This window comes from Nocardia veterana NBRC 100344 (assembly GCF_000308855.1).
Taxonomy (GTDB): Bacteria; Actinomycetota; Actinomycetes; order Mycobacteriales; family Mycobacteriaceae; genus Nocardia; species Nocardia veterana.
Genome location: NZ_BAGM01000004.1, coordinates 57,672 through 159,072, shown reverse-complemented (window position 1 = coordinate 159,072; position 101,401 = coordinate 57,672). Strand labels below are relative to the sequence as shown.

Genomic DNA, 101,401 nt, shown 5'->3' with positions numbered 1-101,401 from the left:
AAGGACTGATATCTATCGAATTACCCGATCGAACCTTCGATAATTCGAACCGGAATCCTCGAGCGGAAACCGTCTGTGGATTGGTCCACAAAGCGCTGGAACCACTCGACACGGCGATCTCGTTGCGACCCAGGAAGTGTCGAAAGGAGATTCCGGAATTCATTCGATCCCGGTACGGCGCGGCGGTATTCGCTAGGCGAGATCAGCAAAATCCGTGCGCGGCGAAAAGCCTTGCAGCGGTCGGGAACCGCTGCCGTCACAGACCGACAAACGTGATGCCGGGTGCGGGCCATCGCCGATTCAGCCGTGCCGCGGGTCGTTCTTCGTATTCACCCGTTCGAAGGCGTCGCCGATGGCGGTCAGCTCCTCGGGGCTGATCAGGTCGATGAATGTCCGCCGGACGGCGGCCACGTGGCCGGGGGCGGCGGCGCGGAGGCGGCGCATGCCTTCCTCGGTGAGGTGGGCGCGGACGCCGCGGCCGTCCTCTTCGCAGCTGGTGCGGCGGACCATGCCCTGTTCTTCCATGCGGCGGATCTGGTGGGTGAGGCGGCTGCGGGAGGACAGCACGCCGTCGGCGAGGTCGCTCATCCGCAGCGAATTGCCGGGGGCCTCCGACAGCATCACCAGGATCCGGTACTCGGGCAGGCTCATATCGCTGTCGGCCTGGAGCTGACGGTTGAGTTCCACCATCAGGCGCTGATGCCCGTCCATGAAGGCACGCCAGGCACGCTGCTGCGCCGAGCTCAGCCACGGCGACCGCGATGCCGGGTGACCACTCGGTTCATACGCCATGACGCCATTCTATGGGCCTGGTTTGTGAGGAATGTCGCCTGGTCACGGCGGTTGCGGCGAAACCGTGCCATGCGGTTCGGCAGCCGCACCCGTTCCAGCGCAGCGAACACCTAGAGTCGAGATATGTACGCGGTGACATTGGATGGTTTCGGCGGGCCCGAGGTGATCCGCTGGACGGAAGTGCCGGATCTTCCGCCGCCCGCCCCGGGGGAGGTCGCGATCGAGGTGGTCGCGGCCGGGGTGAATCGCGCGGACCTGTTGCAGCGCCAGGGTTTCTATCCGCCGCCGCCCGGGGCGAGCGACATCATGGGGCTCGAGGTGTCGGGCGTCGTCGCCGAGGTCGGGGCGGGTGTCCGGGACCTACGGCCCGGCGACCGCGTGTGTGCGCTGCTGTCCGGCGGCGGCTACGCCCAGCGGGTGGTGGTCGCCGCGACCCAGGTGTTGCCGGTGCCGGAGGGGCTGGATACGGCTGCGGCAGCGGCGCTTCCGGAGGTCGCGGCCACGGTCTGGTCGAATCTGGTGATGCGCGCCGGACTGCACGCCGGCCAGCTGCTGCTGATTCACGGCGGCGGCAGCGGCATCGGGACGCACGCCATTCAGGTCGCCGTGAATCGTGGTGCGCGAGTGGCCGTTACGGCGGGCTCGCAGTACAAATTGGATCGCTGTGCGGAATTGGGCGCGAGCGTCGGAATCAATTATCGCGAGCAGGATTTCGTGGCCGAGGTCGGCGAATTGGGTGGCGCCGACATCATTCTCGACAACATGGGTGCAAAGTATTTGCAGCGCAACATCTCCGCGCTGGCCGACGACGGGCAACTCTGCATTATCGGAATGCAGGGCGGCGTGCAGGCCGAAATGAATCTCGCCGAATTGCTGGGTAAACGCGGAACGGTCCACGCGACGAATCTGCGCAAGCGCCCCGCGGCGGGCCGCTCCAGCAAAGCCGAGATCATCGCGGAACTGCGGCGGCACCTGTGGCCGCTGATCGCGGAGGGCGCGGTGGTGCCGGTGGTGCACGCCGAACTGCCGATTACCGAAGCGGCGCAGGCACACCGGCTGCTGGATGCCCCGGAGACGGTCGGCAAGGTGCTGCTGCGGGTAGACCAGGCCTAGCCCCTGCGCGCGGCATCTCGGAACACGCCCCGAGAACGTCCCGAAGGCCGGCGGTCGCCGATAGCGGCGGCCGCGGGTCGCCAGCGCGTGTGTCTACTTCTCCAGCGAGTTCAGCGCCCGGCCGAGCTGGTCGATCTCGAATTTCGTTGTGTACGGGGCCAGCCCGATGGTGACCGCGCCGCCCTCGTCGTTGACCCCGAGTGCGTCGAGCAGCCTGCTGCCACCGTGGGCACCGCTGACCGTCCCGATCCGGTGGTCGGCGAGCTCGGCCGAGATCTTCTCCGCCTGCATTCCCGCGATCGTGAAACTGACGGTCGGAATGCGAGTGGACGCCCGGCCGATCACGGTCAGATCCGGCACCCGGTCGAGCACGTCCATCAGATGTTCGAACAGCTGGTCGTGATAGTCCTGCAGCGAGGTGATCGACACCTCGAGTCGCTCCCGGCGGCTTCCGCTCGCCTGTTCGTCGAGGCCGGCCAGATAGTCGATCGAGGTGGTCAGCCCGGCCAGCAGCGCGTATTGATGCCCGCCGACCTCGAGCCGCTCGGCCCCCTTGGCGTACGGATTCAGCGACATCGACGGGATGCGGTCGAGGAAGGCCGGATCGCGGAAGACCAGCGCGCCGATCTGCGGACCACCCCAGGCGGGCGCCGACAGCGCGACCACATCGGCATTGAGTTCGTCGATATCGATCAGGGCGTACGGTGCGGCGCCGAAACAGTCGGCGACCAGCAGGCCGCCGACCTCGTGCACCCGGTCGGCGGCGACCCGGACCGCGGGCGCGGACCCGACGATCGGCGAGGCGGCGGTCACCGCGACCAACCGTGCGGTGGGGCCGATCAGCTCCTCGAACTGCCAGGCCGGCATCTCGCAGGTCTCGATTTCGACCTCGGCCCAGCGCACGTGCGCGCCGTACCGGTTGGCGATGCGCAGCCAGGGCGCCACGTTCGCCTCGTCGTCGAGCCGGGACAGCACGATGCCGGTCCCCAGTCCGAGCCGGGAACTCAGCGATTCCGCGAGCCAGGCCAGCAGAACCGCGCGATCGGGACCCAGGACGACCCCCGCCGGATCGCCACCGACGAGATCCGCGACCGCCTCCCGGGCCGCGTCCAGGATGGCGCCGCTGCGCCGCGCGGCGGCATGACGATTGGTGTGCGAAAAAGCGGATGTTCGGAAACCCGTTGATACGGCGCGCGATACCGAATCCGGGACCAGCATTCCTGCCTGTGGGTCCAGATGGATCCAGCCGTCGCCCAGGGACGGTATCAACCCCCGAACCCTCGCGACGTCGTAAGTCATGCTGGCCACTCTAAGGGCAGCGGGCAAGTCGGCGGAACCGTGCGCCGACCGAATGCGATATCACGCGACATGGGCAACCGACTTTCACAAACCGAACCACACACGAGGCGGACAGAACCGCAACAGAATACTTCCGCCCGAAATCGGACCGCATACCCCGTTCGGCACCACCGGCCGCACCGGGTGATGCGCCGTTCACTTAGCGCTCGGCGCGGGAAGCAGACATCATGGATGCCATGACGCAATCGGACGGAGCACCGGATTCCATCGTGGTGATCGGCCCCGAGGGGCGGCCGCTGGTCGTTCCGGCCGGCGCCCAGGGTGAGGCGCCGTTCGCCGGACAGGTGGTCGGCGAGGGCGGCACCGACGCCGAGGGTGCGCAGACCGGCGGCGGCGAGGAGTCGCTGGCCGACATGGTCGAGCAGCCCGCGAAGGTGATGCGGATCGGCACGATGATCAAACAGCTGCTCGAGGAGGTGCGGGCGGCCCCGCTGGACGAGGCCAGCCGCAACCGCCTCAAGGAGATCCACAAGACCTCGGTGCGCGAACTCGAACAGGGTCTGTCGCCGGACCTGCGCGACGAGCTCGAACGCCTGGCACTGCCGTTCGGCGAGGATTCGGTCCCGTCGGATGCCGAGTTGCGGATCGCGCAGGCACAGCTGGTCGGCTGGTTGGAGGGCCTGTTCCACGGCATCCAGACGGCGCTGTTCGCGCAGCAGATGGCGGCGCGGGCGCAGCTGGAACAGATGCGGCACGCGCTGCCGCCCGGGGTGCACGCCCCGCGCGACAGCGGCCAGGGTGGTTCGGTCACCGGGGGCGGTCAGTACCTCTGAACACCGCTGATCTCCGGATACCGATAAGCCGCCATCGAGGGGGAACATCACTGCGCTACAGTCGTGCACTGTGCCAGCAGCTGCCCCCGCCGATTCGGCGACAGCCGAACACAGCCCGGCCGACGCCACGGTGCCCCTGATGTCGGATTCGCAAACGTTCCCGCGGGCCTTCAAAGACCTCCGCGAGGGGTTCGCTCAGCGTGAGCTGTGGTTGCAGCTGGGCTGGCAGGACATCAAGCAGCGCTATCGGCGATCGGTGATCGGACCGTTCTGGATCACCATCGCCACCGGCGTGCAGGCGGCCGCGATGGGCGTTCTCTACGCGGCCATCCTGAATCAGGATCTGTGGACCTACCTGCCCTACGTGACCGTCGGCCTGATCGTCTGGAACGTGATCAACGCCAGCATCCTCGAGGGTTCGGATGTGTTCATCGCCAACGAGGGGCTGATCAAGCAGCTGCCCTCGGCGTTGAGCGTGCACGTCTACCGGCTGGTGTGGCGGCAGTTCCTGTTCTTCGCGCACAACATCGTGATCTACCTGGTCATGTTGGTCGCGTTCGGCGTCTGGGAACACCTGGACTGGACGGTGCTGCTGGCCTTCCCGGCGATCGCGCTGGTGTTCCTGAATTCGGCGTGGGTGTCGATCGTGTTCGGCATCTTCTCCACCCGCTACCGCGATATCGCCCCGATCCTCGGCAGCACCACCCTGATGCTGTTCGTGCTGACTCCGGTCATGTGGACCACGAAGTCGCTGCACGATCAGGGCGGCGCGGTGAGCGAACGGGCCAAGTTGGTCGAGCTGGTACCGACCTACCACTATCTGGAGATCGTGCGCGCGCCGCTGCTCGGCGATCCGGTGGCGGTGCGGTCCTGGCTGGTCGTCGGGGTGATCACCGTGGTCGGCTGGGCGGTGGCGATCCTGGCGTTGAAGCAATACCGTTCCCGCGTGCCGTACTGGGTGTAGAGGGCGAAATGAGCGGAGTAAGCATCGAAACCCACCAGGCGTGGGTGGAGTTTCCCATTTTCGACGCCAAGTCACGGTCGCTGAAGAAGGCGTTCCTGGGCAAGGCCGGCGGTTCGATCGGGCGCAATCAGTCCGATGTGGTGGTCGTCGAGGCGCTGCGCGACATCACCCTCTCGCTGAAGGAGGGCGATCGGGTCGGTCTGGTCGGGCACAACGGCGCAGGCAAGTCGACGCTGCTGCGACTGCTGTCGGGCATCTACGAACCCACTCGCGGTAGCGCCCGGGTGCGCGGCCGAGTCGCCCCGGTCTTCGACCTCGGTGTCGGGATGGATCCGGAGATCTCCGGTTACGAGAACATCATCATCCGCGGGTTGTTCCTCGGTCAGACCCGCAAGCAGATGCTGGCGAAGGTCGACGAGATCGCCGACTTCACCGAACTCGGCGAGTACCTGAACATGCCGCTGCGGACGTATTCGACCGGTATGCGGGTGCGGTTGGCGATGGGTGTGGTCACCTCGATCGACCCGGAGATCCTGCTGCTCGACGAGGGCATCGGCGCCGTCGACGCCGAGTTCATGAAGAAGGCCCGCAACCGTCTGCGGGATCTGGTGGCCCGCTCGGGAATCCTGGTGTTCTGCAGCCACTCCAACGAATTCCTGGCTCAGCTGTGCGATACCGCGATGTGGATCGATCACGGCACGCTGCGCATGCAGGGTGAGATCGAGGATGTGGTGCGCGCCTACGAGGGTCCGGAGGCGGGCGACCATGTGGCGCAGATTCTGCGCGAGCTCGAACTCGAGCGCAATCCCGCATGATCGATACCGGCCGGTCGATCGAGACGGATATCGAGATGGATAAGGACACGAGCATGAGTGATCAGGCGGCCTCGTCCGCGGACAGCGGTGCCGCCCGGATCATCGCGGTGGTCGTGACCCACAAACGCCGGGAACTGCTGAGCGAATCGCTGAAGGTGCTCGCCTCGCAGACCCGGCCGATCGATCATCTGATCGTCATCGACAACGGTAACGAGCCCGAGGTCGGCGAGCTGGTGCGCGAGCAGCCGATCGAAACCACCTATCTGGGTTCCGAACACAATCTCGGCGGCGCCGGTGGCTTCGCCCTCGGCATGTTGCACGCGCTGACGATGGGCGCGGACTGGGTCTGGCTGGCCGATGACGACGGCCGGCCCGAGGGTCCCGACGTGCTGGCGAAATTGCTCGACTGCGCCCAGCGGCACGGACTTTCGGAAGTCTCGCCGGTGGTCGCCGATATCGACGATCCGGACCGGCTCGCCTTTCCGCTGCGTCGCGGTGTGGTCTGGCGTCGATTGCGGTCCGAACTCGGGGACGAGGATTTCCTGCCCGGGATCGCCTCGTTGTTCAACGGCGCCCTGATCTCGGCCGAGGCGCTGGAGGTGATCGGCGTCCCGGATCTGCGGCTGTTCGTCCGCGGCGACGAGGTCGAGGTGCACCGCCGGCTGGTCCGCTCGGGTCTGCCGTTCGGCACCTGCCTGCAGACCGCCTATCTGCATCCGAACGGGTCGGCGGAATTCAAGCCGATTCTGGGCGGCCGGATGCACACCCAGTATCCGGACGATCCGGTCAAGCGCTACTTCACCTATCGCAACCGCGGCTATCTGATGGCACAGCCCGGCATGCGCAAACTGCTGCCCCAGGAATGGGCGCGGTTCTCCTGGTTCTTCCTCGTACAGCAAAAAGATCCGGCCGGTCTGCGAGAATGGTTGCGCCTGCGGCGTCTGGGGCGACGCGAGCAGTTCCATAAACCCGGTTAGATCAGTGCATTTCGCATGAGGAGGTACGGCTGTGAGCAACCCCTACGGTGGGCAGCCACCCTATGGGCAACCATTCCAACCGAACGGTGCACAGCCGTATCCCCCTGCGCCACAGCCGTATTCCGGCGTTCCGCAGCCGCCGAACGGTCCCGGCCCCTACGGCGCACCGGCGCCGCAGGCCGGTAGCGGGGCCGTCGCCGCTCCCGGATATCCGCAGCCGCATGCCGGTTCGCAACCGCATCCGGTGCAGCCGCACAGCGCGTCTCAGCCGCACGCCGCGCCGGGTTGGGGCACTCCCCCGCCCGCTCCGCAACCCTACGGTCAGCCGTCCCCGAATCCCTATGGTGGACAATCGTATCCGGGTCCCGGCGGTGGACCGGCGCCGTACGGTCCGCCCAACGGCGCGGCGCAGGGGCAATTCGGCGGTTACGGGCCGCAGTATCAACCGCAGCCGGGGCCGCAGGGCATCGTGGTGGACTGCTCGTATTTCCCGCTCGCCTTCATGCTCGCGCTGACCGGCCCGAAGATCATCGTCAACGGGATGGAAGTGCCGATGGCGAAGTGGGGACAGACCCATATTCCGGTCGGCCCCGGACAGCATCACGTGCGGGTGGCCACGAAATGGTTGTGGGATATGGGCCCGGCCGAGACGACCGTGCCGGTCGCGGAGGGCCACAGCACGCACGTGTTCTACAAGTCGCCGGCGATCGCGTTCATCAACGGTGCGATCGGCCCGGTGCCGCAGACGGCGCCCGGCGCGATCGTCTCCTACATCAGCCTCGGCGTGGTCGGGGTGCTGATTCTGTTGCAGCTGCTGTTGGCCTGCTCGATCTGATCGAGCAGGCCGGCGAATAAATACCTTGCGGCCCGCGAGCCGGGCTGCGAAGGTAGATCCATCCCGTCGCGGCGGCGACGGATCGAAAGTATCGAGAGGCGAAGGGTCGAGGAGGTGGAATACGTGAACGTCGACACTCGGATTGTCGCGGCCGGAGACCGGTATCAGACCGGAAAGCACTCCGCCGCACGTATTTCCACTCTTCTCCCCATGCACTGAGGCCTTCGTCGGGCCCGGTGCCCGACGAAGGATCTCTCCCATCATGGTCGACTACGACCGTCTCCTTCCCTACGGCTGGACCGCCGACGTTTCCGCTGCGTACGCAGGGCTGCTCGATACCGGCTGGGTCCCGGCCCGTGTGATCCGGATGGATCGCAGTGAATGCGATGTCGCGACGCCCGACGGTCTCGCACGCGCGCACTGTCCGCGGGCGGATACCAACATCAACGGCCTGTGTACCGGCGACTGGGTCGCCGTCGCACCGGCCGAATCGCCGCTGACGGTACGAAAGCTGCTGCCGCGCCGGACAATTCTGCAACGGGCCACGGTTTCCGGCCGCTCCGACGCACAGCTGCTGGCGACCAATGTGGATACGGTGCTGATCTGTGTCGCCGCCGACGGCGAGATCGACCTCGGCCGCATCGAGCGCATGCTGGCCCTGGTGTGGGAATCCGGTGCGCAGCCGGTGGTCGTGCTGACCAAGGACGATCTCGCCCGAGACGTTCCGGCGGCGCGGGTGCGGGCCGCCGCCCCCGGTGCGACGGTGGTATCCATCAGCGCGACAACGGGTTACGGCATGGATGCGCTGCGCGCCGTGGTGTCCGGAACGGTCGCGCTGATCGGCTCGTCCGGTGCCGGCAAGTCGACCTTGGCCAATGCCCTACTCGGCGCGGAGGTCTTCGCCACCGACCAGGTGCGGGCCTCCGACAAGCGTGGCCGGCACACCACCGTGCACCGCGAGCTGCGGCCGCTGCCGGACGGCGGGACGTTGATCGACACTCCCGGCCTGCGCGCGATCGGGTTGTGGGATGCCGGTGCCGGCCTGTCGCGCACCTTCGAAGACGTCGAGTCACTGGCCGCGCACTGCCGCTTCTCGGACTGCTCGCATCGCACCGAACCCGGTTGCGCGGTACGGGCCGCGATCGAGACGGGAGCGCTGCCCGCCCGGCGACTGGACAGCTACCGGAAGTTGCAGCGCGAAAACGAGCGGATCGCGGCGCGCAGCGACGCGCGGCTGCGGGCCGAACGGGACCGGGCGTGGCGCGAGATCGCCAGATCCCAGCGCCGCATGTATCGCGAACGCGACCCGCGTCGCCGTTAGTTATCCCACTATGCAACTGATTGCATAGTGGTCCACGCTTCGCATACTGTGCATTCCGGGTAGTTCCCCACCCCGGCCCCCGCCGAGTCGGGATCATGGAGCCGGGGTGATCGCACAGATGGGAGCAGGGATATGACCGAAGCTGGTAAGCCGCTGGCCGGCCGCACCATGATCATGTCGGGCGGCAGCCGCGGCATCGGCCTCGAGATCGCCAAGCGGGCCGCGGCCGACGGTGCGAACATCACGCTGATCGCCAAGACCGATCAGCCGCATCCGAAACTTCCGGGCACGATCCACACCGCGGCCGCGGAACTCGAGGCCGCCGGCGGTCAGGTCCTCAAGTTCGTCGGCGATGTGCGCGACGACGAGGGCGTGGCCGAGGCGGTGCGCCAGACCGTCGAACGGTTCGGCGGCATCGATATCGTCGTCAACAACGCCTCGGCCATCGACCTGTCGCCCACCGAGACGCTGTCGATGAAGAAGTACGACCTGATGCAGGACATCAACTGCCGCGGCAGTTTCCTGCTGTCGAAGACCAGCATCCCGGCACTGAAGGAGTCGGCCGAGGCCGGCCGCAATCCGCACATCCTGACCCTGTCCCCGCCGCTGAACCTGGATCCGAAGTGGGCGGGCAGCTCCCTGGGCTACACCATCGCCAAGTACGGGATGTCGCTCACCACTTTGGGTTTGGCGGAGGAGCTGCGCAAGTACGGCATCGGCGTGAACTCGCTGTGGCCGCGGACCACCATCGCCACCGCCGCGGTCCGCAACCTGCTGGGCGGTGAGGAGATGGTGCAGACCTCGCGCACCCCCGACATCTACGCCGATGCCGCTTACCTGGTGCTGACCTCCCCCGCCAAGGACACCACCGGCAATTTCTTCATCGACGACGAGGTGCTGAACGCCCACGGCATCACCGATCTCGACAAATACCGCGTGGTTCCCGGCGACGGCCCGCTGACCACGGATTTGTTCCTGTAAGGCAGTCCATACCCGGCGAACCCAGCGAACACAGTGGTGTCGCCACTACCGACAACCCGGCCCGACGCCGCTCGCGTGGCAGTCGGGCCGGGCTGTCTACCGGACGGGCAACCGGAATCAGATGCCGTACAGCCGTTCCCAGTTCTCGCGGCTGGTGAGTTCCGGTGCGGCAGCACGGTACTGCCGGCTCAGTTCCGGCAGCTCGCGACGGAGCCGGCGCAGCACTCGGATCGTGCGCAGGAGCAGGGCACGGGCTTTGTCCTTGTCGCGCTGCCGGATTCGCACCCCGGACTGGGAGGCGTCGGTCACCACGACGTGGTCGAACAGGGCCAGATGCCACCAGTGCGCGTCTTCGCGCGTGACGCCGACGACACCGTGTTGGGTGCGTCCGGTCCATTGCTGGATGGCGCGCTTGACCAGCACCAGCAGCGGGCGGCTGGGTTCACCGCCGGCGCGGCGGATCTGGATGTCGGACTGCCGGACCGGGGCGGTGGCCGCGGGGTGCTTCGTCGTCTCACCGTACTCGCCGCGACTGGTGCGGGCGGCGGCCAGCGCCTCGATGCCGCCGTCGCGCAATACCTTCGGGCCCTTCAGGTAGTCCTCGATACCCTGCAACGTGGTGTGTGCCAGGCCGTACTGCATACCGACCAGATATTCCGCGATCTCACGGAACAGCTTGCGGGTCACCGCCTTCGGATCCAGATCGGCATGCATCGAACTGACGATGAGCGAATTGCGCATGCTGAAGTAGCGCGCCCAGTCGTCGAAGTCCTTCCAGTAGAAGTCCGCGTGCCACACCGCGGCATTCGGCAGCGTGACCGTCACGAAGCCCGCCGCACGGGCGCGAACACCGTATTCGACATCGTCCCACTGGAAGAAGATCGGCAGCGGCAGCCCGATCCGCGCCACCACCTCGGCCGGGATCAGACAGGTCCACCAGGCGTTGTAACCGGCATCGACGCGGCGCTCCTGATTGCGCTTGAGCATGCTCGTGTTGCGCAGCGCCTTGGACACCCGCTGACCGTGCCGCAGCTCGTGCAGATGCACCTCCTCCGCACCGACGTTGAGGTAGTCGGGGTTCAGCAGGAACAGCATCTGCGCACCGACCAGCGTCGGTTCGACGGTGAGATTCGCAAAGGCATTGAGCCGCAATACCGTTTCCGGCTCGCACAGGATGTCGTCGTCCATCAGGATGACGTCGGCGTGCTCGTTCGCCGCCGACACCTCGTACAGGCCGCGGGTGAAGCCGCCGGCGCCACCCAGGTTCGGCTGCCGGATGTAGCGCAGCTTGTCGCCGAACCGTGGCCGGGTCTGCTGGAACAGCTCCCGGTCCTGCACCAGGTCGGTGCCCTGATCGACCACGTACACGGCGTCGATCGCGGCGAGCACCTCCGGATCCGAGGCCAGCGCCGCGACCGTCTCGGCGCAGTCGGCGGCCCGGTTGAAGGTGCAGATCGCGATCGCCACCGGCCGCACCCGCTCCGGCGCGGCGGCGGTCCAGGCGAGTTCACTGATCGCGAGTTCGCCTCCGACAGCGTCGAATTCGACCCACAGCGCACCGCCGTCGACATACTGATCCAGCGGCGCCCGCAACGTGACCACCTGGTCGGACGCCACGTCGGCCGAATCGATGATGCGGCGGTGCCCGGCGATGTCGGAGGCGGCCAGCCGGATCCGTGCCCGATCACCGACCGCGACGCGCATCGTGACCTCGACCTCGGTCACGGTGGTCCAGCGCTGCCAGTAGCTGGCGGCGAACCGGCCGAAATAGGTGTTGGTGTGGGCGTGTGCGCCCTTCTCCAGGCGCAGTGACAACCGCTCCCGATGTGACTTGCCCTTGACGACCGCATACAACTCGTCGCTGATCTTGGGCGCCGGGCCGGTGAAGATACCGCGGGCCAGCACCAGCCGATCGGGTGCGCGGTGTTCGGTCCGCAGGGCGCCGGGAGCGGGCTCGGCGATCCGCTGATCGTTCTCGGGTGTGGTCACGGCCTGGCCAGCCGACTGATCCATGGTGGAATCCCTCGTAAACAGTGTCCGATGGCGCCGATTCCGGCGCGGGCGCGGTCAAGTGCGGGCTCGGTGCGAGCGATACCCATTATGTCCATCTCACGCGGCACGGTCCGACCGGGCGCGAGTGTCCGGCATATCGTCGCCGGATCGCGACCCGGCGAAGACGAAGGTGTCGTAGGCCCAGTAGCGGAAAACCACGGCGACGATCTGGCCGATCAAAGTGCCGGAAATATTGTCCGACAGCGGCGAGGACAGATGCAGTACATATCGGGAGAATCCGAGACAGCCCAACTGCAAACCGATGGCTACCACATTGAACAGCGCGTAGAGCAGATATTCCCGGCTCGGGCTGCCGCCCTGCTTGTGCGCGAAGGTCCACCATTTGTTACCGAAATAGGTGACCACCGTGGCGACCAGAATCGAGATGATCTTCGCGGCCAGCGGAGCGTGATACAGCAGGCCCTCGCCGCCCCAGAAGACGAGCAGATTGTAGGTTCCAGCATCGACGAGGAAGCCGATCGCGCCGACCACCAGGAAGGCCGCGCCCTGCCGCAACGCGGTGACGATCTTGCTCCGCCACGTGTCGCCGGTTCGATCGACCGATGGGGTCGCCGTCTCACTACTGGCCACCCGGCGACGGTACCGCACCCGGGTTCCGCATTCGGCGCGCGCGCTGTGCCCACACCGTCGCCGCGGTACACAGCGGGTGCACAGGGGTCGAGGTAGCGGGCCGCACCGCGCGGGGCACCGACACAGTGAGGGTTACCGGGCGCGCACCCTGCGCCGCCCTGTACCCTCCCGGTGTTCCGTATTTCGTCGGCCGATCAAATGAGGGATTGACGGGGTGGACCCCACCGAGCTTCGCATTGCCGCAGTCGTGCCCTGCCACAACGAGGAGGCTGCGGTCGCCAAGGTCGTCACGGACCTCAAGGCTGCCGTGCCCGGCATCGTCGTCTACGTCTACGACAACCGCAGCACGGACGCCACCGCCGAACGTGCCCGCGAGGCGGGCGCGATCGTGCGCACCGAGACCGTCAAGGGCAAGGGCAACGTGGTGCGGCGAGCATTCGCCGATATCGAGGCCGATGTCTACGTGATGATCGACGGCGACGACACCTATGACGCCTTCGCGGCGCCGAAAATGATCGAAACCCTGCTGGCCGGTCCGTACGACCACGTACTCGGCGTGCGGAAACAGGACGAGGGCGCACAGGCCTACCGGGCCGGCCACGAGGCCGGAAATCGCGTGCTCAACGGGGTCGTCGGTAAGGTGTTCGGCGAGAACGTCGAGGATATGCTCTCCGGATATCGGGTGTTCTCCCGGCGGTTCGTGAAGAGTTTCCCCGCGGTGTCGCGAGAATTCGAGATCGAAACCGAATTGACCGTGCATTCCCTGCATCTGCGCGTGCCGCAGACCGCGGTGCGGGTCGGCTTCCGGGATCGCCCGGCGGGCAGCGAATCGAAACTGCGCACCTATCACGACGGGTTCAAAATTCTGGGCCTGATCGTCGGACTCGCGCGGCACGAGCGCCCGGTCGCGTTCTACGGCCTGTTCGGCACCCTGGCCTGGCTGATCTCGGTGATCCTGATCGTGCCGATAGTCATCCAGTTCTACGAGATCCACGAAGTGCCGCGGTTCCCGACGCTGTTCCTCGGCTTCACCCTGCTACTGCTCGGCAGTCTGGCGTGGACGGCCGGCCTGATTCTCGACGGTATCCGCCGGTCCCGGCACGAGGCCGCCCGCCTGATGTATCTGCGGTACTCGGCGGTCGGTGCCGAAACGCCCGAGCAGGTCCGGCAGGCGCACTGATGACGACCCGGGCCGACAAGGAGACCGACGATCGACCGGCCTCGTCGGGTGAAGACCCCACCGGCGAGGCCGCGCCCGGCGACGGCACGGCGGCCGTAGCGGGCGAAGCGAGGACCGACCGAGCCGCCACCACGGTCGCGGCCGAAGCGACCGAGCCGCAATCCCCGGGCGGCCCCGATTCGGCACCCGATTCCGACGGGCCCGTGGCACCGCGGGGACTTCTGCGGCGCGCCCGGCTCGGCACGCAACGCGGATTCGGTTCGGCCGCAGCCGCATTCGTCGTGGTCGCCGGCATCTTCGGCATCGTGTTCGCCGTCATCACCCCGCCGTTCTGGGGTCATGACGAGATCACTCAGTTCGGTCGCGCGTATCAGGTGGCGCACGGTGGCTTCACGCCCGAGCGCATCACCGACGATCGCGGCGTCTCCTACGGCGGTTCGATCCCGTTGAGTATCGACGGGCTGATGGGCTACGCGTTCACCGACTACAACCGGCATCCCGGCGAACCCGAACCGCTGGCCGCCGATCAGGACGCCTACGACCGGCTCGGTTCCGCGCCGGTGACCACCTCGGCGACCAAGCAGATGTGGTTCACCAATACCGCCGCCTATTCACCGCTGCCGTATGTGCCCGCGGCGGTGGGTATCCGGATCGCGCAGGCGATCGGACTGGATGTCGGGGACACCGTTCTGCTCACCCGGCTGGCCGGGCTGCTCGCGTATCTGGTGATCGTGGCCTTCGCGCTGCGGGCATTGCGGGGTTTCCGGATCCAGTGGCTGGCGTTCACGGTCGCGGTCCTGCCGATCGCACTGTTCCAGGCGGGGACGGTGACGGCCGATACGGTGACCAACGCCTTGGCCATCCTGGTGTCCTGCCTGCTGGTCAAGGGGGTGTTCCTCGACTCCGAGCTGAGCAAGCCGGAAATGGTGGCGGCCCTGGCGACCGCCCTGGCGCTGCCGCTGAGCAAGCCGACCTATGTCGTTCTCGCGATGCTCGTGGTGCTGATTCCCGCCCGCCGGTACGGCTTCGGGAACGCGCTGCGCTGGCTGCCCTGGGCCTTCGCGGCGCTCGGTGCGGCACTGTTCGCGGTGTGGATGAAGATCGCGGCGCCCACCGGTGACGGCATGGGTTTGATGCGTAAACCGGCGGAATGGCATTCGGTGCGCCCCGGCGACCAGCTGCACGAAATTCTGTCCGACCCGGTGCATTTCGTGAATACCTTCGGCGACAGCATCTGGTATCGGGACGAGAAGTGGTTCACCCAATTCTTCGGGGAACTGGGCTTCGCGTATATCGACGTGCCGGCGCTGTCGATGCTGGCCTGTCTGCTGGCACTCGCGGTGAGCGCGGGTATCGCCGACCGGCTGACCGGAAATCGGCTGCGCACCTGGATCGTCGCGCTGACCGTGCTGGCGAGCGTCGCCATGATCTACGTGACGCTGTACATGTCGTTCACCCCGGTCGGCTACTGGATGATCGACGGCGTGCAGGGCCGCTACTTCGTCCCGCTGGCGATCGCCGGACTCGCGGTGGTCCTGCGGTGGATGCCGTTGCGGCTGAGCGATTCTCGCGGTGTGACGCCGGTGCGCGGCCCCGCGATCACGGTGGTGATCGCGACCGTGGTGGCCTTGGCCGCGGCCGCGATCAAGTACAACGTGCTGGTCTGGGGTTAGCGCGCTCGCCTCGGCTGGAGGACACGCTCGCCGGCCTCGGCGTAGGCACGTTCGGTGTGCTCCTTCTGCGGGCGCCACCACGCCTCGTTGTCCCGGTACCAGGCGATGGTCGCGGCCAGGCCCGCCCGGAAATCGCCGTAGCGCGGCCGCCAGCCGAGTTCGGTCCGCAGCAGGGTCGCGTCGATCGCATAGCGCTGATCGTGGCCCGGCCGATCGGTGACATGATCGAAATCGTCGGGCGCGCGGCCGAATTCGGCCAGGATCAATTCCACGACCGTGCGATTGTCCAGTTCGCCGTCGGCGCCGATCAGATAGGTCTGGCCGATGCGGCCACGATCCAGGATCTCCCAGACCGCCCGATTGTGATCGGTGACGTGAATCCAGTCGCGGATCTGATGGCCGGCGCCGTAGAGGCGGGGCCGCACCCCGTCGATCAGATTGGTGATCTGCCGCGGAATGAATTTCTCCACATGCTGATAGGGGCCGTAATTGTTACTGCAGTTGGAGATCGTCGCCCGCACCCCGAACGACCGCACCCAGGCCCGGACCAGCAGATCGCTGGACGCCTTGGTGGCCGAATACGGGCTCGACGGTTGATACGGGGTGGCCTCGGTGAAGGCCGGATCGTCGGCGTCCAGGTCGCCGTACACCTCGTCGGTCGAGATGTGGTGATAACGCACGTCGTATTTACGCACCGCCTCCAGCAGCGTGAACGTGCCGACGATATTGGTCTGGACGAACGGCCAGGGGCGGGCCAGCGAATTGTCGTTGTGGGATTCGGCGGCGAAATGCACCACGGCGTCGGCGCCCGCGACGAGCCGGTCGACCAGCGCCGCATCGGCGATATCACCGTGCACGAACTCGATACGGTCGGCCACCGGCGCGAGCGAGGCGCGATTTCCGGCATAGGTGAGGGCGTCGAGAACTGTGACGCGCACGTCGGGACGGTCGGCAACCGTCTGATGAACGAAGTTCGCGCCGATGAATCCGGCTCCGCCGGTTACGAGCAATCGCACATCCGCCACCCTAACGCGCACGTGGTTACGCGACGTAAATCACCAACCGATCACGGCAAGCCCGGGGCCGCGTGTGACCTTCGACACAAACCAAGCGGAATGTCCGCTTTGTACCGATTCAGATATTTCCACCAAAACTGTAGGCACACTGCACGTTTCCGCGACCTGACGATCCGCGAGGACCCGGCGGTGAACAGAATTTGAATGAACGGACACAGTAGGTTCACCGCTCGTTAGCTGACCTCCTTTTTTATTTATCTCGTCCCAGAACCACTCTGTATCGAGGTTCCGCAGAAAATGATGATGAGGAAATTCGTCGCGACGGCCGCCATGCTTGTTGCCGCAGTCGGCGTGGCCGCCGGTACCGCCACGGCAGACCCCGCGGCCCCGGCCGCCCCCGAAAGCGTTCACTACAAGGCCAGCGTCGTCGACAACGACAAAGCGGTCATCAAGACCGACGGTGGCTCGATGGACGTCGAAGACGGCGTCTTCAAGATCAAGGCCGCCAACGGCACCGTTCTCGCCGGCACCCCGCTGAACTTCCGGGTCGACGACTTCGAGTTCCCGATCGCCGCCGACATCTCCGGCAACACCGCCACCCTGACCCCGCAGTTCGACCTGCAGCACGCGGTGTACAAGCCGGTCGCGCTGCCGTTCGAGGAGTCGGCCCCCTGGAAGACCCCCTACGACCGTGAGGTCGCGGCCTTCACCCGCCTGAAGGACACCATCTCCACCGGCGCCACCATCGGCACCCTGGTCGGTGGTATCGGTGGCGCGGCCATCGGCTGCATCGCGGGCGCTGCCCTCGGTGTCGTCGCCACCGGTGCGCTGGCCACCCTGTTCGGCCTCGGCCCGCTCGGCGGCTGTGTCGCCGGTGCCGCCGCCGTCGGCTTCCTGGGTGTGCTGGCCGGTCAGATCTTCGTGACCGCACCGGTCGCCATCGGCGCCGCGATCCAGTACTTCGCGACCATCAACGCGCCGTTCAACCCGCCGGCGCCGGCTCCCGCCAAGTAATCCGGCACCCGATCGGATCACCGAGGCCCCCACAGCGACTGCTGTGGGGGCCTCGGCTGCGTGATGGGGTGTTCAGGCGCTGCATACCTCGGGCTCAGGCGCTGCGCGCCGCCTGCTCCGGTTCGACGCGGGCCCGCACGAACCGCGCCACCCGCGCCAGCGCCGCCCGGCTCTCCGGCATATTCGGCAGGATGCTCATGAAGGCGTGTACCTGGCCACGCCAGAGCTCCAGGGAATTCGGCACGCCCGCGGCGGTGAGCCGGCGAGCCATCAGTTCGGCATCGCAGCGCAGCAGTTCGTCCTCACCCACGATCAACAGGGCCGGCGGTAGCCCGGCGAGCGAGCCGTTGACCGGGGACAGCGCCGGATCGAGGGGCTTTTCGGCCTCGGCCCCGTACCGCACCATCTGCCGCACCGCGGTCATCGGGATATAGGCGTCGCGGGCGACGTTCATGTAGTCACCCTTGACCCGGCAGTCGAGATCGAGCAGCGGAGACAGGCCGACCAAACCGGCCGGCGCCGGCAGCCCCGCCTGCGCGGCCCGCAACGCGGTGGCGAAGGTGAGGAAACCGCCCGCGGAATCGCCGGCGAAGACGATGCGCGCCGGATCGGCACCGTGGCGCAGCAGCCAGCGGTAGGCGGTCACGCAATCCTCGACCGAACCGGCGATCGGGGTGCCCGGCAACTGCCGATAGTCCACATTGACGACCGGCAAACCGGTACGCCGAGCCAGACTGGCCGCGATCGGCCGATGCGAATCCAGGCCGCACAGGAAGAAGCCGCCGCCGTGCATGTACATCACGGCACCGTCGCGCAGCGACCGCCGCGCTCCGGCGGGTCGGATGATCTCCATGCGGAAGTTGCTCAACCGCACCTGCTCCCGTTCGACCCCGCGCACGCGCGGACGCAGGGCGGCGAGCCGGTCGACCAGAACCCGGGCCACCGGCATGGTCATCGGGGTGATCGGATAGCGCCGGATGAACGGTCCGACGACGCCCCGGCACGTCAGCAGTACCGCCTGCGAATGCAGGCTGGCACCCTCCGGATTCACGACAACACCGGGCTCGAGCCCCGGCTGGTATTCGGCCTCGCCGATGGGAATCGCCGTCATCGCGCACCTGCCTGCCACTCGGCGCGCCGAGGGGCCGGCCACCGGCGATACGGTGGCGGAGGCGTCGGCGCTGACATCTCACATACTGGTGTTTCACAACACCATGGATATGTGACCTACGCAATAGTTGATCGCCCAACCATGGAGCTGCGAAACCACCGTGACCATTTCGCGGTCCAGTCGGAACCTCATCGAGCCCGAACGGGCGACAGCTGGCAGACTTGCATCACATGCGCGGAATCATCCTGGCCGGTGGCACCGGTACCCGGTTGCACCCGATCACGCGCGGGGTGAGCAAACAGCTGGTCCCGGTGTACGACAAACCGATGGTGTACTACCCGCTCTCCACTCTGATGCTGGCGGGCATTCGCGACATCCTGGTCATCACCACCCCCGAGGACGCCGAGGCATTCCGGCGGCTGCTCGGCGACGGCAGTCAATTCGGTCTGTCGCTCGACTATGTGGTGCAACCCGAACCCGACGGCCTGGCGCGGGCCTTCGTCCTGGGCGCCGATCACATCGGCACCGACTCCGCGGCACTGGTCCTCGGCGACAACATCTTTCACGGACCCGGGCTGGGCACCCGGCTGCGGCGCTTCGACGGTCTCGACGGCGGGGCGGTCTTCGCCTACCGGGTGTCGGACCCGTCGGCCTACGGCGTGATCGAATTCGTCGGCGGCCGAGCCGTTTCCATCGAGGAGAAGCCGAAGCTGCCGCGGTCCAACTACGCGATCCCGGGCCTGTACTTCTACGACAACGACGTGGTCGAGATCGCCCGGGGGCTGCGGCCCTCCGCCCGCGGCGAGTACGAGATCACCGACATCAACCGCACCTACCTGGAGCAGGGGCGATTGCAGGTGGAAACGCTCGCCCGCGGCACCGCGTGGCTCGACACCGGCACCTTCGATTCGCTGCTGGACGCGGCGAATTACGTGCGCACCATCGAAGAACGCCAAGGCCTCAAGATCGGCGTCCCCGAGGAGGTGGCCTGGCGGATGGGATTCATCGACGACGAACAGCTGTGCCGGCTCGCCGAGCCGATGGTGCGCTCGGGATACGGGACCTACCTGCTCGACCTGCTGACTCGCGGGCGCGACGAGGGTCTCGACGGCTACGGACAGGAGGTGTGAGATGCGGATCCGAGAACTCGCGGTCCCGGGCGCGTGGGAGTTCACCCCCGCCCTGCACGGCGACGAGCGCGGCGTATTCGCCGAAACCTTCAAGGCCTCGGAATTCGAGAAGGCGACCGGCAGGCCCTTCGATCTGCTGCAGGTCAACACCTCCACGTCGGCCGCCGGGGTGCTGCGCGGCATCCACTACACCGAAAACCCGCCCGGACAGGCGAAGTACGTCACGTGTATGCGCGGGGCGTTCCTGGATGTGGTGGTCGATCTGCGGCGCGATTCGCCCACGTTCGGACGCTGGGACAGCGTGGTGCTCGACGACGTCGAGCGCCGTTCGGTCTTTCTGTCCGAAGGCCTCGGCCACGCGTTGCTGTCGCTGGCCGACGACTCGACGGTGACCTATCTGTGCTCGCTCGAGTACAGCCCCGAATTCGACCGGGATCTGGACGCTTTCGATCCCGACCTCGCCATCGACTGGCCGGCCGTCGGTTCCGACGGCCGCCCGCTCACCTACCTCCGCTCGCCGAAGGATGCTGCCGCCCCGGGGTTGCGGAGCCTGCGCTGACCACCGGCTCCGTCCGGTCTCGCAGGAATACCTCTGCACAGATCGCCCGCGAATACGATGATGGACGGTGGGGTCAGCCGGCACAGGAGGCGGGCCGTGATTCGAGGGGAACGCCGGTTGTCATCAGGTAAAATGTTGCGGCACATCGCAGTAGGCGCCATGGCCCTGGCGCTCCTCGTGGCGCCGGTGGCCGGATGCGCCTCCAGGCCCAGCTCCGGCCCGAAGGCCGACGACCGTGATCTGACTACCAATCGCGACCTGAGTGGCGCTTGTGGAGCGAACCGGACCTATTTCCCCAAAGCTCCTGCCTACGCAGGCAGTGCGCCACACCCGATCGTCGCGTTCGTCACCAGTGACTTGGGTTCGATCGACGAGGTCTCCACAACCGAGTGGGATTCGGATCGACCGCTCCAGTGGAGTCGGGTCGAGCCCGCCCGCTACCAGCTCATCGCTTGTCTCGGCAAGGGCGAAGCCGGTGAATACCTCACCACGTGCACCTTCGACGACGGCGAGACTGTCCCCCTGCACCGCGGCCGCTACGAGGTGACGGTGTACGAAGCGGCCACCGGTAAGAAGGTCGGTAGCGAACAGCTGCGGGGATCCGCGGGCGACCACAACCCGTGCCCATTCCTCACCTATGTGCGGCGGGACAACCCGAAGCTCTACACCGAGCCCGGATACGACGAATTCCGCACTGTCCTCGGCAAGTACGTCGATCGAGCAGTGGCTGCAGCGCCCGGCTCGACCACCGGCGCCGGTAAACCGGGGCTGGTCAGCGATATCAGCGGGCTGTGCGATGCGCTGGCCGCCGACATTCCCGAGACGGCCGAGCAGTTGCCGCTCAACCGCACCGGTTCCGGTGGCAACAGCCAGCAGTGCACGTGGGGAAGCGACTCCTACGACCGCAACAACCCCGCCCCACCGCCGCGACTGCGGGTGAGCGTCACCGCGCACGGCGGCGTCGGTTCGACCGGCTCAGCGGTCGAGGCGGCCCAACGGGAATACGAATCCGACCGTCAATTCCTCGCCAAGGACGGCGCCCCGCAACCGGTACCCGGTCTCGGCGACCAAGCGGCCCTCGCCAACCGCGACGCCGACCTCGTCGTCGCCGGCGGACCGCACGCCGGACGTTATCCGGGCCGCGAAACGAAGATCATCGTGCTCGCCAGGAATGTGACCATCGAGATCACCTGGGGTGGCCCGGCAGCCCAGTTTCCCACCGAACGAACCGAGCCCGAGGCCACCGAACTCGCGCGTCGGATCATCGCCCGCCTTCCGGGGTAGCGGAGAACTGCGAGGCCGAATGCCACGCCCGGTGCGTGGGTTGCCGGGCGTGGCATTCGATTCGCGCCGGGCCTCAGGCCGCGGCGAGTTCTTCCGGTTCCGGTTCGCGCTCGGGAACCATCTGCGGCGCGCGGCGGGCGGGCAGGAAGTGGGTCAGCGCGATCAGGGTGCCGATGATCGCCGCGACGCCGGCGAAGATCAGTCCCGGCCGGTAGCTGTCGAGCACTGCCTGGGGCGAACTACCGTGCGGTCCGGACGAGATCAGCGCGGTGGTGACGGCGAGCACGATGGCCGCGCCGACCTGCATCGAGGTCTGCAGTACGCCGGCGGCCAGACCCTGCTCGTCGTCGTCGATACCGTTGGTGGCCTGGATATTGATGGCCGGGAAGCCGACCCAGCCGATACCGATCAGCAACACCGCCGGCAGGATGACCGCGACGTAGGACGGCGCGGTGTCGATCCGCAGGAACAGCAGGTATCCGATCGCCATCACGGCGGTGGTGAGGGCGATGATCGGCCCGGTGCCGAACCGGTCGACCAGCTTGTCGGAGAACACCGACGACAGGGCCACCAGCACACCCACCGGCAGCAGTGCCATCGCCAGCGTCAGCGGCGACCAGCCGAGGTTGTCCTGCAGGTACAGGGTCACGATGAACTGCCAGCTGAAGTAGGAACCGGCGACCGCGACGATCACCAGGCTGGCGCGAACCAGCGAGGCCTTGCGCAGAATCCCCAACCGGACCAGCGGATGCCGCACCCGCTTCTCGACCGCGACGAAGGCGGCGAACAGGGCCACTACCGCGGCGAAGGATCCGACGGTGCGCGCCGAGCCCCAGCCGGCCTCCGGAGCGGAGACCACGGTGTAGACGAGCAGCAGCATGCCCGCGGTGGAGAACAGCGCGCCGAGCAGATCGTGACCGCCCTCGGCGGCATCTCCCTTGTCCTTGGGCACGAGGATCGCGGCGGAGATCAGTGCGGCCAGGGCGATGGGAACCGGCAGCAGGAAGGTCCAGCGCCAGCCGAAGCCGGTCATCAGACCGCCGAAGACCAGGCCCATCGAATAGCCGCCCGCGCCGAACACGGTGTAGATGGACAGCGCCTTGTTGCGCGCCGGACCCTCGGCGAAGTTGGTGGTGATGATCGACAGGCCGGTGGGCGCGGTGAAGGCGGCGGCCAGGCCCTTGACGAAGCGGGTCGCGATCAGCAGCGGCCCGGAGCTGACCAGACCGCCGGCCAGCGAGGCGAGCGCGAACACAGCGAGCGCGATGAGGAAGACCTTGCGCCGGCCCAGCAGATCGGCGGTGCGGCCGCCGAGCAACAGGAGCCCGCCGTAGCCGAGGACGTAACCGCTGACCAGCCACTGCAGGGTCGAGGTTTCGAGATGGAGTTCGGTACCGATGGACGGCAGCGCGACGCCGACCATCGATACGTCGAGGCCGTCCAGGAACAGGACGATGCACAGCGTGATGAGCATGCCCCAGAGCCGGATCGGCCACCGAGTATCGGCCACGGAGGCGGCCGGAAGTGTTGCTGTGGAAGTCATGTCGCGGAACATTACATGCACACGCATCTAATGCACAAGCATTTAATGCGGTTGCATGAACTCGCCTCGAGCACTAAGATGGCCGCATGACAAAGGCGTCGACAGCGTTTCCGGCGCATTCGACGGACTCGACACCCCCCGCACCGGGGTTGGCCGCAGGTCTGCCGTCCGCAGCGCCGAGTGATACCGGTTGCCCGCCGGTGGCAGCGAAGTCCGCAGGCCCGGACGGCCTGGTCGGCGAATGGCGCGAGCTACTCGCCCGCCACGCGGCGGTCTCCTGTGCGCTGGAGAAGGATCTGCAGCGCGAACACCACATCGGGCTCAGCGAATTCGAAACCCTGGACCGGCTGGTCGACGCCTCGTGCGACAGTTACCGCATGAGCGATCTGGCACAGGACATCCACCTGAGCCAGAGTGCGCTCTCACGCACCGTGGCGCGCCTCGAACGGGACGGGTTGGTCGATCGCACCCTGTGCACGGAGGACCGGCGCGCGATCTACGTCTGCCTGACCGACAAGGGCCGCGCGGTCCACACCGCGGCGGCGCCGACCCATCGCGAAGTGCTGGAACGCACGCTGCACTGACGGGAGCGCCGCCATATCGCGCGGTGCCGGTCGTGTTTTCAGACAGCCGCGATGGCCTCGTCCAATGCGGCGCGACCGTCCACCGACACCGCGCGGATATTCGCGAACGCCGCCCGATAGCGGTCGATTTCGGCGTCCTTGTCGAGATAGCTGGGACCGAGGAAATTCTCCACGTACACCACCGGCGGTTCGATCGGCTCGGTGTCGGATTCGCCGAATTCGAGCAGGACGAAACGCCCGGAATCCAAGCCCTGGTGATAGCCGGAATCGTTGGGCACCAAGCGGATATCGATATTCGGGCGATCACACATCCGGCGCAGATGTTCCAGCTGTCCGGCGGTGACCGCCGCATCGCCGATCCGCCGCCACAGCAGTGCCTCGGCGATCACCGCGACCAGCCGCACCGGCTCCGGCGTGCGGGTGAGCAGGCGCTGCCGGCCGGCCCGCACCTCGATCCGGCGATCGATCTCCACCCGGGACAGTTCGGGTCGCGCCGCCGCCAACAAGGCGCGGGTGTAGTCCGCGGTCTGCAACAACCCGGGAACGAATTCGTTCTCGAAGGTGGACAGCCTGCTCGCCGCCTCCTCCAGCCCGATGTAGACATCGAAACCCTCGGCGATCACATCACCGTAGGAGGCCCACCACCCCCGTGCCTTCGTTTCGCGGGCCAACGCGGTCAGCGGCTCGAGTTCGGCCTCGGGCGCACCGTAGATCTTGCACATGGCCTCGACGTCGAGGCTGCGGAGCGAGGTCTGCCCGGTCTCGATCCGCCAGATCTTCGCCTCCGACCACTCCAGCCGGCGAGCGGCCACCCGGGTCGTCATCCGGGCCCGGTTGCGCAGGTCGCGCAGTCGCCGACCCAGTTGCCGCCGCGGCATGGTCGAACCGGTGATCCCCTGCGGTAAAGCCATACTTCCCCCTCGGCAGAAACCTTCGCGGGCACCCGAATTCGATTCCGCGACACCCGAACGGATTGTCGCACAACACCGACCAGGGCGGATACCACAGCGGGAGGGCGCTATCGGCGCGGCGGACGTTTGCGGAAACGCCAGAATTGAACGGCGCGAACGTCTTCCGAGAGTTGATTGACCGGCTCGGCCACATCCGACAGCGCCCGGAACAGATCGTCGGCGAGGGTGTTGATATGTTCCACCCGATTGGCCAGTCGCGAGGCGTTGACCAGGAATTCCAGCACCAGTCGCACCGCGGCCGCGATGGTCAGCCCGAGCGGCGCCGCGACCACGATCGCGAAGATCAGTCCGAGCAGGGCGGACACCTGCCACAGCACGACGACGAGCACCAGTGGGATGGCGACCGCGAAGGCCAGCCCCAGCAGGTAGGCCAACGGCAGCAGGGTGCGGGTGGCCGGCGTGCGGAACTGCACATCCAGCAGTGCCCGGGCCGCCGCCACACACCAGGCCCGGAAGGCGCCCGGACTGCGGAAGGGTTCGGGGCGCTCGTCCTCGCCGGTGTCGGCGGCGGGGCGACGTCGCAGCGCCGCCGGCTTCCAGGTGAGCCGGCGCGACTCCGCCACGTCGTCCTCGTCGAGCCAGTCCTCGAAAGGGTCGTCGGCGCGTTCGGCCGCGGGCTCGGGAGGCTCTGCCATATCTCGTTTGCCCCCAGCGGAATCGCGCGCGGCGCCGGCCTCGGTCTCTCGGCTCCGGTGCCGCTGCGGGTCTTCGCTCATAACGCGAATCCTCTCCCGCGCAGCGCAAAGGGAGCAATTCCCTGCGAACCGACGGCATCGCTCGCGCGCTGCGATACAGATCACAACACAGAGCTCCCCTCCCAGCAGGCTGCCAGGGAACCAACAGCCACAACGCAATCGATTCACAGCCGGGGGAAGAAAAGTGGTAGTCGTAGCAGTTCACAACGGCGGCGATCGAGCCTGGGAATCGTTCATAGCAACCGGCGATCATCGCCCGCCCCTGTGACGTATCCGACCCACACGAAGAAAATTCGACCAACCTGTAACACCGCCGGTAGCGCGGCCCGATACGTCCCATGAACACCGACGCAGGACCCAGATCTACCCGGGGAATGGAGAAGACAGTGCGTACGACGTTTCCGACTTCCGTCCCAGCGGCGACGTTGGCCGCTACCGCGCAGGACTACATCCAGCGCGGGTGGACGGTCGCTGAAACGGCCAACGGCATCTGCCTGATCACCGATACGAACGTTTCGGGTATCGAGGTCGCCGGCGAACTGGCGGCGAATGTGCGCCGCTTCCTTCGGGCCAACAACCTGACCGGACCGGTGATCGAGATCCCGGGCGCCGAGCGCCGCGAGATCCACCTGGTCACCGGCCTCGCCAAGGCCGCGCGCGCACTCGAGGCGCTGCGTGCCGCTGGCGCGGTCGTCTACACCGACGGTGCCGGCATCCCGCTGCCGCCCACTCAGCTCTCGGCCGGCGAGGCCTGCTGGGGCGTGGCGCCGAACGAGGCCCGTTGGCTGCCGCCGGTCGTGGCGATCGCCGCGGCCGTGCGCTCGGCGAACTCCGGCCGCAAGCCGCAGCTCGCTCGCATCGCCAGCTGAATCGAGCATCCGCGAAACCGCGAGAACAACTGATGTTCTCGCGGTTTCGCGCATTTCGGGTGATTTCCGGCGTAACGCCGGACCGCCGACGATGATGAATCCATGACCGGCGTCACCGCAGATACTCGTACCCGCTACCGCACCTGCCCGCTGTGCGAGGCCGTCTGCGGCCTGGAGATCACCCTCGATGCCGACGACCGGGTGACCCGCGTGCGCGGCGACCGCCAGGACCCGTTCAGCCGCGGCTTCATCTGCCCGAAGGGTGCGAGTCTGGGCGTACTGGACGCCGACCCCGACCGGCTCACCGAGCCGATGATCCGCGACCGCGCCACCGATACCTGGCGTTCGGTCGGCTGGACGGAGGCCTTCGATCTGATCGCCGAGCGTGCCCCGGCGATCCTCGACGAGTACGGTCGCCAGGCCGCCGCCCTCTACCTCGGCAATCCGAATGCCCACACCGTCGCGGGCGCGCTGTACGTGCCGGCCTTGATCCGGGCCCTCAGCACCCGCAACCTGTTCTCCGCCAGCACCGCCGATCAGATGCCGAAGCAGGTATCGAGCGGGCTGATGTTCGGCGACCCGCTGACCGTCGCGGTGCCCGACCTCGATCGCACCGACTATCTGCTGATGCTCGGCGCCAACCCACTGGAATCCAACGGCTCGCTGTGCACGGCACCCGACTTTCCGGGCCGGTTGAAGGCACTGCGCGCGCGTGGCGGCCGGCTGGTCGTGGTCGATCCGCGGCGCACCCGCACTGCCGATCTCGCCGACGAGCATCTGTTCATCCGGCCCGGCAGCGACGCGTATCTGCTGTTCGGCATCGTGCACACGCTGTTCGCCGAGGATCTGGTCGATATCCGCGTCGAGGTCGAGGGTGTCGAGCAGATCCGTTCGGCGGCCATCCCGTTCACCGCCGAAGCGGTGCAGGCCCGGACCGGCGTCCCGGCGGAGACCGTGGTCCGCCTGGCCCGGGAACTGGCCGCGGCGCCCACCGCGGCCGTCTACGCGCGGATCGGCACCTGCACCGCGGAATTCGGCACCCTCACCCAGTGGCTGGTCGATGTGATCAATGTGCTGACCGGCAATCTGGACCGGCCCGGCGGCGCCATGTTCGCCACGGCGGCCGCGTTGGGCATCGTGCGGAGCCGGCCCTTCCGGCTCGGGCGCTGGACCAGCCGGGTGCGGGAATTGCCGGAAACCATGGGCGAATTCCCCGTCGCCACCCTCGCCGACGAGATCCTCACGCCCGGTGCGGGCCAGGTCCGCATGCTGGTGACCGTGGCCGGCAATCCGGTGCTGTCGGCTCCGGCGGGTGCCCGCCTCGGCGAGGCGCTGGCCGGACTGGATTTCATGGTCAGCGTGGACCGGTATCGCAACGAGACGACCCGGCACGCCGATGTCATCCTCCCGCCGCCGAGCACCATGCAGGCCCCGCACTACGACTTCGCCCTGCTGCAGTTCGCGGTCCACAATTACGCGCGCTATTCGCCGCCGCTGGTGCCGCTGCCCGCGGACCGGCCCGCCGAACCGGAAATCCTCGCCCGGCTGGCTCTCGCCCTCTCCGGACAGGCTGGGGAACCGGGTCGCGATCCGGTGGCGGCGGTCGACGAGTTGATCATCGCCGGCACCCTGCACAAGGCCGGACTCGGCGAGCGGCGCGCCGAGCTGATCGGGGCGAACAGCACCGAACAGCGCATCGACATGATGCTGCGGCTGGGTCCCTACGGTGAATGGAATCCCGAGCGCCGTGCGGTGCCGATCGCTCCCGAGGGGCTGAATCTGCGCGTGCTACTGGATAATCCGCACGGTATCGACCTCGGCGCATTGCAGCCGCGGCTGCCCGGGGTGCTGCGCACCGCGTCGGGCCGGGTCGAGCTGGCCCCGCAGCCGTTGCTGGACGATACGACGCGGCTGGTCGCGGGCCTGCGCGCGGCCCAGCCCGACCTGGTGCTGATCGGCCGGCGTCAGCTGCGCTCGAACAACAGCTGGATGCACAACGTGCCGAATCTGGTGGGCGGATCCAATACCTGCACCCTGCATATTCATCCCGACGACGTGGCCCGCCTCGGCTTGGGCGAGTCGGCCGCGATCGAGTCGGCCAGCGGAAAGCTCACGGTTCCCGTGGAACCGAACGACCGGATCATGCCCGGCGTGGTGAGTCTGCCGCACGGCTGGGGCCATGCGGACAGTACGCAATCGGTCGCCCGCGCCCACGCGGGCGTGAACGCGAATGCGCTGACCGATGATTCACGCATCGACGCGGTTTCCGGGAATGCGGTGTTCAACGGCGTGCCGGTGCGCGTCACTCCGATCTGAGCGCCGCTGCGGTGCCGAACCAGCGCCGAGGAGCTGGACACGATCCCGTCCCGGCAACTCCCGCGCGACCCCGGCACGGCGCTCGTGCCGAAACCGGCAGGGCCACAACCAAACCGGACATCCCGCCGACCTCGGGTGCTCAGCATCGCTGCAGCAACAGACATTTCGGGCGCTGCCACCTCACAAACCCTGTGGCAGACCGGGCCCGGGAGGCGACACTCCTCACAACCGATCCCCGAGCATCACATGTCCCAGCAGCCCATTCTCCGAATTCTCCGTTCGAATAACGTTTGTTGCTATAGGATTTCGGCATATTCCAGGTTCGGCGCCGAACCATCCATGTGCGGATTCCAGCTACCCGGAGGGGCGTGGCATGTCCGGTTCATCATGCGGCAGTGACGGCGAGCGGGAACTGCAACAACGCTTCGGCACCGCCGATCGAGCCGAGCGCTTCTACGCCGAACAGGTGCTGAACAGGCTCAACGCCCGGATGCAGGAGTTCGTGGGCCGCATGGATATGGCCTTCATCGCCACCGCCGACCGGCACGGTGAATGCGATACCAGCTTCCGCGCCGGCAAACCCGGCTTCCTGCACGTGATCGACGAGAGCACCCTGGCCTATCCCGAATATCGCGGCAACGGGGTGATGGCCAGCCTCGGCAATATTCTGGAGAACCCGCACGTGGGCATCCTGCTGATCGACTTCGCGCACGACCTGATCGGCCTGCACATCAACGGCTCGGCGCGCATCGTCGACGACCCCACACTGCGGATCCGGGTGCCGGACCTGCCACAACCCGAACGCGGGCGAATCGCCGAACGGTGGGTGGTCGTGGATATCGAGGAGGCGTATATCCACTGCCGCAAACATATTCCGCACCTGGTCCCGGCGGCTCGCGAGGAACGCGACTGGGGCACCGACAGCCCCCGAGCCAAAGGGGGCGACTATTTCGGCACGAAGGCGCAGGCGCTGGTCGGCGGGCCCCCGATCAGCGGATCTTGAAGATCACCGCGCGCTGCACCACGAAGTTGATCACGGTCGCGACACCCTGCGCGATCACGAAGGCGATCAACACCGCACCCTTGACCGAATGCCCGACGATATCCACCGCCATCGCGGGAAGGGTGTCGTTGAGCAGGGCATTGATCCCGACCTGGGCGGCGAATGTGACGGCGTAGAGGATCACCACCGCCACGAACCGGCTGCGGCTGGGCGGCGCCTTGAAGGTCCAGCGCCGGTTGATCAGATAGGCGGTGGTCGTGCCGACGATGAAACTGCACGCCTTCGCGAAATCGCGCGGCACCCCGAACAGGGCCATGAGCAGGACGTACAGCCCGAAGTCGACCACCGCGGACAGCCCACCGGTGAGGACGAACCGCACGATCTGCGTCTTCAGGTCGACATCCGTGCTGTCGACGACTCGGCGCTCCCCGGTCCCTACGTGGTTACGCACGCTGCCTCCTCCGGGCCCGTCGGTCGCGCCGCCCGGCTCGTCTACCAGAGGCAATTCGACCGGAAGAGGAAGATGGGGTTCCGCACTCACGCGCACGAGAGTAGCGGGTCCCGCCCGCCCCGCCGCCGCAACCGCACCACCTGCCCGGTCGGCGCTGTGAAATGCGCCTCGAGCGGGGTGCGGACCCGCGACACCCGACCCCCGCCCCGTCCATACCTGTAGCCTCTATGCCGATGTCCACGAAAGCTCAGACCTCCACCGCCGCGGGTCCTGCGAACTCCGCGGGCGACGGCGAGGCGTCACAGGCACGCAGCAACGGCTCCGCCGACAGCTTTTCGCTGCCGACGCACACCCGTCGACTGACCGGATGGGGTCGTACCGCGCCCACCACCTCCGAAGTGCTCTCGACCGGCGATCCGGAACTTATCGCCAAGGCCGTGGCCATGGTCGCGGACGACAACGAGTCCAAGCCCGCACATCTACGCCGCGGTGTCATCGCGCGCGGTCTCGGCCGGTCCTACGGTGACCACGCCCAGAACGGTGGCGGCCTCGTCATCGACATGTCGGCGCTGAACAACATCCACCGCATCGATCGCGACACCCGCCTCGTCGACGTCGACGCCGGCGTCAGCCTCGATCAGCTGATGAAGGCCGCCCTGCCGTTCGGCCTGTGGGTTCCGGTGCTGCCGGGCACCCGGCAGGTGACCGTCGGCGGCGCGATCGCCTCCGACATCCACGGCAAGAACCACCACAGCGCGGGCAGCTTCGGCAATCACGTGCGCTCGATCGATCTGCTGACCGCCGACGGCAAGGTGCAGCACATCGGCCCCAAGAAGAACGCGAAACTGTTCTGGGCCACGGTCGGCGGCAACGGCCTGACCGGCATCATCCTGCGGGCGACGATCGAGATGACGCCGACCGAGACGGCCTATTTCATCGCCGACGGCATCAAGACCACCTCACTGGACGAGACCATCGCCGTACACAAGGACGGCTCCGAGGAGAACTACACCTACTCCTCGACCTGGTTCGACGTGATCAGCGCGCCGCCGAAGCTGGGCCGTGCCAATGTGTCGCGCGGGCGTTTGGCCACCCTCGACGAGCTGCCGAAGAAGCTGCGCCGGAATCCGCTGAAATTCGACGCGCCGAATCTGCTGACGGTGCCGAATATCTTCCCCAGCTTCGCGGCGAACAAGCTGACGCTGGGCATGGTCGGCGAGGCGTACTACGCGCTCGGCGGCAATTACACCGGCAAGATCATGAACTTGACGCAGTTCTACCACATGCTGGATGTCGTATCGGAGTGGAATCGAGCCTACGGCCCGGCCGGTTTCATCCAATATCAATTCGTACTGCCGCCCGAGGCGCTGGACGAATTCACCAAGATCATCGTCGACATTCAGGCCTCGGGCCACTATTCGGCGCTCAATGTGCTGAAGTTCTTCGGGCCGGGCAACCAGGCGCCGCTGAGCTTCCCCATGGAGGGCTGGAACATCTGCGTCGACTTCCCGGTGCGCCCGGGCCTCAACGAGCTGGTCACCGAACTCGACCGGCGCGTATTGGAATTCGGCGGCCGCCTCTACACCGCGAAGGACTCCCGCACGACCGCGGAGACCTTCCACAAGATGTATCCCAAGATCGACGAGTGGATCAAGGTCCGCCGAAGTGTCGATCCCACAGGCGTTTTCATGTCCGATATGGCGAGAAGGCTGGAGCTGCAGTGATCAACGCGGTAGGCAACCCGCAGAATATTCTGCTTCTGGGTGGCACCTCAGAGATCGGTCTCGCGATCGTCGAGGAGTACCTGAAGAAGGGCTCGGCGCGCGTCGTGCTGGCCGCGCTGCCCAACGATCCGTTGCGCGCGCAATCGGTGGCCCAGCTCGAGGCCGCGGGTGCGTCGAAGGTCGAGGTCGTCGACTTCGACGCGCTGGACACCGGCAGCCACCCCAAGGTCATCGAACAGGCCTGGGCGGACGGCGATATCGACGTCGCGATCGTCGCCTTCGCTCTCGACGGTGACGCCGAGGAACTGTGGCAGAACCAGCAGAAGGCGGTGCGCGTCGCCGAGGTGAACTACACCGCCGGTGTTTCGGTCGGTGTGCTGGTCGGCGAGAAGATGAAGGCGCAGGGGTACGGACGGATCATCGTCATGTCCTCGGTGGCCGGTGAACGCGTCAAGCGCGCCAACTTCGTCTACGGCTCCACCAAGGCCGGCCTCGACGGCTTCTACCTCGGACTGGGCGAGGCGCTGCGGCCGCACGGCCCGCGGGTCACCGTGGTGCGCCCGGGTCAGGTGCGCACCCGGTTCTCCGCGCACGTGGCCGAGGCGCCGCTCACGGTGAACAAGGAAGATGTTGCCGCGCTTGCGGTTTCGGCCGCGCAGAAGGGCAAGGAACTGGTCTGGGCGCCGGGCACGTTCCGCTGGGTGATGATGATCCTGCGGCACGTCCCGCGGCCGATCTTCCGCAAGCTCCCCATCTAGAACGCCTCCGACCGAGGTCCGGCGGGCCGGTTGTTCGATCGTGCCGTGAAGGAGAGTCGTCGCTGCCGAGCGTCGGCTCTCCTTCGTCGTCTCGAGCTACCCGGTGCGGCCGGGCCCGCCGCAGTTCTCCGGCGGCGACCGGTTTCCGGCGGCTTGTAGGCTCGCGGGCAGATTCGCGGCGAGAGAGGATCCGGAGGCACTGTGCGCGTACTAGTCCGGCAGGTCGGGGGCGGGCTCGGGGAGGCTGTCGTCGGGGCGGTGGTCGCCGCGCTGGTGGCGGCGATCGGGCTGGTGGCGATGTCGGCAGTGCAGTGGCCGGCATTCAACTCATCCAATGTGACCCGGGCCCTCACCACCGTCGGGCAGGCGGGGGCGGCGGTGCTGCTGATCGTCGCCATCGTGCTGATCCGGCTGCACCGCTGGCCGTGGGTGGCGAAAGTGCTGTCGTGGGCCGGAATCTCGGCCTTCGTGACGGTCACCCTGGGGATGCCGCTGGCGGCGACGAAGCTGTATCTGTTCGGCATCTCGGTGGACCAGGAATTCCGCACCGAGTATCTGACCCGGCTCACCGATACCGCCGCGCTGCGCGATATGACCTACGCCGATATTCCGGCGTATTACCCGGCGGGCTGGTTCTGGATCGGCGGCCGGGTCGCGAATCTACTCGGTGCGGCCGGGTGGGAGACGTTCAAGCCGTATGCGATCGTCTCGCTCGCGGTGGCCTCGGTGCTCGCACTCGTTTTGTGGTCCAAGCTGATTCGCTGGGACTGGGCGGTCGCGGTGGCGGCCGCCACCACTGCGGTGATGGTCGCCTTCGCCTCGCCCGAGGCCTACAGCGCCGTACTGGTGATCCTGTTCGCGCCGGCGATGGTACTGGCGTGGGGCGCGCTCTATCGACCGGCCGAATTCGCGGCCCCGGGCGCCGCCGACGCCGACGCGGTGCCGGAACCCGCACCTACGGCCGGCGGTTGGGGCGCGACGATCGGTGCCGGCGCTTTCCTCGGGCTGTCCGGCATGTTCTACACCCTGTTCTTCGGCGTCGCCGTCTTCACCGTGGTGCTGATGGGACTGGTTGCCTGGGCCACGTTGTGGTGGCAGCAGCGCGAGCTCGCCGTGCACCGCCCGCGGGCGCCCAGGCTGGGAATCTTCCGGCTGCTGTGGCCGATTCTGCTGCGCCTGATCGTGATGGGTGTGATCGCCGCGATCATGGCGCTCATCGTGTGGGGCCCGTATCTGGCGAAGGTACTGACCGGGCACCTGCCGGAATCCAACACCGCCCTGCACTATCTGCCCGAATCCGGATCGCGGCTGGCGTTCCCGATGTTCGACTTCTCCGAACCGCTACTCGGCGCGCTGTGCCTGCTCGGCACGATCTGGCTGGTGCTGCGTGCGGGCAGTTCGCGACGCGCGCAGGCGCTGAGCATCTCGGTGGTCGCGATCTATCTGTGGTCGCTGGCCTCCATGCTGGTCACCGCGGCGGGCACGACCGGACTGGCATTCCGGCTGGAGCCGATTCTGCAGGTGCTGCTGGCCGCGGCCGGCGCCTTCGGATTCGTCGAGGGCGCGCGGGCGATCTATCAGGCCGTCGACGAACCGCGCCGGTTCCGCGCGGTGACCGCGGTGGTCGCGGTGCTCGGCGCGCTGGCCTTCACCCAGAGCATCCCCGGCATCCTGAATGCCGAGATCACCACCGCGTACACCGACACCGACGGTGCCGGGGTGCGCGCCGACAAGCGCAGCCCGTCGGCGGTGTCGTACTACGGCCGCATCGACCAGGCCCTCGTCGAACAAACCGGGCGGCCGCGCGACGAGACGGTGGTCCTGACCGCCGACACCAGCTTCCTGTCGTACTACCCGTATTACGGGTTCCAGGCGCTGACCTCGCACTACGCCAACCCGCTGGCCGATTTCCCGGCCCGGGCGGCGGAGATCGGACGCTGGAGCAAGCTGAAGTCCTCGGCGGAGCTGATCGATGCGCTGAACCATTCCCCCTGGCGCGCACCCGATGCGTTCCTGTTCCGGCGCAGCGGCGAGAACTACACGCTGCGCCTGTCCGAGGACGTATATCCGAACGATCCGAATGTGCGGCGCTATACCGTCGAATTTCCGGGGACGCTGTTCGCCGATCCGCACTTCCGCATCACCGATATCGGCCCGTTCACGCTGATCGTGCGTCGCTGACCGGCGGTGACCCGGGTCGGGACGGATCACGAATCGCTGTGGATAAGTTTGTGGATTTGCGGAATTCCTGTGGATAACTAACCTTCGTCGCCTGCGTTCCGCTACGCCGATGAGTACGGTGGGTGGCTGATCGTCGGCTCGGAGGAGTTTTATCAGTGGTACAGGGCGGGGAAACAGGTCCGGACGAATCGCACCCGGTGGGGAGGGCCGGCGCGGTCACGGTCGATGCGACGGAGACCGAGGCGCGGGATACCGACCCCGTCACCTCGGGATCTCCGCAGCTCACCGCCGTCGGCTCCGCTCGCCCCACGGGTCTCGCCGACCGCATCAGGACCTGGTCGGCGACCGCACGCGGCGATATCGCGGTGGCCGCGCTGTATCTGATCTTCGCGATCGCCGTCCTCTCCGGCCAGTGGCGTGACACCACGCACGGCTATCTGGTCGAGAGCGGCCAGGACCAATCCATGTGGGAATGGTTCTTCGCCGTGACCGCGCACGCGGTCGCCCAGCTGCACAATCCGCTCGGGACCGATCTGCAGAACTATCCCGACGGCGTGAACATGATGGCCAACACCGCCATGTTCGGCGTCGGAATTCCGCTCACCCCGGTCACACTGCTGTTCGGGCCGACAGTGACCTTCGTCCTGGTGTTGACGCTCGGCCTTTCCGGCACCGGTTTCGCCTGGTACTGGCTGTTCTCCCGGGAGTTGGTGCGGTCGCGGTTCGCCGCCGCGCTGGGCGGTGTGTTCTGTGGCTTCGCCCCGGCGATGGTGTCGCATGCGAGTGCGCATCCCAATTTCGTCGGCCTGGGGCTGCTGCCCGTGCTGGCGCTGCTGGTGATTCGAATGGCACGCCGCGCGCTCGGCGGCGATCCGGTGTCGCGCACCCGGCGGATTCGCGAGGCGGTCGTCCTCGCGGTACTGGTCTCGCTGCAGATCGCCCTCGGCGAGGAACCGCTGCTGATCTTCGCCCTCGGCTTCGGGCTGTTCGCCCTCGTCTACTACCTGCACCAACCCCGCACCGGCCTGCGCGTGGCGCGAGCCGTGACGCCGACGCTCGCGCTGGGCGCGGTGATCACGGTGGCGGCGACGGCGCTGCCGCTGTGGTGGCAGTTCTTCGGCCCGCAGAGCTACCGGTCCATCGATCACGGGCCGATGGGTAACGACCTCGAGGCCCTGACCCAGTTTCCGTCGCAATCGCTGGGCGGGGTCTTCGCGCCCGGAAAGAACGTGGCCATCAACCCCACCGAGGAGAACGCGTATTTCGGCTGGCCGCTGCTCGTCCTGATCGCGGTGACCTCGATCTGGTTGTGGCGCAAGCGAAATCCGGAACACCGGGTGGTGCGGGCCGCGGCCGCGGTGATCGTGGTGTTCAGCGTCCTGTCGCTGGGTGTCTCGCTGACCATCGGCAGATCCGATACCGGGATCCGGTTGCCGTGGCACTGGCTCGATCGGGTGCCGTTGCTGAATACCGTGCTGGAGACCCGGTTCACCTTCGCCGCGATCCCCGCCGTCGCGGCGATCCTGGCCCTGGCGACCCAGCGGATGCTCCACTATGCCCGGACCGCCACCTCGGACCTGCGCCCGGCGATCTGGTTCACGGCGGTGGCCCTGGCACTGGTCCCGCTGGTGCCGACCGTGCTGCCGGTGACCCACCGCGACGCCACCCCGCAGTTCTTCACCGACGGCACGGTCGACAACTACCTCAGCGGCGGTTCCGTGGTGATCGCGCCGCCACCCACCCGCCTGAACGCGCGGCCGTTGAACTGGCAGATCGACGCCGATTTCCGCTTCCCGCTGGCCGGTGGGTACTTCGTCGGGCCGACCGCGGACAAGAAGGGACGCTACGGCCCCGACGATCGCCCCACCGCCACCATGCTGATGCGCGCGCAGCAGACCGATCGGATCCAATCCGTCGACGACAAGGCCCGGGCGCAGGCGCGCGCGGATCTCGATTACTGGCGTGCCGATGTGGTGGTGCTGCCGCCGTCCGAGCACGGTGGCGCGGTTCGCGCGACCCTGGATCAGCTGCTCGGTGTTCCGGGCCGGGTGGTGGACGGGGTCGTCGTGTGGGACGTGCGCGGACTGCACTGATCGCTGCCGCCACGTGACCCGTCGCTCGGGTCGCTTAGCATCGCTGGGTGCGCGCAGACTCTCCAGCGTTTCCCCGCATCCGGGTGATCGCCCTGCTGTCCGGGCTGATCGCCGTCCTCCTCGCGATCGCCACGCCGCTGCTGCCGGTCCAGGAGGACCGGGCGAGTCTGGATTGGCCGCAACCGCAGTCGGTCGCAGTGGACGCGCCGCTGGTGTCGTATGTGCCGCTGACCCTCGACGTGTCGCTGCCCTGCAGCGCATTCCGCGATCTGCCCGGTGGCACGGTGCTGTCCACGGTGCCGGCGGATGCGCCGAACGCCTCGGCGAAGGGACTGCTCGCCAAGGTCGTCGACGAACCCGGCGGACGCACCCTGTCGGTGCTGCAACGCGACATCCCGTTGCTGTCGGCCCCGCTGGCCGAGGTGGGCGGCTGCGCGCGCTTCGTGATCAGCTCCACCGCGGCCGCCACCACGGTCGAGCTGACCGGCGTGACCCGGCAGGACGGCACGCCGTTCAGCAATACCGTCGGCGGTGACATCCGGCCCCAGATGGTCGGCGTCTTCACCGATCTCACCCGCGATCGGCTCGCCGACACCCAGCTGCACGCCGCCATCGACTCCCGTTTCTCCTCGTCGCCGAGTGCGCTGAAGCTGGCCGCGATCATCGGCGCGGTGATCTTCACGGTGATCGCCCTGATCTGCCTGCACCTGATCGATACCGCGGACGGCCGGCGGCCGCGCCGCTTCCTCCCGGCGCACTGGTGGCGATTCACCCTCGCCGACGCGGTGGTGCTGGGCACGCTGCTGCTCTGGCATGTCATCGGCGCCAACACCTCCGACGACGGCTACATCCTGAATATGGCCCGAGCGTCGAAACATTCGGGCTATATGGCCAACTACTACCGCTGGTTCGGAGTGGCCGAGGCGCCGTTCGGCTGGCCGTACGAGGTACTCGCCTGGATGACCCGAGTCAGCGACGCCGGCTGGTGGATGCGATTGCCCGCGCTGCTGGCCGGAATCCTGTGCTGGCTCGTAATCAGCCGGGAGGTGTTGCCGCGCTTGGGGTCTCGGGTGCGGCGCGACGGTGTGGCGCTGTGGACCGCGGGCCTGGTGTTCCTGGTCGCGTGGCTGCCCTACGACAACGGCCTGCGCCCCGAACCGCTGATCGCGTTGGGCGCGCTGCTGACCTGGTGCTCGATCGAACGCTCGATCGCGACGAAACGCCTGCTGCCCGCCGCGGTGGCCGTGCTCATCGCCGCCTTCTCGCTCGCGGCCGGGCCGACCGGACTGATCTGCATCGCCGCACTGATCGCGGGGTCGCGACCGGTGTTGCAGCACATCGTGTCCCGGGCCCGCGGCGGCGGATCGCTCGGTGCGGCGGTCCTGCGCTTCGGCGCTCTGCTGGCACCGGGAATCGCCGCCGGCACGCTGGTACTGGTGGTCGTCTTCGCCGATCAGACCCTGGCCTCGGTCATGGAGGCCACCCGGGTCCGCAAGATCATCGGACCGAATGTGGCCTGGTTCGACGAGCGCACCCGCTGGGATTCCCTGCTGATGCTGGCGCCCGACGGTTCGCTGGCGCGCCGCTTCGGCATCCTCGGCATGCTGCTGTGCCTGCTCGCGTGTGTCCTGGTCATGTTGCGTAAGAGCGGACGGATCCCGGGCACCTCGAAGGGGCCCTCGGCCCGCATTCTCGGCATCGTCTTCATGTCGCTGCTGCTGATGATGTTCACCCCCACCAAGTGGACCCACCACTTCGGCGTCTACGCCGGATTGGCGGGATCGCTGGCCGCGCTGACCGCGGTCGCGGTGGGAATCAACGGAATCCGCGCGCGGTACAACCGGTCGCTGTTCGCCGCCGCCGTGTTCTTCCTGCTGGCGGTCACGTTCACCGGCTCCAACGGCTGGTGGTACGTCTCCAGCTACGGCGTGCCGTGGTTCGACAAGGCGCCGCTGATCGCCGGCAAGGGTCTGTCGACCCTCTTCCTCGGGCTCGCGGTGCTGTGCCTGTTGCTCGCCGCCTATCAGTACTACCGAGAGCCCTATCGGAAACCGCGGGAACGCAGGCGTTTCGACACCTGGGCCGTGCAGCCGCTCACCGTCGCCGCGGCGGCCATGGTGTTGTTCGAGGTCGCCTCGCTCGGCAAGGGCGCGCTCACCCAGTATCCGGCCTATTCCATCGCCCAATCGAATATCCGTGCGCTGGGCGGGAATCCGTGCTCACTGGCCGATGCGGTGCTGACCGAAACCGACACCGCCGATTCGTTGCTGCAGCCCTATTCCGGCTCCGCCGCCGAGGCGCTGGGTGCGGACAACGTCGGATTCACCCCGAACGGCGTCGCCAAGGATCTGACCGCCGACGCCGAGGAGACGACCACCGGCGGCGCGAATTCGGTCAATACCGATTCCGCCAACAAGACCACCCGCACCACCACCGCCGGCACCGGCGGCGGGACCACCGAACAGGCGGGTGTCAACGGAAGTACGGTCGCCCTGCCGTTCGGACTGGACCCGGCACGCACGCCGGTTCTGGGTAGCTACACCACCGGCACCAAGCAGCAGGCACATCTGACCTCGGGCTGGTACCGGATGGATCTGGCCGACGCGCGCCGGGACCCGGCCCGCAAGGTGCTGGTGGTGACGGCGGCCGGGCGGATCAAGTCGGTGAATGCCGACGGTGTGGTCACCTACGGTCAGGATCTGCGGGTCGAATTCGGCGACCGTGCCGCCGACGGCACCGTGCGCCCGCTCGGCTCGTTCATGCCGCTCGATATCGGCGGCGCACCGTCGTGGCGGAATATGCGGGTGCCGCTGGATCGGATCCCGGACGGCACCGATGCGGTCCGCATCGTGGCCGTCGCGAACGATCTGACGCCCCGTCAGTGGCTCGCGGTCACTCCGCCGCGGCTGCCGAAGCTGGCCACTTTGGACTCGGTGGTCGGCCATACCGACCCGGTCCTCGAGGACTGGCATGTCGGACTGGCCTTCCCCTGCCAACGCCCGTTCGACCACAAGGACGGGGTGGCCGAGGTGCCGAAGTGGCGCATCCTGCCGGACCGGGTCGGATCGGACGCCTCCAACGCCTGGCAGGACGACATCGGCGGCGGCCCCCTGGGCTGGACGGGTCTGCTGCTGTCCGCCCAAACCGTGCCGGCCTATCTGAACGACGACTGGGGCCGGGACTGGGGTTCGCTGGAAAAGTTCACCCCCTACGTTCCCGAGGCCCGGCCGGCCGATATCGGGGTCACCGTGCAGACGCGGTGGGGCTGGGCCAAGGACGCGCCGATCAAGGTGAAATAGCAGGTAGGTACCGGCGCAGACCGGGCACGGGTGCGGGTTCGGCCGATCCGGGTGGCCGAACCCGTCCCGTGAACACGGTCACTCTCAGTGTGGGCAGATAACATCACCATCCGTGCCCGACGCCGCAACAGCTGTCTTGACAAAACCGGCGGTCACCGAGAAACCGGTGACCTCGCGTGATTTCCGCACCGCCCGGCTGATCGCCGTGATCGCCGGTCTGCTCGGTGCGATTTTCGCGCTCGCCACCCCGTTCCTGCCGGTGCAGCAGACCACCGCCGAGGTGAACTGGCCGCAGGGCGGGACCATCGGCAATGTCGAGGCGCCTCTGATGTCGCAGGTCCCGGTGGATCTGCGGGCGTCGATCCCCTGTTCGACCGTGGCGCAGCTGCCGCAGGGCGGCATGCTGCTCAACACCGCGCCGCCGCAGGGCGATCGGGCCGCCCTCGAGGGCATGTTCGTGCGCGTCACCAGCGATTCCGTCGATGTGGTGGATCGCAACGCGATCGTCGCCTCGGCCAAGCGGTCCGAACTCGACGGCTGCACGACGATCACCATCACCTCCGATATCGACCGCACCTACGCCCACTTCGAGGGGCTGACCAAGCAGGTCGAGCGGCCGACCGCCGCCGGCGGCACCGAGACGGTCACGGTGCCGGTGGACGGCGCGTTGCAGGGCGATCTGCGACCGCAGGTGGTCGGTGTCTTCTCGGACCTCAAAGGCGCGGCGCCGGCCGGACTGTCGTTCCACATGACGATCGATTCTCGGTTCTCGTCCTCGCCGACGGTGATCAAGCTGGTGGCGATGCTCGCCGCGGTACTGTGCACCCTGATCGCGCTCGCCGCCCTGGGGCGCCTGGACACCGGTGACGGCCGCGGGCACCGCCGCTTCTTCCCGGCGCACTGGCTCCAGCCGACCTGGGCCGACGGCGCGGTGCTCGGCACGCTGCTGCTGTGGCATTTCATCGGCGCCAACACCTCCGACGACGGCTACATCCTGACCATGGTCCGGGTGGCGCCGCACGCCGGCTATCTGGCCAACTACTTCCGCTGGTACGGCGTCCCGGAGGCGCCGTTCGGCTGGTACTACGACGTCATCCAAGTCTTCGCCCAGATCTCCACCGCCAGCCCGTGGGTGCGCATCCCGGCGCTGGCGTGCGGAATGCTGTGCTGGATGGTGATCAGCCGCGAAGTGGTGCCGCGACTGGGTCGCAGCGTGCGGACCTCGAAGGTCGCGCTGTGGACCGGCGGGCTGGTCTTCCTCGCCTTCTGGCTGCCCTACGACAACGGGCTGCGCTCGGAACCGATCGTCGCGCTCGGCGCCCTGCTGACCTGGGTCTCCATCGAACGCGCCATCGCGACCGGGCGGTTGCTGCCGGCCGCGGCCGCGGTGCTGGTCGCCGCGTTCACCCTCGCCGCCGCCCCGACCGGTCTGATGTGCGTGGCGGCGCTGCTGGCCGGTATCCGGCCGCTGGTCCGAATCGTGGTGCGGCGCAAACGTGATCTGCAGGAACGCGCCGGAAACGGTTGGCGTGCCTCGGGATTCGTTTCCTCACTACCGTTGCTGGCGCCGATCGCCGCCGCCGGCTTCCTGGTCCTCACGGTCGTCTACAGCGACCAGACCTTCGCCGGAATTCAGGAGGCCAACCGGGTCCGCCGCCTCACCGGCCCGAACCTGGCCTGGTACGAGGACTATCTGCGCTACTACTACCTGTTCGTCCAGACGGTCGACGGTTCGGTCTCACGGCGGTTCGCCTTCATCGTGATGATCCTGTGCCTGATCACCACCGCCCTGGTGTTGTTGCGGCGCAAGCAGATTCCGGGCATCTCCAGCGGTCCGACCTGGCGGTTGATCGGGGTGGTCTGCGGAACGATCTTCTTCATGATGTTCAACCCGACGAAGTGGACCCACCACTTCGGCGCCTACGCGGGCATCGCCGGTTCCCTCGCCGCAGTGACCGCGGTGGCGGTCTCTGCGACGGCGCTGCGGTCGCGCAAGAACCGCTCCATCTTCCTGGCGGCCTTGCTGTTCGCGCTGGCACTGTCGTTCTCGGGCATCAACGGCTACTGGTACGTCTCGAGCTACGGCGTGCCGTGGTTCGACAAGACGGTGTCGCTGCACGGCTTCCAGTCCAACACCCTGATGCTGGTCCTGTTCGGTCTCGCCCTGGCGGTGGTGGCCTGGCAGGCGCTGCGCGAGGGTTACGCGAAACCGCCGGCCAGCTCGAAATCCGCGCGTGGCAGGCGGATTCGCAAATTCGCCGCCATCCCGTTGACGATCGTCGCGGCGGCGATGGTGTTGTTCGAGGTGTTGTCGCTGGCCAAGGGTGCGGTCACACAGTATCCGGCGTATTCGCTCGCCCGCGGCAACATCGACGCGATCGACGGCAACCGCTGCGGAATCGCCGACGATGTGCTGGTCGAGGCCGATCCGAACGCCGGACGGTTGAATCCGATCATCGACCCGGCGCACCCGCCGAAGGACAACGATCCGCTGGCCGGCGCCGACCCGACCGGTTTCGATCCCAACGGTGTTCCGACCGATCTGAAAGCCGATGCGGTCGAGGTCAAGCCGGGCACCGGCAATACCTCGAACCAGTCGGTGGGCGCCAACTTCGCCGAGGGCCAGAACGCGGGCACCGGGGGTGGCCAGACCGCCGAGGCCGGTGTCAACGGTTCCACGGTGGCACTGCCCTACGGTCTCGACCCGAAGACGACACCGGTGATGGGTAGCTATCAGCGCGGTATCCAGCAGCCCGCGCACCTGACCTCGAGCTGGTACGAACTGCCCGCTCGGTCCGCCGATTCGCCGCTGGTGGTCATCTCCGCGGCCGGGCGCATCCTGTCCTTCGATCAGACCGGCGCACTGCAGTACGGCCAGGATCTGAAGCTCGACTACGGCAAGCGGCAGCCCGACGGTTCGGTGAAATTCGAGGGCAGCTACGTTCCCCGCGATATCGGTCCGGCGCCGTCGTGGCGCAATCTGCGTATTCCGCTGTCGGAGATCGCCCCGGACGCGGATGCCGTGCGGATCTCGGCGAACCGTAACGTCCTGATCGGTGATCAATGGCTGGCGTTCACCCCGCCGCGGGTGCCGAAGATGGTGACGCTCAACAAGTTCCTGGGATCCGAGCAGCCGGTACTCGAGGACTGGGCGGTGGGCCTGCAGTTCCCCTGCCAGAACCCGTTCCCGCACCGCTACGGGGTGGCGACCATGCCGAACTACCGCATCCTGCCGGATCGTCCGCTGGCGGTGAGCTCGACCGACACCTGGCAGGCGGAGGAGTTCGGCGGGCCGCTCGGCTTCACTCAGATGTTGGCCGGTTCCACCACGATTCCGACCTACCTGAAGGACAACTGGGCGCGCGACTGGGGCACGCTGGAGCGCTACGACCGGTACTACTCCGACGCCCGGCCCGCCACGATCGATACGGGGACCGCGACCCGTTCCGGGTTCTGGAGTCCGGGGCGCCTGCGGGTGTTCTGATCCGGCCCCGAGACGAACGGCGGGCGGCGCACCGAATGTGCGCCGCCCGCTGTCGTATTCGCGATGGTGCGACCGAATGTCACTCGTAGTGGTTCCGACCCGCGATCCCGGTCAGGGTGTCGGCGTCGGCGTGGCCGGTGCCCGAGTATCGCGTCGGGTCATGGCTTTCGTCCGTGTCTAGGTGTCGACGTGCTCGACCCATTCGTAGACGGGGAGGTTGCCTTCCGACGTGTCCTGGCGGCGTGCGGTCGATTTGAAGCGTTCGTAGCCACCGGCGTGCTGGACTCGTAATTCGATGCCGGGCGGGGTGATGGGGACGATGCGTTGTGGCAGGTCTTGCGGACCGCCCTCGAGTACAGCCTTCGGTGAGGTACCCATAGCTGAAGGCTCTCATATGAGCGGCGGGCACCCGGGCTATTCGAGGAAAGACACGCGCTACCGGGCGTTCAACCAGGCGTTACCGTTGCCCGTCGAACACCCGGATTCGGGGTCGGAGAACAGGTGGCCGGCCGCCGTGTGGCCCGTTCTTCCGCACGCAAGCGTCCTGGGCAAGCGCCTGCCGGCCGCCCCGACCGACGGGTGTCGATCGGGGCGGTGCTGTCCTACAGCGGCAGCAGGTGGTGCTTGCGCGGATTGCGCTGCAGTTTCTTGTCGCGCAGCAGAGTCAGCGCCCGCCGCAACTCCAGCCGGGTCGTGGCAGGTTCGATGACCGCGTCGATGTAGCCGCGTTCCGCCGCCGGCCACGGGGTGGCGACGGTCGCGTTGTAGAAGTCGATCATCTGCTTGCGGATCGCCTCGCGCTGATCCTCCGGCGCGGCCTCCAGCTGGCGCCGGCCGACCAGGCCGACCGCACTCTCCGCGCCCATCACCGCGATGCGGGCCGTCGGCCAGGCGAAGTACACATCCGCGCCGAGCGCCTTGGACCCCATCACCGCCCAGCCTCCGCCGTACGCCTTGCGGACCACGACCGTCACCTTCGGCACCGAGGCCTCGACGAAGGAGAACAGGAAGCGGCCACCGCGCTTGATGACGCCGACCTTCTCCTGCTCCACACCGGGCATGAAGCCCGGGGTGTCCACGACCAGCACCAGCGGCAGTTCGAACGCGTCGCACAGCCGCACGAAATGCGAGGCCTTGTCCGAGGCCTTGGCATCGAGCGCGCCCGCCAGATACATCGGCTGGTTGGCGACCACACCGACCGGGCGCCCGTCGACCCGGGCGAAACCGGTGATCACGTTGCGCGCCATATCGGATCCGATTTCGTGGAAATTGCCGTCGTCGAAGATCCGCAGCAGCACCTCGTGCATGTCGTAGGTGGCGTTGTCGGAATCCGGGACGATGGAGTTGAGCTCCAGATCCGATTCGGTGATCTCGGGTTCGAGACCCGAGTTGACGATCGGCGGCTCCTCCTGGCAGCTCGACGGCAGATAGCTCAGATATTCGCGCGCCCACTCGAATGCCGCCTTCTCGTCCTTGGCGACGTGGTGGATGTTGCCGTAGTCGGCCTGGTTGTAGGCGCCGCCCAGCTCCTCGAGGCTGACATCCTCACCGGTGGCCTCGCGAATGATCTGCGGGCCGGTGACGAACATGTGCGCGGATTCGGTGGCGATCACGACATCGGTACAGATCGGCTGATACACCGCGCCCGCGGCACAGTTGCCGAGAATCAGCGACACCATCGGCACCGCGCCGGACAGCGCCTCCATGGCGATCGCCATCTCGCCGTACCAGCGCAGCGAAGTCACCGCCTCCTGCACGCGGGCGCCACCGGAGTCGTTGATGCCGACGAGTGGGCAACCCATCTTGGCGGCGAACCGCATGATCGAGGCGACCTTGCGGCCGAACATCTCGCCGACCGAACCGCCGTAGACGGTCTGGTCGTGCGAGAACACCGCTACCGGGCGCCCCTCGACCATCCCGTGGCCGGTCACCACGCCGTCGCTGTAGAGGGCGTTCTTATCGGCCGGATTGCGTACCAGGGCGCCGATTTCGACGAACGTGCCCGGGTCCAGCAGCATGTTGATCCGCTCGCGGGGTGACGGAATGCCCTTCTTGGCCCGCTTGGCGGCCCCCGCTTCACCGGCTGGTTCCTGCGCGAGTTCCAGCTTCTTCCGCAGGTCGGCAAGCCTTTCAGCGGTCGTACTCACTGCTCTCCCTTCCCGGGCGCATCGTCTGCTTCATTGCGGATCGCCGCCAGTTTCCGGGTGAGGTCGGCACCGATCTGCGCGACGCGCGGTTCATCGATGATCTGGAGGTGGTCACCGGGGATGTGGATGACCTCCAGGTTGGGGATATAACCATCCCAGCCGCCGTTCGGTTGACGATCGGCGAAACGAGGCTCGAGTTCGATGATGCCGTCGTGGTAGCGGTCGGCCAGATAGAGCGTCACGTCGCCCTCATAGTGGGACGGTCGAGCCTTCTGCAGATCGCGACCGTCCAGCCACGAGGTGCGCTGATGCTCCAGCACACCGCCCGGGATCTTCACGTCGGCGAACTTGAGCAGGCTCATGATGATCTCGTATTGCTCCTCGTCGGAGGCGTCCGCGAGTTCCTGCAGCATCTCGTCGTCGAGCTGCCCCTCGATTCCGTACGTCTTCTGCGCGAACGCCTGGAAACGCTCGATCCGGGCGCGACGGCCCTCCGGCGAGGTGTCCTCGTCCTCGACCGGCAGTGCCAGATCGATCAGGCCGACGAGCCGGACGTCATCGCCCTCGGCACGCATGATCTGGCCGACCTGCAGGGCGAAGACGGCACCGAGCGACCAGCCGTACAGCACGTACGGACCGGAGGGGAAGATCTTGCGGATTTCGGCGGCGTACTCACGGGCCCGCTCCGGGATGGAGCCTTCGATCCGCTCGAAGCCGTACATCGGGGTGTTCTCCGGCAGCCGCTTCAGCAGCGGCTCGTACACCAGCGTGTTGCCACCCGAGGGGTGGAAGACGAAGATCGGGATCTCGGTCGAGCCCTCGGCCAGCGGCCGCAGCGGACGGATGAACCCCTCGACCTCGGTCGCCGAATCCTGGTGCCGGCGAACGATATCCGACAGCTGTTCGATGGTCTCGCAGTCGAGCACGTCATCCACGTCGATCTCGCTGCCCACCCGATCCGACAGGCGAGCCGCGAGTTTCTGCGCGGTGTCCTCGTCGAGAATCGGCAGGGTGTTGAAGATGCCGCCCGCCGACTTGCCGGTCACCATCGCCCAGGCGGCGAAGGTCAGCCGCTCGGCCGCATCACGCGGCGGCACATCGGCTTCCGGCTCCTTGGTGCCGGCCACCTGGCCGCCACCGAATACGGCGGCCGCCGGCGCGGGAACGGAGCCGTTCTTCGCATCGGCAGCCGTGTCCGCCGACTCGACGGCATTGCTCGCCGAACCTGCGGCGCCGCTCGCGTTCTCCGGCTCGGCCGTATCGGCGGTCGCCGGTTCCGTGGCCGCCACCTGCTGCTGCACCGCGGCGGCCGGATCCTCGCCGGCCTCCATCGCGGCACGCGCGGCGGCGACGAAGTTGTCGTCCACGGTGAGCGACCCGCCTTCGGCGGCTTGCTTTTCCGCCATCGCCGCGATCTCGTCGCGATGTTCGATGGCGTAGCGCAGCACCTTGCCGACTTCGTTGAGGCTGGCATCGCGTACCGCCGAGACCTGCAGCGACGGAATGTCGAATTCGTATTCGACGCGGTTCTTGATCCGCATCGCCATCAGCGAGTCGAGCCCCAGCTCCATGAGCGGGATCTCCATCGGCAGATCCTCCACGGCATAACCCATGGATTCCGCGGCGATGACGGCCAAACGTTCCTCGACGGTCTGCTTACCGTTGGGGTCCCAGCGTTCGCCGAAGCTCTCGGGCGCCTCCGGTTCCGCTGCGGCGGTCGCGGTTTCGGCCGCCGCCGGCTGCGCGACGGCGGGTGCCGTCCCGGTGGCGGACGGCGCGCTCGCGGTCACCACCGCGTCGAACAGCAGCCGGAACGCGTTGCCCTCCCGGACGTGCACCTGCACCGAGGCGCCGCCCGGATGCGGGGTGAGCGTCGTGGTCAGGGTGCCGGAGGCGGGTAGCGGGGCGTGTGCGACGGTCGCACCCAATGCCACATCCGACAGGACCTGTGCCGCAGCGGCATTCACCAGGGCGGCGAGATCGGTGACGGACGCCGCCTGCACCTCCCAGGCGTGGCGGCCGTCGGGCAGCGCCACATGCGCACCGGGCGCGCGTCCGCTGCCGGAACCCGTCGCGATGCTGACCTTGGGCCAGTATTCCTTGCGCAGGAAGGCGGTTCGCGGCACATCGGCGTACTCGCCGGCGGGCAGCAGCGACGACAGGTCGACCGGATGGCCCTGCACGTACAGCTGCGCCAGCGCGGAGATGACCCCCGCCGCCTCGTCTTCTTTACGCTTGAGTGTCGGAATCAGCGCGGCATTGTGCACGCCCGCGGCGAAGGTAGTGCCCATGACCTGCATCAGCGCCACGGAATTGGGCGCCAGTTCCAGGTAGGTGGTGATTCCGGCGTCGACCGCGCGGCGGATCGCGTTGGTGAAATACACCGACCCGCGCATATTCGTAACCCAGTAGTCCTCGTTGTGCACCGGGTCCGAACCCGCCTTGTAGACGGTGGCCTTGTGCACGGTCGAGTACAGATCGGTGGTGAGCTTGGTCGGCTCGATACCGGCCAGCTCCGCGGCCAGCTCGCCGAGCAGCGGATCCATCTGCGAGGTGTGGCCGGCGCCGCGGGTCTGCAGCACCCGGGCGAATTTGCCCTCCGATTCGGCGCGCGCCACGATCGCGTGCACCTGATCGGGCGGGCCGCCGATCACGGTGTTGGTCGGGGCGGCGTACACCGCGACCTCGAGATCCGGGTACTCGGGGAGCACCTTCTCGATATCTTCGGCGCTGTATTCGACCAGGGCCATATTGCGCACCTGGTCGTCGGTGATCATCTGCTCGCCCTCGCCCATCAGGCGCGAACGGGCGCAGATCACGCGTACCGCGTCCTCGAGCGGCAGGCCGCCGGAGATGTAGGCGGCGGCCGCCTCACCCTGCGAATGCCCCACCACACCGAACGGCTCGGCGCCGTGGGCGCGCAGCAGCGCAGCCAGACCGAGCTGAATGGTGAACACGCCCACCTGGGAGGTACCCACATCCCAGTCCTGCGCGTCGTCGAGGATCATCTCCTTGACCGAATATCCGGCCTCGTCGACGACCAGCTCGTCGACCTCGTCCACGGTGCGGGCGAAGATCGAATTCTCCAGATAGAGCTGCTTGCCCATCTTCCGGTGATGGGAACCGAATCCCGCGAGCACCCACATCGGGCCCTGAGCGGCGGGCGAGTCGGCGGTGAAGACGCCGGGCCCGGGTTTACCGGCCGCGATGGCACGCAGACCGGCGACGGCCTCCTCGTGGGTCTTCGCCAGCACCACGCCGCGCGACCGGCCGTGGTTACGCTTGGCCAGCGAACGGGCCACATCCTCGAGCGGAGTCGCCTGTCCCGCTTCGGATTCCAGCCAATCGGCCAGATCGCTCGCGGCGCGGCGGCGACGCGAGGGCAGATAGGCGGAGACCGGCAGGATCACCGGGAGCGGCTCGGTGCGCGCTTCGGTCCATTCGGCGACCGGTGCGGCCGATTCCGGCTCGGCGAGCGGATCGGCGCCCTCGACGATGGCCTCGGCGCCGGCGAGTACATCGGTCGCCTCGTCGTCCAGTTCGGCCGCGAGCGTGGCGGAGTCGGAATCCGACGAATCAGCCGAGGCCGCTTCGCTTTCCGCGTCGGCCGAGGTGGCGGGCACGTACTCCTGAATGACCACGTGCGCATTGGTGCCGCCGAAGCCGAATCCGCTCACGCCGATGGTGGCGGTTCCGCTGTAGCGCGGGAATTCGGTGGGCTCGTCGACCACCTTCAGATGCGCCTGCTCGAACGGAATGTAGGGGTTCGGCCCGGAATAGTTGATGTTGGGCGGAATGACGTTGTGCTGCAACGCCATGATCACCTTGGCAAGGCTGGCAGCACCGGCGCCGGATTCCAGATGACCGAAATTGGTCTTCGCCGAACCCAGCAGCGCGGGCTTGTCCTCGTCACGACCACGGCCGATCACCCGGCCCAGGGCGTCGGCTTCGATCGGGTCACCCAGCAGCGTTCCGGTGCCGTGCGCCTCGATGTAGTCGACGGAGGACGGCGCGATACCGGCATCGCGGTACGCGCGCCGGAGCACATCGGCTTGAGCGTCCGGATTCGGCGCCAGCAGTCCGTTCGAGCGGCCGTCGGAATTGACCGCGGTCCCCTTGATGACGGCCAGGATGCGGTCGCCGTCGCGCTCGGCATCGGTGAGCCGCTTGAGCACGACCATGCCCGCACCTTCGGACCGCACCATACCGTCGGCATCGGCGGCGAACGCCTTGATGTGTCCGTCCTTCGCGACCGCGCCGACCGAATCGAAGCCGAGCGTAATCGCCGGGGCCAGAAGCATATTCACGCCACCGGCGAGAGCCAGGTCCGCATCGCCGTTGCGCAGTGCGCGTACGGCGTCGTGCACGGCGACCAGGGTGGACGAACAGGCCGTATCGACCACGGCCGAGGGGCCGCGGAAATCGTAGAAGTAGGAGATGCGGTTCGCGATGATCGCGGACGAACCGCCGGTCAGCGCGTAGGCATCCGCCGATGCGGGCGCGTCGGGATCCCACTTCCCCAGCCCCAGAGCGGAAACCAGCTGAAAGTCGTTGGTCGAACTACCGAGGAAGACACCGACCGACTCGCCCTTGAGCGTATTCGCCGGAATCCGCGCGTGCTCCAACGCTTCCCACGTCAGTTCCATCATCAACCGCTGCTGCGGATCGACACGCTCGACTTCGACCGGCGACATGGCGAAGAATTCGGCGTCGAAGCCCTTGATGACATCTTGATCGAGGTAGCCGCCGAGGGTGTTGCCCTTCTCGACCGCGGCGGCCACATCCGGGTCGGCCATGAACTCGGCCCACCGCCCCTCGGGCAGCTCCCGAATGCCGTCCCCGCGGTTGATCAGGAACTCCCAGGTCGACTCCGGCGTATCCCCCGCACCCGGCAGTCGCGTGGACAGACCGACGATAGCGATATCGTGCGCCGCGCCCGGCTGGTATCCGGCGGTGTAGAACGCGTCGTCCGCAGTCTCCTCCGGTGCTTCCGGCTCCCCGTTGATGATCCGCTCGGCCAGCGAGGCGATGGTCGGGTGCTGATACACGATGGTCGCGTTCAGCATGACGCCGGTGAGTTCTTCGATATCGCCGCCCAGGGCGATCGCATCGCGGGAGGCCAGGCCGAATTCCTCCATCGGCCGGTCCACGGTGATCTGCTCGATCGGCTGGCCGGTGGCGTCGGCCACCCAGCGCTGCAACCACTCGCGCAACTCGGCTACCGACATATCGGTGGTGCCGGATTTCCCCGCACCACCGGATTCGGCCGCGCCCGTGTCGGACGCAGCGGTCTGCTGCTCGACCTGTGCGCCCGCCGCGAGCTCGGTCTCGGCGCCGGTGGTTTCGGTCGTCTGGGTGCCCTCGTTGTCAGCCATCAATTCCTCAAGCTACCTGGGTGCGAATGTTGCGCGGGCGGGGATTGACAGCCGGTTCGCCGTCATGTGGATAAGTAGCGGGTTGTGGACAACCCGGAAAAGACCGGACGTCCCGGCGACGCCACCACCGCTGCCGACCTGCTGCGCAGCGCGCCAACGGACGAATCGTCCGGACACCATGCAGTGCTCGGCGAGCCGGCCGGGGCGACGAGAAGCCCCGTAACCGGCTCGGTGGAGGGTCACCGGGAACACGGCCTACTCTTCGTCCGGTGCGTCGGGGAAGGCCTGCTGCTGATAGCCGCCGCGCAGCGTGCCTTCCAGATAGGCGGCCCGGCAGGCGCGCCGGGCCAATTTGCCGCTGGACGTCCGCGGAATGGACCCGGCCGGAACCAGCAGCACATCGCGCACCGTCACACCGTGGCGCTGCGACAACGCCCCGCGCACCGCATCGGCGATCGGCTGCGGATCGGCCTTGTGCGCACCCGGCCCGCGCTCGGCCACGATCACCAACTGCTCGGAGGCGTCGTCGGCGTCGTACTTCAGGCCGGAGTGGCTGTTGGCGGCGAAGACCTCGGCGGGCAGCTGGTTGGCGGGCACCGAGAACGCCGCGATGAAACCCGGGCGCAGCAGCTTGCTGGCCTCCTGCGCGGAGAATTCCAGGTCCTGCGGGTAGTGGTTGCGCCCGTCGACGATCACCAGGTCCTTCACGCGCCCGGTGATGTACAGCTCGCCGTCGACGTAGACGCCGTAGTCACCCGTGCGCAGCCAGATGGCGTCGTCCGGGGTACCGGCCGCATGCGAACCCTCGGCCAGCCGGTTGGTCAGCAGGTTCTTGAAGGTCTTGCGAGTCTCCTCGTCGCGACCCCAGTACCCGATGCCGATGTTGTTGCCGTGCAACCAGATTTCACCGACCCGGCCCTCGGGCAGCTCGCGCGCCCCCTCGGCGCTGTCGATCGACTCCGGATCCACGATCGCCGCCCACTGCGACAGCGCGACATAGCCGCAGCTGACCTGGGCGATCGCGTTGGGCGCACTCTGATCGACCTTCACCACGCGGCCGGCGTTGAGCTCGTTGCGGTCGACGTAGATGACCTTGGCCTCGTCCTCGGCCCGGGTCGCGGACACGAACAGGGTCGCCTCGGCCATGCCGTAGCACGGCTTGATCGCGGTCTTCGGCAGACCGTAGGGCGCGAACGCCTCGTTGAACTTCTTCATCGACGACGTGGTCACCGGCTCACTGCCGTTGATCAGACCGATGACGTTCGACAGATCCAGCGATTCGCCGTTCTTCGGCAGACCGCGCGCCGCGGCGTGCTCGAACGCGAAGTTGGGCGCGGCCGCGAAGGTGCCGGCGCCGTCGGAGACCGCGGCCAGCTCCTTGATCCAGCGGCTCGGGCGACGCACGAACGCGCTCGGCGACATGATGGTGATGTACTTGCCGCCGATCGCCGGCAGGATCACGCACAGCAGACCCATGTCGTGGTACAGCGGCAGCCAGGTGACACCGCGCGAGTTCCAGTCCAGGTTGATCGCGTGGACCATCTGCAGCAGGTTGGTGCCGACCGCCCGGTGGGTGATCTCCACGCCGGCCGGGGTCCGGGTGGACCCCGAGGTGTACTGCAGATAGGCGATGTCGTCGACCGCCAGATCCGGCCGCACCCAGGATTCACCGAGGGTGTCCGGCACCGCGTCGACGGCGATGATCCGGGGCCGCTGCGCGGCGGGCAGCGGCCGGAAGAACTGCCGCACGCCGGCCGCCGAGGAGCTCGCCGTCAGGATCGCCGACGGCTTGCAGTCGCCCAGGACCGCATGCAGACGGTCGGTGTGGCCCGGCTCGTCCGGATCGAACAGCGGCACCGCGATGGTTCCGGCGTAGATGGCGGCGAAGAAGGAGATCACATAGTCCAGGCCCTGCGGCGCCAGAATCGCCACCCGGTCACCCGGTTCGGTCACCTGTTGCAGGCGAGCGGCCACCGCGCGCAGCCGGACGCCGAATTCCTTCCAGGTCAGGTCCTGGTACTCCCCGTCGCGCTCTCGGGAGTAGTCGATATAGCGATACGCAAGATCGTTCGCATCGTTGCGGGTGTGCTTCTCGACGTAATCGACCAGGGTGCGGCCCTCGGGAATTGCGATGTTCCCGGTTTCGTCCAGGTAGTCGTCGAAAGTCTCGTCCGTCATTCCTTCTCCTCCGAGGCACACGCAGCACGGCGACATGGCCGCTGTTACCTGTGAGGCCCCGACTCTCTTTCACCCGCGGGCGCTCTGTGGTGCGAGAGCATGCCTGCAGCTTTTTCCGGTGGTCTGCGCGGGGACCACCTATCGGCTAGATGTACTCGAGCCAGGGACATGTTACAGAGCAGGCCCCGGAGCGGTCTCCGGAGCGAGCCGAACGATTTCCCGGCGTGCACAGTGGGTGACTCGCTACGGCTCCTCTCGCAGCAGCGGGATCACCGGTGCGAAAGCATCCATCTGGGTCGGAAACACTCCGACATAGGACATCGATGTCAATCGCCGCACGTTACGGATCTGCTCGGCGATCTCCTCGAATGTGCCGATGGCCACATAGGGCGAATTCAGGATGTCTTCCACCGACAGCTGCACGTCGACCTCGAGGTCCGGATGCAGTCCCTTGTCAAGGGCCGCCAACGCCATCTCGGCGGTGCGCTCGCGATCGTCGGTGATCACGACGGCGGTGATGGTCCAGTTCAGTTCGATATCGGCGAACCGGTCCCCGGCGGCCTCCTTGATCAGCTTCACCTTCTCGATGGTCTTTTCGAGGGTGATACCCGACAGCAGCCCCTTACCCTCCTTGGTGGTGCGGGGGACCACCGAGATGATGTCGGCGTGTTTGGCCGCCAGCCGCAACATCTTCGGTCCGCCGCCGCCGGTCACCAGCGGCGGACGCGGACCCTGCCGCGGCCGCGGGGTGCCCTTGATGCCGCGCACCTGGTAGTGCTTGCCCTCGAAATGGCATTCCTGCCCACGCAGCAGCACATCGAGAATGGTCAGCGCCTCGTCGAGCTTCTCCAACCGCACGCCCGGCGATTCGTAGGGCAGGCCGGCGGCCTCGAATTCACTCTTGATCCAGCCCGCGCCGACGCCGAGTTCCAGCCGGCCGCGCGACAGCACATCGATGGTGGCCGCATCCTTCGCGAGCACCACCGGATGCCGGAAACCGTTGGCCAGCACCGAGGTTCCGATCCGGATGCGCTCGGTGGCGACGGCCAGTGCGCCCAGCGCGGCGATCGGGCCGACCTGCGGTCCGAGATGATCGGGGATCGCGAAGGAGTCGTAGCCGTATTCCTCGGCCTGCTGCGCGAGTTTGACGAATTTCCGCGCACCGCCCTCCTGCTGATTCCCCTCACCGGCAGCAGCGAATCGGAACGCGCGCGCCGGAACGCCCAGCGCTGTCATTTCGGCACCGCTGGTCGCGCTGACGGCGGCGGCTTCTGTCATGAACCTTTGCTCCTGGCTGTGCGGATGTGCGCGCTGTGGCGCGATCATCGCTGCACTTTACAGCCTTCACCAAAATCTGAGTGACCCTCGGGTTTACTTTTTCCTCGGGAAGCACGACGACCGCCGCCGGGTGGGCCGTCAGCCGTGCGGCGGGTGCGGCGCATCCTTGATCAGCCCCTCGGCCCAATTCGTCGTCCACTGGGTGGCGGTGGTGCCGTTGTCGTCCACCTGGAAGGTGTTGTACAGGCTGTGCACCGGATTTCCCACTGCGTGGACCAGGGTCATCAGGCTCGGGACGATGTTCAGCGGATTCAGCGCCTGCGGCGGGGCATCGCAGATCAGATCACCCGGGGCGCAGATCGTATTCGTGCGCCCGGCCAGCTCACCGAATCCGGCGCGTGGCCCGGTCATCGTGATCCCGGGAACCGACAGGCCCTTGAGCGCGACCTCGGCACCCACTCCCGGCGGTGCCACCCCGATCTCGCCGGCCTGTCCCGGACCGGCCACCCGGCGACCGTCGGCGATCAGGGTCACGCCGAGCACCTGGTCGGCCGCCACCGGGCCCTGCCCGGCCCCGATTTGAGCCGCGATATCGCCGGCGATCACCGCGCCCTGGGAGAAGCCGGCGATCACATAATTGGTCAACGGGCAATCCTTGGACATCTGGGTGAGCTCGGCGAGCGCGCGCTGGGTGCCCTCGGAACGGCTGTTGTTGTAGGAGGCCTGACCGTCCGGCGGGATCGCGATCGGGTTGGAGAATTGCGCGACGTACGGGACGGTGTACACGTCGAGGCGGGACTCCGGGAACTGCTGCCGCACCGGGTTGGTGACGTGCAGCATCAACGACGCCGGATTGGCGGTCGGATCGTGCGGGTCGTCGTTGCTGTTCGACTCCCACGTTCCGGGAATCGCCAGTAACTGCACATCCGGGCAGGACGCCGGCTGACTGCTGGGCTTACCGGGTTTCGGCGGGATCGGCTTCGGCACGTGCAGCCGGCCCGCGAGCACGAACCACAGCACCAGAGCCACGATCACCACCAGGACCGCGCCCAGCAGCATCAGCAGACAGCCCGGCCGACGGCGGCGGCCGGGACCGCGACCGCCGTATCCGGAACGTCGTCGCGCGTTCACTTGTTGCAGTAGGTCTGGGTCGCGACGTCGATATAGATCTGACCCGCCTGCTCGACGGACATCTTCTGCGGGTCGAAGCCAGGATCGGTGCCGGCCATCGCGTTGACGAAGGTCTTGACCTCCTGATCGGAGGCACCGCTGGCCTTGCTCTGGCAGACGTAGTTGGCGGCGGTGAGGGCGATGTCCGGGCTCGAGGGAGTCACCCCGCGCTTCTTCAGCTCGTCCAGGTAGGCCTGATCCTTGTCCGACAGCGGCGGATGGTCGGCCGCACTCGGCTGCGCCGGCTCCGGGCGCTCGTTCACGCTGGTCGGCGCGGGCGCCTGCTCCGTGGAGGGTTCGGGGGCGGGCTGCTGCGCGCTACCGGGGGCCGACTGCGCCGACGACGCCGCGGCGGTCGTGGTCGAAGGCTTCAGGGTCGGCGTGCTCGACGCCGTCGAATCGTTACCGCCACAGGCGGCGAGTAAACCGGTGGCGGCCAAGGCCACCACGATGCCGGCAACCTTGCCACCGGCGACGTACCGTTCTCCGACCGGACGGGTCCGAAGCATGAATCGTGTCCTCGATCTAGTTCGCAGAGGGCTAGAACTTCTTTCACAAGGCCTAGCAGGTCGGGCTCCAGGTTAACGGCAACCCGCGCGGACCGGGCTCCCGTGGCCGGAACCCTCACCAACCGCTTAAAGGTGATTTATCGGCCTATGCCCCGTGGACCTCCGGCGGTTTGCCGTCGCGGACCACGATGAATCCGGTCTGGAAGTTCTGCTGCACCCCGCCGGGAACCGGGAACTCGTCGCTGATCGGATAGCCGAGCCGCCCGTTCTCGAAGCCCTGCTGTCCCCAGGCGTCCATGATCGGCCCGTTGCGCACCGCCCAGGCGCCGGAGAGCGGACTCCAATAGATGTTGCCGCCCTCGAACTTGCTGTAGCGGCCCAGATCCTTGGTGGGCTGCTCCTCGGCGGCCGGGAAACCGAGCCAGCTGTTCTCGAAGCCCAGCTGTGCGTACTTGCCGAGGATCAGGCCCTGCACCCGATGGGCGCCGGTCTTGTCGCTGAAGTACATCGGGCCGCCCTGGAAGCCCTGCACGATTCCGTTCTTGTCCGGCGTCTTGGCTTCCGGTCCGACCGGATAGCCCGCCGGACCGCGTTCGAAGCCCTCGCGACCCCATTCGGCCAGGATCGCCCCGCGCACCACCTGCGCGCCCGTCTGCGGCGACCAGTAGACCGAGCCGCCCTCGAAGCTCTGGAAGCGGCCCTGACCGTCCGGAAGGGCCTGCTCGGCGGCGGTGGGCAGACCGAGCGGGCCGCCCGGACCGACCGTCGCCTGATAGGTGCCGCCGATCATGCCCGCCACCGCGTGCGCGCCGGTGGCCTGGGACCAGAACACCCGGCCGCCCTTGAAGTCCTGGGCGATCCCGTTGGTGACCTGATATTCACCGGTCACACAGTCGCCCAGCCATTTGTCGACCTGAGCCACCGCGGCGATCGCGCCACCGGCCGAGCATGCCGGCTTGTCGGCCTCCACCCCGAGCGCGGCGGCCGCCTGCGGCCAGGACTGACGCATCTCGAAATCCCAGTACGGCCACGAATGGGTGCCGGAGGGACGGTAATTGGCCTGCACCGGGATCGACAGCTTGTTCAACTTGTCGACGAAATTCTGGCTGGTCAGCCGGGACAGCATCTCGAGGCCCATACCCGCGTAATTGGTGCTGATCCCCGGAATGTCGGACGGTTTGTCGTAGGCGCCGGTGGTGCCGCTACCGGCCGAGACGTACAGGCTGATGCCCTTCAGTTTGGGCGCGAGCTGATACGGATCGTGGTCGGCCCATTCGGGATTGGTGGGCGGGCCCCACATGGCATTGGCATCGAATCCGCCGGCATCGCGCATCGCGAACATGATGGCCTGCGGCATGCCGACGCTGGTCGTGGTCAGGAAGCCGGAATACGAGGCCGCGTACCGCACCCAGCCGGGGTTGCGCCCGGCCAGGAACATGGCGGCCGTACCGCCCATCGAAAGCCCTTCCACCCCACGGACATCGGTGGCCCGCCACTGGTTCTCCAGCAGCGGCGGCAGCTCCTTGGTCAGGAAGGTTTCCCACTTGTAGTTCTTGCCGTTGTCCTGCTGCATCCAGTCGGAGTAGAAACTCGACTGGCCGCCGATCGGCAGTACCACGGTGACGTTCTTGTCGGCGTAGAAATCGACGGCGCCGGCGTCCTTGGTCCAGCCGCTCTCGTCGTCCTGGGCCCGCAGCCCGTCGAGCATGAACAGCAACGGGAATCGCGCGTCCGGGCGGGCATTCCAGTCCCGCGCCAGCAACAGCTGCACCTGCACGGGTGCGCCCATCGACGGCGAATTCACCCACAGCGAGACGCGGCGGTCGGACAGCCACACGACCTTCTGCACGGTCGCGGCGCTGGGCGCCGGCACGGCCGCGGGTTGTGCGGTGACGGGCGCGGGTGCGACGGCGATCCCGGAAGCCAACGGCACAACCACCAGCGCGGCCAGCATCGTCAGTCGCCGCCGCCCCCAGCGGCCGCGACGAACTGTCCCCCGGAAACCGGAAACCACACCTGCCACAGGAGTGTTTGTACCGCGCGCGGGCCGCTCGAGGCGGTAGGACGCGCGGACAGCAAACCTGAGAAATGGCAGCGCACAAGGCAAGCAGGGCCGTCCCGCAACGAACCGGCGCCGCGCAGATCAGATCTGCGCGGCGCCGATGTCGGTTGCGTTATGGCCGGTGATCAGGCGTTCAGAGCGGACAGGATGCCCGGACGCGCCTTGGCCAGCTCGTCCTGCCAGTAGTGCCAGGAGTGGGTACCGGTCGGCGGGAAGTCGTAGGCCGCCGGAATGCCCAGCGAGTTCAGCCGCGCCTGGAAGGAGCGGGTGCTGACCATCGAGATCAGCTCGATGCCCATCGCGTTACCGGTGTTGAACAGGCCGACCGGGGAGTTCGGGTGGTCGTAGGCACCCGGCAGACCGCTGGCCGACGAGATGAACATCGGCAGGCCGCGCAGCTGCGGCGCGAAGACCACCGGGTCCGAACGCAGCCACTGCGGGCTCCACGGCGCGGCCATCGAGTCGACGTTGAAGCGGCCGGCGTCGAGCATCATCACGCGAATCGCCTCGCGCATACCCGGCGCGTTCCAGTTCAGCGGACCGGAGAAGGAGGCCGCGTACTTGAACTGATCGCGGTGGAACGCCGCCAGGCGCAGCGCCGCCGGACCACTCATCGACAGGCCGGCCACCGCGTAGTTGGTCCGCGAAACACCGTAGTTGGAAAGGAAATCCGGGAGCTCCTTGGTCAGGAAGGTCTCCCACTTGTAGGTGAACTTCTGACCGTTGGTGTTGCTCGGCCCCTGCCAGTCGGCGTACCAGCTGGACTGGCCACCCACCGGCATCACCAGGGTGACGTTGTCGTTGCCGAACATCTCCTGCGCGTTGGTCTCGAACGACCAGGCGTTGCGGTCGTCGCGGGCCCGCAGACCGTCCAGCAACAGCAGCGCGCCGTTACCGCCGTTGCGCGCCCACTGCACCTGAACCTTCACCGGGCCCATGCTCGACGGAACCATCAGTTCGTCGTACCCACCGGCGGGGGTGCGGTGCACGGGCGCGTGAATCGGTGCGGCGATGGCGGACGGGGCCATGATGCCCGCCGCGACCGGTAGCGCCAGCGCGGCACCCACAGCGAGAAGTCGTGTGCGCCAACTACGCCGAGCACCTCGCCGCCCCTGCGGGGCTCTTTCCGGCGCGAGCGCCGAATGCGAAACCGGCGCGGCCGACCTGCCGAAACGCATGGATACTGCTCTCTTTCTGCTGCTGTCTGCTGTTGTCGCCGCGCCGCGACCACCACCGTCTACGACGGCGGGATCAGCACCCATATCGAACCCGACCTTTCGATACGAGTGACGTCGCGGCTACGAACGGTCGCACTTGCGCTCGCTGGACGATATTCGACCGCCCATTGGTTGGCAACACGGACCCCTGCGGGTGGCTGAAATCCGCCCGCGCACCATTCGTAAACGTGCAGTGACCCTATCGCGTTCGCCGGGAAATCACAGTCCGAAATGACGAATCAACTACTGGGCCGGGAAAATTCGGCCGGATACGCCGAAGAGGCAACTGCCCCTGCGGATTCGCGGGCGGTTGCCTCTTCGTACGGCGGCGGACGGGTGCTGTTCAGCCGATATTGGCCGAAAGGTCGGGGATCATCCGGTAGGCCTCGTCCTGCCAGTTGAACCAGTCGTGCACACCGACATTCGGGAACGAATACACGATGTTGCTCGCGCCGAGGGTCATCATCCGCACCTGGAAAGCCCGGGTATTGGCCAATGCCAGCGCTTCCAGCGGAGCGCCGCGGACGATGTGGTCGGCGGCGGCCGGCAGCGGCAACCCCAGGTCCTGCTGCGAGGGCACCCCACTACCGGCCGCGATCCACAGGCGGGTGTTGTTGGCGATCAAACGCGGGGCGAAGACGAACGGATCCATCCGCAGCCACTGCGGGCCCCACGGGGGCGCCATCGAATCGACGTTGTAACCGCCCGCGTCGATCATCGCGAGCCGAATCGCCTCGCGCATACCGGGTGCGGAAATGTTCAGATATCCGGAGAAGGAACCGGCGAAGCTGAACTGGTCCGGGTGATACGCCGCCAGGGTCAGCGCGGCGCTGCCGCCCATCGACAATCCGAACGCGCCGTTGCGGGAGGCCCGGAAGCCGAGCCGATCCCGCAGGGCATTACGCAGCTGGACGGTCAGGAAGGTCTCCCAGTCGTAGCGATAGTCCTTGCCCGGACCGCCCAGGAATGTCTCGGTCGCACCGGATCCGCTGTTGAAGGCGCCGAAATTGCTCGGCGGGATGCCGAAGAACGAGCTGGGCGCATTCCAGTCCGCGTAGAAACTGGATTGGCCGCCGACCGGCATCACCACATTGATATTCCAGTCGGTGAGTACCTGGGCGACATTCGTCTCGATCTCCCAGCCGTTGAGGGTCTGCGGGGCCCGCATCCCGTCGAGGGCGTAGACGACGCGGTCGGTGTTGCCGTCCTTGGCCCGGAAAATGCGGGACTTGACCGGGCCCATGACCGGAGAATCCACCCAGAAGTCGAAGCCCGACGGATCGAATGCGGCCGAGGCGCTCGCCCCGCTGCCGGCAACCGAAACTCCGAGCGGCAGCAACAGTGCCAATGCCACACCCAGCGCCGAGCGCCTGAGCCACGAACCGGGCCCGGTACCGGACCTACTTCCGAGCAACGGCTTCCTGCGCGCAAATCGCATCGAACTCGACCTTTCACCTGAAGCGACGGCCGCACCGGATCCCACACCGCGCGGCCGCCACTCATTCCGGACAACCCCGACAAAGCGTTTCGGCGCCAGACACTCGCCGCTGTACTGCAGGTTCTTCGATACCCACCGAGTATCGGTGATCCGGCGGGGCAGCCAATAGTTTCGACGCGGAAATATTCCGAAAGGTGATCTGCGACACAAGGGCGCGCGGGGTCGATTTCCGGCAACCCATCCCAGAGGGACACAGCAAACGCCCGGCGCTCGAGCATTCGGCAATCACTTCGGCCGGGTCCGGAAATGCCACGGCCCCGCGCCGGATGACCGACGCGGGGCCGCGAATCGCGCTGAGATCAGCCGATATTGGCCGACAGATCCGGCAGCATTCGGTAGACCTCGGCCTCCCAGTTGTGCCAGTTGTGCACACCCACATTCGGGAAGTCGTAGGTGACGTTGCCGGCGCCCAGGGTCATCATGCGGACCTGGAAGGCGCGGGTGTTGGCCAGCGCCAACGCTTCCAGCGGCGAGCCCTGGATGATGTCGAGCGGAGCGACCGCGTCCGACGGCGCGGGCAGTCCGCTACCGGCCGCAACCCACAGGCGGGTGTTGTTGGCCTTCAACCGCGGCGCGAAGACGAACGGATCGATCCGCAACCACTGCGGGCCCCACGGCGGCGCCATCGCGTCGATGTTGTACCCACCGGCGCTGAGCATCGCGACACGCATGGCCTCCCGCATACCCGGCGCGGAGATGTTCAGGTAACCGGAGAAGGAACCCGCGTAGCTGAACTGCTCCGGGTGGTACGCCGCCAGGGTCAGCGCGGCGCTACCGCCCATCGACAGACCGAAGACCCCGTTGCGATGGGCGCTGAAGCCCATCCGCGAGCTGAGCGCGTTCGGCAGGTCCTGGGTCAGGAAGGTTTCCCACTTGTAGGTGTTGGCCTTGCCCAGGGTCTCGTTGTAGTTCGAGGAACCGGTCATCGCCGAACCTGTCGACGACCCGGCGGAGCCGGCCGACGCGGTGTCGATGCCGAAGAAGTTGCTCGGCGCGTTCCAGTCGGCGTAGAAGCTCGACGGGCCGCCGACCGGCATCACGACGTTGATGTTGGCGCCCTGCAGCGCCGGGATGATGTTGGTTTCGATCTCCCAGCCGTTGAGGTCACCGCGAGCGCGCATACCGTCCAGGGCGTACACGACCCGGCTGGTGTTGCCGTCGGCCGCCCGGAAGATGCGGGACTTGATCGGTCCCATGGACGAATCGACCCAGAAATCGATACCCGACGGGTTGAATGCGGCGGCCGCATGTCCGGCCTCTGCCACCGACACCCCGAACGGCAGCAACGTCGCCAATGCCACGCCCACCGCCGACCGCTTGAGCCATCCGGCTCGCTGAGGCGCCGACGGTTGCTGCGACCGTCTCCGACGTCTCTGCTGCACCCATCGCACAGTCACGCCTCGCATACCCTGTCCGGCCTTTCCCGTAGTGCGGCCCGTCCGACCGCGTTTCTTCTCTGCGAATGATCACCCGTGCGCATACGACGATGCGCCCCCGACGGACGTCCGTCACCGAGCGTATCGTGAAATCGATACGTCGGCGTTATCAAACCGAGACTAATACACGACTGATTCGTTGCCCGGGGCGGACTAGTTCGGAGCCGGGAGCGGCGCCGTCGGGTCCACCAGGTGGCAACGCTGGATTTCGTACTTGGGCACCCGGTCGATGCGGTACTTCGCGAAATGCAACGACTGGATGATGTTGTGTTTGAAGCGATCCCAGGTCAGCGGCGCCCGATAGGACGCCAGCAGATCCTGCGTGGCCGGACACGACAGCGCCGTCCGGGCCTGCTGCACCCAACGCTGATCGAGGAACCACGGCATCCACGGATGCTGGTCGACCATACCGGTGTCGACGATGACCCAGTCCGGATACAGATTCTTGTCGTGACCGATCCGGCCGTCGGCCAGCCGGTCGGTGTGGGCGGCCAGCGGATACGCCAACCCCTCCTGGTCGATGACCCGCACGCTGAGCGGCACGTTCATGCTGGTCATGCCCAGATTGAGGAAGTACACCGTATGCCCGTAACCGCCGGGCGGAATCGGCAGCGGCGGCGGCGCGACGTACCACATCATGAACGACGGCGAATTGATCAGCAGACCGCCGTTCGGGGTCGCGGCGATGTCCTGCAGCATCGCCCGCATCCGCGGATAGTCCAGATAGTCCTCGGCCAGAACCGGATGGTCGTGCCCACTGTTGAGCACGTAGTAGACCCGTTCGTCGACGATGCCGGAGGCGCTGATCTGACCGCCCGAGGTATTCGCGGTGGTGTTCGCCGCGAACAGCGCCCAGCCGATGGTGCCGACCCAGGCGAGTGCCGGCACGGCGAACGACCAGCGCAGCCAGCCCGACCGGCCGGCGCCGCGGGCCGGCAGCCGCACCGGCAGCACCGACACCGGCAGCATCAGGCAGAACAGCTGGGGCAGCAGCATGCGGCCGTGCATGAAGTCGCCGCCGACCCGCATATTGAAGACGACCAGCAGCAGACCGCCACCGACCAGCACGGTGACGACCGCGGCCGGGGAACGCAGCCACTGCTGCACGCGCGCCGATCGCCGGGCCTCGCCGGTGGTCTCGGCAGCCGCGCCACCGCGACGACTCCGGATCAGCACTGCCGCCACCACGATCAGCACCAGCAGCGGAATCCACAGGTAGTACGGGCCGACCAGATCCCACAGATATTTCAGGCCCTGACCCCATTTCGCCCCGCCGGCCTCCTTGGCCACGGCAGTGTTCGGATAGGGCAGGCCGTAATAGCCCATGCGCCAGATCTGATAGCCGACCGACACCGCGCCGCCGACCACCACCAGCAGCGCGCGAATCAGCATCGGCCGCAACCGAGTCCGCGGCATCGGCGAGAAGAACAGCACGACCAGGGCCAGACCGCCGATCACGGTCATCTCCGGGCGGATGACCCAGCACAGTCCCGCCCAGAAGCCGGCCACGAGAAGGTTTGCCAGACGCGGTTTCTCGTCCTGGCTCCAGCGCAGCAGCAACCACCACAGCACGCCGAGCCAGAAGATGACCAGACAGTTCTCCAGGCCGGAGGTGGCGTAGTCACGAGCGGGCGGAACGGCGATATAGACCAGCGCACCGGCCGGCAGCAGCAGCGTGGGCGCGCCGGTGGTGAACGGGCGCCACAGCCGCGCCGATCCGACCATGGCGAAGACGATCGCCAGGAGGGAAAGGGTCAGTGCGACAGTCAGACCGACGTACTCCAGCCGGGCGTTGCTGATCCAGCTGAAGAACCAGATGACATAGGTCCAGGCGGCGCTGGTATTGGTCTCCACCCGCTCGCCCGCGTTGAAGACCGGGCCGTTGCCCGCGAGCAGATTGCGCACGGTGCGCAGAACGATCAGGCCGTCGTCGGCGATCCAGCGCCGTTGCCAGGCGCCGATACCGAACAACGCGACGGTGACGATCACCCCACCGACGAATACCGTGCGGGAGAGCACCGAAAAGCGGCGCGCGGCACCGCCGTCGCGCCGTAGTGCGCGATCGGACGACTCCGCGTCTGCCCCCTCCCCGTGTTCGTCTCCCGCTACCAGCATCTCGTCAGGTGAGATAGACAGCGACACCTACCGCTCCGATCCAGGCGATGGCCAGGAGCTGCAAAATGCGATCCCCCAGCGCGATCTCTTCGGGTTCCCCGGCCTCGCCGCCATCGACGTCGACCGCGTAGCGCAGGACTGCGATGGTAAACGGAATCATCGAGATCGCGAACCACTGGGTGTGCTTGTGATCGGTTTCGAAGGCCCACAGTCCGTAGAAGACCACCACCGCGGTGGCCGACAGGGTCCAGATGAAGCGCAGGTAGGTGGGCGTGTAGTACTGCAGCGACTTGCGGATCTTGGCGCCGGTGTCGAGCGCGATCTTCAACTCCGCGTAGCGCTTACCCGCCGCCATGAACAGCGAGCCGAAGGCCATGATCAGCAGGAACCACTGCGAGAGCCGGATATCGGCGGCCGCGCCACCGGCGACCGCGCGCAGCAGGAAGCCGGAGGACACGATGCAGATGTCGAGCACCGCTTGATGTTTCAGGCCGAAGCAGTAGGCCAACTGAATGCCGATGTAGACCGCCATCACGACGGCCAGATGCCAGGACGCCAGGAACGACACCGCGATCGAGCCGACCAGCAGCACCGCCGAGAGCGAATACGCCAGATTCACCGGCACCACACCGGCGGCGATGGGCCGGAACCGCTTGGTCGGGTGGGCCCGGTCGGCCTCGACGTCGAGCGCGTCGTTGACCAGGTAGATGCCCGAGGCCGCCATACAGAACACGACGAACGCGATCGCGATATGCGCGACCACGGTCGCATCCGCCAGGACGTAGGCGCCGGTGACCGCATCCTTGCCCGCCGCCAGCGGGGCGGCCAGCACGAGGACGTTCTTCACCCACTGCCGCGGCCGCACGGCCTTGACGATCCCGCCCGCCAGCGTCTTCGGCGGACCCTTCAGGACGGCTTCGTCGAGGTCGGTGCCGGTCGGCTCTTCACTCATATCAGCGAGGGTTCTTTCCTGTGCGGTCACTGGCGAATCTCTTTTCGGCGGCTAGCACGGCTGCGGCGGATGCCGCACCCAGAGCGGATCCGGCGAGCACGTCGGAGGGATAGTGCACTCCCAGAACGACCCGGGAGAGCAGCATCGGCGGCACGAGCACCGCAGGCAAGGGTAGCCCGGTCAACTTCCCGAGCAACACGGCCGCCGCCGTCGTGGAGGTGGCGTGCGAGGACGGGAAGCTGAGTTTGCTCGGAGTCGACACGTTGACCTGCACCGACGGATCGTGCGGACGCGGGCGGCGGACGATGCGCTTGATGACCACGGAGGCGGCATGCGCGCCGAAGGCGCCGACCGCGACACCGGCCCACTGTCGGCGCCGGGACTTGTCGACCAGAGCGCCGGCCGCGCCGATCGCCATCCAGCCGAGCGCGTGCTCACCGAAATGCGACATCCCGCGCGCCGCCTTGATCACCGGCGGCGTACCGATCGTGCCCTGAACCGCATTGAGGATCCGGACCTCCGCGGGCTTGGCCACCTCGGGGTCGGCCACCACCTGCAGGTGCGGAGTGCCGGCCGAATCGGCGGAGACGGGTGCGGTCATTTGTCCTCGCTATTGTCGTGTTCGATGCGCCGTCCGCGGGTCCCTCCGTGGTTACGCGCGCTGCCGCCTCCGGTCCCGTCGCTCCCGGCGATCCCGAATGCGTTCTCCCAGGCCGCGGTGCTGGTCAAGCGAGCGTGCGCGGCACGGTACCGGTCGCGCATCTCCGGGAACCGGGCGGCCAGTTCCCGGCGCAGCCGCATCGCCTCGGCGAACAGCTCCCGGGCCTGGCGCGGATCCCGCTTGCGATACACCACGCCACGCCCGTCGGCTGTGGTCACGGTAACCCCGTCGACCTGCGAGAGCAGGAACCAACGCGCGTCGAGGGTGGGAACGTTCAATTGCGGGCGCTCGTGGTGTTCGGTCTTGGCCGGGCGCAGATTGTGCAGTACGCCCTTGCCGAGCCGGACAATCTTCGCCAGCGGATTCGGCGGTTCGCCGACCGCGCCGACATCGGCGCCGCTGGGCAGCGGCAGCTCGGTCGAGGAACCGACGATCACCGCGTCGGAGTACTCCTTGCGCAGGGCGGCCACCTGGCCGAGCGCTGTCGGCAGCAGCTCGAACAGTTTGTCCGGCCCGGCCAGGAAGTCGCGAATCGCCTGATTCTGAATCGCGACCGTCGAATACTCCAGGCACAGCAGGTGTTTCAGCGTCGCCTTGACGGTGTTGACGATCATCGGACGGCCGTCGTTGCCGAGATGCAGCGCCGCGACCACCAGACGGTTGCGCAGGTGGAAATAGGCCTGCCAGTCGATGGCGTCGTCCTTGTCGCTCCACGCCATATGCCAGACCGCCGCACCGGGCAGGGTGACGGTCGGATATCCGGCCGCGCGGGCACGCAGACCGTATTCGACGTCGTCCCATTTCAGGAACAGCGGCAACGGCTGACCGATCTCCTCGGCCACCACGCGCGGGATGACACAGGTCCACCAGCCGTTGAAATCGACATCGATCCGGCGGTGCAGCAACTTCGAGTTGTCCCGGTCGCGCAGCGGATACTTCGAGAAATCGTGGTCGTATTCGACGTTCGGGGCCGCGGTCCACATCCAGATACCGCGATCGACCACCTCACCCATGGTGTGCAGATGCGAACGCTCCTGCAGATTCAGCATCTGGCCACCGACCAGGGTGGGAGTGCGCGAGAACCGAGCGAAGGCCAGAGCACGCAGAATGCAGTCCGGCTCGATCTCGATATCGTCGTCCATATAGACGATGTACTGCGCGTCGGTCGTTTTCAGCGCCTCGTACATGACCCGGCTGTAACCGCCGGAACCACCGAGATTCGGCTGATCGTGAATGGCGAGCCGATCCCCGAGAACCGCTGCGGCCTCGGCGAATCCGGGCTCGTCGACGGCCTTGCGGTTGCCCTGATCGGGAATGATCACAGCCTTGATCTTTTCCAGCACCAGCGGGTCCGAACCCAGCGCCGTCAGCGTGTTCACACAATCGGTGGGCCGGTTGAAGGTGGGCATACCGACGGCGATACTGCCCTCACCCGGCGCCTCGATCGGCGCGTACCAGCCGCCACTGCGCAATTCGACCGCGGTGTCGGTCGTGATGTCGAACCAGATCCAGCCGCCGTCCTCGAACGGGCCCAGATCGACCTCGAATTCGACGGTGGTGGTGTCGACCGGTGCGGTGAATGATTCACGGCTCGCCGTGGTCGTGGCGAATTCGTTGCCGCGCACGTGAATTCGGGACCCGTCGGCCTTCGATCGGTAGACGTCGACCCGGCCGTGGCCGGACAGTTCCAGCCGCAGCACCACCGAGTCCAGAATGGTCCAGCGCCGCCAGTAACTCGCCGGCACGGCGTTGAAGTAGGTGCAGAACGACACCTCGGATTCGGCGCCGATCGACAGCGAGGTGCGGGTGGGAGCGTGCGCCCGACGCGCATTCGTCGTCGATTCCTCCAGGTACAGCGTCCGCACATCCAACGGTTCGCCCGGGCGGGGCAGGATGATGCGCTGCAGCAGGGATTTCGCGCGCGTGTCGGTGCTCATATCCTCGAGTGTCACTTGTGCGGTCATTTCACTTCCTGCGTCCGCGGTACGGGTGGCGCATTACTCGGGACCTACTCGGAATCGCCGGCCGTGAGCGGTGCGCCGGATTCCAGATGCGGGCGCAGCACATTGTCGAACATGCTCAGTGCGCTACCGATCGCCATATGCATGTCGAGGTACTGGTAGGTGCCCAGCCGGCCCCCGAAAACGACCTTGGCGGAGGCGGTTTCCTTCTTCGCCAATTCCCGGTACGCCAGCAGTTTGGCGCGGTCCTCGGGGGTGTTGATCGGATAGTACGGTTCGTCGCCGGTCTGGGCGAAGCGGGAGAATTCCCGCATGATCACCGTCTTGTCGTTCGGGTAGAACTCGCGCTCGGGGTGGAAGTGGCGCGGCTCGATGATGCGGGTGTAGGGCACGTCGGCGTCGTTGTAGTTCATCACCGAGGTGCCCTGGAAGTCACCGGTTTCCAGCACTTCGGTCTCGAAATCGATGGTGCGCCAGCCCAGTTCGCCCTCGCTGTAGTCGAAGTAGCGGTCCAGCGGGCCGGTGTAGACCACCGGGGCGTCCGGGTTCTGGGCGCGGACCTCGTCGCGGACCTCGAACCAGTCGGTATTCAGCCGCACCTCGATCAGATCCGATTCGGCCATCTTCTCGAGCCATGCCGTATATCCGTCGCGCGGCAGGCCCTCGTAGGTGTCGTTGAAATAGCGGTTGTCGAAGGTGTACCGCACCGGCAGCCGGGTGATGTTTCCGGCCGGCAGCTCCTTCGGATCGGTCTGCCACTGTTTGGCCGTGTAATCGCGGACGAACGCCTCGTACAGCGGGCGGCCGATCAGCGAGATCGCCTTCTCTTCGAGATTCGTCGCATCCTGGGTCTCGATTTCGGCGGCCTGCTCCGCGATCAGTGCCCGCGCTTCCTCGGGCGTGAAATAGCGACCGAAGAACTGGGAGATCAACCCCAGCCCCATCGGGAACTGGTATGCCTGCCCCTTGTGCATCGCGAAGACCCGGTGCTGGTAGCCGGTGAATTCGGTGAATTGGTTGACGTAGTCCCAGACCCGCTTGTTCGAGGTGTGGAACAGATGGGCGCCGTACTTGTGGATTTCGATTCCGGTTTCCGGTTCCGCCTCGGAATAGGCATTGCCGCCCAGGTGGTAACGGCGCTCGACCACGAGCACCCGCTTACCCAGCAGGTTGGCGGTGCGTTCGGCAACGGTCAGCCCGAAGAATCCGGAGCCGACGACGATCAGATCGAAGGGAGCTGCGACGGTCACGGGTGCCCAGCGTAGCCGTAGCGGCTCATCACGTCTGCACGCCGTATGTCTCGATCGCGGCGGCGGTGGTCACGGGCGTGCGGCCCGCCGGGACGAACGGCGGATCACGGCCGCGCGGCGATCCAGCGCCCGGTTGCGCTCATCGCCGCGCAGACCAGAATCGGCAGTTCGATGGCGAACAGCAGCGCGAGCATCACCGCGATCGGCACCACATCGGATTGCTCGATACCTCCGGCCAGCGCCGCGACGACGACGATGGCTGAGGTCACCAGCATGACCAGCGAAGTCATCGCGATGACGATGAAACGTCCGGCCGATCGCCGGCAGAGCAGCAGGATCGCGCCGGTGAGAAACAGCGCCGACAGCGAGCCGAAGATGGTCAGGGCGATGAAATCCGGGGTCGAGTCGCCGCCGTCCATTCGGTCGTGCCGGGTCGAGATGGCCCCGAAGATCGAGAATGCAGTCGATCCGAGCCCTTGCAGCAGGGCCAGGACACCCGTTGTGATCGCGGACCCGCCGCCCGGCCTCGGCGGGACGGCAGGGTAGGCAGGCTGCATGTACGGATAGGCCATGGCCGACCCCTCAGTACGGGTAGGGCGGCTGACCGTAGTACGCAGCCGGTGAATAGGCGTGCATTCCGACACCGCACCAGCGCTTGGCCGAACCGGACAGGGTGAGGCTGAGCATCAGGGCGGCGAGCAGAGCGCCGACGATGCCTCCGATCGAAGCCGCAGGCACTCCGTTGACCAGCGGGAGCACGATCCCGGCGACGCCACCCAGCAGCCCGAGCGAGGACAGCACGACCAGCAGCACGCGCCCGCTGTTCTTGTGATTCATCAACAGGATGCCGCCGGTGGCCCACAGCAGCGCCAGCACACCGTCGACCACTGCGATCACATAGAACACGGTGGCCAGGTCGTGCGAGCGATAGGCATACGGGTCGAGCGGGTCGTCGAAGCTACTGGCCCCACCGAGCAGCCCGAGTACGCCGACTCCCGCCACCAGCGCCAGGATCAACGCGAAGATCCCCGCTGTGATCGCCGCGCCACCGCTCGGCCGCGGTTCCTGATAGCCATAGGGCAGGTAGCCCGGATACGGCGCGGGCGGATACCCGGGCGGTGGATAGCCCGGCGGTGGATACCCGTCGTAACCGGATCCGTACGGATAGCTCACTCTGTCCCCCTCGGCATCGGAGATCGATGCGGTCGACCGACACGGATTCCGGCGCTGCCGGCCGTGGGAGGTGGCGACGAATGCCCCGGTGGCACGCCCGGACCGCGGTGATCCCCGACCATGCTGTTCGGCCCCCCTTCCCTCGCGCAGGCACTCTACCGCCTACCACCGACTTCGGTACGCCGGTGCGCCGCACCGTGATCGGTCAGTAGGCGACGGTGAACCGAGTGTGCCGGTGCCGCGGCCGTTCCGCCTCGTCGAGGAGTGCGACGGCGAGGTCCTCCATCGAGATGCGGGAGACACCGGCGCTGTCGGTGAGCAGTTCGTCGGCGCCGATGCGGTAGCTGCCGCGGCGGATACCGGGTTCGAGCTCGGCGGGCGGGCTCAGATAGGTCCAGTCGACATCGGTTGGGGTGCTCCGTAATACCTCGTGCTGGGCATGGCAGGCCAGCGCGATCGGCCGCCAGTCCGGCGGGAAGTCGGGCTGTTGCACGACGGTCGCCCCGGTGCCGGGGACGATCAGATCGCCCGCCCCGCCGACCACCAGCAGCCGAGCGCCGGATCCGCGCACTCCTTCCAGTAATGCCTGCGCCACCGCGGCCAACTCGTATTCGCGCCCCGGACGCGGCCGGGTCGCGCTGATGACGACATCACTCCCGGCGGATGCGCCCCGGACCTGGGCGGCGTCGGTCGCGTCGGCCGTGCGGACGGCGGCTTCGCGCGGCAGGTCCCGCAGGCCCTCGATGCTGCGGCCGACGGCGGTGACGTCGTGGCCGCGAGCCAGGGCCTCGCGCACGATTCGGCTGCCGGCGGCGCCCGCCGCACCGAAAACAGTGATACGCATGATGTTTCGTGCCTCCGAGGGGTCGGGCTCAGCCGAGCCGTGAGTTCTGCGGTGTCGATGCGAGCTGCGACGTTGTCGCGGTTGTGGATTCGCCCGTAACGATGGACGCCGGTTCCTGCGGATCCGGCGGTTGCACCGGTTCGGGCCTCGTCGCGCCGGGCCCGAGCTGGCCGAGAACGGTGCCGCCCAGGGCGATCACCATTCCGAGAACCTGCAGCAGTGTCAGTGACTGGCCGAGGGCGATCCATCCGATCACCGCCGCCGACAGCGGACTCAGCAGGCCGAGAAATGCCACCGAAGTGGCGGGCATACGGGACAGGCCGCGGAACCAGAGGGCATAGGCCGCCGCCGTCCCCAACACACCGAGATAGAGGTAGCCGCCGATCGCCGGACCGTCCAGCGCGGGCGGCGCTCCCTCGGTGATCAGCGCCAACGGCAGCAGGAACAGCCCACCCGCGGTCAGCTGCCAGCTGGTGAAGGCGAGCGGCCCCACCCCGTCGGGCCGGCCCCAGTGCCCGGTCAGAACCGTTCCGGCCGCCATCGACGCGGCGCCGGCGAGTCCGGCGAGTACGCCGATCGGATCGAGCGCGGCATCGGCCCGCAAGACCACCAGGGCGACGCCCATAATGCCGATAACGCCGGCCAGCAATTTGCGTCCGCTCGGACGCACCCGCAACAGCCCCGCCGCGATGGCGAGCGCGAAAACCGGTGCGGCCGAACCCAATACCGCCGCGACCCCGCCTGGCAGGCGATAGGCGGCGAGGAACAGCAGGGGGAAGAAGGCGCCGATATTGAGCACTCCCAGCAGGGCCGCGCGGCCGATCCAACGCCCGCGCGGCAGCGCGCGGGTCGCGGCGAGCAGCACCAATCCGGCCGGGAGGGCCCGCATCAGCGCGGTGAACATGGGCCGCTCCGGCGGCAGGAATTCGGAGGTGACCGCGTAGGTGGTTCCCCAGACCAGGGGCGCCAGCCCGGTCACCGCGAGGATCGCGGCTCCGGAACCGCGGACGCCGTCGGCGCGTGTCATGGCGGTATCTCCTCATTGATAATCTTAACGTTGAAGTAATAAGACCTCGGGAACTGCCTTGATGTCAAGTATCTGAACGTTAAGATTCATTCCGTCGAGAGGAGAAGCATGAGCGACGCCGTGGATCAGGTCGTCGCGGACTGGGGACGGGTCCGCCCCGAACTCGATGTCTGGCCGACCCACGTCATCGGGCGCCTCAAACGCCTCGGCCGCCGCCTCGATCGGGAAATGAAGGACTTCTTCGCTCGGTACGGCCTCGAGTACTGGGAGTTCGACGTGCTGTCGACGCTGCGGCGCTCGGGCGGGCCGGAGGGCCTCACCGCCGGTGATCTGATCAAGGCCACCATGGTGACCTCCGGCGCGATCACCAACCGCATCGATCGGATGGCCGCCAAGGATCTGGTCCGCCGCGTTCCGGATACCAAGGACCGCCGCACCATTCGCGTCCAACTGACCGATCACGGCCGCGAAGTGGTCGACGACCTCATGCCGCGGCACGTCGACAACGAGATTCGCCTGCTGTCCGGAATGAGCAGAGCCGACCTCGACCGCCTCGCCGGCCTACTCCGTGACCTGTCCGAATCCCTCGACGACACCGCCCTCGGCTGACCGGTTCCGACCGCGCGGGAGAAGACGGTGCAGCCAGTTGATGCAGAGGCCGGTCGGTGTCGAGCGCCTGCTCGTCGGCCCGGCGGCGTTGTTCGCGCCCCGGCAGATACGCGGCGGGCCGCCTACTCCTGCGGCCGCCCCTCAGCCGGCAGCGCGGCGGTGTGATCGGGTGCCGCGCTGTCCCCGGCCGCCGACTCCGGCGGCGCAACGGCACCTACCGGGGCGGGCGCGGACCGATGCGGGACCGGCCGATCGGCCGGATCGGGTGGCGGCGTCGGCGTCGCGGCGGTTCCGGGCGTGCCGGTGGCGCCGGCTGTGGACGGCGCCGCGGCGTCCCGGTCCGCGCTCTGCGACACCCCGGGAGCGATCTGCAGCAGCCGCGCGTAGTCGACGATCTGGGCGCCCAGCGTGGGGGTCGAGATGATCACCCCGCCGCGATACAGTCGGAAGGTTCCGACCCGGCCCGGCAACAGCGACTCCGGACCCATCGGGTCTCCCAACGGCCCTGCGGCACCGCCGCTTTCGGCATATTTCGTCTCGATGGCGGTGTTGCCGCGCACCGCCTGTTCCGGGGCGGTCGGCGCGGGCGCGGCCGGGGTGGAGGCGCCGGGCGCCGATTCCAGTTCGGCGGGCGCCGGTCCTACCTCGAGGGTGTTGATATCGATCGGCTGACCGCCTCCGGGCGCCGCGGAGTATTCGGTGCGCAGGACGTGCCCGTCGCGCAGCAGCACCTGCCCGGCGGTCGTGTGAACCGCGTCGGCGGCGCGCGGGTCCTCCTTCTCGGTCCCCGGATACATCTGACAGTCGGTGGTGTCGCAGGTCTGGGCGTACGGATACCGGTGTTCGGCAAGGGCATACGAGCGCGCGGCGATGGCTTGCGCGCGCAGCGCCTCGGCCCCGCCCTTGTCCGCCCAGTTGGCCTGCATCTCGGCCGGGACCACGCCGAGCAGGTAGTCCTCGACGTCGAGTTGGTTCACGGTGACGGGCCGTCCGCCGTCCTCGGCGACGCCGAGCGCGCCGCGGAACGTCGAGCCATCGCACACCTTCAATTGTTCGGCGGCGGGCCGATCCGGACCCGGATCCGCCGGATACGCCCAGGGGTCGTCGGTGTCGCCCTGCCACAGCACATCGCCGTCACAGCCGATCGTCACCACGACGTTCGCGCCGCCACTGGGAGTCGGGGTGAGGTGGGCAGCCTGTCCGGCCACCACCCGCCGACCGGCCACGGTCAGTCCGGAATCGGAGTACACGTCGAGGGTTTCGTTGTCGTACACGGTGAGTCGGACCCGCACGGTGGTCGGCCCGACGGTGGCGAGCTGCGCGCCGGGATAGTAGTGCGCCAGGATGCCGTCGGCCGTCGCGCCCGCGGTGGCCTGGTCGAAGGCGCCGACCTGGCTCATCCCGCGACCGTGGCCGGGACCGGCCACCGCCTGATAGGCCGTGTTCTCGGTCCCGGATCCGAACATCGGCAGCGCGAAGGCCACGACGAGGCCGCCCGTGACCGGGACGACGACCAATCCGATCACCGCGCCACGCCGAATCCGTCGACGATGCCGCAGTTCGCCCTGTCGGCGCCGGAGCCGGCTCGCGAAATTCTCGGTTCGACTCATCGAACCCTCCTGTGGATTGCGGACAGCCCCCATCGGCCGCTCCGGCGCTCGATCGGGCGACGGTGAGCCATCGTTGCCTCCCAACGGGTTCGGCGAGTGGGTGGTGGTTGATCGAACGCACCGCTCGCTCGGCATGTCCTGACCGGGTGTGGCTATTGGGAAGTTACGTCTGAGCTATCCTAGACCCTAATCCTCAACCAAAGGTTTAGATTTGTGGCATTTGGGACTAGTGTGACCATCGATCCGTCAGGAATCAACCCCGCGCGCCACCCTGTTCCACGCTGACGGTCACCGGTTCTACCTGAATGGGAGATGCTCGTGCCGTACCGCCGCCCGAAACGTTCCGTCGTCCTCCCGGTGGTCGCGACCCTCGCGGTCGCCGCCCCGCTCGCGACGCTGACACTGCGCGAGTCCTCCAGCTACCGACCGGCGGGCGACAGCGACCTCGCCGCGATACCCGCGCAACTGGCCGAGGTGGCCCTGTCCTCGGCCCCGGACATCGTCCTGCCGCTGCGCGAACTCACCGGTCTGAATCTGCCGGATCTGCGGCTGTCCGACTTGCGGAAACTGCCGCTGCCCAAGTCGGTTCCGATCCCGCCCGGCCTACCCGCCCCGCCCGGCATCCAGCTACCCAGCGAGATCCCATTACCCCAATTCGGTGATCATTCGACCACCACGCCGACCCCGACGCCCTACGCCGGCCCGGTCACTCCCCAGGCCCCCGCTCCCGCGAAGCAGTCCACACCCCCGGCCCCCGCGCACTCGGGCCCGGGTTTCGTCGCCGCCCCGCTCGACCCCGCCCAGATCCCGGGCGCCGACCCGTCCGCACCCGCTCTGTCCCCGGGCACCGTGCCGCCGAATATGGCCGATCAGGTCGGGGCGGAAGTCAAGGAATTGACCCGGGACACGCCCTTCAGCATGGTGGCGCTGACCGCCGCCGAACTGGCCGACACCACCTCGCTCATCCGCGCCCAGCAGTCCGACGGCAGCTGGGGTCCGTGGTTCCCGACCGACCCGGTCGATACGAATCGCAGCGACCACGCGGCCGCACCCGCCCGGACCGGCACCGAACCGATCTATGTCGGCGAGACCAAGGCGGTCCAGGTACTGACCACCCGTAAAGCCACGACGCCGGCGATCGCCCGCTCCGACGATCCCGCTCAGCTCGCCGCCGCGCAACTGTCGGCGGTGCTGATCAATCCCGGGCGAGGCTCGATCGACGACAATCTGACCTCGGTCGCCGCGGCGCTGCCGGGCGGCGGTCCGAAGGTGATCACCCGCGCGCAGTGGGGCGCCGACGAATCGCTGCGTTGCGAGGAACCCACCTACGACGACGGACTCGGCGGCATCACCGTGCACCACACGGCCGGCCGGAACGACTACACCAGGGCCGAATCCGCGGGCATCGTCCGCGCGATCTACGCGTATCACGCCAAGACCCTGGGCTGGTGCGATATCGGCTACAACGCGCTGGTCGACAAGTACGGCCAGATCTTCGAGGGTCGCTACGGCGGTCTGGACCGCCCGGTGCAGGGCGCGCACGCCGGTGGTTTCAACGAGAACACCGCCGGGGTGGCGATGATGGGCGATTTCGAAAGCGAACCGCCCACCGACGCGCAACTGCAGGCCACCGGTCAATTCGTCGGCTGGCGGGCCAAGATCGCCGGACTCGATCCCGAGGGCCACACCACGATGTATTCCGAGGGCACCGACTACACCCCCTACGCCGAGGGTGAGGCGGTCGATCTGCCGATCGTCTTCGCCCATCGCGACGTCGGCAACACCACCTGCCCCGGCGATGCCGCCTATGCGCGCATGGACCAGATCCGTGGCATCGCGGCGAGCGTCGCGGCCGGCGCCGCACCCAGCGCCCCGAAAAACCAACGGCCGCAGACAGATCTGGCCGCCCTCGCGAATCTGACCAGCCGGCTGCTGAGCATGGTCGACAAGAACATCATCGCGAAATACTGGGCGGCACAGGGTGGCCCGAACGGACGCCTCGGCGCCGCCGCCTCGGAACCGACGCCCACTGCGGACGGCGGCCAGTACGCGAAGTTCGTCAACGGTTACGTCTACGCGGCACCCGACGGCTCGATCATCGAACTGGCCGGGCAGATCCTCGACCGCTTCCTGCAACTCGGCGCCGAAACCGGCGCGCTCGGCACGCCGCTGCGCAGCCCGTACCCCGTGCCTGGCGGTCAACGCGCCGATTTCCGGCTGGGTTCGCTGATCCTCAACACCGCCACCGGGATCGTGACCACCTTGCTGAAGCACTCGGCGGACCCGCAGCATCCCGCGGCGGCGCCGATTCCGGCCCCGCTACCGCCGGGTGCCGAAAACCCGCACGCCGCACCGGCTCCCGCCGCCCCGGCGGCTCCGGAGACCCAAGCCGCACCGGCCCCGGCAGCACCGGCTGATCCGCAGGCCCAAGCCGCGCCGGGCCCGGCGGCACCGGCGAATCCGGACGCACACGCGGAACCGGCACCCCCCGCACCCGAGTCCGCTGCCGGTGCCCCGCCCGCGCCCATCCAACCGGCCGCACCGGCGCCGGCGGGCTGAGGCGAACCCGTGCGGACGCCCGCGCAGCTATCTCGGCAGCGCGGGCGCTCGCACCGAACTCAGCTGTCCCACCAGCGCTCGAGCACCCGCGCCACGCCGTCCTCGGAATTGGAAGTCGTGATCTCGTCGGCGGCGGCCTGCGCTTCCGGATGTGCATTACCCATCGCGACGCCGTGGCCGGCCATCCGCAGCATCGGCACGTCGTTGGGCATATCGCCGAAGGCGAGCATGGCCGCCGGTTCCACGCCGAGCCGCTGGGCGACGACGGTGAGGCCGGCGGCCTTCGTGATGCCGGGCGCGGACAGCTCGATCAGGCCGTTGTTGGTGGAATAGGTGATGTCGGCGCGCCCACCGAGTTCCGGCTCGAGTGCCGCGCGCATATCGGCGCTGGCCGCCCCGCGCAGCCGGATCAACATCTTGATCGCCGGCGCCGCGATGACCTCGGTCCGGGAGACCTGCGTGTCGTCGGGATTGAGCCAGGCATGCTCGTATTCCGGCGAGCTCACGAACTGCGGCGTGGCGGCGTCGTGGGCGCTGCGTCCGACCCGCTCGGCGGCCAGTCCACAGCCGGGCAGCACCCGCTCGGCCAGTTCGGCGATCCATTCCAAGCTCGCCACATCCAGGGTGGTGGTGTGCAGGATCCGGTCGGCGGCGCTGTCGTAGATGACCGCGCCGTTGCCGCAGACGCACAGCGGCGGAAATCCGAGGCCCTCGATCACCGGATCGATCCAGCGTGGCGGGCGGCCGGTGGCCAGCACGAACGGCACCCCGTCGGCGATCAGCGCCGCCACCGCGGTGCGGGTCCGCGGGGTCACCCGTTCCCACTCGTCGAGCAGCGTGCCATCGACATCGGTGGCCACCATCTTCGGCTTCGGCAGACGCGTCACCTATTCCATCCTGCCCGAAATACCGGCGTCGCTGTAATCAATTGCCGCCGCCCCGCCTGCGAGTGGGCCGAATGTGGTGCACGATGTCTCCGGTGGACCCCAGACCATTCCCTATGATCAGGGGCTAGTAACCGACCCGAGGGGACCGATGACCGGCTTTCTGCTGCGACGTGCGCTCAACTATGTCGTGCTGCTGGCGCTGGCGTCGTTCCTGGCGTTCAGTCTCGCTTCGCTGACATTTCGCCCGCTGGACAGCCTCGAACAGCGCAATCCGCGGCCGCCGCAGTCGGTGATCGATGCCAAGGCCCACGAACTGCACCTCGACGAGCCGATTCCGCAGCGCTACCTGACCTGGGTGACCGGCGTGGCGCACGGAGACTTCGGCAAGACCTTGACCGGTCAGCCGGTCAGTCAGGAACTGGGTCGCCGGATCGGGGTCAGTCTGCGGTTGCTGATCGTCGGCTCGGTGGTGGGCACGGTGTTGGGCGTGCTGATCGGCGCGGCCGGGGCGATCCGGCAATACCGGTTCAGCGACTACTTCACGACGGTCGTTTCGCTGCTGGTGCTCAGCACCCCGGTCTTCCTTTTGGCGACCTTGCTGAAATACGGTGCGCTGGAAATAAATTCGGCGACCGGGCAGCAGATATTCCTGTACACCGGAGAAACCTCGGCCACTGCCGTCCACGGCGTGTGGAATCAATTCGTGGACCGGCTGCAGCACATGATCGTCCCGACCCTCGGCCTCGCCCTGGGCGCGATGGCCGGCTACAGCCGCTATCAGCGCAACGCCATGCTCGACGTGCTCCAGAGTGATTTCATCCGCACCGCACGAGCCAAAGGGCTGACCCGGCGGCGCGCCCTGTACAAACACGGCCTGCGCACCGCCCTCATTCCGATGGCGACGCTGTTCGCCTACAGCCTGGGCGCACTGATCACCGGCGCCACGTTCACCGAGAAGATCTTCGGCTGGCACGGCGTGGGCGAATGGCTGGTGGACGCGATCAACGCCCAGGACATTTACATCGTGGTGACCGTCACGGTGTTCGCGGGATTCGTCGTGCTGGTGTCGGGCCTACTGTCCGACATCGTGTACGCGATCCTCGATCCGCGGGTGCGGGTCGGATGATCGCGAAAAAGGACTAGAGCACCATGACCGAAACCGAGATCATCGCGCAGGGCGCGCCGGAGCCCGCCGCCGCCGGCCGGCGAAAGCTGGTGTGGCGCCGATTCCTTCGCAACAAACCCGCCCTCGTCGGCGCGACCGTGCTGATCCTCATGTTGATCTGCGCCTTCGCGATCCCGCCGTTCCTTTCCTACGACTATCAACAGCGCGACCCGTACGCACTGTTGCAGCCGCCGACGCCGAAACATCCGTTCGGCACCAACGAGATCGGCCAGGACATGCTGGCCCAGACCCTGCACGGGCTGCAGAAATCGCTGATCATCGGTATCTGCGTGGCGGTGCTGACCTCGTTGATCGCGGTCACCGCCGGGTCGATCGCGGGCTTGCTGGGCGGCTGGGCCGATCGGGCGATCATGTGGCTGGTCGATCTGCTGCTGGTGGTGCCGAGCTTCATCATCATCGCGATCTTCGCCCCGCGGACCAAGGGCAGCAGTTCGATTCTGCTGCTGATCGTGCTGCTGGCGACATTCAGCTGGATGATCAGCGCCCGCCTGGTGCGGGGTTTGACGCTGAGCCTGCGCGAGCGCGAATTCGTCCGCGCCGCACGCTATATGGGCGCCTCCACCCGGTCGGTGATCGTCACCCATATCGTGCCGAACATCGCATCGATCCTGATCATCGACACCACGCTGGCGGTCGGCGCCGCGATCATGTCCGAAACCGGTTTGAGCTTCCTCGGTTTCGGTGTGCAGCCGCCGGATGTATCGCTCGGCTCGCTGATCGCCTTCGGCACCAAATCGGCGCTGACCTTTCCGTGGCTGTTCCTGTTCCCCGGCGGTTTCCTGATCGCGATCGTGTTGTGCGCCAATCTCGTCGGCGACGGCCTGCGGGATGCGTTCGACCCGAGTGCGAGTCGGGCCCGGGCACGGCGGAAGTCTCCGAAACCGGATAAGCCACAGCGCCGGAAGGCCGGGGGCGCCGGAACGGATGAAGTGGGTTCGGACAAGAGGGTTGAGGCGGCATGACCGACAGCACCACCGCATCCGCCGCGGGCACCGATGCCCGGCACCGCACCACCGAACCGCTGCTCGAGGTCTCCGACCTGCATGTGAGCTTTCCCGGCGAGGAGGGCCGCATCGACGCCGTGCGCGGGGTGAGCTACTCCGTGGCCGACGGTGAGGTGCTGGCCATCGTCGGCGAATCCGGTTCCGGCAAATCGGTGTCCTCGCTGGCGGTGATGGGCCTGCTGCCCGATCAGGCCCGGGTGCGCGGTTCGATTCGCCTGCGCGGCAGGGAACTGCTCGGCATGGGCGACAAGCAGCTGTCGACGCTGCGCGGATCCAAGATCAGCATGGTGTTCCAGGATCCGCTCTCGGCCCTCACGCCGGTCTACCGGGTGGGCGATCAGATCGCGGAAGCCCTGCTCGCCCATCGGAAGATGAGCAAAGCGCAGGCCGCCGAGCGGGCCGTGGAATTGCTGGATCTGGTCGGTATTCCCGAACCCGCGGTGCGCGCCAAGGCGTTTCCGCACGAATTCTCCGGGGGTATGCGCCAGCGCGTGGTGATCGCGATGGCCATTGCCAACGATCCCGAACTCATCATCTGTGACGAGCCGACCACCGCCCTGGACGTGACGGTGCAGGCGCAGATACTCGATCTGCTGCGCAAGGCGCGCGATATCACCGGCGCCGGCGTCATCATGATCACCCACGATATGGGCATCGCGGCGACCCTGGCCGACCGGGTGGCCGTGATGTACGCGGGCCGGATCGTCGAAAACGCGTCGGCGGCAGAGCTGTTCAACTCCCCCAGAATGCCGTACACGGTGGGTCTGCTCGGGTCGATTCCGCGGATGGACGGGCCCGCCCGCGCGCCGCTCATTCCGATCGTCGGTGCGCCGCCGGCCATGCACGCCCTGCCGCCGGGCTGCCCGTTCGCGCCGCGCTGCCCGGTGTCGATCGACGAGTGCCTGGACGCGGAGCCACCGCTGCGGGACACCACACCGGGACATCGCGCGGCGTGTATCCGAACCGCCGAAGTGGGCACCGAGGAGCTGTTCACCGCCTATCGGCACGAGGTGGACAGCGTCGAGGCGGCCCGGCCCGTGGATTCCGACGTGGTGCTGCGGGTTTCCGGACTGACCAAGGTCTTCCCGGTCACCTCCGGGGTCGTGTTCAAACGCCGCACCGGTGAGGTGCGAGCGGTCGACGGCATCGACTTCGAGGTACGCAAGGGACGCACGCTCGCGCTGGTCGGCGAGTCCGGATCCGGGAAGTCGACGACGCTCAGCCAGATCATGGATCTCGTCGAACCGCAGGCCGGCACGATCGAGATCTTCGGACAGAACGTCGCCACCCTGAGCAAGCAGCGCAAGCGGGAGATCCGACGCAAACTGCAGATCGTGTTCCAGGATCCGTCGTCGTCGCTGGATCCGCGGTTGCCGATTTTCGATGCGCTGGCCGAACCGCTGCGCGTCGACGGCCGTTCCCGTGACGAAATCCGCAAGCGGGTACCGGAATTGTTGAAGCAGGTCGGGCTGCGGCCCGAACATGCCGACCGTTATCCCGCCGACTTCTCCGGTGGACAGAAGCAGCGCATCAATATCGCGCGCGCGATGGCATTGGATCCCGAGCTGCTGGTCCTCGACGAACCGGTGTCCTCACTCGACGTTTCCATTCAGGCGGGCGTGCTGAATCTGCTGCGGGACCTACAGGCCGATCGGGGACTGTCGTACCTGTTCGTCTCGCACGATCTGTCGGTGGTGCGCAATCTGGCACACGACATCGCGGTCATGTATCGCGGCAAGATCGTCGAATCCGGTTCCGCCGAGCAGATATTCGCAGCGCCGCAGCACGAGTACACCCGCGCGTTGATCGACGCGGTGCCGCTTCCCGTCGTCTCACGCTAGGAGTCCGTCGTGCAGATTCGTTCGCGTGCACTGCGTCTGGCGGCGGTTGCCGCGGTGGCGGGGCTGAGTATCGCGCTGGCCGGATGTTCCGCACTCGACACCGCCGGCGGCCCGGCGGCCCTGGGCACGTCGAACGACATCAATCCGCAACCGCGCGAGGCGGTGCGCGAGGGTGGCAATCTGCGGCTGGCCGTCAGTGCCTTCCCGGCGAACTGGAACACCATGTCCGTCGACGGGAACGACCTCGAGATCGCCGAAATCGTCTGGCCGTTGATGCCGCGCTCCTACACCATCGACGCGGCCGGCCATCTGGCGATCGATACGAACTTCTTCACCGATATCCAGCTGACCGGCACCGATCCACAACAGATCACCTACACCATCAATCCCAAGGCGGTGTGGAGCGACGGATCACCGATCACCTGGGAGGACATCGCTTCGCAGGCGCATGCGCTGTCCGGAACCGACAAGCGGTACCTGATCGCGATCACCAACGGATTCGATCGGGTCGAGAAGGTGGAACGCGGGGTCGACGATCGGCAGGCCGTGATCACCTTCCGACAGCATTACGCGGATTGGCGCGGACAGTTCGCCGGAAACGGGATGCTGTATCCGAAATCGGTGACCGCCGATCCGGAGACGTTCAATCACGCCTTGGTCAACGGGATCACCCTCACCTCCGGTCCGTTCGTCGTGCGATCCACCGACCGCACCCAGGGACGAATCGTGCTGGCCCGCAACCCCAGGTGGTGGGGCGATACCCCGAAGCTGGACACCATCACCTACAGCGTCATGGATCGGTCCGCCTATGCCGCGGCCCTGCAGAACAACGAATTGGATGCCGCGCGACTGACCTCCATCGAGGATCTCGCCACGGTGCGTAGCAGTTCCGATCTGGTGGTCCGGCACGCACCCGGAAACCTGTGGCGGCACATCACCTTCAACGGCGCACCCGGTTCGATACTCGCCGATCAGGGTCTGCGCGTGGCGATTTCCAAGGCGATCGACCGCCAGGGTATCGCGAATGCCATCGAGAACGGTCTGGTCGCGAAGCCGAAGCCACTCGGCAACCATGTCTTCGTGCAGGGGCAGGAGGGATATCAGGACAACGCTCCGCCCTTCGACCCGGATGCCGCCGCTCGCGAACTCGACGCCCTCGGCTGGAAACTGCAGGGTGATGTGCGTGTGAAGGACGGCCGAAAACTCGAAATCCGCGATGTGATGTACAACGATCCGACCTGGGTGCGAGTCGCACAGATCATCCAGGGCGATCTGGCCGATATCGGGGTGAAGTTGACCATCGATACCCGTCCGGGCCAGGGCTTCTTCAGTGACGTGATGGTCCCCGGCGATTTCGACGCGGCGCAATTCCTGTTCTCCGGTGACGCCTTCCCGCTGGCCAGCATCCCGCAGATCTACGGGTACTACCCCGACAATTTGCAGACCAATTTCGGTCGCATCGGATCACCCGAGTTGAACGCTCTGATCGACCGGACCCTCAACGAACTGGATCCGGCGAAGGCCATCGAACTCGCGAACGAAGTCGACCGCAAGGTCTTCGAAGAAGGCTTCTCCCTGCCCCTGACCCAGGATCCCGGCAACTACGGTGTGCGGACGACCGTCGCCAATTTCGGGGCGCCCGGCCTGGCTTCCTACGACTACACCAAGATCGGCTTCGTGAGTTAGCCGAACGTCCCGACGAAAGGAGAACGAACCATGCGGATTCGTTCGACAGTGGCCCGGCTCGCGATACCCGCGGTCGCGATCGGATTGATCGTGTCGGGATGTAGTTCCGACACCAGCGTCACCGCGAGCAATGTGGATATCGGCGGGACCAACGACATCAACCCCAAAGACCTCGGCGAACTGCGCGAGGGTGGCAATTTGCGGCTGGCGTTGACCGACTTCCCCGCGACGTTCAACTACCTGCACGTCGACGGCGGAAACGAAAGCACGTCCACGGTCATCCAGCCGACCATGCCGGACACCTTCGTCAGCGATGCCAAGGGTGATCTCACCGTCGATCACAACTACTTCACCGACATCAAGCTGACCAACACCAACCCGCAGCAGGTCACCTACACCATCAATCCCAAGGCGGTGTGGAGCGACGGATCACCGATCACCTGGGAGGATCTGCGGTCGCAGGCGCAAGCGCAGGCCGGCGCCGACCGCGGCTATCAGGTGGCCGCCGTCACCGGATTCGATCGGGTCGCCAAAGTTGAACGCGGCGTCGACGACCGGCAGGCCGTCGTGACGTTCAGCAAGCCGTACGCCGAGTGGCAGGGCCAGTTCAGTCCGCTGTATCCGAAGGCGGTCACCGAAAGCCCGGGCGCGTTCAACGATTTCGCCCGTAATTCACTGCCCCTCAGCGCGGGTCCGTTCATGGTCGGTCCCATCGACCGCACGCAGAATCGAATCACGCTGGTGCGCAATCCGAAGTGGTGGGGACCCGCGCCGAAACTGGATACGATCACCCTGAGCGTGCTCGATCACAGTGCCTGGCTGGCGGCGGTGCAGAACAACGAACTCGACTACGCCTACATGTCCGGCCTCGAGCTGGTCAGCGCGGCGAAGAACACCCCGGGCATCGTCGTCCGGCGCACCCCGGAGCCCTCGTTCTCGCATATCACCTTCAACGGTGCGCCCGGTGCTCTGCTGTCGGATCCCCAACTGCGCCTGGCCATTTCGAAGGCCATCGACCGGCAAGCCATCGTCACGGCCAGTCAGCACGGGATCGTCGCGGATCCGAAACCGCTGAACAACCATATTTACATGATGGGCCAGAAGGGCTATCAGGATAATTCGGCGCCGAGTGCGTTCGATCCGAATCAGGCGGCCGCCGAGCTCGATGCGCTCGGCTGGAAGCTCAACGGCGACGTCCGCGAGAAGGACGGCCGCAAGCTGGTACTGCGGGATGTGATGTACCAGCAGGATCAGTGGGTCGACACCGCCAAGATCGTGCAGCAGGATCTGGCGAAGGTCGGTGTGAAGCTCGACATCCAGACGGTTCCGGGAACCGGGCTGTTCACCAATGTGATCGACCCCGGCAATTTCGATCTCGCCCAGTTCAGCTGGGGCGGTAGCGTTCTTCCGCTCAGTGCGCTTCCGCAGATCTACGCCTACGATCCGAACAACCTGCAGGGCAACAAGGCTCGTATCGGCTCACCCGAGCTCAACGCGAAGATCGAGGAGACCATTTCGGAATTGGATCCGGCCAAGGCCATCGAGTTGGCCAACGAATGCGACAAGATGATCTGGCAGGAGGGCTATTCGCTGCCCCTCAACCAGGCATCGGGTACCTACGCCGTTCGCGACAACCTGGCCAATATCGGCGCCTTCGGCCTGGCCTCGCCCGATTGGACGAAAGTCGGCTTCCTGAAGTGATTTCCGGAACCGGCCATCCGCTGGCCTATCCGGTATTCACCACGATCGGCGCCCTGGTGATCTGCCTCGCCTGGGCGCCGTTCGCCGATCTGGAGCAGTTGGCGATGCTGCTGGCCGTCGCCCTGGTTGTCCTGGTGTACGCCGGTTTTCGCTTCGCCGTGGCGTTCGGGGTGGTGCCCTGGCGAACCGTGCCGTCCGGGAACTTCCGGGTGAAGCGGGTGCGCCAGCAGCATCGATTGCGGAGCCGATCGTGGCTCGAACTGACCGATGCCGACGGGACTCGGTGGCTTCCGGTCTATTTCGATCCGGTACTGGTCACGATGACCGAAGCCGACGGTTCTTTCGATGCGACCGTGCAGGTGAACGGCCACCGCCTGTTTCCCTCGGGGGCCGCACGGCGCACCGAACCGCCGGGGCGCCTGATCGACAACCCCACCCGCCCGGATCCCGACGGGCCGGCACATGCCGCCGCCACGGTCCGCCTGGGCCGCCGTCTGCTCCTCGACGCCCAATTCGCGGTGGTCGCGCCCTTCGCCGGTCTGTTCTGGATCTATGTCGCCGGCGGCGGCGTGCCCGCCTTCGCCGGCGCCACCGTGGTGGCTGCCGCCACGGCCACCTGGTTCGCATCCGTCCGCGGTTCCGACCCCAGCTGATCGGCCGGACCCCGCTCGGCGGGCAATACCCCGTCCAGCAGGCGATTCAATGCCCATGCGAATTCCGTTGCGGCATCGCCGGTCAAGTGCGGGCGGACGGCGAGCAGGGCCGGGTACTCGGCGGGGCCGAGGTCGATTCCGGGGTGCCCCAGCGGGTGTTCGTTGACCACGTGACCGATGAGCAGGTGCCAGACGGCGCGATAGGTGTGCGCCGCGGCGGCCGGGTCGAGGCCGGCTTCCAGTAGTGCCGAGATCGCCGTTTCGGCGAACGGGAGGGCCGCCGGGGTCGAGGAGGAGGCGTCGGCCACCACCCCTGCGGCCCAAGGATGTTCGAGTAGCACCCGATGCGCGCCGAGCCACTGCTCGACCACGCGTTCGCGCGGGGTTCCGGTGCGTGCCAGGGGAAACATCCGCGCCAGATCGTCGTTGAGCAGGGCCAGCAGCTCCCGGCGGTCGGCGATATGCCGGTACAGCGAGGCCTGTCCGGTATTCAGCTCCTGCGCTACCCGCCGCAGCGTGAGCGCGGTCAGGCCCTCCCGATCGGCCACGCGGCGAGCGGCGGCGACGATACGGTCGCGATTCAGCGGTTCCGCACGCATCCGGCCTCCTGTCCCTTTCCTCGAGCCTAATCATCCGCTTGCGAACAATGTTCGCCTCGAGTTAGGTTGACCTAACGCGAACATCGTTCGCACGAGGAGGATGGATGCGGAAACAGCTGGTCCAGCCGGTGGGAGCCATGACAGCGCTGGCCCTCGGCGTGCTGTCCTACGGCCTGATGCAGACCATGCTGGTACCGGCGATCGGGATCATCCAGCACGGGCTGCACACCAACTCCACCGCCGCGACCTGGGCGGTGATGAGCGCTCCGCTGTTGACCAGTGCCATCCTCACGCCCGTGGCGAGCCGCCTCGGCGACCGCTTCGGCCGCCGCCGCACCCTGTTGTGGGTGCTGGCGGTCTATCTCGCGGCTACCCTGCTCGCACTCGCCGCGCCGAATATCGCCGTACTGATCGCGGCGCGCGCAGGCCAGGGCATCAGCCTCGCGGCACTGCCGCTCGCATTCGGCTCGGTGCCGAGCATTCTCCCGCCCGGCCGGGTGCACGCCGGGCTCGGGCTGCTCTCCGGGCTGGTCAGCGGTGCGGCCGGTGTCGCGTTGGTCTGCGGTGGCCTGATCGTCGACCATGCCTCGTGGCGTTGGCTTTTCGTGGTCGGCGCGGTGGTGATCACGAGTGCACTGCTGCTCACCTACCGCTGTGTCCCGACCGACGAACCGCGAAAATCCGGCGGCGCCGACCTCCTCGGGACGGTACTGCTCGCCTGCGGGCTGGCCGGAATTCTGCTGGCGCTCACCGTGGGGCCCACCAGCGGATGGATTTCGCTGCCGGTGCTGGTGCTGTTCCCGGGTGGGATCGCACTGCTGGCGGCGTTCGGTGGGGTGGAGCGCCGGGTGCGGCATCCGCTCATCGAGATGGACCTGGTGCTGCACCGGCCGGTCGGCGTCGTCCACTTCGCGGCCTTCGTACTCGGAACGATGCAGTTCCTGTACTACGTCCTGGTTCCCCGACTGACCGAATCACCCACTGTTGCCGGCGGTTTCGCCGACTCGGTCACCGCTGCCGGGCTGGTGATGCTGCCGGCGACCCTGGTCATCCTGCCCGCCGGCGCGGTTGCCGGCCGGATCATCGCCCGCCGCGGACCGCGCCTGCCCTTGACCGTAGGTCTCCTGGTGACCGCCGCGGGCACCGCCCTGCTTGCGCTCGCTCACTCACAACTCTGGCACCTGTCCGTCTGTGCGCTCCCCATCGGCCTCGGAACCGGTCTCGTCATGGCCGCCCTCCCCGCCCGAATCCACCGCGCCGTCGCCCCCACCCGCGGCGCAACCGCCAACGGAATCAACACCGTTGCCCGCACCATCGGCGGCGCGGTCGGGAGTCAGCTCGGCGCCGCGGTGGTGGCCGATTCGCTCGGCACCGGATTTCCGCGGGCATTCTGGATCGCTACCGTTATCGGAACAGTCGGCGCGGCAATCACATTCGCCGGTTCGGGCGGTACGCATCGGGACAACGAGAACCCGCCGGTCGCTATCGCTCGAAAAGCGATCAGCCGGTGATGCCCGGACTACTCTGCGTCGGTCACCACGGACCACGTCCGAAAATGATCTCGAAGGGTACATCGGGGTCGTGGATGGGCTTACCTTTGTTGTTGCGCATGGCGTACATCCCGTTCGTCAACTCGTCGACCGTCGTGATCTGCACCGAATCGGTCACCTGAGAGTAGGAGTTGGTGACTTCATCCCATTTCAGCGGATATTTCGGCAGGTACCACGACGAATAGAGCTCCGGCGACCCGTCCGCTCCCGTGCGTCCGGTTGCCACGGTGACGTGCTCGGCATTCGCAAGTCCGTCAGCGCTGGGTACGGGCGGCCTTCGCTCGGCGCCGTTCCAATTCCTCGCGCTCGAGCACCTTCGCCTGCTCCGGAGTCGGTGCCGTGCCGCCCAATCGGGCCGGAACCCATCGTGCGCCCTGCGGCATCTCGTAGTCGCGCTGCGCCGCGTCCAGCAATTTCTCCATGCGGGAACGCAATTCGGTGGTGAGGTCGTCGGCCGGCTCGAAGGGCGCGATCGGCTCGCCCACCCGGATGTTGATCGGGAAGTTGTGGCGGCCCAGCTGTTTCGGGATGTCCTTGGTCCAGATGCGCTGAGCGCCCCAGATCGTCATCGGGATGATCGGGACGTCGGCTTCAATGGCCATGCGGGCGGCGCCGGATTTGAATTCCTTCAGCTCGAAGCTGCGGGAAATGGTGGCCTCGGGATAGACGACGACGATCTCACCGTCGCGCAGCGCGGCCACCGCACGCGCATACGACTCGGCGCCGGCGGTGCGGTCGACCCCGATCGCCTTGCACTGCTTCATCAGCCAGCCGACGATGCCGTGTTCCAGCTCGGCTTTCATCATGTAGCGGACGTTGCGACCGGACTCGCGGCCGACCAGGCCGACCTCCATGAAATCCAGGTACGCGGTGTGGTTCACGGCCAGCACCGCACCGCCGCTGCGCGGGATGTTCTCGCCGCCGGCGATATCGATCTTCAGGCCCTGCGCCCAGAAGATGGCGCGGACCAACCCCGTGAGGACGTCGAAAACCGGCTCTCGCGTCATCGGTGAAACTCCTGGTACTGCCCGGCCGACCCCTGTGGTCAGGAGTCGGCGCCTCCCGCCTCGGCCGCTCGGCGTGCCGCGCGTGCCTCGGCTTTCGCCTGCGCCTCGGCCGCGTCCATGGCGTCGGCTTCCTCCAGTGTCGGTGCGCTACCGCCGAGGCGGGCCGGAACCCAGTAGGCGCCGGGCTCGTGCTGGTAGTCCTGCTGCAGCCCGAGCAGCATCTCCTGCATGGTGGAGCGGACAGTCCGGGTGAGTTCGGCGACCGCCTGCTCGTCGGCTTCGGCGGGCGGCCGAATGGGTTCACCGACCGCGATCGAGATCGGAGTATTGGTGCGGCCCAGGCGTTTCGGATGCCCCTTCGTCCACACTCGCTGCGCACCCCAGATCGTCATCGGGATGATCGGCACACCGGCTTCGATCGCCATGCGCGCCGCACCCGATTTGAATTCCTTGATCTCGAAGCTGCGACTGATGGTGGCCTCGGGATAGACCCCGACCAGCTCGCCGCGGCGCAGGTACTCCACGGCCGCCTTGTAGGAGTCCGCACCGGCACCCCGATCGACCGGGATATGCCGCAATGTACGCATGATCGGCCCGGAGATCGGGTTGTCGAAAACTTCCTTCTTCGCCATGAACCGGATGTACCGCTTCGGCGTCCGCGCGGGCAGGCCCGCATAGGTGAAGTCCATATAGCCGGTGTGGTTGATCGTGATGACGGCGCCCCCCTCCGCGGGGATGTTCTCCGCCCCCCTGACGTCGAATTTCAGTCCCTGTACGAAGAAGACGGTCCGGGCCAGGCCGATGATCGTCCGGTATACGGGTTCCACAATTCCGCTAGCGTAGTCGCTGTCACATTTTCGCTACCGACCGCCGCACAGGAAACGAGGTTCAGCGCAGTGGAAAGCCCCAGTCCAGCATCGGGTGCAGGCGGACGGAAGCCACGAGGACGTACCGGCGTGGCGTGGTGGGCGGCGGTGCCGGCGGTGCTGGCCGCGACCGTGCTGGCCGCGTGCGACTCCCAGGTCGGCATCGAGGGCACCGACTATCACCGCGATTCCGGTTCGGCCACAACGCAATCGGCGACCGCGACCGCGTCGGAAACACCGAATCCGACCCCCGCCGATTCGTCCTCCGTCACGATCGCGCTGGTGACAGCGGACGCACGCGCCACCGAAGCGGTCGGGCGCTGGGCCGCGGATCTGCAGAAACTGGCGCCCGCGGAATTGGAAGCCAAGTGCTGGACCATGGCACCCCGCAACGTGGACACCATGTACGCCGACAAGACGGCGATCCTGTCCGCCCTCGCCCAGCCGGGTACCGACAACGGCACCGCGATCGTGTGGAAGTCGGCTGCCGATGGGGTGACCGTCGTCGCCGAACGGACGGATATCGCGACCGGTTACGCCTGCCCGCGGGTCTATCCCGGCGGTGCCGAGATCGGGTTCGGCACCAGCACCGAGGCCCAGGCCGCCGATGCGCGCCATATCGTGCGGCGTTACCTGGCCCGGCAGACCGGGCACCCGGTGGACCCGGCGGACGAGGAGAGCACCCATCCACTGGTGTGCAGCGTCGCCACCGCATGGGATCCGAACGGCACCGGACGCAGTGCGCGTGCTCCGCTGGCGACGAATGCGGCCAAGCTCGCCGCGCCGACGGCCTTCGCCGACCAGTCGCTCAGCTCCAGCGTCCTGAACGGGACCTATCTCACGGTCTCGGCCACGGTCACCGCGGGCGGAGCACAGCAGGAACGGACATACACCGTGAAGGCGACCGACGACGGCTACTGCATCGGCGACGTGTCGGCCGGCGGCGCGTGACTCGGTGCCGCCATAGATCGGGGTCACGGCCCTGGATGAGGCCGCTACAGATGATTCGGCGCGAACGAGCCCGATCGAGCGCGAACGACGCCGTCGCGACGACGACGCCGTCCGGGCGCCTCACACCAGTTCTGGGACGCGCAGATGTGCCAGGGCGACTTCGAAATCGCCGACCTCGAGCACATCGACGCCTGCTCGGCGGGTGCCTTCGCGGCGCAGCGCCGCGAGTTGTTCACGGTTGCGTTCCATCGCGTCGTAGCTGTCGAAGGTCTCGCACGCGACCCCGCGGCCGCTCGCCCGGTCGACCAGCAGGCTGGTGGCGCAGAAGCCCGGCATCTGTTCCAGCTGCGGCGCCACCATGGACTTGTAGGTCTCGACCGCGTCGGCGAAACGACCGAGATCGTCGGCCTTGGCCCAGGTGAGCTGGGCACACGCGCCCGCACGGGTGGGGTGGTCGCGGTGCATGGCGCCGACCTCCCACTGCTCGACCCGCGCGTCCTCGGCGCCGAACATCCGGACTGCGCGCTCCCGGAGTGAGCGCACCCGCTCGGCGCTCCCGCGCATCATGTCCTCGGATTCCCACGACGTGGTCGCGATGCAGCGACCGGACTGCCGGTCGACCAGCAACGACATCCCGATACAGCCGGGCATGTCCTCCAGGGCCGGCATCACCTCGTCGCGCATATGCGCGATGCCGGCGTCGATTGCGGAAACTTGCGCTCGAATAGTCGTAGAACGTGCGTACACGATCCACTTCCTCTGTGTTCGGGGCAGCGCCCCGGTGGCGCCACCGATGCACATCAGACTTCTCCGGCGCGCCCGCGATAGCAATAGCTCGGAATTAACCGGCATCGATCCCGCCGAAAGCGCCCTCGGGCTGTCCGGGTACCGAACCCAGCAGCTACCCTGGATGGCTGGCAACGGTTCAGGAGGGACTTCTTCGTGCAGATCACCAGCGTCGGACATGCCGGATTCCATATCCGCACCGCGGCCGGGACGATCCTCTGTGATCCGTGGGTGAACCCGGCCTACTTCGCGTCCTGGGTGCCGTTCCCGGACAACACCGGGCTGGACTGGGACGAGCTGGGCAACTGCGATTTCCTCTACGTCTCACATCTGCATCGCGACCACTTCGACGCCAAGAATCTGCTCGACCATGTGAACAAGGACGCGACCGTCCTGCTGCCGGACTATCCGGTGCCGGATCTGCAGCGCGAACTGGAGAAGCTCGGGTTCCACAAGTTCTTCGAAACCCAGGACTCGGTGAAGCACACGATCACCGGCCGGGACGGGCACGAGCTGGACATCATGATCATCGCGCTGCGGGCGCCGGCCGACGGGCCGATCGGCGATTCCGGCCTGGTCGTCTCCGATCGCGAGACCGTGTGCTTCAACATGAACGATGCGCGGCCGGTCGACATGGAGGTCCTGCACGAGCAGTTCGGACATGTCGACATCCACCTGCTGCAGTACTCGGGCGCCATCTGGTACCCGATGGTCTACGACATCCCGAGCAAGACCAAGGCCAACTTCGGCAAGCAGAAGCGTCAGCGCGGGATGGACCGCGCGCGCAGCTATATCGAGCAGGTGGGCGCCACCTGGGTGGTGCCCTCGGCCGGACCGCCGGTGTTCCTCGACGACGAGCTGCGCTATCTCAACGACGACGGCGAGAACCGCTACTCCGCCGACAACGGGAATATCTTCCCGGACCAGATGGTATTCCTCGAACAGATGCGCATCCACGGGAATTCCGGTGGCGTGCTGATGATTCCGGGTTCCGTCGCGGATGTGCGCGGTAAGGAACTGAACCTGACCCATCCGTTCGATCCGGCCGAGATCTACGACGACAAGGCCGGCTACATCGAACGGATGGCGCAGCGCATGGCGCCGGTGGTCGAACGCGAAAAGGCTTCGTGGGCAACCGATGACGGTACGCCGTTACTGCCGCGGCTCAAGGAGCTGTTCGAGCCGATCATGGCGCAGAGCGATCTGATCTGCGACGGCATCGGTTATCCGGTCGGGCTGGTACTGGGCGAGGAAACCGTCGTTCTCGACTTCCCGAAGCGACTGGTGCGTGGCCCGATCGAGGGCGAAGGCCGCTATCGGTACGGCTTCCGCATCGATCCCCAGCTGGTGCGGACCGTCCTGCGCGACAACGAGCCCGACTGGGTGAACACGATCTTCCTGTCGACCCGCTTCCAGGCCTGGCGGATCGGCGGCTACAACGAATTCCTCTACACCTTCTTCAAATGCCTCACCGACGAGCGCATCGCCTACGCCGACGGTTGGTTCGCCGAGGCGCACGACGATTCCGCGTCCACCGAGCTCGCCGGCTGGGAAGTGCAGCGGCGCTGCCCGCACCTGAAGGCCGATCTCTCGAAATTCGGTGTGGTGGAGGGCAATACCCTCACCTGCAATCTGCACGGGTGGCAGTGGGACCTGGAGTCCGGGCGCTGCAAGACCTCCAAGGGACACGAACTACGGTCGCGCAAGCTCTGATTCGCCGCGATCGGTCGGCGCCACACTGATCGGGGCGAGCTTTTCGGGCAAACCCGGGACCGATCAGCGGATTTCCGCGAGATCGGCGCGGGTTCGCACGATTAGTCCACCGCTCAGCCCGGTGCCAACCGGCTGAGCGACTCCCACTGCCGATACCCTTCGGCCCGGGCCGCGTACAGCTCACCGACCTGGTCGTAAGAGGTGCTGCCCACGACCAGGCGGCGGGGCGGATCGGGAAGTTCGGCCAGTCGCAGAATCACCGGCGCCGCCGAACTCGGCGCCGGTCCGGTTTCGTCGCCCCACAGACGCGCCAACTCCTCGCGCAGCGCGTCGTACTCCGGCCGGGGTTCGGTGGCGGTGGTTCCGGTTGTGAACAGCCCGGTGTCGTAGCCGCCCATCTCGAGGTTGGTGACCTTGATGCCGAACGGCTCGACCTCCATCGCCAAGGCTTCGGTCAGCGCGGCGAGCGCCGACTTGCCGGCGCCGTAGTAGCCCACGGCGGCCATCCCGCCGGCCGTACCCATCGAGGTGACGTTCAGGATGCGTCCGTGCCCCTCCTGCTTGCGCAGCTGCGGGACGACGGCCTGGGTGACCCAGACCGCGCCGAAGAAGTTCACATCCAGATGTGCGCGGATCTGCTCCTCGGTCGCCTCCTCGACCATTCCGTACAGCAGGCCACCCGCGTTGTTCACCACGACATCGAGCCCACCGAACGTCGAAATCGCCTGCTCCACCCCCGCGAAGACGGCGCGGCGGTCGGAAATGTCCAGTGCCAGCGAAGCAGCGCGGTCGGAGTAGGCGGCGACCAGATCGCGCAGCGGTTCGATATGGCGAGCGGCGGCCACCACGCGATCGCCCGCCTGCAACGCCGCCTCGGCGAATGCGCGGCCCAGGCCGCGCGAAGCGCCGGTGATGAACCAGGTTTTACCGGTGGTCATTATCGCGTCCTCCTAAATGAGACGGTCCGTCTCGTCTCGACATAGTGTGGAGTCGCAACGCGCCGTTGTCAACACGGACCGTCTCGTCTCGTTTGCGTGCTAGGGTCCTCGCATGCCCGAATCCAAGAGCCGACCCGGCGGTTCCCGGCGCAGCGAACGGTCGCGCCGGGCGATCCTGGCGGCCACTCGCGAACTGCTCTCCGAAGTCGGATACCGCAAGGTGTCGATCGAGGCCATCGCCGCCCGGGCGGGCGTGGGCAAGCAGACGATCTACCGCTGGTGGCCGTCGAAAGGTGCGGTGATCTTCGAGTCGTTTCTCGGCCTGAGCGAGACGGACGGCCAGATCGTCCTTCCGGACACCGGCGATATCGAGGCCGATCTGAAACTCGTGCTGCGGGCGACGGTCGCGGAATTCGCCGATGCCGAGTTCGAGAAACCCGTGCGCGCCCTCAACACCGAGATCATCAACGACCCGGAGTTGGCCGAGCAGTACGACCTGCAGCTCCGGCGCCCGGTCGACGAGGCCAAGAAGGTACGGCTGCGCAGTGCACAGCGGGCGGGGCAGCTGCGCGCCGACGCCGACCTCGACCTCCTGCTCGAGATGCTCTACGCCCCGGTCTATCAACGCTGGCTGCTGCGCTCCGGACCGCTCGACGACGCCTATGCCGATGCGCTGGTCGAGCACACGCTGCGCGCCTTCCGGGCGTGAATCACGCTCGTGTTCGGCGCTTTTCGACGGGCTTTCGGTCGCTGCCGGTGTGCCGCCCCTGTGCGACGACGGCGATCGCGGCGGCAACCAGCGTCAGCACGCAGCCGACGATGGTCAGCACCGACAGCCGGGTCCCGGCCGGGGCGAGGACATCGAGGACCACCGAACCGATGAGCTGCCCGGACACCGAGGTGAGGCCGAACAGCAGAACGCCGATCCACCGGACGATGAGCGCCGCCACGGCGATGAAGAACACGCCGATCGCGCCGCCGAAATACAACCACGGCTCGGTGGGAAACCCGCTCGGCCAACCGATCCGCGCGATCTGTACCGCCTCCACCACCAGCAGGCCCGCGGTACCGGTCGCGAAATTGATCGTGGTGGCCGGCACCGGGCCGCCGACCGTGGCCACCCTGCCGTTGACCGCCTGCTGCCAGGCCAGGCCGAGACCGGCGAGCGCCGGCAGGGCGATCAGCAGGTAGGCGGCGCCTGCACCGGAACCGGAATCGCCGCCGGAACGACCCAGCACCGCAAGGCATACCGCGCCGATCGCCAGCGCCGCCGCACCGAGGCGCACCGGCGTCACAGGCGTGATACCGGCCGGTCCGACGCCCAGTCGGTCCACGACGAGTCCGCTGGTCAGCTGGCCCGCGACCACCGCGATCGTGAAGGCGGTGACCCCGATGGTGGCCACCGAAAGTCCCTGACAGGCAACGAAGAACGCACCGCACAGGCCGCCCAGCAGATGCCACCACCGCAGCGGCCCGGTGCGTACCGATCGACGGATCTCCCCCAGTCCCGAGCGCAGCCGTCGGCTAACGCCGCAGACGATCGCCAGCAGGATCAGTCCGGATCCGAAACTGATGACGGCTGCGGCGATTCCGTCGTCGATCCGGTCGCCGAGGTCACCGTTGATTCGCGCCTGCACGGCGACCCCGGCGCCGCAGCACAGACCGAGCAGCACACCGATGCGCCGCTGCAGATCGAATCGACCCCGGGGCCGGGCCGGTCGGTCGGCTGTCATATCCGCCACGGTAGTTGCGACTGCCCGTGGCTCACACCTGCCCGGGGCAGCGGATCCGAGCGTGGCGAGCCGGCCGGATCAGCTCCGATTGCTCGAGCCCTTCGGATCGAAGCCGTTGTTGTCCAACGGTATCCAGCCCTTGGCGGCGAAATCCTGCTCGGTGGCGGCGGCGCCGACCAGGCCGCGATGTTCGTTCATATCGCTGATCAGTTCGGACACCGGATGGGAGTCGCTGTAGTGGTAGCCCTGAGCGAGGGCGAATCCGAGTTCGGTCAGCACGGCGGCCTGATACTCGGTTTCCACTCCCTCGGCGATGACCTGCAGATCCAACGACTTGCTCAGCGCCGCGATCACACCCAGCAGCGGCGGGGCGGGCGAATCGGACCGGATCGCGGCGACGAAGGACTGATCGACCTTGAGGATATCGCTGGGGATGGTCGCCAACCGGCTCAGCGAGGAGTAACCGGTGCCGAAATCGTCGATGGCGATACGCACGCCGCTGTCGCGCAGGGCGTGCAGATTCGCGATGGCGGTCTGGGATTCGGCGGCCAGCTCGCTCTCGGTGACCTCGAGAACGAGCTGATCGGCGGGCCAGCCGGTGTCGGCGAGGATGCCCGAAACCCGATCCGCGTAGTCGGTTTCGGCGAGCTCCAGCCCGCTGACGTTCACGTTGAGAGTCAGATCGAGTTGGGCGAAGGTCTGCTGGAGCCGGGCCGCGTCGGCACAGGCGCGGCGCAGTACCAGTTCGTCGAGATCGGAGATCAGGTCGTATTCCTCGGCGACCCGGATCAGCCCTTCGGTGGTGACGTCGGGTTGCGCGTTCGAGGACCAGCGCAGCAGCGCCTCGACGCCGACCGCCCGGGCACCGTCCTCACCGAGGCTCACGATGGGCTGATAGTGCACGTCCAAGGCACCGGAATCGATCGCCTCGCGCAATTCGACCGCCAGCGGCAGTTGCCGCGAGGATTCCAGCACGGTGCGGTTACGGCCGGCCTGCTTCGCGCGGTAGAGGCCCACGTCGGCGCGGCTGACCAGCAGGGAGCCGGACTCGCCCGGCTGCCAGGAGGTGACACCGGCCGAACAGCCGGTGGTGACCGCGGCGCGCAACTGCTCGGTGAGCAGAATCGCGGCCTGTTCGGTGGTGTTGGGCAGCAGCAGCGCGAAGGCGTCGCCACCGTAACGAGCCAGCACCTGATCGGGGCCGAGCAGTTTGGACCAGGTGTCACCGACACGCTGCAGCACCGCATCGCCGGCCCGATGGCCGAGGTGATCATTGATCTTCTGGAACCGGTCGAGGTCGACCAACACGAGCGCCAGCCCCTGACCGGTCCGCCCGGCATGACCGATGGCGCTGTTGAGCGCGCGGTCGAAACCGCGGCGGTTCAGCAGACCGGTGAGGGTATCGATGTCGGCGTCGGATGCCATCCGGGTGAGGATCCCGACCACGATGCCCACGCCCACGGTGATGCCGGCGGGAATAATGCCCGACCACCACGGCAGCCCGCGCGAGGGCACCACCAAGAGGCAGAGCACCACCGCGAACGCCACATGGGCGCCGGCCAGTCGCCAGGCGAAGAAGATCGCGGCATCCGCGGCGACGAAGACGTAGAAGGCCGCCAGCGTGATGCCGCCGACGGTATTGGGGAACCAGTGCACGGCGATCGTGACCAGGACCGTCGCGACGGCGACATAACCGTGGTGCACCCAGTGCGGCTGGCGCGGGCCCCAGATCAGCAGGCTCACGCCGAGCAACAGGGCGATCGCGGCGGCGGAGCCGACCAGCGGCCGGTTGCCCTCGTTGCCCGGAGCGATGGCAGTGATCAGCAGGCCCAGGACCCCGCCCATGACGTAGAACGCCCCGGTGGTCCGAGCCATGACCATTGCCGTCGCCAGCGCCGATGCCGCCCGAACCTGCGTGCGGGTATCGCCGCGAGACCCGAGTCCTCGCACGGCGTCCAGCCTAGACAACCCGCTGCACAGCGGTTGTCACAACCGTCGGATTCGAGGCCGAAGTCACCGCGCCGCGGTGCGGCCATCACGCGCGGCCGCGGCGCGGCCCATCACGCTCGGCCGCGGTGCGGCCATCACCGTGGCGGCTCGAGCACCTCGCGGCCCACGAACGGCACCAGCGCGGCGGGCACCCGCACCGAACCGTCGGCCTGCTGGTGATTCTCCAGCAACGCGACGATCCACCGGGTGGTGGCGAGGGTGCCGTTGAGGGTGGCGGCGATCTGCGGCTTACCGTTCTCGTCGCGGTAGCGCACCGACAGCCGGCGCGCCTGGAACGTCGTGCAGTTCGAGGTCGAGGTGAGCTCGCGATAGGTCTGTTGGGTCGGTACCCAGGCCTCGCAGTCGAATTTGCGCGCCGCCGAACTACCCAGATCACCACCGGCCACATCGATCACCCGGTACGGCACCTCGATCGCGGCGAGCATCTCCTTCTCCCAGTTCAGCAGGCGGCGGTGTTCGGCGTCGGCGTCCTCCGGCCGGCAGTAGACGAACATCTCGACCTTGTCGAACTGGTGCACGCGGATGATGCCGCGGGTGTCCTTGCCGTAGCTGCCGGCCTCGCGCCGGAAGCACGACGACCAGCCGGCGTAGCGCTTCGGCCCGTCGCTCAGGTCGAGGATCTCGCCGGAGTGGTAACCGGCCAGCGGCACCTCCGAGGTACCGACCAGGTACAGATCGTCGTCGTCGAGGTGGTAGACCTCGGCCGAGTGCTGCCCCAGGAAGCCGGTGCCGGCCATGATCTCCGGACGCACCAGCACCGGCGGGATCATCATGGTGAAGCCGTTGGCGACCGCGCGCTGGGCCGCCAGCTGCAGCAGGCCCAGCTGCAGCAGGGCGCCGTAGCCGGTCAGGAAGTAGAAGCGGGCGCCGGAAACCTTGGCACCGCGTTCCATATCGATCAATCCGAGCGTTTCACCCAACTCCAGGTGATCGCGCGGGGGGAAATCGAATTCGGTTGGCGTGCCGACCGTTTCGAGCAGGACGAAATCGTCTTCGCCACCGGCGGGCGCCCCCTCCTGCACCACGTTGGAGATCGCCCGGTGGGCGGCGTCGAGTTCGGCGTCGGCGGCGTGCTCGGCGGCCTCGGCCTCCTTCACCTTCGCCGAGAGCTCCTGCGCATGCGCCAGCAGGGCCGGACGCTCGTCCGGGGACGCCTTGCCGACCTTCTTTCCCAGCGCCTTCTGCTCGGCCCGCAAGTTGTCCGCCGTCGCGACCGCGGCGCGCCGAGCGGCGTCCGCCTCGAGCAGGGCGTCCACCAGTGCCGGGTCCTCGCCACGGGCACGCTGCGACGCCCGGACCGCTTCGGGGTTCTCGCGCAGGAATCGGAGGTCGATCATGGGCAATCAGCCTAGTGGGAGCAGTCCAGCGGAATTTCTCCAGGATCGGGTGAAATCCGAACCGATCGTGGCAGCCGTTGCGGGCGGCCTGCCATGATGGACGGCGATGTCCTCCGACGATGAGGTGCCACAGGCGCCGGAACCGGGAACCGAACGATCCGACAGGCCTACTCGCAGGCGTGCCGGGGCGAACCGCCGCGGCTCGTCGGCGGTCGCGCGGAAACGTTCCGGACGCGCGGCTTCGCGCATCGCGGGCGCCGGGCCGGGCGAGGACACCGGCGCCAAGGCGCTGCACCCGCATCGGCTGCGCTGGGGTCTGCTCGCCGTCGCGGTCGGTGCCGTGGTGGCCGCGCTGGTGACCCTGTCCATCTCCGGATTCCGCAGTTCCCACGGCTTGGAGGTGCACGATCCGGGTTCGGGCAAACCGCCCGCGGGCCGCGCCGACGCCGCCTTCGGCGCCGCCAAATCCGGTGACTGCCTGACCTGGACCAGCACCAAGACGCTGGACCTGACCAAGGTCAACTGCGCGGACAAGCACCTGTTCGAGGTCACCGCCGACATCGACCTGAGCAGATATCCGGGCCGGGAATTCGGGCCGGGTTCGGCCTTCCCCGATTCGCTGCGCTTCGCCGAGTTGCGTGACGAGCAGTGCGCGCCGGCCGCGGCCGCCTATCTCGGCGGGCGGCTCGACCCGCGCGGCCGATTCGTGGTCGGCATGGTCAACCCGGGCGAACCCGGCTGGCGCAACGGCGACCGGACGATCCGGTGTGGACTGCAGCTGGTGAGCGCGACCGGCAACGCCACCCAGCAGACCGTCGGCCGGGTGCGCGACAGCGATCAGTCCCGGATCTTCGACGCCGGCACCTGTATCGGCATCAATCAGAACCTGCCGACGAACGAGCCCGTTCCGTGCGGCCAGCCGCACGCCTACGAGGTCATGTCGACCGTCGATCTCGGGACGCACTTCACCGGCGGGCCGCCGGCCAATCCCGACCAGGACAAGTTCATGCAGGACGAATGCGCCCGCGCCGCAAACGATTACCTCGGCGGCCAGGACGCACTCATCAACAAGACGCTGACCATCTTCTGGGACAATCTGGACACCCGCAGTTGGCTGGTCGGTAGCCGCAAGCTGAACTGCCTCGTGGGCAAGGGGTCTCAGGACGGCTTCGCGACCATCACGGGTTCGGCCAAGGGCGACGTCCTCATCGACGGTCAGGCGCCGGTGCCGCCGCCGAGTTCGGGACGCTCGACCCCGGCGCCGCTGCCGGGCGCCGCCCCCGCGCCGATTCCGCCGCAGCGCTGACGCCATGCCGGTCTCGATGTCGGAGAGCCGGTTCGAAGAGCTGGTGGGCGATGCGCTGGATACCATTCCGCCCGCGCTGACCCGGGCGATCGACAACGTGGTGGTGTTGATCGAAGCACGCAATCCGGACGATCCCGATCTGCTCGGCCTGTACCACGGCATCGCGCTGACCGACCGGGTGGACAGTCAGTACGGCGGCGCGCTGCCCGATACCGTGACGATCTACCGGGACTCGATTCTCGCGATCTGCGACGACGAACAGCAGGTCGTCGAGGAGGTCGCGATCACCGTGATCCACGAGATAGCTCATTATTTCGGGATTGACGAAGAGCGGCTGCATCAGCTGGGATGGGGCTAGCCTTTACGCGCGTAGCGGGTAAAGTCGAAACGATTCGTGACTCGAGGGAACCGAAGCGGGGGCCGTCGCGTCCAATCATCTCGTAGGGGGAATTCTTGTGGTTCCACCGAAGGGTCGGCCAGAAACCCTGTGCCGCTGCGGCACTGG

Annotated in this window: 79 protein-coding genes; 38 read left to right on the top strand and 41 right to left on the bottom strand. The window is 67.3% G+C overall.

Annotated features, from left to right (window positions below; all coding sequences use genetic code 11):
• Nucleotides 1-300: 300 nt before the first annotated feature.
• A complete protein-coding gene (locus ON37_RS00745) occupies nt 301-792 on the bottom strand; it encodes a MarR family winged helix-turn-helix transcriptional regulator (protein ID WP_040715272.1) in 492 nt (163 codons plus the stop codon).
• Nucleotides 793-915: 123 nt separating this feature from the next.
• Here ON37_RS00745 and ON37_RS00740 point away from each other — a divergent pair, with 123 nt between their 5' ends.
• Entirely contained in the window at nt 916-1,905 is a 990-nt protein-coding gene (locus tag ON37_RS00740) for an NAD(P)H-quinone oxidoreductase (RefSeq protein WP_040715271.1), read from the top strand.
• A gap of 93 nt (nt 1,906-1,998) precedes the next feature.
• Here the strand turns inward: ON37_RS00740 and ON37_RS00735 are convergent, their stop codons facing one another.
• Nucleotides 1,999-3,204 carry a cysteine desulfurase-like protein gene (locus ON37_RS00735; protein WP_040715270.1) on the bottom strand — a complete coding sequence of 402 codons (1,206 nt, stop codon included), beginning with the start codon at nt 3,202-3,204 and terminating at the stop codon, nt 1,999-2,001.
• Between the two features lie 236 nt (nt 3,205-3,440).
• Here ON37_RS00735 and ON37_RS00730 point away from each other — a divergent pair, with 236 nt between their 5' ends.
• From ON37_RS00730 to ON37_RS00700, 7 genes are all read left to right on the top strand, one after another.
• A complete protein-coding gene (locus ON37_RS00730; RefSeq protein ID WP_085997201.1) occupies nt 3,441-4,037 on the top strand; it encodes a bacterial proteasome activator family protein in 597 nt (198 codons plus the stop codon).
• A gap of 139 nt (nt 4,038-4,176) precedes the next feature.
• Nucleotides 4,177-5,001 (top strand): galactan export ABC transporter permease subunit Wzm/RfbD, encoded by an 825-nt coding sequence (gene wzm / locus ON37_RS00725; RefSeq protein ID WP_051031012.1) that lies wholly within the window; start codon nt 4,177-4,179, stop codon nt 4,999-5,001.
• 8 nt (nt 5,002-5,009) lie between these two features.
• Entirely contained in the window at nt 5,010-5,816 is an 807-nt protein-coding gene (wzt, locus tag ON37_RS00720) for a galactan export ABC transporter ATP-binding subunit Wzt/RfbE (protein ID WP_040715268.1), read from the top strand.
• A 53-nt stretch (nt 5,817-5,869) separates the two neighbouring features.
• Nucleotides 5,870-6,793, top strand: coding sequence for a galactofuranosyltransferase GlfT1 (glfT1, locus tag ON37_RS00715; protein ID WP_040715353.1), 924 nt, complete (start codon nt 5,870-5,872; stop codon nt 6,791-6,793).
• A gap of 31 nt (nt 6,794-6,824) precedes the next feature.
• Nucleotides 6,825-7,628 carry a hypothetical protein gene (locus tag ON37_RS33940; protein WP_083892606.1) on the top strand — a complete coding sequence of 268 codons (804 nt, stop codon included), beginning with the start codon at nt 6,825-6,827 and terminating at the stop codon, nt 7,626-7,628.
• Between the two features lie 262 nt (nt 7,629-7,890).
• Complete coding sequence (gene rsgA, locus ON37_RS00705; protein WP_051031002.1) at nt 7,891-8,949, top strand: ribosome small subunit-dependent GTPase A; 1,059 nt, start codon at nt 7,891-7,893, stop codon at nt 8,947-8,949.
• A gap of 132 nt (nt 8,950-9,081) precedes the next feature.
• Nucleotides 9,082-9,930 carry an SDR family oxidoreductase gene (locus ON37_RS00700; protein WP_040715267.1) on the top strand — a complete coding sequence of 283 codons (849 nt, stop codon included), beginning with the start codon at nt 9,082-9,084 and terminating at the stop codon, nt 9,928-9,930.
• A gap of 117 nt (nt 9,931-10,047) precedes the next feature.
• Here ON37_RS00700 and ON37_RS00695 read toward each other — a convergent pair whose 3' ends face one another.
• Nucleotides 10,048-11,943 (bottom strand): glycosyltransferase, encoded by a 1,896-nt coding sequence (locus ON37_RS00695; RefSeq protein WP_083892605.1) that lies wholly within the window; start codon nt 11,941-11,943, stop codon nt 10,048-10,050.
• A gap of 96 nt (nt 11,944-12,039) precedes the next feature.
• Entirely contained in the window at nt 12,040-12,573 is a 534-nt protein-coding gene (locus tag ON37_RS00690; protein WP_051031001.1) for a GtrA family protein, read from the bottom strand.
• A 214-nt stretch (nt 12,574-12,787) separates the two neighbouring features.
• On the opposite strand from ON37_RS00690, the gene ON37_RS00685 reads away from it, so the two are divergent.
• A complete protein-coding gene (locus ON37_RS00685; protein WP_040715266.1) occupies nt 12,788-13,753 on the top strand; it encodes a glycosyltransferase in 966 nt (321 codons plus the stop codon).
• Nucleotides 13,753-15,426 carry a DUF2142 domain-containing protein gene (locus tag ON37_RS00680; protein ID WP_083892601.1) on the top strand — a complete coding sequence of 558 codons (1,674 nt, stop codon included), beginning with the start codon at nt 13,753-13,755 and terminating at the stop codon, nt 15,424-15,426. The genes ON37_RS00685 and ON37_RS00680 overlap by 1 nt, the downstream gene beginning before the upstream one ends.
• Here the strand turns inward: ON37_RS00680 and rfbB are convergent.
• Nucleotides 15,423-16,442, bottom strand: coding sequence for a dTDP-glucose 4,6-dehydratase (rfbB, locus tag ON37_RS00675; RefSeq protein WP_040715340.1), 1,020 nt, complete (start codon nt 16,440-16,442; stop codon nt 15,423-15,425). The genes ON37_RS00680 and rfbB overlap by 4 nt on opposite strands.
• 297 nt (nt 16,443-16,739) lie before the next feature.
• Between rfbB and ON37_RS00670 the strand changes: the two genes are divergently transcribed.
• Entirely contained in the window at nt 16,740-17,456 is a 717-nt protein-coding gene (locus ON37_RS00670) for a DUF8020 domain-containing protein (RefSeq protein WP_040715265.1), read from the top strand.
• Nucleotides 17,457-17,550: 94 nt separating this feature from the next.
• Here ON37_RS00670 and ON37_RS00665 read toward each other — a convergent pair whose 3' ends face one another.
• Nucleotides 17,551-18,567, bottom strand: a complete 1,017-nt coding sequence (locus tag ON37_RS00665; protein ID WP_083892599.1) for an alpha/beta hydrolase — start codon at nt 18,565-18,567, stop codon at nt 17,551-17,553.
• A 230-nt stretch (nt 18,568-18,797) separates the two neighbouring features.
• Between ON37_RS00665 and rfbA the strand changes: the two genes are divergently transcribed.
• The 3 genes from rfbA (at nt 18,798) to ON37_RS30705 (ending at nt 21,540) form a co-directional block, all read left to right on the top strand.
• On the top strand, nt 18,798-19,697 hold the full coding sequence (rfbA, locus tag ON37_RS00660) for a glucose-1-phosphate thymidylyltransferase RfbA (RefSeq protein ID WP_040715264.1): 900 nt from the start codon (nt 18,798-18,800) through the stop codon (nt 19,695-19,697).
• A 1-nt stretch (nt 19,698) separates the two neighbouring features.
• Nucleotides 19,699-20,256 carry a dTDP-4-dehydrorhamnose 3,5-epimerase family protein gene (locus ON37_RS00655; protein WP_040715262.1) on the top strand — a complete coding sequence of 186 codons (558 nt, stop codon included), beginning with the start codon at nt 19,699-19,701 and terminating at the stop codon, nt 20,254-20,256.
• A gap of 159 nt (nt 20,257-20,415) precedes the next feature.
• Complete coding sequence (locus tag ON37_RS30705; protein WP_157171308.1) at nt 20,416-21,540, top strand: hypothetical protein; 1,125 nt, start codon at nt 20,416-20,418, stop codon at nt 21,538-21,540.
• Nucleotides 21,541-21,613: 73 nt separating this feature from the next.
• On the opposite strand, the gene ON37_RS00645 is transcribed toward ON37_RS30705, so the two are convergent.
• Nucleotides 21,614-23,083, bottom strand: a complete 1,470-nt coding sequence (locus ON37_RS00645; RefSeq protein ID WP_040715334.1) for an MFS transporter — start codon at nt 23,081-23,083, stop codon at nt 21,614-21,616.
• Nucleotides 23,084-23,283: 200 nt separating this feature from the next.
• Here ON37_RS00645 and ON37_RS00640 point away from each other — a divergent pair, with 200 nt between their 5' ends.
• Nucleotides 23,284-23,667: a MarR family winged helix-turn-helix transcriptional regulator gene (locus tag ON37_RS00640; RefSeq protein WP_040715261.1), complete on the top strand. Its 384-nt coding sequence runs from the start codon at nt 23,284-23,286 to the stop codon at nt 23,665-23,667.
• Between the two features lie 38 nt (nt 23,668-23,705).
• On the opposite strand, the gene ON37_RS00635 is transcribed toward ON37_RS00640, so the two are convergent.
• Both ON37_RS00635 and ON37_RS00630 read right to left on the bottom strand, forming a co-directional pair.
• A complete protein-coding gene (locus tag ON37_RS00635) occupies nt 23,706-24,578 on the bottom strand; it encodes a helix-turn-helix domain-containing protein (protein ID WP_040715260.1) in 873 nt (290 codons plus the stop codon).
• Between the two features lie 107 nt (nt 24,579-24,685).
• Nucleotides 24,686-25,273 (bottom strand): DUF4282 domain-containing protein, encoded by a 588-nt coding sequence (locus ON37_RS00630; RefSeq protein WP_040715258.1) that lies wholly within the window; start codon nt 25,271-25,273, stop codon nt 24,686-24,688.
• A gap of 446 nt (nt 25,274-25,719) precedes the next feature.
• On the opposite strand from ON37_RS00630, the gene ON37_RS00625 reads away from it, so the two are divergent.
• The 3 genes from ON37_RS00625 to ON37_RS00615 all read left to right on the top strand — a co-directional run bounded on the left by ON37_RS00625 (nt 25,720) and on the right by ON37_RS00615 (nt 29,521).
• A complete protein-coding gene (locus ON37_RS00625) occupies nt 25,720-26,202 on the top strand; it encodes a hypothetical protein (protein ID WP_040715332.1) in 483 nt (160 codons plus the stop codon).
• Nucleotides 26,203-26,304: 102 nt separating this feature from the next.
• On the top strand, nt 26,305-28,518 hold the full coding sequence (locus ON37_RS00620) for a molybdopterin-dependent oxidoreductase (RefSeq protein ID WP_040715257.1): 2,214 nt from the start codon (nt 26,305-26,307) through the stop codon (nt 28,516-28,518).
• A gap of 373 nt (nt 28,519-28,891) precedes the next feature.
• The gene (locus tag ON37_RS00615; RefSeq protein ID WP_040715255.1) at nt 28,892-29,521 is read left to right on the top strand and encodes a pyridoxamine 5'-phosphate oxidase family protein; all 630 of its coding nucleotides are present in this window, start codon (nt 28,892-28,894) and stop codon (nt 29,519-29,521) included.
• On the opposite strand, the gene ON37_RS00610 is transcribed toward ON37_RS00615, so the two are convergent.
• Nucleotides 29,508-29,972 (bottom strand): GtrA family protein, encoded by a 465-nt coding sequence (locus ON37_RS00610; protein WP_040715253.1) that lies wholly within the window; start codon nt 29,970-29,972, stop codon nt 29,508-29,510. The genes ON37_RS00615 and ON37_RS00610 overlap by 14 nt on opposite strands.
• Nucleotides 29,973-30,205: 233 nt before the next feature.
• Between ON37_RS00610 and dprE1 the strand changes: the two genes are divergently transcribed.
• From dprE1 to ON37_RS00580, 6 genes are all read left to right on the top strand, one after another.
• Nucleotides 30,206-31,696: a decaprenylphosphoryl-beta-D-ribose oxidase gene (gene dprE1, locus ON37_RS00605; RefSeq protein ID WP_168441214.1), complete on the top strand. Its 1,491-nt coding sequence runs from the start codon at nt 30,206-30,208 to the stop codon at nt 31,694-31,696.
• A complete protein-coding gene (gene dprE2, locus ON37_RS00600; RefSeq protein WP_040715252.1) occupies nt 31,693-32,454 on the top strand; it encodes a decaprenylphospho-beta-D-erythro-pentofuranosid-2-ulose 2-reductase in 762 nt (253 codons plus the stop codon). The genes dprE1 and dprE2 overlap by 4 nt, the downstream gene beginning before the upstream one ends.
• Before the next feature lie 201 nt (nt 32,455-32,655).
• Nucleotides 32,656-34,635 (top strand): galactan 5-O-arabinofuranosyltransferase, encoded by a 1,980-nt coding sequence (locus ON37_RS00595; protein ID WP_040715251.1) that lies wholly within the window; start codon nt 32,656-32,658, stop codon nt 34,633-34,635.
• A gap of 197 nt (nt 34,636-34,832) precedes the next feature.
• Nucleotides 34,833-36,728 (top strand): DUF6541 family protein, encoded by a 1,896-nt coding sequence (locus ON37_RS00590; protein WP_051031009.1) that lies wholly within the window; start codon nt 34,833-34,835, stop codon nt 36,726-36,728.
• 47 nt (nt 36,729-36,775) lie between these two features.
• On the top strand, nt 36,776-40,027 hold the full coding sequence (locus ON37_RS00585; protein ID WP_040715249.1) for an arabinosyltransferase domain-containing protein: 3,252 nt from the start codon (nt 36,776-36,778) through the stop codon (nt 40,025-40,027).
• Nucleotides 40,028-40,139: 112 nt separating this feature from the next.
• Entirely contained in the window at nt 40,140-43,511 is a 3,372-nt protein-coding gene (locus ON37_RS00580) for an arabinosyltransferase domain-containing protein (protein WP_083892589.1), read from the top strand.
• Nucleotides 43,512-43,688: 177 nt separating this feature from the next.
• On the opposite strand, the gene ON37_RS00575 is transcribed toward ON37_RS00580, so the two are convergent.
• The 20 genes from ON37_RS00575 to ON37_RS00480 all read right to left on the bottom strand — a co-directional run bounded on the left by ON37_RS00575 (nt 43,689) and on the right by ON37_RS00480 (nt 72,364).
• Nucleotides 43,689-43,889 carry a DUF5988 family protein gene (locus tag ON37_RS00575; protein ID WP_040715246.1) on the bottom strand — a complete coding sequence of 67 codons (201 nt, stop codon included), beginning with the start codon at nt 43,887-43,889 and terminating at the stop codon, nt 43,689-43,691.
• A gap of 224 nt (nt 43,890-44,113) precedes the next feature.
• Nucleotides 44,114-45,658 (bottom strand): acyl-CoA carboxylase subunit beta, encoded by a 1,545-nt coding sequence (locus ON37_RS00570; protein WP_040715245.1) that lies wholly within the window; start codon nt 45,656-45,658, stop codon nt 44,114-44,116.
• Nucleotides 45,655-51,033, bottom strand: a complete 5,379-nt coding sequence (gene pks13, locus ON37_RS00565; RefSeq protein WP_083892587.1) for a polyketide synthase Pks13 — start codon at nt 51,031-51,033, stop codon at nt 45,655-45,657. The genes ON37_RS00570 and pks13 overlap by 4 nt, the downstream gene beginning before the upstream one ends.
• A gap of 255 nt (nt 51,034-51,288) precedes the next feature.
• Complete coding sequence (gene fadD32, locus ON37_RS00560; protein WP_040715244.1) at nt 51,289-53,211, bottom strand: long-chain-fatty-acid--AMP ligase FadD32; 1,923 nt, start codon at nt 53,209-53,211, stop codon at nt 51,289-51,291.
• Nucleotides 53,212-53,454: 243 nt separating this feature from the next.
• On the bottom strand, nt 53,455-54,489 hold the full coding sequence (locus ON37_RS00555) for an LLM class F420-dependent oxidoreductase (RefSeq protein WP_040715242.1): 1,035 nt from the start codon (nt 54,487-54,489) through the stop codon (nt 53,455-53,457).
• A gap of 138 nt (nt 54,490-54,627) precedes the next feature.
• Complete coding sequence (locus tag ON37_RS00550; protein WP_051031008.1) at nt 54,628-55,548, bottom strand: cutinase family protein; 921 nt, start codon at nt 55,546-55,548, stop codon at nt 54,628-54,630.
• Nucleotides 55,549-55,616: 68 nt separating this feature from the next.
• The gene (locus ON37_RS00545) at nt 55,617-56,168 is read right to left on the bottom strand and encodes a DUF732 domain-containing protein (protein ID WP_168441213.1); all 552 of its coding nucleotides are present in this window, start codon (nt 56,166-56,168) and stop codon (nt 55,617-55,619) included.
• 145 nt (nt 56,169-56,313) lie between these two features.
• The gene (locus tag ON37_RS00540; RefSeq protein WP_085997194.1) at nt 56,314-58,122 is read right to left on the bottom strand and encodes an alpha/beta hydrolase-fold protein; all 1,809 of its coding nucleotides are present in this window, start codon (nt 58,120-58,122) and stop codon (nt 56,314-56,316) included.
• A 233-nt stretch (nt 58,123-58,355) separates the two neighbouring features.
• Nucleotides 58,356-59,408 carry an alpha/beta hydrolase gene (locus tag ON37_RS00535; RefSeq protein ID WP_083892585.1) on the bottom strand — a complete coding sequence of 351 codons (1,053 nt, stop codon included), beginning with the start codon at nt 59,406-59,408 and terminating at the stop codon, nt 58,356-58,358.
• Nucleotides 59,409-59,790: 382 nt separating this feature from the next.
• Entirely contained in the window at nt 59,791-60,885 is a 1,095-nt protein-coding gene (locus tag ON37_RS00530; protein ID WP_083892583.1) for an alpha/beta hydrolase, read from the bottom strand.
• Nucleotides 60,886-61,244: 359 nt separating this feature from the next.
• The gene (locus ON37_RS00525) at nt 61,245-62,351 is read right to left on the bottom strand and encodes an alpha/beta hydrolase (protein ID WP_083892581.1); all 1,107 of its coding nucleotides are present in this window, start codon (nt 62,349-62,351) and stop codon (nt 61,245-61,247) included.
• A gap of 183 nt (nt 62,352-62,534) precedes the next feature.
• On the bottom strand, nt 62,535-64,496 hold the full coding sequence (locus ON37_RS00520; protein WP_245552885.1) for an arabinofuranosyltransferase AftB family protein: 1,962 nt from the start codon (nt 64,494-64,496) through the stop codon (nt 62,535-62,537).
• A 4-nt stretch (nt 64,497-64,500) separates the two neighbouring features.
• A complete protein-coding gene (locus ON37_RS00515; RefSeq protein WP_040715236.1) occupies nt 64,501-65,448 on the bottom strand; it encodes a decaprenyl-phosphate phosphoribosyltransferase in 948 nt (315 codons plus the stop codon).
• 1 nt (nt 65,449) lies between these two features.
• On the bottom strand, nt 65,450-66,049 hold the full coding sequence (locus ON37_RS00510) for a phosphatase PAP2 family protein (RefSeq protein WP_083892579.1): 600 nt from the start codon (nt 66,047-66,049) through the stop codon (nt 65,450-65,452).
• A complete protein-coding gene (locus ON37_RS00505) occupies nt 66,046-68,073 on the bottom strand; it encodes a glycosyltransferase (RefSeq protein WP_083892577.1) in 2,028 nt (675 codons plus the stop codon). Before ON37_RS00505 ends, ON37_RS00510 begins: the two co-directional genes overlap by 4 nt.
• A gap of 44 nt (nt 68,074-68,117) precedes the next feature.
• Nucleotides 68,118-69,320 (bottom strand): UDP-galactopyranose mutase, encoded by a 1,203-nt coding sequence (gene glf / locus ON37_RS00500; RefSeq protein WP_040715235.1) that lies wholly within the window; start codon nt 69,318-69,320, stop codon nt 68,118-68,120.
• A 104-nt stretch (nt 69,321-69,424) separates the two neighbouring features.
• On the bottom strand, nt 69,425-69,892 hold the full coding sequence (locus tag ON37_RS00495) for a hypothetical protein (protein WP_040715234.1): 468 nt from the start codon (nt 69,890-69,892) through the stop codon (nt 69,425-69,427).
• 10 nt (nt 69,893-69,902) lie between these two features.
• Nucleotides 69,903-70,493, bottom strand: coding sequence for a hypothetical protein (locus tag ON37_RS00490; protein ID WP_040715232.1), 591 nt, complete (start codon nt 70,491-70,493; stop codon nt 69,903-69,905).
• Nucleotides 70,494-70,698: 205 nt separating this feature from the next.
• Entirely contained in the window at nt 70,699-71,337 is a 639-nt protein-coding gene (locus tag ON37_RS00485; RefSeq protein WP_040715231.1) for an NAD(P)-dependent oxidoreductase, read from the bottom strand.
• A 28-nt stretch (nt 71,338-71,365) separates the two neighbouring features.
• Nucleotides 71,366-72,364, bottom strand: coding sequence for an EamA family transporter (locus tag ON37_RS00480; RefSeq protein ID WP_083892575.1), 999 nt, complete (start codon nt 72,362-72,364; stop codon nt 71,366-71,368).
• A gap of 108 nt (nt 72,365-72,472) precedes the next feature.
• Between ON37_RS00480 and ON37_RS00475 the strand changes: the two genes are divergently transcribed.
• Nucleotides 72,473-72,973 (top strand): MarR family winged helix-turn-helix transcriptional regulator, encoded by a 501-nt coding sequence (locus ON37_RS00475; RefSeq protein ID WP_040715229.1) that lies wholly within the window; start codon nt 72,473-72,475, stop codon nt 72,971-72,973.
• A 122-nt stretch (nt 72,974-73,095) separates the two neighbouring features.
• Here ON37_RS00475 and ON37_RS00470 read toward each other — a convergent pair whose 3' ends face one another.
• On the bottom strand, nt 73,096-74,583 hold the full coding sequence (locus ON37_RS00470; RefSeq protein WP_083892611.1) for a SpoIID/LytB domain-containing protein: 1,488 nt from the start codon (nt 74,581-74,583) through the stop codon (nt 73,096-73,098).
• 312 nt (nt 74,584-74,895) lie between these two features.
• Here ON37_RS00470 and ON37_RS00465 point away from each other — a divergent pair, with 312 nt between their 5' ends.
• Nucleotides 74,896-77,142, top strand: coding sequence for an N-acetylmuramoyl-L-alanine amidase (locus tag ON37_RS00465; protein ID WP_051030997.1), 2,247 nt, complete (start codon nt 74,896-74,898; stop codon nt 77,140-77,142).
• A 59-nt stretch (nt 77,143-77,201) separates the two neighbouring features.
• On the opposite strand, the gene ON37_RS00460 is transcribed toward ON37_RS00465, so the two are convergent.
• Complete coding sequence (locus ON37_RS00460; RefSeq protein ID WP_085997198.1) at nt 77,202-78,005, bottom strand: Cof-type HAD-IIB family hydrolase; 804 nt, start codon at nt 78,003-78,005, stop codon at nt 77,202-77,204.
• Nucleotides 78,006-78,177: 172 nt separating this feature from the next.
• On the opposite strand from ON37_RS00460, the gene ON37_RS00455 reads away from it, so the two are divergent.
• The 6 genes from ON37_RS00455 to ON37_RS00430 are packed head-to-tail and all read left to right on the top strand — an operon-like array spanning nt 78,178 to nt 86,100.
• Nucleotides 78,178-79,155 carry an ABC transporter permease gene (locus tag ON37_RS00455; RefSeq protein ID WP_040715226.1) on the top strand — a complete coding sequence of 326 codons (978 nt, stop codon included), beginning with the start codon at nt 78,178-78,180 and terminating at the stop codon, nt 79,153-79,155.
• A gap of 23 nt (nt 79,156-79,178) precedes the next feature.
• Nucleotides 79,179-80,177, top strand: coding sequence for an ABC transporter permease (locus tag ON37_RS00450; RefSeq protein WP_083892573.1), 999 nt, complete (start codon nt 79,179-79,181; stop codon nt 80,175-80,177).
• Nucleotides 80,174-82,060 carry an ABC transporter ATP-binding protein gene (locus ON37_RS00445; RefSeq protein ID WP_051030996.1) on the top strand — a complete coding sequence of 629 codons (1,887 nt, stop codon included), beginning with the start codon at nt 80,174-80,176 and terminating at the stop codon, nt 82,058-82,060. Before ON37_RS00450 ends, ON37_RS00445 begins: the two co-directional genes overlap by 4 nt.
• 9 nt (nt 82,061-82,069) lie before the next feature.
• Nucleotides 82,070-83,746 carry an ABC transporter family substrate-binding protein gene (locus ON37_RS00440; RefSeq protein WP_040715224.1) on the top strand — a complete coding sequence of 559 codons (1,677 nt, stop codon included), beginning with the start codon at nt 82,070-82,072 and terminating at the stop codon, nt 83,744-83,746.
• A 30-nt stretch (nt 83,747-83,776) separates the two neighbouring features.
• On the top strand, nt 83,777-85,447 hold the full coding sequence (locus ON37_RS00435) for an ABC transporter family substrate-binding protein (RefSeq protein WP_040715222.1): 1,671 nt from the start codon (nt 83,777-83,779) through the stop codon (nt 85,445-85,447).
• A complete protein-coding gene (locus ON37_RS00430; RefSeq protein ID WP_373281960.1) occupies nt 85,444-86,100 on the top strand; it encodes a hypothetical protein in 657 nt (218 codons plus the stop codon). The genes ON37_RS00435 and ON37_RS00430 overlap by 4 nt, the downstream gene beginning before the upstream one ends.
• Here ON37_RS00430 and ON37_RS00425 read toward each other — a convergent pair.
• The gene (locus ON37_RS00425) at nt 85,998-86,699 is read right to left on the bottom strand and encodes a TetR/AcrR family transcriptional regulator (protein ID WP_040715220.1); all 702 of its coding nucleotides are present in this window, start codon (nt 86,697-86,699) and stop codon (nt 85,998-86,000) included. The two genes, ON37_RS00430 and ON37_RS00425, sit on opposite strands and share 103 nt — an antisense overlap.
• Nucleotides 86,700-86,803: 104 nt before the next feature.
• Between ON37_RS00425 and ON37_RS00420 the strand changes: the two genes are divergently transcribed.
• On the top strand, nt 86,804-88,210 hold the full coding sequence (locus tag ON37_RS00420; RefSeq protein ID WP_085997193.1) for an MFS transporter: 1,407 nt from the start codon (nt 86,804-86,806) through the stop codon (nt 88,208-88,210).
• A gap of 22 nt (nt 88,211-88,232) precedes the next feature.
• Here the strand turns inward: ON37_RS00420 and ON37_RS00415 are convergent, their stop codons facing one another.
• The 3 genes from ON37_RS00415 to ON37_RS00405 are packed head-to-tail and all read right to left on the bottom strand — an operon-like array spanning nt 88,233 to nt 90,083.
• Nucleotides 88,233-88,475, bottom strand: coding sequence for a hypothetical protein (locus tag ON37_RS00415; protein ID WP_040715218.1), 243 nt, complete (start codon nt 88,473-88,475; stop codon nt 88,233-88,235).
• A 28-nt stretch (nt 88,476-88,503) separates the two neighbouring features.
• Entirely contained in the window at nt 88,504-89,256 is a 753-nt protein-coding gene (locus ON37_RS00410; RefSeq protein WP_040715216.1) for a lysophospholipid acyltransferase family protein, read from the bottom strand.
• Between the two features lie 38 nt (nt 89,257-89,294).
• Nucleotides 89,295-90,083 (bottom strand): lysophospholipid acyltransferase family protein, encoded by a 789-nt coding sequence (locus ON37_RS00405; RefSeq protein WP_040715215.1) that lies wholly within the window; start codon nt 90,081-90,083, stop codon nt 89,295-89,297.
• A 129-nt stretch (nt 90,084-90,212) separates the two neighbouring features.
• Here ON37_RS00405 and ON37_RS00400 point away from each other — a divergent pair, with 129 nt between their 5' ends.
• Nucleotides 90,213-91,073: a hypothetical protein gene (locus ON37_RS00400; RefSeq protein ID WP_040715213.1), complete on the top strand. Its 861-nt coding sequence runs from the start codon at nt 90,213-90,215 to the stop codon at nt 91,071-91,073.
• A 120-nt stretch (nt 91,074-91,193) separates the two neighbouring features.
• Here ON37_RS00400 and ON37_RS00395 read toward each other — a convergent pair whose 3' ends face one another.
• Nucleotides 91,194-91,820, bottom strand: a complete 627-nt coding sequence (locus tag ON37_RS00395; protein WP_040715304.1) for a hypothetical protein — start codon at nt 91,818-91,820, stop codon at nt 91,194-91,196.
• A 195-nt stretch (nt 91,821-92,015) separates the two neighbouring features.
• Here ON37_RS00395 and ON37_RS00390 point away from each other — a divergent pair, with 195 nt between their 5' ends.
• Nucleotides 92,016-93,572, top strand: a complete 1,557-nt coding sequence (locus tag ON37_RS00390; protein WP_040715212.1) for a Rieske 2Fe-2S domain-containing protein — start codon at nt 92,016-92,018, stop codon at nt 93,570-93,572.
• 113 nt (nt 93,573-93,685) lie between these two features.
• On the opposite strand, the gene ON37_RS00385 is transcribed toward ON37_RS00390, so the two are convergent.
• Complete coding sequence (locus ON37_RS00385; RefSeq protein WP_040715209.1) at nt 93,686-94,510, bottom strand: SDR family NAD(P)-dependent oxidoreductase; 825 nt, start codon at nt 94,508-94,510, stop codon at nt 93,686-93,688.
• A gap of 112 nt (nt 94,511-94,622) precedes the next feature.
• On the opposite strand from ON37_RS00385, the gene ON37_RS00380 reads away from it, so the two are divergent.
• Entirely contained in the window at nt 94,623-95,219 is a 597-nt protein-coding gene (locus tag ON37_RS00380; protein WP_040715208.1) for a TetR/AcrR family transcriptional regulator, read from the top strand.
• A 1-nt stretch (nt 95,220) separates the two neighbouring features.
• Here the strand turns inward: ON37_RS00380 and ON37_RS00375 are convergent, their stop codons facing one another.
• The 3 genes from ON37_RS00375 to serS all read right to left on the bottom strand — a co-directional run bounded on the left by ON37_RS00375 (nt 95,221) and on the right by serS (nt 99,590).
• Nucleotides 95,221-96,243 (bottom strand): DMT family transporter, encoded by a 1,023-nt coding sequence (locus ON37_RS00375; RefSeq protein ID WP_051030994.1) that lies wholly within the window; start codon nt 96,241-96,243, stop codon nt 95,221-95,223.
• Between the two features lie 78 nt (nt 96,244-96,321).
• Nucleotides 96,322-98,193 carry a putative bifunctional diguanylate cyclase/phosphodiesterase gene (locus ON37_RS00370; protein WP_245552881.1) on the bottom strand — a complete coding sequence of 624 codons (1,872 nt, stop codon included), beginning with the start codon at nt 98,191-98,193 and terminating at the stop codon, nt 96,322-96,324.
• A gap of 134 nt (nt 98,194-98,327) precedes the next feature.
• Entirely contained in the window at nt 98,328-99,590 is a 1,263-nt protein-coding gene (serS, locus tag ON37_RS00365) for a serine--tRNA ligase (RefSeq protein WP_040715207.1), read from the bottom strand.
• Between the two features lie 106 nt (nt 99,591-99,696).
• On the opposite strand from serS, the gene ON37_RS00360 reads away from it, so the two are divergent.
• On the top strand, nt 99,697-100,896 hold the full coding sequence (locus tag ON37_RS00360) for a septum formation family protein (RefSeq protein ID WP_040715205.1): 1,200 nt from the start codon (nt 99,697-99,699) through the stop codon (nt 100,894-100,896).
• Between the two features lie 4 nt (nt 100,897-100,900).
• Nucleotides 100,901-101,254 carry a metallopeptidase family protein gene (locus ON37_RS00355; RefSeq protein ID WP_040715204.1) on the top strand — a complete coding sequence of 118 codons (354 nt, stop codon included), beginning with the start codon at nt 100,901-100,903 and terminating at the stop codon, nt 101,252-101,254.
• Nucleotides 101,255-101,401 lie beyond the last annotated feature (147 nt).

Coding starts and splice junctions, on each gene's coding strand:
- ON37_RS00745 (WP_040715272.1), bottom strand. CDS start 792: ATGGCGTATGAACCGAGTGGTCACCCGGCATCGCGGTCGCCGTGGCTG.
- ON37_RS00740 (WP_040715271.1), top strand. CDS start 916: ATGTACGCGGTGACATTGGATGGTTTCGGCGGGCCCGAGGTGATCCGC.
- ON37_RS00735 (WP_040715270.1), bottom strand. CDS start 3,204: ATGACTTACGACGTCGCGAGGGTTCGGGGGTTGATACCGTCCCTGGGC.
- ON37_RS00730 (WP_085997201.1), top strand. CDS start 3,441: ATGACGCAATCGGACGGAGCACCGGATTCCATCGTGGTGATCGGCCCC.
- wzm (WP_051031012.1), top strand. CDS start 4,177: ATGTCGGATTCGCAAACGTTCCCGCGGGCCTTCAAAGACCTCCGCGAG.
- wzt (WP_040715268.1), top strand. CDS start 5,010: ATGAGCGGAGTAAGCATCGAAACCCACCAGGCGTGGGTGGAGTTTCCC.
- glfT1 (WP_040715353.1), top strand. CDS start 5,870: ATGAGTGATCAGGCGGCCTCGTCCGCGGACAGCGGTGCCGCCCGGATC.
- rsgA (WP_051031002.1), top strand. CDS start 7,891: ATGGTCGACTACGACCGTCTCCTTCCCTACGGCTGGACCGCCGACGTT.
- ON37_RS00700 (WP_040715267.1), top strand. CDS start 9,082: ATGACCGAAGCTGGTAAGCCGCTGGCCGGCCGCACCATGATCATGTCG.
- ON37_RS00695 (WP_083892605.1), bottom strand. CDS start 11,943: ATGGATCAGTCGGCTGGCCAGGCCGTGACCACACCCGAGAACGATCAG.
- ON37_RS00680 (WP_083892601.1), top strand. CDS start 13,753: ATGACGACCCGGGCCGACAAGGAGACCGACGATCGACCGGCCTCGTCG.
- ON37_RS00670 (WP_040715265.1), top strand. CDS start 16,740: ATGATGATGAGGAAATTCGTCGCGACGGCCGCCATGCTTGTTGCCGCA.
- ON37_RS00665 (WP_083892599.1), bottom strand. CDS start 18,567: ATGACGGCGATTCCCATCGGCGAGGCCGAATACCAGCCGGGGCTCGAG.
- rfbA (WP_040715264.1), top strand. CDS start 18,798: ATGCGCGGAATCATCCTGGCCGGTGGCACCGGTACCCGGTTGCACCCG.
- ON37_RS00655 (WP_040715262.1), top strand. CDS start 19,699: ATGCGGATCCGAGAACTCGCGGTCCCGGGCGCGTGGGAGTTCACCCCC.
- ON37_RS30705 (WP_157171308.1), top strand. CDS start 20,416: ATGGCCCTGGCGCTCCTCGTGGCGCCGGTGGCCGGATGCGCCTCCAGG.
- ON37_RS00645 (WP_040715334.1), bottom strand. CDS start 23,083: ATGACTTCCACAGCAACACTTCCGGCCGCCTCCGTGGCCGATACTCGG.
- ON37_RS00635 (WP_040715260.1), bottom strand. CDS start 24,578: ATGGCTTTACCGCAGGGGATCACCGGTTCGACCATGCCGCGGCGGCAA.
- ON37_RS00630 (WP_040715258.1), bottom strand. CDS start 25,273: ATGGCAGAGCCTCCCGAGCCCGCGGCCGAACGCGCCGACGACCCTTTC.
- ON37_RS00620 (WP_040715257.1), top strand. CDS start 26,305: ATGACCGGCGTCACCGCAGATACTCGTACCCGCTACCGCACCTGCCCG.
- ON37_RS00615 (WP_040715255.1), top strand. CDS start 28,892: ATGTCCGGTTCATCATGCGGCAGTGACGGCGAGCGGGAACTGCAACAA.
- dprE1 (WP_168441214.1), top strand. CDS start 30,206: ATGTCCACGAAAGCTCAGACCTCCACCGCCGCGGGTCCTGCGAACTCC.
- ON37_RS00575 (WP_040715246.1), bottom strand. CDS start 43,889: ATGGGTACCTCACCGAAGGCTGTACTCGAGGGCGGTCCGCAAGACCTG.
- pks13 (WP_083892587.1), bottom strand. CDS start 51,033: ATGGCTGACAACGAGGGCACCCAGACGACCGAAACCACCGGCGCCGAG.
- fadD32 (WP_040715244.1), bottom strand. CDS start 53,211: ATGACGGACGAGACTTTCGACGACTACCTGGACGAAACCGGGAACATC.
- ON37_RS00555 (WP_040715242.1), bottom strand. CDS start 54,489: ATGACAGAAGCCGCCGCCGTCAGCGCGACCAGCGGTGCCGAAATGACA.
- ON37_RS00550 (WP_051031008.1), bottom strand. CDS start 55,548: ATGCTGCTGGGCGCGGTCCTGGTGGTGATCGTGGCTCTGGTGCTGTGG.
- ON37_RS00545 (WP_168441213.1), bottom strand. CDS start 56,168: ATGCTTCGGACCCGTCCGGTCGGAGAACGGTACGTCGCCGGTGGCAAG.
- ON37_RS00540 (WP_085997194.1), bottom strand. CDS start 58,122: ATGCTGGCCGCGCTGGTGGTTGTGCCGTTGGCTTCCGGGATCGCCGTC.
- ON37_RS00535 (WP_083892585.1), bottom strand. CDS start 59,408: ATGCGTTTCGGCAGGTCGGCCGCGCCGGTTTCGCATTCGGCGCTCGCG.
- ON37_RS00530 (WP_083892583.1), bottom strand. CDS start 60,885: ATGCGATTTGCGCGCAGGAAGCCGTTGCTCGGAAGTAGGTCCGGTACC.
- ON37_RS00525 (WP_083892581.1), bottom strand. CDS start 62,351: ATGCGAGGCGTGACTGTGCGATGGGTGCAGCAGAGACGTCGGAGACGG.
- ON37_RS00520 (WP_245552885.1), bottom strand. CDS start 64,496: ATGCTGGTAGCGGGAGACGAACACGGGGAGGGGGCAGACGCGGAGTCG.
- ON37_RS00515 (WP_040715236.1), bottom strand. CDS start 65,448: ATGAGTGAAGAGCCGACCGGCACCGACCTCGACGAAGCCGTCCTGAAG.
- ON37_RS00510 (WP_083892579.1), bottom strand. CDS start 66,049: ATGACCGCACCCGTCTCCGCCGATTCGGCCGGCACTCCGCACCTGCAG.
- ON37_RS00505 (WP_083892577.1), bottom strand. CDS start 68,073: ATGACCGCACAAGTGACACTCGAGGATATGAGCACCGACACGCGCGCG.
- ON37_RS00495 (WP_040715234.1), bottom strand. CDS start 69,892: ATGGCCTATCCGTACATGCAGCCTGCCTACCCTGCCGTCCCGCCGAGG.
- ON37_RS00485 (WP_040715231.1), bottom strand. CDS start 71,337: ATGCGTATCACTGTTTTCGGTGCGGCGGGCGCCGCCGGCAGCCGAATC.
- ON37_RS00480 (WP_083892575.1), bottom strand. CDS start 72,364: ATGACACGCGCCGACGGCGTCCGCGGTTCCGGAGCCGCGATCCTCGCG.
- ON37_RS00475 (WP_040715229.1), top strand. CDS start 72,473: ATGAGCGACGCCGTGGATCAGGTCGTCGCGGACTGGGGACGGGTCCGC.
- ON37_RS00470 (WP_083892611.1), bottom strand. CDS start 74,583: ATGAGTCGAACCGAGAATTTCGCGAGCCGGCTCCGGCGCCGACAGGGC.
- ON37_RS00465 (WP_051030997.1), top strand. CDS start 74,896: ATGCTCGTGCCGTACCGCCGCCCGAAACGTTCCGTCGTCCTCCCGGTG.
- ON37_RS00460 (WP_085997198.1), bottom strand. CDS start 78,005: ATGGTGGCCACCGATGTCGATGGCACGCTGCTCGACGAGTGGGAACGG.
- ON37_RS00455 (WP_040715226.1), top strand. CDS start 78,178: ATGACCGGCTTTCTGCTGCGACGTGCGCTCAACTATGTCGTGCTGCTG.
- ON37_RS00450 (WP_083892573.1), top strand. CDS start 79,179: ATGACCGAAACCGAGATCATCGCGCAGGGCGCGCCGGAGCCCGCCGCC.
- ON37_RS00445 (WP_051030996.1), top strand. CDS start 80,174: ATGACCGACAGCACCACCGCATCCGCCGCGGGCACCGATGCCCGGCAC.
- ON37_RS00435 (WP_040715222.1), top strand. CDS start 83,777: ATGCGGATTCGTTCGACAGTGGCCCGGCTCGCGATACCCGCGGTCGCG.
- ON37_RS00425 (WP_040715220.1), bottom strand. CDS start 86,699: ATGCGTGCGGAACCGCTGAATCGCGACCGTATCGTCGCCGCCGCTCGC.
- ON37_RS00420 (WP_085997193.1), top strand. CDS start 86,804: ATGCGGAAACAGCTGGTCCAGCCGGTGGGAGCCATGACAGCGCTGGCC.
- ON37_RS00410 (WP_040715216.1), bottom strand. CDS start 89,256: ATGACGCGAGAGCCGGTTTTCGACGTCCTCACGGGGTTGGTCCGCGCC.
- ON37_RS00385 (WP_040715209.1), bottom strand. CDS start 94,510: ATGACCACCGGTAAAACCTGGTTCATCACCGGCGCTTCGCGCGGCCTG.
- ON37_RS00380 (WP_040715208.1), top strand. CDS start 94,623: ATGCCCGAATCCAAGAGCCGACCCGGCGGTTCCCGGCGCAGCGAACGG.
- ON37_RS00375 (WP_051030994.1), bottom strand. CDS start 96,243: ATGACAGCCGACCGACCGGCCCGGCCCCGGGGTCGATTCGATCTGCAG.
- serS (WP_040715207.1), bottom strand. CDS start 99,590: ATGATCGACCTCCGATTCCTGCGCGAGAACCCCGAAGCGGTCCGGGCG.
- ON37_RS00360 (WP_040715205.1), top strand. CDS start 99,697: ATGTCCTCCGACGATGAGGTGCCACAGGCGCCGGAACCGGGAACCGAA.
- ON37_RS00355 (WP_040715204.1), top strand. CDS start 100,901: ATGCCGGTCTCGATGTCGGAGAGCCGGTTCGAAGAGCTGGTGGGCGAT.